Source organism: Mannheimia cairinae (assembly GCF_028649535.1).
Taxonomy (GTDB): domain Bacteria; phylum Pseudomonadota; class Gammaproteobacteria; order Enterobacterales; family Pasteurellaceae; genus Mannheimia; species Mannheimia cairinae.
This window is the reverse complement of record NZ_JAQSJE010000008.1, coordinates 57672-173014: the sequence shown is the minus strand read 5'-3', so window position 1 is coordinate 173014 and position 115343 is coordinate 57672. Positions and strand designations below refer to the sequence as shown.

At 37.7% G+C, this 115343-nt stretch carries 103 protein-coding genes, 4 tRNA genes and 2 pseudogenes (2 of these 109 cut by a window edge); 51 read left to right on the top strand and 58 right to left on the bottom strand.

Annotated elements, in window-relative coordinates; genetic code table 11:
* The 4 genes from PTQ27_RS08715 to PTQ27_RS08700 form a co-directional block, all read right to left on the bottom strand.
* A protein-coding gene (locus PTQ27_RS08715; RefSeq protein ID WP_273748189.1) for a LutB/LldF family L-lactate oxidation iron-sulfur protein crosses the window boundary here: on the bottom strand, positions 1-940 show its 5' portion. It extends 467 nt beyond the left edge of the window; only the first 940 of its 1407 coding nucleotides appear in the window; the start codon lies at positions 938-940; the stop codon falls past the left edge of the window.
* 1 nt (position 941) lies between these two features.
* Entirely contained in the window at positions 942-1673 is a 732-nt protein-coding gene (locus tag PTQ27_RS08710) for a (Fe-S)-binding protein (RefSeq protein ID WP_273748188.1), read from the bottom strand.
* Between the two features lie 108 nt (positions 1674-1781).
* Positions 1782-3386 (bottom strand): L-lactate permease, encoded by a 1605-nt coding sequence (locus tag PTQ27_RS08705; RefSeq protein ID WP_273748187.1) that lies wholly within the window; start codon positions 3384-3386, stop codon positions 1782-1784.
* A 309-nt stretch (positions 3387-3695) separates the two neighbouring features.
* Entirely contained in the window at positions 3696-4787 is a 1092-nt protein-coding gene (locus PTQ27_RS08700) for a porin (RefSeq protein WP_273748186.1), read from the bottom strand.
* A 137-nt stretch (positions 4788-4924) separates the two neighbouring features.
* Here PTQ27_RS08700 and lpxB point away from each other — a divergent pair, with 137 nt between their 5' ends.
* Together lpxB and sohB are read left to right on the top strand one after the other, a co-directional pair.
* Complete coding sequence (gene lpxB / locus PTQ27_RS08695) at positions 4925-6088, top strand: lipid-A-disaccharide synthase (RefSeq protein WP_273748185.1); 1164 nt, start codon at positions 4925-4927, stop codon at positions 6086-6088.
* Between the two features lie 43 nt (positions 6089-6131).
* On the top strand, positions 6132-7184 hold the full coding sequence (sohB, locus tag PTQ27_RS08690; RefSeq protein WP_273748184.1) for a protease SohB: 1053 nt from the start codon (positions 6132-6134) through the stop codon (positions 7182-7184).
* A gap of 56 nt (positions 7185-7240) precedes the next feature.
* On the opposite strand, the gene PTQ27_RS08685 is transcribed toward sohB, so the two are convergent.
* The 5 genes from PTQ27_RS08685 to PTQ27_RS08665 all read right to left on the bottom strand — a co-directional run bounded on the left by PTQ27_RS08685 (position 7241) and on the right by PTQ27_RS08665 (position 12983).
* The gene (locus tag PTQ27_RS08685) at positions 7241-8254 is read right to left on the bottom strand and encodes a peptide ABC transporter ATP-binding protein (protein WP_273748183.1); all 1014 of its coding nucleotides are present in this window, start codon (positions 8252-8254) and stop codon (positions 7241-7243) included.
* Between the two features lies 1 nt (position 8255).
* On the bottom strand, positions 8256-9257 hold the full coding sequence (gene dppD / locus PTQ27_RS08680; protein WP_273748182.1) for a dipeptide ABC transporter ATP-binding protein: 1002 nt from the start codon (positions 9255-9257) through the stop codon (positions 8256-8258).
* Between the two features lie 12 nt (positions 9258-9269).
* Positions 9270-10172 carry an ABC transporter permease subunit gene (locus PTQ27_RS08675; RefSeq protein ID WP_273748181.1) on the bottom strand — a complete coding sequence of 301 codons (903 nt, stop codon included), beginning with the start codon at positions 10170-10172 and terminating at the stop codon, positions 9270-9272.
* A gap of 91 nt (positions 10173-10263) precedes the next feature.
* A complete protein-coding gene (locus PTQ27_RS08670) occupies positions 10264-11268 on the bottom strand; it encodes an ABC transporter permease subunit (protein WP_273748180.1) in 1005 nt (334 codons plus the stop codon).
* Positions 11269-11384: 116 nt separating this feature from the next.
* Positions 11385-12983, bottom strand: coding sequence for an ABC transporter substrate-binding protein (locus tag PTQ27_RS08665; RefSeq protein ID WP_273748179.1), 1599 nt, complete (start codon positions 12981-12983; stop codon positions 11385-11387).
* A 263-nt stretch (positions 12984-13246) separates the two neighbouring features.
* Here PTQ27_RS08665 and hda point away from each other — a divergent pair, with 263 nt between their 5' ends.
* The 7 genes from hda to PTQ27_RS08630 all read left to right on the top strand — a co-directional run bounded on the left by hda (position 13247) and on the right by PTQ27_RS08630 (position 19078).
* The gene (hda, locus tag PTQ27_RS08660) at positions 13247-13969 is read left to right on the top strand and encodes a DnaA regulatory inactivator Hda (protein WP_273748178.1); all 723 of its coding nucleotides are present in this window, start codon (positions 13247-13249) and stop codon (positions 13967-13969) included.
* A 130-nt stretch (positions 13970-14099) separates the two neighbouring features.
* On the top strand, positions 14100-14741 hold the full coding sequence (ccmA, locus tag PTQ27_RS08655; protein WP_273748177.1) for a cytochrome c biogenesis heme-transporting ATPase CcmA: 642 nt from the start codon (positions 14100-14102) through the stop codon (positions 14739-14741).
* Positions 14738-15400 carry a heme exporter protein CcmB gene (gene ccmB / locus PTQ27_RS08650; protein ID WP_273748176.1) on the top strand — a complete coding sequence of 221 codons (663 nt, stop codon included), beginning with the start codon at positions 14738-14740 and terminating at the stop codon, positions 15398-15400. The genes ccmA and ccmB overlap by 4 nt, the downstream gene beginning before the upstream one ends.
* A gap of 41 nt (positions 15401-15441) precedes the next feature.
* A complete protein-coding gene (locus tag PTQ27_RS08645; RefSeq protein ID WP_273748175.1) occupies positions 15442-16179 on the top strand; it encodes a heme ABC transporter permease in 738 nt (245 codons plus the stop codon).
* 15 nt (positions 16180-16194) lie between these two features.
* Positions 16195-16401, top strand: coding sequence for a heme exporter protein CcmD (gene ccmD / locus PTQ27_RS08640; RefSeq protein WP_273748174.1), 207 nt, complete (start codon positions 16195-16197; stop codon positions 16399-16401).
* 170 nt (positions 16402-16571) lie between these two features.
* Complete coding sequence (ccmE, locus tag PTQ27_RS08635; RefSeq protein ID WP_273748173.1) at positions 16572-17120, top strand: cytochrome c maturation protein CcmE; 549 nt, start codon at positions 16572-16574, stop codon at positions 17118-17120.
* Entirely contained in the window at positions 17117-19078 is a 1962-nt protein-coding gene (locus PTQ27_RS08630) for a heme lyase CcmF/NrfE family subunit (protein ID WP_273748171.1), read from the top strand. Before ccmE ends, PTQ27_RS08630 begins: the two co-directional genes overlap by 4 nt.
* 190 nt (positions 19079-19268) lie before the next feature.
* Here the strand turns inward: PTQ27_RS08630 and PTQ27_RS08625 are convergent.
* The 12 genes and pseudogenes from PTQ27_RS08625 to PTQ27_RS08570 all read right to left on the bottom strand — a co-directional run bounded on the left by PTQ27_RS08625 (position 19269) and on the right by PTQ27_RS08570 (position 25392).
* Positions 19269-19343 (bottom strand) — tRNA-Gln (locus PTQ27_RS08625).
* A 56-nt stretch (positions 19344-19399) separates the two neighbouring features.
* Positions 19400-19474 (bottom strand) — tRNA-Gln (locus tag PTQ27_RS08620).
* Positions 19475-19499: 25 nt separating this feature from the next.
* A tRNA-Leu gene (locus tag PTQ27_RS08615) sits at positions 19500-19584 on the bottom strand.
* A 2-nt stretch (positions 19585-19586) separates the two neighbouring features.
* Positions 19587-19663, bottom strand: a tRNA-Met gene (locus tag PTQ27_RS08610).
* Positions 19664-19829: 166 nt separating this feature from the next.
* Entirely contained in the window at positions 19830-20657 is an 828-nt protein-coding gene (aroE, locus tag PTQ27_RS08605) for a shikimate dehydrogenase (protein WP_273748170.1), read from the bottom strand.
* A 2-nt stretch (positions 20658-20659) separates the two neighbouring features.
* Positions 20660-21214, bottom strand: coding sequence for an L-threonylcarbamoyladenylate synthase type 1 TsaC (gene tsaC, locus PTQ27_RS08600; protein WP_273748168.1), 555 nt, complete (start codon positions 21212-21214; stop codon positions 20660-20662).
* Between the two features lie 2 nt (positions 21215-21216).
* A complete protein-coding gene (locus PTQ27_RS08595) occupies positions 21217-21750 on the bottom strand; it encodes a DNA topoisomerase family protein (protein WP_273748167.1) in 534 nt (177 codons plus the stop codon).
* Positions 21751-21768: 18 nt separating this feature from the next.
* Positions 21769-22080, bottom strand: a complete 312-nt coding sequence (gene yqfB / locus PTQ27_RS08590) for a N(4)-acetylcytidine aminohydrolase (RefSeq protein ID WP_273748166.1) — start codon at positions 22078-22080, stop codon at positions 21769-21771.
* Positions 22067-22534, bottom strand: coding sequence for a recombination regulator RecX (gene recX / locus PTQ27_RS08585; protein ID WP_273748165.1), 468 nt, complete (start codon positions 22532-22534; stop codon positions 22067-22069). Before recX ends, yqfB begins: the two co-directional genes overlap by 14 nt.
* A 67-nt stretch (positions 22535-22601) precedes the next feature.
* Entirely contained in the window at positions 22602-23720 is a 1119-nt protein-coding gene (gene recA / locus PTQ27_RS08580; protein ID WP_273748164.1) for a recombinase RecA, read from the bottom strand.
* A 100-nt stretch (positions 23721-23820) separates the two neighbouring features.
* Entirely contained in the window at positions 23821-24441 is a 621-nt protein-coding gene (locus PTQ27_RS08575) for an aminotransferase class IV family protein (protein ID WP_273748163.1), read from the bottom strand.
* Positions 24419-25392: pseudogene (locus PTQ27_RS08570) on the bottom strand (aminodeoxychorismate synthase component I). Before PTQ27_RS08570 ends, PTQ27_RS08575 begins: the two are co-directional and overlap by 23 nt.
* A 154-nt stretch (positions 25393-25546) precedes the next feature.
* Between PTQ27_RS08570 and PTQ27_RS08565 the strand changes: the two are divergent.
* From PTQ27_RS08565 to lolE, 13 genes are all read left to right on the top strand, one after another.
* Positions 25547-27154: a DNA recombination protein RmuC gene (locus tag PTQ27_RS08565; protein WP_273748162.1), complete on the top strand. Its 1608-nt coding sequence runs from the start codon at positions 25547-25549 to the stop codon at positions 27152-27154.
* 175 nt (positions 27155-27329) lie between these two features.
* On the top strand, positions 27330-27911 hold the full coding sequence (locus PTQ27_RS08560) for an anthranilate synthase component II (RefSeq protein WP_273748161.1): 582 nt from the start codon (positions 27330-27332) through the stop codon (positions 27909-27911).
* A gap of 79 nt (positions 27912-27990) precedes the next feature.
* Positions 27991-29073 carry a peptide chain release factor 1 gene (gene prfA / locus PTQ27_RS08555; RefSeq protein WP_273748160.1) on the top strand — a complete coding sequence of 361 codons (1083 nt, stop codon included), beginning with the start codon at positions 27991-27993 and terminating at the stop codon, positions 29071-29073.
* Positions 29074-29082: 9 nt separating this feature from the next.
* Entirely contained in the window at positions 29083-29937 is an 855-nt protein-coding gene (locus PTQ27_RS08550; protein WP_273748159.1) for a hypothetical protein, read from the top strand.
* Entirely contained in the window at positions 29937-30932 is a 996-nt protein-coding gene (locus PTQ27_RS08545) for a DNA adenine methylase (RefSeq protein ID WP_273748158.1), read from the top strand. The genes PTQ27_RS08550 and PTQ27_RS08545 overlap by 1 nt, the downstream gene beginning before the upstream one ends.
* A gap of 87 nt (positions 30933-31019) precedes the next feature.
* Positions 31020-31544 carry a hypothetical protein gene (locus tag PTQ27_RS08540; protein WP_273748157.1) on the top strand — a complete coding sequence of 175 codons (525 nt, stop codon included), beginning with the start codon at positions 31020-31022 and terminating at the stop codon, positions 31542-31544.
* A gap of 19 nt (positions 31545-31563) precedes the next feature.
* Positions 31564-32430, top strand: a complete 867-nt coding sequence (gene prmC / locus PTQ27_RS08535) for a peptide chain release factor N(5)-glutamine methyltransferase (protein ID WP_273748156.1) — start codon at positions 31564-31566, stop codon at positions 32428-32430.
* 9 nt (positions 32431-32439) lie between these two features.
* Positions 32440-33306, top strand: a complete 867-nt coding sequence (locus tag PTQ27_RS08530) for a SirB1 family protein (RefSeq protein ID WP_273748155.1) — start codon at positions 32440-32442, stop codon at positions 33304-33306.
* Between the two features lie 165 nt (positions 33307-33471).
* Positions 33472-34326, top strand: a complete 855-nt coding sequence (kdsA, locus tag PTQ27_RS08525) for a 3-deoxy-8-phosphooctulonate synthase (RefSeq protein ID WP_273748154.1) — start codon at positions 33472-33474, stop codon at positions 34324-34326.
* 44 nt (positions 34327-34370) lie between these two features.
* Positions 34371-35327, top strand: coding sequence for a 2-hydroxyacid dehydrogenase (locus PTQ27_RS08520; protein WP_273748153.1), 957 nt, complete (start codon positions 34371-34373; stop codon positions 35325-35327).
* A gap of 96 nt (positions 35328-35423) precedes the next feature.
* Complete coding sequence (locus tag PTQ27_RS08515; protein WP_273748152.1) at positions 35424-36596, top strand: lipoprotein-releasing ABC transporter permease subunit; 1173 nt, start codon at positions 35424-35426, stop codon at positions 36594-36596.
* A gap of 8 nt (positions 36597-36604) precedes the next feature.
* Positions 36605-37285: a lipoprotein-releasing ABC transporter ATP-binding protein LolD gene (gene lolD, locus PTQ27_RS08510; protein ID WP_273748151.1), complete on the top strand. Its 681-nt coding sequence runs from the start codon at positions 36605-36607 to the stop codon at positions 37283-37285.
* Complete coding sequence (gene lolE, locus PTQ27_RS08505; RefSeq protein WP_273748150.1) at positions 37285-38550, top strand: lipoprotein-releasing ABC transporter permease subunit LolE; 1266 nt, start codon at positions 37285-37287, stop codon at positions 38548-38550. Before lolD ends, lolE begins: the two co-directional genes overlap by 1 nt.
* A 56-nt stretch (positions 38551-38606) precedes the next feature.
* Here lolE and PTQ27_RS08500 read toward each other — a convergent pair whose 3' ends face one another.
* The 8 genes and pseudogenes from PTQ27_RS08500 to potA form a co-directional block, all read right to left on the bottom strand.
* Entirely contained in the window at positions 38607-41132 is a 2526-nt protein-coding gene (locus PTQ27_RS08500; protein WP_273748149.1) for a TonB-dependent receptor domain-containing protein, read from the bottom strand.
* Positions 41133-41445: 313 nt separating this feature from the next.
* A pseudogene (locus PTQ27_RS11570) lies at positions 41446-41718 on the bottom strand (ACP-like domain-containing protein); the annotation flags it as partial.
* Positions 41719-42025: 307 nt separating this feature from the next.
* Positions 42026-43621: an ABC transporter ATP-binding protein gene (locus PTQ27_RS08490; RefSeq protein WP_273748147.1), complete on the bottom strand. Its 1596-nt coding sequence runs from the start codon at positions 43619-43621 to the stop codon at positions 42026-42028.
* A 9-nt stretch (positions 43622-43630) separates the two neighbouring features.
* A complete protein-coding gene (oppC, locus tag PTQ27_RS08485; RefSeq protein ID WP_273748146.1) occupies positions 43631-44530 on the bottom strand; it encodes an oligopeptide ABC transporter permease OppC in 900 nt (299 codons plus the stop codon).
* A 10-nt stretch (positions 44531-44540) separates the two neighbouring features.
* The gene (gene oppB, locus PTQ27_RS08480; protein ID WP_273748145.1) at positions 44541-45464 is read right to left on the bottom strand and encodes an oligopeptide ABC transporter permease OppB; all 924 of its coding nucleotides are present in this window, start codon (positions 45462-45464) and stop codon (positions 44541-44543) included.
* Between the two features lie 242 nt (positions 45465-45706).
* On the bottom strand, positions 45707-46474 hold the full coding sequence (gene potC, locus PTQ27_RS08475) for a spermidine/putrescine ABC transporter permease PotC (protein ID WP_273748144.1): 768 nt from the start codon (positions 46472-46474) through the stop codon (positions 45707-45709).
* Positions 46474-47337 (bottom strand): spermidine/putrescine ABC transporter permease PotB, encoded by an 864-nt coding sequence (gene potB / locus PTQ27_RS08470; RefSeq protein ID WP_273748143.1) that lies wholly within the window; start codon positions 47335-47337, stop codon positions 46474-46476. The genes potC and potB overlap by 1 nt, the downstream gene beginning before the upstream one ends.
* On the bottom strand, positions 47321-48439 hold the full coding sequence (potA, locus tag PTQ27_RS08465) for a spermidine/putrescine ABC transporter ATP-binding protein PotA (protein ID WP_273748142.1): 1119 nt from the start codon (positions 48437-48439) through the stop codon (positions 47321-47323). The genes potB and potA overlap by 17 nt, the downstream gene beginning before the upstream one ends.
* A 258-nt stretch (positions 48440-48697) precedes the next feature.
* Between potA and rep the strand changes: the two genes are divergently transcribed.
* Positions 48698-50716: a DNA helicase Rep gene (rep, locus tag PTQ27_RS08460; protein WP_273748141.1), complete on the top strand. Its 2019-nt coding sequence runs from the start codon at positions 48698-48700 to the stop codon at positions 50714-50716.
* An 81-nt stretch (positions 50717-50797) separates the two neighbouring features.
* Here rep and PTQ27_RS08455 read toward each other — a convergent pair whose 3' ends face one another.
* The 8 genes from PTQ27_RS08455 to rsmD form a co-directional block, all read right to left on the bottom strand.
* Positions 50798-52813, bottom strand: a complete 2016-nt coding sequence (locus PTQ27_RS08455) for a BCCT family transporter (RefSeq protein WP_273748140.1) — start codon at positions 52811-52813, stop codon at positions 50798-50800.
* A gap of 148 nt (positions 52814-52961) precedes the next feature.
* Positions 52962-54389, bottom strand: coding sequence for an aspartate ammonia-lyase (gene aspA, locus PTQ27_RS08450; protein ID WP_273748139.1), 1428 nt, complete (start codon positions 54387-54389; stop codon positions 52962-52964).
* A 150-nt stretch (positions 54390-54539) separates the two neighbouring features.
* Positions 54540-54809 (bottom strand): DUF1294 domain-containing protein, encoded by a 270-nt coding sequence (locus tag PTQ27_RS08445; RefSeq protein ID WP_273748138.1) that lies wholly within the window; start codon positions 54807-54809, stop codon positions 54540-54542.
* A 119-nt stretch (positions 54810-54928) separates the two neighbouring features.
* The gene (gene purM, locus PTQ27_RS08440) at positions 54929-55966 is read right to left on the bottom strand and encodes a phosphoribosylformylglycinamidine cyclo-ligase (protein ID WP_273748135.1); all 1038 of its coding nucleotides are present in this window, start codon (positions 55964-55966) and stop codon (positions 54929-54931) included.
* 155 nt (positions 55967-56121) lie between these two features.
* On the bottom strand, positions 56122-56994 hold the full coding sequence (gene tehB, locus PTQ27_RS08435) for an SAM-dependent methyltransferase TehB (protein WP_273748133.1): 873 nt from the start codon (positions 56992-56994) through the stop codon (positions 56122-56124).
* A 124-nt stretch (positions 56995-57118) separates the two neighbouring features.
* Positions 57119-57631, bottom strand: a complete 513-nt coding sequence (gene hpaC / locus PTQ27_RS08430; RefSeq protein WP_273748131.1) for a 4-hydroxyphenylacetate 3-monooxygenase, reductase component — start codon at positions 57629-57631, stop codon at positions 57119-57121.
* Positions 57632-57640: 9 nt separating this feature from the next.
* Positions 57641-57952, bottom strand: coding sequence for an HI1450 family dsDNA-mimic protein (locus tag PTQ27_RS08425; RefSeq protein WP_006252147.1), 312 nt, complete (start codon positions 57950-57952; stop codon positions 57641-57643).
* A 94-nt stretch (positions 57953-58046) separates the two neighbouring features.
* Positions 58047-58637, bottom strand: coding sequence for a 16S rRNA (guanine(966)-N(2))-methyltransferase RsmD (gene rsmD, locus PTQ27_RS08420; RefSeq protein ID WP_273748129.1), 591 nt, complete (start codon positions 58635-58637; stop codon positions 58047-58049).
* 78 nt (positions 58638-58715) lie between these two features.
* Between rsmD and ftsY the strand changes: the two genes are divergently transcribed.
* The 3 genes from ftsY to ftsX are packed head-to-tail and all read left to right on the top strand — an operon-like array spanning position 58716 to position 61890.
* Positions 58716-60299 carry a signal recognition particle-docking protein FtsY gene (ftsY, locus tag PTQ27_RS08415; RefSeq protein WP_273748128.1) on the top strand — a complete coding sequence of 528 codons (1584 nt, stop codon included), beginning with the start codon at positions 58716-58718 and terminating at the stop codon, positions 60297-60299.
* Positions 60292-60945, top strand: a complete 654-nt coding sequence (gene ftsE, locus PTQ27_RS08410; protein WP_273748127.1) for a cell division ATP-binding protein FtsE — start codon at positions 60292-60294, stop codon at positions 60943-60945. Before ftsY ends, ftsE begins: the two co-directional genes overlap by 8 nt.
* 9 nt (positions 60946-60954) lie before the next feature.
* Complete coding sequence (ftsX, locus tag PTQ27_RS08405; protein ID WP_273748126.1) at positions 60955-61890, top strand: permease-like cell division protein FtsX; 936 nt, start codon at positions 60955-60957, stop codon at positions 61888-61890.
* A gap of 84 nt (positions 61891-61974) precedes the next feature.
* Here the strand turns inward: ftsX and PTQ27_RS08400 are convergent, their stop codons facing one another.
* From PTQ27_RS08400 to PTQ27_RS08355, 10 genes are all read right to left on the bottom strand, one after another.
* Entirely contained in the window at positions 61975-62655 is a 681-nt protein-coding gene (locus tag PTQ27_RS08400) for a PM1805 family lipoprotein (RefSeq protein ID WP_273771127.1), read from the bottom strand.
* A 62-nt stretch (positions 62656-62717) separates the two neighbouring features.
* Positions 62718-63326, bottom strand: coding sequence for a PM1805 family lipoprotein (locus PTQ27_RS08395; protein WP_273748124.1), 609 nt, complete (start codon positions 63324-63326; stop codon positions 62718-62720).
* 135 nt (positions 63327-63461) lie between these two features.
* Positions 63462-64646: an FAD-dependent monooxygenase gene (locus PTQ27_RS08390; RefSeq protein WP_273748123.1), complete on the bottom strand. Its 1185-nt coding sequence runs from the start codon at positions 64644-64646 to the stop codon at positions 63462-63464.
* 87 nt (positions 64647-64733) lie between these two features.
* Positions 64734-65600, bottom strand: coding sequence for an RNase adapter RapZ (gene rapZ, locus PTQ27_RS08385; protein ID WP_273748122.1), 867 nt, complete (start codon positions 65598-65600; stop codon positions 64734-64736).
* A 12-nt stretch (positions 65601-65612) separates the two neighbouring features.
* The gene (locus PTQ27_RS08380) at positions 65613-66173 is read right to left on the bottom strand and encodes a PTS sugar transporter subunit IIA (RefSeq protein WP_273748121.1); all 561 of its coding nucleotides are present in this window, start codon (positions 66171-66173) and stop codon (positions 65613-65615) included.
* Positions 66174-66216: 43 nt separating this feature from the next.
* Complete coding sequence (gene lptB, locus PTQ27_RS08375) at positions 66217-66942, bottom strand: LPS export ABC transporter ATP-binding protein (protein WP_273748120.1); 726 nt, start codon at positions 66940-66942, stop codon at positions 66217-66219.
* 11 nt (positions 66943-66953) lie between these two features.
* Positions 66954-67460, bottom strand: a complete 507-nt coding sequence (gene lptA / locus PTQ27_RS08370; RefSeq protein WP_273748119.1) for a lipopolysaccharide transport periplasmic protein LptA — start codon at positions 67458-67460, stop codon at positions 66954-66956.
* A 29-nt stretch (positions 67461-67489) separates the two neighbouring features.
* A complete protein-coding gene (lptC, locus tag PTQ27_RS08365; protein WP_273748118.1) occupies positions 67490-68074 on the bottom strand; it encodes an LPS export ABC transporter periplasmic protein LptC in 585 nt (194 codons plus the stop codon).
* A 166-nt stretch (positions 68075-68240) separates the two neighbouring features.
* Positions 68241-69044, bottom strand: coding sequence for an exodeoxyribonuclease III (gene xthA / locus PTQ27_RS08360; RefSeq protein WP_273748117.1), 804 nt, complete (start codon positions 69042-69044; stop codon positions 68241-68243).
* A 95-nt stretch (positions 69045-69139) separates the two neighbouring features.
* The gene (locus PTQ27_RS08355; protein WP_273748116.1) at positions 69140-70516 is read right to left on the bottom strand and encodes a Na+/H+ antiporter family protein; all 1377 of its coding nucleotides are present in this window, start codon (positions 70514-70516) and stop codon (positions 69140-69142) included.
* Between the two features lie 230 nt (positions 70517-70746).
* Here PTQ27_RS08355 and PTQ27_RS08350 point away from each other — a divergent pair, with 230 nt between their 5' ends.
* On the top strand, positions 70747-72405 hold the full coding sequence (locus PTQ27_RS08350) for a putative transporter (RefSeq protein ID WP_273748115.1): 1659 nt from the start codon (positions 70747-70749) through the stop codon (positions 72403-72405).
* A 125-nt stretch (positions 72406-72530) separates the two neighbouring features.
* Here PTQ27_RS08350 and PTQ27_RS08345 read toward each other — a convergent pair whose 3' ends face one another.
* The 3 genes from PTQ27_RS08345 to ttrB are packed head-to-tail and all read right to left on the bottom strand — an operon-like array spanning position 72531 to position 77379.
* Entirely contained in the window at positions 72531-75620 is a 3090-nt protein-coding gene (locus PTQ27_RS08345; protein WP_273748114.1) for a tetrathionate reductase subunit A, read from the bottom strand.
* Positions 75610-76653 carry an NrfD/PsrC family molybdoenzyme membrane anchor subunit gene (gene nrfD / locus PTQ27_RS08340; protein WP_273748113.1) on the bottom strand — a complete coding sequence of 348 codons (1044 nt, stop codon included), beginning with the start codon at positions 76651-76653 and terminating at the stop codon, positions 75610-75612. Before nrfD ends, PTQ27_RS08345 begins: the two co-directional genes overlap by 11 nt.
* Positions 76654-77379 carry a tetrathionate reductase subunit TtrB gene (gene ttrB, locus PTQ27_RS08335; protein ID WP_273748112.1) on the bottom strand — a complete coding sequence of 242 codons (726 nt, stop codon included), beginning with the start codon at positions 77377-77379 and terminating at the stop codon, positions 76654-76656.
* 200 nt (positions 77380-77579) lie between these two features.
* Between ttrB and PTQ27_RS08330 the strand changes: the two genes are divergently transcribed.
* Positions 77580-79241 carry a sensor histidine kinase gene (locus PTQ27_RS08330; RefSeq protein ID WP_273748111.1) on the top strand — a complete coding sequence of 554 codons (1662 nt, stop codon included), beginning with the start codon at positions 77580-77582 and terminating at the stop codon, positions 79239-79241.
* On the top strand, positions 79238-79828 hold the full coding sequence (locus PTQ27_RS08325) for a response regulator (RefSeq protein ID WP_273748110.1): 591 nt from the start codon (positions 79238-79240) through the stop codon (positions 79826-79828). The genes PTQ27_RS08330 and PTQ27_RS08325 overlap by 4 nt, the downstream gene beginning before the upstream one ends.
* 41 nt (positions 79829-79869) lie before the next feature.
* On the opposite strand, the gene ttcA is transcribed toward PTQ27_RS08325, so the two are convergent.
* Together ttcA and ubiG are read right to left on the bottom strand one after the other, a co-directional pair.
* The gene (gene ttcA, locus PTQ27_RS08320; RefSeq protein ID WP_273748109.1) at positions 79870-80808 is read right to left on the bottom strand and encodes a tRNA 2-thiocytidine(32) synthetase TtcA; all 939 of its coding nucleotides are present in this window, start codon (positions 80806-80808) and stop codon (positions 79870-79872) included.
* A gap of 64 nt (positions 80809-80872) precedes the next feature.
* A complete protein-coding gene (ubiG, locus tag PTQ27_RS08315; RefSeq protein ID WP_273748108.1) occupies positions 80873-81586 on the bottom strand; it encodes a bifunctional 2-polyprenyl-6-hydroxyphenol methylase/3-demethylubiquinol 3-O-methyltransferase UbiG in 714 nt (237 codons plus the stop codon).
* A 63-nt stretch (positions 81587-81649) separates the two neighbouring features.
* Between ubiG and PTQ27_RS08310 the strand changes: the two genes are divergently transcribed.
* The 8 genes from PTQ27_RS08310 to PTQ27_RS08275 all read left to right on the top strand — a co-directional run bounded on the left by PTQ27_RS08310 (position 81650) and on the right by PTQ27_RS08275 (position 91441).
* Positions 81650-82030 (top strand): pyrimidine dimer DNA glycosylase/endonuclease V, encoded by a 381-nt coding sequence (locus PTQ27_RS08310; RefSeq protein WP_273748107.1) that lies wholly within the window; start codon positions 81650-81652, stop codon positions 82028-82030.
* 110 nt (positions 82031-82140) lie between these two features.
* Positions 82141-84828: a DNA topoisomerase (ATP-hydrolyzing) subunit A gene (gyrA, locus tag PTQ27_RS08305; protein ID WP_273748106.1), complete on the top strand. Its 2688-nt coding sequence runs from the start codon at positions 82141-82143 to the stop codon at positions 84826-84828.
* A gap of 246 nt (positions 84829-85074) precedes the next feature.
* Positions 85075-85356, top strand: coding sequence for a BrnT family toxin (locus tag PTQ27_RS08300; protein WP_273748105.1), 282 nt, complete (start codon positions 85075-85077; stop codon positions 85354-85356).
* On the top strand, positions 85328-85606 hold the full coding sequence (locus PTQ27_RS08295; protein WP_273748104.1) for a BrnA antitoxin family protein: 279 nt from the start codon (positions 85328-85330) through the stop codon (positions 85604-85606). The genes PTQ27_RS08300 and PTQ27_RS08295 overlap by 29 nt, the downstream gene beginning before the upstream one ends.
* Before the next feature lie 75 nt (positions 85607-85681).
* Positions 85682-87613, top strand: coding sequence for an ABC transporter ATP-binding protein (locus PTQ27_RS08290; RefSeq protein ID WP_273748103.1), 1932 nt, complete (start codon positions 85682-85684; stop codon positions 87611-87613).
* Positions 87614-87658: 45 nt separating this feature from the next.
* Complete coding sequence (gene tcdA, locus PTQ27_RS08285) at positions 87659-88423, top strand: tRNA cyclic N6-threonylcarbamoyladenosine(37) synthase TcdA (RefSeq protein WP_273748102.1); 765 nt, start codon at positions 87659-87661, stop codon at positions 88421-88423.
* Between the two features lie 71 nt (positions 88424-88494).
* Positions 88495-89862, top strand: a complete 1368-nt coding sequence (ppnN, locus tag PTQ27_RS08280; protein WP_273748101.1) for a nucleotide 5'-monophosphate nucleosidase PpnN — start codon at positions 88495-88497, stop codon at positions 89860-89862.
* A 22-nt stretch (positions 89863-89884) separates the two neighbouring features.
* Positions 89885-91441, top strand: a complete 1557-nt coding sequence (locus PTQ27_RS08275) for a DUF2813 domain-containing protein (RefSeq protein WP_273748100.1) — start codon at positions 89885-89887, stop codon at positions 91439-91441.
* A 71-nt stretch (positions 91442-91512) separates the two neighbouring features.
* Here PTQ27_RS08275 and pepA read toward each other — a convergent pair whose 3' ends face one another.
* Positions 91513-93006 carry a leucyl aminopeptidase gene (gene pepA, locus PTQ27_RS08270; RefSeq protein WP_273748099.1) on the bottom strand — a complete coding sequence of 498 codons (1494 nt, stop codon included), beginning with the start codon at positions 93004-93006 and terminating at the stop codon, positions 91513-91515.
* Between the two features lie 234 nt (positions 93007-93240).
* Between pepA and PTQ27_RS08265 the strand changes: the two genes are divergently transcribed.
* The 4 genes from PTQ27_RS08265 (at position 93241) to dnaE (ending at position 100041) form a co-directional block, all read left to right on the top strand.
* Positions 93241-94026 carry a hypothetical protein gene (locus PTQ27_RS08265; RefSeq protein ID WP_273748098.1) on the top strand — a complete coding sequence of 262 codons (786 nt, stop codon included), beginning with the start codon at positions 93241-93243 and terminating at the stop codon, positions 94024-94026.
* A 189-nt stretch (positions 94027-94215) separates the two neighbouring features.
* Positions 94216-95325, top strand: a complete 1110-nt coding sequence (gene lptF, locus PTQ27_RS08260) for an LPS export ABC transporter permease LptF (protein WP_273748097.1) — start codon at positions 94216-94218, stop codon at positions 95323-95325.
* On the top strand, positions 95325-96422 hold the full coding sequence (lptG, locus tag PTQ27_RS08255) for an LPS export ABC transporter permease LptG (protein ID WP_273748096.1): 1098 nt from the start codon (positions 95325-95327) through the stop codon (positions 96420-96422). Before lptF ends, lptG begins: the two co-directional genes overlap by 1 nt.
* Before the next feature lie 142 nt (positions 96423-96564).
* The gene (dnaE, locus tag PTQ27_RS08250; protein WP_273748095.1) at positions 96565-100041 is read left to right on the top strand and encodes a DNA polymerase III subunit alpha; all 3477 of its coding nucleotides are present in this window, start codon (positions 96565-96567) and stop codon (positions 100039-100041) included.
* 70 nt (positions 100042-100111) lie between these two features.
* Here dnaE and ndk read toward each other — a convergent pair whose 3' ends face one another.
* Together ndk and metG are read right to left on the bottom strand one after the other, a co-directional pair.
* On the bottom strand, positions 100112-100528 hold the full coding sequence (gene ndk, locus PTQ27_RS08245) for a nucleoside-diphosphate kinase (RefSeq protein ID WP_273748094.1): 417 nt from the start codon (positions 100526-100528) through the stop codon (positions 100112-100114).
* A 10-nt stretch (positions 100529-100538) separates the two neighbouring features.
* Positions 100539-102596 (bottom strand): methionine--tRNA ligase, encoded by a 2058-nt coding sequence (gene metG / locus PTQ27_RS08240; RefSeq protein WP_273748093.1) that lies wholly within the window; start codon positions 102594-102596, stop codon positions 100539-100541.
* 142 nt (positions 102597-102738) lie between these two features.
* Here metG and menC point away from each other — a divergent pair, with 142 nt between their 5' ends.
* The 3 genes from menC to PTQ27_RS08225 are packed head-to-tail and all read left to right on the top strand — an operon-like array spanning position 102739 to position 105641.
* Complete coding sequence (gene menC, locus PTQ27_RS08235; protein WP_273748092.1) at positions 102739-103710, top strand: o-succinylbenzoate synthase; 972 nt, start codon at positions 102739-102741, stop codon at positions 103708-103710.
* Between the two features lie 54 nt (positions 103711-103764).
* Positions 103765-104457 carry a 16S rRNA pseudouridine(516) synthase RsuA gene (gene rsuA, locus PTQ27_RS08230; protein ID WP_273748091.1) on the top strand — a complete coding sequence of 231 codons (693 nt, stop codon included), beginning with the start codon at positions 103765-103767 and terminating at the stop codon, positions 104455-104457.
* Complete coding sequence (locus PTQ27_RS08225; protein ID WP_273748090.1) at positions 104457-105641, top strand: Bcr/CflA family multidrug efflux MFS transporter; 1185 nt, start codon at positions 104457-104459, stop codon at positions 105639-105641. Before rsuA ends, PTQ27_RS08225 begins: the two co-directional genes overlap by 1 nt.
* 38 nt (positions 105642-105679) lie before the next feature.
* On the opposite strand, the gene rlmD is transcribed toward PTQ27_RS08225, so the two are convergent.
* Positions 105680-106996, bottom strand: a complete 1317-nt coding sequence (gene rlmD / locus PTQ27_RS08220) for a 23S rRNA (uracil(1939)-C(5))-methyltransferase RlmD (RefSeq protein WP_273748089.1) — start codon at positions 106994-106996, stop codon at positions 105680-105682.
* Positions 106997-107066: 70 nt separating this feature from the next.
* Between rlmD and PTQ27_RS08215 the strand changes: the two genes are divergently transcribed.
* From PTQ27_RS08215 to rluA, 6 genes are all read left to right on the top strand, one after another.
* Positions 107067-108392: an anti-phage deoxyguanosine triphosphatase gene (locus PTQ27_RS08215; RefSeq protein WP_273748088.1), complete on the top strand. Its 1326-nt coding sequence runs from the start codon at positions 107067-107069 to the stop codon at positions 108390-108392.
* A 64-nt stretch (positions 108393-108456) separates the two neighbouring features.
* Positions 108457-108813, top strand: coding sequence for a hypothetical protein (locus PTQ27_RS08210; RefSeq protein ID WP_273748087.1), 357 nt, complete (start codon positions 108457-108459; stop codon positions 108811-108813).
* 160 nt (positions 108814-108973) lie between these two features.
* Positions 108974-111886 carry an RNA polymerase-associated protein RapA gene (gene rapA / locus PTQ27_RS08205; protein WP_273748086.1) on the top strand — a complete coding sequence of 971 codons (2913 nt, stop codon included), beginning with the start codon at positions 108974-108976 and terminating at the stop codon, positions 111884-111886.
* Positions 111887-112053: 167 nt separating this feature from the next.
* Entirely contained in the window at positions 112054-112350 is a 297-nt protein-coding gene (locus PTQ27_RS08200; protein ID WP_273748085.1) for a BrnT family toxin, read from the top strand.
* Positions 112334-112579, top strand: a complete 246-nt coding sequence (gene brnA, locus PTQ27_RS08195; RefSeq protein WP_273748084.1) for a type II toxin-antitoxin system BrnA family antitoxin — start codon at positions 112334-112336, stop codon at positions 112577-112579. Before PTQ27_RS08200 ends, brnA begins: the two co-directional genes overlap by 17 nt.
* A 10-nt stretch (positions 112580-112589) precedes the next feature.
* The gene (rluA, locus tag PTQ27_RS08190) at positions 112590-113258 is read left to right on the top strand and encodes a bifunctional tRNA pseudouridine(32) synthase/23S rRNA pseudouridine(746) synthase RluA (protein WP_273748083.1); all 669 of its coding nucleotides are present in this window, start codon (positions 112590-112592) and stop codon (positions 113256-113258) included.
* Between the two features lie 44 nt (positions 113259-113302).
* On the opposite strand, the gene PTQ27_RS08185 is transcribed toward rluA, so the two are convergent.
* Both PTQ27_RS08185 and rpsO read right to left on the bottom strand, forming a co-directional pair.
* Positions 113303-114163: a DUF808 domain-containing protein gene (locus PTQ27_RS08185; protein WP_273748082.1), complete on the bottom strand. Its 861-nt coding sequence runs from the start codon at positions 114161-114163 to the stop codon at positions 113303-113305.
* 70 nt (positions 114164-114233) lie between these two features.
* Positions 114234-114503 carry a 30S ribosomal protein S15 gene (gene rpsO, locus PTQ27_RS08180; protein WP_273748081.1) on the bottom strand — a complete coding sequence of 90 codons (270 nt, stop codon included), beginning with the start codon at positions 114501-114503 and terminating at the stop codon, positions 114234-114236.
* Positions 114504-114686: 183 nt separating this feature from the next.
* Here rpsO and PTQ27_RS08175 point away from each other — a divergent pair, with 183 nt between their 5' ends.
* A protein-coding gene (locus PTQ27_RS08175) for a SurA N-terminal domain-containing protein (RefSeq protein ID WP_273748080.1) crosses the window boundary here: on the top strand, positions 114687-115343 show its 5' portion. 1206 nt of this gene lie beyond the right edge of the window; 657 of the gene's 1863 nt are visible here — the first part of the coding sequence; it begins with the start codon at positions 114687-114689; its stop codon lies beyond the right edge, outside the window.

Sequence of the window (115343 nt, the reverse complement as noted above, 5' to 3'; positions counted from 1 at the left end):
GAATACAACGTAATACTTCTTTGAACTCACTTTCTAAAATTTTAGAACGGCCGTTATCAACAATAACAAGGTGGAAATCTTCAGGGCCGTCGGTTTCACCTTCCAGTCTTGGGCCGGTTAGCCAAGTATTATAAGCGGTAAGTTTTGCACCTACTGCACTACGGGCAAGCATCGTGATGAGTACATCAACTTCTTGGAAGGTTGGGGCAATACGCTCCATTCCCATTACCGCAATATGTGTTTTAGGTAGTGTTGTTGCTAATCGTAAATTACCTTCATTAGTCACTAAACAAACAGATCCAGTTTCTGCAACCGCAAAATTACAACCTGAAATACCAATATCAGCTTCTAGGAAGTCTTGGCGAATTTTCTCTCTTATAAATAAGGTCATTGCCTCAGGTGTTTCAGGGCCTTGGTAGCCAAGGGTATCGTGTAATTCTTGTCTAATTTTATGACGATCTTTATGGATTGCTGGTACAACAATGTGAGATGGTTTATCGCCAACGATTTGTAACAAATATTCACCTAAATCCGTTTCAACAACGGTTATTCCATCTTTTTCAAGAACATCATTTAAGCCGATTTCTTCCGTTACCATTGATTTAGATTTTACAATCTTCTTCGCATTTTTCTGTTTTGCAACTTGTTGAATGTAAGCGGTGGCTTCTTCTGCCGTTTCTGCAAAATAAACGTGCCCGCCATTTTTAGCTACATTTTCACTTAATTGATATAAATAGGCATCAAGATTTGCTAAGACGTGATTACGGATCTGTTTAGATAAATCACGCCATTCTTCCCAGTTTCCGAGTTCATCAACCATTTTTTGGCGGTTTGCACCAATAGTTTCTTGAGCTTTGATAATAGCTTTACGCATCATCTCATTCTCAATTTGTGTTTCTACTCGTTTTTTAAATGCAAGGTTGCTGGTTTTTAGTGACATATTATTTCCCCTCCTGCATTAATACTTCTGCAATATGCATTACCTTAACAGGATGCCCCTCACGGCTTAAACGGCCACCAATATTCATTAAGCAACTTACATCTGCACCAATTAAGTATTCTGGCTCAGCTTCCATCACATTAACTACTTTTTCTGTTACCATTTCACCTGAAATTTCAGCCATTTTTACAGAGAATGTACCGCCAAAACCACAACAAGTTTGTTGATTGTGTATTGGCATCAGTTGGAGGCCTTTTACATTTTTTAATAAAGTTAAAGGCTCATCAACAATACCTAATTTACGAAAGAGGCTACAAGAAGGATGATATACAGCTTTACCAGGAAGTGTTGCCCCGACATCAGTTACTCCAAGTTTGTTTACAATGAAGTCTGTTAAATCATAGAATCGATCTGCAACTTTTTTTGCTCTTTCAGCCCATTTGGTTTCACCAAATCTTTCAAAATGTTCAGGGTAGGTTTTAATGGCATAAACACAAGAGCCAGCAGGTGCAACAATAGGGTAATCATTAACTTCGAATGTTTCTACTAAACTTTTCATTCCAGGAAGAGCTTGTTTGGTATAGCCACTATTGATTGCCGGTTGTCCACAACAGCCTTGTTTTTCTAAAAAGGTAATATTACAGCCTAGTTTTTCTAGTAAAAGTACGCTGTTTTTAGCGACACCTGCTTTTACAATATCTGCAATGCAGGTAACATAAAAATTAACGTTCATAAGAACTCCCACAATAAATAAAAATAAGAATTAAACTCAAAAATATACTCTAAAATAGCGAAAGGAAGTAGATAAGAGCTACTTCCTTTCTTTTTACTTATTTAGATATTAAAGAGTATAGAATAAAGGAACAATAAAGAGTGCGGCTATTGCGGCAATCGCACCGTAAACAAACATAGGTACAGCAGTTTTCTTAATAATGTTACCTTCTTGTTTCTCAATACCTAATACAGAACATACTGCAACGATGTTATTAATACATACCATATTACCCATTGCACCACCAACAGATTGTAATGCTAAGATTAAGGTAGCAGATAAACCTGTTGCTTGTGCAGTAGCAAATTGCACAGTACCAAAAGTTAAGTTAGATACAGTATTTGAACCAGAGAAGAATGAACCTATTGCACCTAAGAAAGAAGCAAATAATGTCCAGTATTCACCTGTTGCAACGGCAAAACTTTGACCAATAATTTGTACCATTGATTCTTGTCCACCAATTAGCATTAATTTTACCATAATCAATGCACCTAATAAGGCTAGGAATGGCTTTTTAATTTGAGCAAAGCTGGTTGAGAAGATATTTGCTGTATTTTTACCTGAGACTGCAAAAATAGGGATACAAATTAATACCGTTACAACAAATGGAATTAATGCTGGCACATAGAGTAATTTGTAGCTTGTTGCCACATTAGTACCTAAAATATTTTTTAAGGCAAAAATAAGACCTTGGCTAATTTCAAAGTTCGCAAAACCAACGGAGCTTGCAATCCAAGTTGTCGCATCATTCATCAACGCTTTAAATGGTAATTGTTGAACACGTGTAACAATTAAAATGGCAATTAACAAACCTGTTGGTAATAACGCTTTTGCAACTTCTCCAAAAGAGGCTTTATCATCACCTAAATTGTTTTCTGATTTTGCTAAGCCAATACCTAAATTAGCAACAAATACAGAGACCAATAAGCCGATTGCACCAGCAACAAGTGATGGGAACTCGTAGTTAAATTGAGCAATAATGATGTATGGTACAACACAAGCAAGTATGCTAATGTAGATAAATACGAGGTTTTGACGAATTTCTTTCCAAGATACAACTAAACGCAGAGCCATTAATGGAATAATTAATGCAGTGATTGCGTGAATAAGAGCAGTCATTGAACCAATTTCAAGCACTTGTGCTTCAGTCAATAAATTATCTTTTAATAAAGGCCCCATTCCGAACCAGGTTGGTGTACCAACGGCTCCAAAAGAAACAGGAACAGAGTTCATTACAAGTGCTAACATTGCTACTTTTAATGGCGGAAAACCTAAGCCTACAAGAATAGGGGCTGCAATGGCAGCTGGTGTACCGAAGCCAGAAGCTCCTTCAATCATAAAGGCGAATGCCCAACCGATGATCATTAACTGTGCAATAGGGTTTGGGTTAATTGCCCCTAGCCATTTACGCATTGTATTTGTTGCACCAGATACCTCTGAGAAGCGGTTAAATAAAATAGCACCAAAAACAACAGTAATTGGAGTGAGTACATCACCAAGTCCGGCGATCATATTAGCCATAACAAGAGTGAAGTCGTTACCAAAATAAGTTAATTGCAAGATAAAGATTAACGCTGCAGTGAGTGGTAATGCCACATAAGATGGCAGAGCATTACGTTTTACCATTAAATAAATAAGTAAAACAATCGGGAAAACGCTTAGAAATAGCGCCATAGAACACCTCTTTTTTGATGAAAAAAATAATCTTATTAGTAGAGTGAGAGGCATTTTACTCCGAAAATAGAAGTGTGTAATTCGTTTGTTGTTGTTTTGTGATCTCCTTCAAACTTTTTTTAACCAAGAGAAGAAAAAAACATCACTTTTAGTTACTTTTTACTAACATTTTGTGCGTTATACGTAAAAAAGCTGATTCTAATTAAATAAGAATCAGCTTTATATGTTAATGATTGAAATAAATATGTAACACTATTTACCTATTTAATATTAGCCAGATAAATAGGATAGTCACATATTATATGGTTATTACCAATAAGCTCTTAAGCCTACAACAGTTGTGTAATTACGAGATTTTTTGGTTTGAGCATTATTTTCATAGTGTTTAGCACGTGTTGCTTGCCATTCAACAAAACCTTTTAAGTGTTTAGGCACAATATAGTACTCTGTACCTAACATAAATTGGTTTCTTTTCACTTTAGTATCTAGGTTGTTAGCTGAATTTAATTTATTTTCTTTGTACGCATACATTGTATAAGCATTCCACTGATCAGTTAAACGGTGGAATAATACAGTACGAACTTCTTTTTCAACACGTTTGTTACCAATAGTTACTTGGTCTTCTGTTTCACGACGCTCTAAATCTAAACCGATAGTTGTTTTACCATAGGTATAGGCTGTACCGAATGCAAATGCGTTACGCTCATAATCTCCAGAACCTTGTTTAAAACGTTCACGTGTTCCGCCAGTTGCTAATTTTAAGTTTTGGTTATCAGCGATTTTGTAATTATAGATTGCTGCCGCACCCCAAATATCTTTACGCTCGTTAGCTAAATCTAAATTATCGTTTCCACGTTGGCTGTTGCCACCATAGAATGCACCAAGTTTTAAGCCTTCAATACCTCTGTAAGTATATTGTACTGTACGACGAGAAACACCTGTTAATAAACCATCACTTAAACTTAATGTATTTGGTAAATCGGTTTGTTTAACTTCATCAGCAATATTTGTCATATTACCGTAAGTTAATTCACCATATTGTGCGTGACCGATACCTGCATAAAGTTGGCGAGTATAAAGGTGGTCAAAATTATGTTGTGAGCTTGAATCACCACGCATACGCCATTCAACACGGCCTAAAACATAAAAGCTGTGACCAACTTGTTGAGTTAAGCGAAAACCAAAACGTGAACCGTTATTATCTACTGTGTGATTAACGTGGTTACGAGTTGTTTGACCATTTGTTGGAGATACTTTATCTGAAGTACTTTCCCATTTAATACGAGCAGAACCGATAAAATCAATTTTTGTGCCAGTGTCTTGATGGTCATAAATCGTAATTGCTGATGCTGATGTTGCAACAACGCTAGAAGCTAAAATAGCTAATGCTGTTTTTTTCATAAAATCACTCCATATGAATAAGAAAAGAAGTCGCTAGTCTATGTGAATATACATATTAAAACAATATTTTTTTGTTAGTTTATATTATGATTCGTTATAATAAGGTTATTGAATAATTGATTTTTACAGAGTGAGATATGGCAGAAAAATCCCCTCTTATTGGGTTAGTTGCAGGTGAAATTTCGGGAGATATTCTGGGGGCAGGTTTAATTAAAGCCCTCAAAGTACATTACCCTAATGCTCGATTTATCGGTGTTGCAGGTCCTCAAATGTTGGCAGAAGGGTGTGAAACGCTTTTTGATATGGAAGAACTTTCCGTAATGGGGCTTGCTGAGGTCGTGAAGCATCTCCCTCGCTTATTAAAACGTCGTAAACAAGTGATTGATGAAATGATTCGGTTAAAACCTGATATTTTCATTGGTATTGATGCCCCAGATTTTAATTTAACGGTTGAAGAAAAATTAAAATCAAATGGCATTAAAACGGTGCATTATGTTAGCCCTTCGGTATGGGCTTGGCGACAAAAACGTGTATTTAAAATTGCCAGAGCGACCAATTTAGTTTTAGCATTTTTACCCTTTGAAAAAGCGTTTTATGACAGATTTAATGTACCTTGCCGTTTTATCGGGCATACAATGGCGGATGCAATCCCTTTAAAACCGAATAGAATGGAAGCGTGCCAAAGCTTAAATATTGATGAATCTCAGCGTTATATGGCAATTCTGGTTGGGAGCCGAGGTAGTGAAATCCAGTTTCTTGCCGAGCCATTTTTAAGAACCGCTCAAATCTTAAAACAGCGTTTTCCTGATTTACAGTTTTTAGTACCAATGGTTAATCAAAAACGTATCGCACAATTTGAAGCAATTAAGGCTCAAATTGCCCCAGAATTAGAATTACGCATTGTGCAAGGTAAGGCTCGCCAAGTAATGATAGCCGCAGAATGTACGCTATTGGCATCGGGTACGGCTGCTCTTGAAGCAATGTTGTGTAAATCCCCAATGGTGGTGGGGTATAAAATGAAACCACTGACTTATTGGTTGGCTAAAAAATTAGTGAAGACCGATTACATCTCTTTGCCAAATTTATTGGCAAAACAACCGCTTGTGCCAGAGCTTATTCAAGAAGAGTGTAATCCGGAAAACTTAGCTAATCATTTAGCCGAGTTTTTATCAGATGATGAAGCAAGCCAACAAAAGAAAGCAGCACTGCAACAACAATTTACGGCTTTACACCAAGAAATTCAATGCAATGCAGATGAACAAGCGGCACAAGCCGTTGTCAATTTATTAAATACGCCTTAAACAAGCGGTCATATTTTATTATTTTTTTGCAAAAGGACGTTATATGTGGAAAGAAGTTCTACTTAATTATGGTATTTTCTTATTAGAGTTATTGACGGTATTTGGCATTATTGCGGTTGTGGTAATGTTGATTTTAGAATCGAAAAAACAGGCGGAAGAAGGTTCTGTTTCAATTAAAAATCTAACGGAAAAATATAAAGAACAGCAAAAATCATTATCAAGCTTTTTCTTAACCGAAGCGGAATTAAAACATAAAGAAAAAGCCGAGAAAAAAGCTGAAAAAGAAAAATTAAAGGCGGAGAAAAAACGCTTAAAAGAAGGGGAAGCCGAGCAAGAAGCCAAAGCTCGCTTATTTGTGCTAGATTTTAACGGCGATATGATGGCTCATAGCGTAAGCGGTTTACGCAAAGAGATTGATGCGGTATTAAGTTTGGCGAACCCAGAAAAAGATGAGGTTTTATTAAAGCTGGAAAGCCCAGGCGGCGTTGTTCACGGCTATGGTTTGGCCGCTTCTCAACTTCAGCGTTTACGTGATCGCAATATTCCCTTAACGGCGGCGGTTGATAAAGTTGCGGCAAGTGGTGGCTATATGATGGCTTGTGTGGCAAATAAAATTGTCTCCGCTCCTTTTGCGGTAATCGGCTCAGTTGGGGTAGTGGCTCAGGTGCCGAATATCCACCGTTTACTGAAAAAACACGATATTGATGTTGATGTAATGACAGCAGGCGAATATAAACGAACTGTAACTCTAGTGGGCGAAAATACCGAAAAAGGCAAACAAAAATTCCAACAGGAATTAGAAGAAACTCACTCTTTATTTAAGCAATTTGTTGCAAAACACCGCCCACAATTAGATATTGAAAAAGTAGCGACAGGTGAGCATTGGTTTGGTCAGCAGGCAATTCAGTTAAATTTGGTCGATGAAATTTCAACTAGTGACGATCTAATCTTAAAAGCAATTGAGGAAAAAGAGGTCATAGAATTGAAGTATAAAGAGAAGAAAAAACTCACTCAACGTTTGGGATCACAATTAGAACAATCGGCAGAAAATTTACTGACAAAAATTTTAAATAAAAGTCGTTCGACAATGATGTAATTGCAAGCTATTAAAAAGGCTAAACCAAAATTTATTAGGTTTAGCCTTTTTATCAATTATGTTGTTTCCGCTTGAGTATTTTCTTCTACCACAAAACACGCTATACGAGCACCATCAGCATACGTTTTAAGTTCTGGCTGGCTCACTCGGCATAAATCGGTAGCAAAACGACAACGTGCGTTGAATGCACAACCTTTCGGCGGATTCAATGGGCTTGGTAGTTCGCCTTTTAGCTTGATTCGCTCACGACGTTGCTCTGGATTTAAGCGTGGTGTTGCGGAAAGCAATGCTTGAGTGTAAGGGTGGCGAGGATTATTAAAAATCGTCTTCGTATCCCCTTGTTCCACACAGCGACCTAAATACATAACCATTACTTCATCGGCAATGTGCTCAACAACAGATAAATCGTGCGAAATGAAAACATAAGAAAGCCCCATTTCTTCTTGTAAATCCATCATTAAGTTTAGCACTTGAGCTCGTACCGAAACGTCTAAAGCCGAAACAGGTTCATCGGCAACCACTATATCAGGTTGCAACATTAAACCACGAGCAATCGCAATACGCTGACGTTGTCCGCCTGAGAACATATGTGGATAGCGGTCATAAAATTCAGGTTTTAAACCGACTTTCGCCATCATTTCTAATACACGGGCTTTACGTTCTTTTGCCGATAAATCAGTGTTGATCAGCAAAGGCTCTTCCAAAATAGTGCCCACCTTTTTACGAGGGTTAAGTGAACTGTAAGGATTTTGGAAAACAATTTGAATTTTCTTACGACGTAATTGGGTGGTTTCTTTATCATCAACTAAGAAATTCTGCCCGTTGTAGAATAATTCCCCTTCTGTTGGGCTTTCAATCATTGTGAGCATTCGCCCTAACGTTGATTTACCACAACCGGATTCGCCTACAATGGCTAAGGTTTTGCCACGTTCGAGCTTGAATGATACACCATCAACCGCTTTTACTGTTTTCGGTTTGGCAAACATTCCCTTTTTAACAGGGTAGTATTTTTTTAAGTTAATCGCATCGAGAAGCGGTACGTTTCCACTGTTTTTTTGCAAATCGCTCATTTTAACCTCTCAGATGTTGTTCAAAAGGGATAGGTTCGCCAGTTAAATTTAATGGTGAGTGACACTTCACTTGGCGACCATTTAATTGACGTAATTCTGGCTCAACTTCACGACATTTGTCGGTTGCATACGGACAACGTGGGTTAAGCAAGCAACCTTGCGGGCGGTCATATTTACCCGGCACCACACCCGGTAGCGATTGTAAGCGGGATTTCCCTTCGGCAAATTCCGGTAACGCTTTCAGTAAAGCTTGAGTATAAGGGTGTAATGGCGAACTGAAAATATCTCCTGCTTTACCTTCTTCAACAACTTGCCCTGCATACATTACGATAATGCGATGAGCTGATTCTGCTACTAATGCTAAATCGTGAGTGATCAGAATCAACGCCATATTTTCTTTGCGTTGCAATTCAAGCAATAAGTCGATAATTTGGGCTTGAATAGTTACATCTAATGCCGTGGTTGGTTCGTCGGCAATCAATAATTTCGGGTTGCAGGCAATCGCCATTGCGATCATTACACGCTGGCTCATTCCACCAGAAAGCTGATGCGGATAAACCTCTAAACGAGACTCCGGATCAGGAATCCCCACCATTGTTAATAGCTCAATTGCTCTGGCTTTGCGGCTGGCACGTGAACCGCCTTGATGCACCTTTAAGGCTTCCATAATTTGGAAACCGACGGTATAGCTCGGGTTAAGGCTGGTCATTGCATCTTGGAAAATCATTGAAACGTCCGCCCCAACAATTTTCTGTTTTTCTTTCGGTTTTAATGCCAATAAATCATTGCCGTTAAATTGCAGATTTTCTGCCATTACTCGACCGGGGAAGTCAATTAAGCCCATAATTGCCAACGAGCTGACCGATTTACCTGAGCCGGATTCTCCCACAATACCTAACACTTCGCCTTCGTTGATTTCATAGCTGACTCGATCAACCGCTTTAAATGGCGTTTTTTCATCACCAAAATGCACGGAAAGTTGATCAACAGTTAATAATGCCATTGTTTACTCTCCTTATTGTTTTAGTTTTGGATCGAGGGCATCACGTAAGCCATCACCCATTAAGTTAAAGGCTAATACTAACGATAAAATCGCAAGCCCCGGAATGGTTACAAGCCAGTTTGCCGATTGCATAAAGCCACGAGATTCGGCAAGCATTGTGCCAAGCTCCGGTGTTGGTGGTTGAGCACCAATGCCTAAGAAGCCTAGGGCGGCAAGTTCAAGAATTGCATTTGAGATTCCCATTGTCATTTGTACGATAAGCGGAGCCAAGCAGTTAGGCAAAATTACCACAAACATTAAACGGAATACACCAGCACCTGCAACACGAGAAGCGGTTACATAATCACGGTTTTTTTCACTTAAGACTGAGGCACGAGTTAAACGTACATAGCTTGGAATCGAAACCGCAGCAATTGCAATGGCTGCATTCATTAGCGATGGACCAAGAATAGTTACAACACCAATGGTTAAAAGTAGGCTTGGGATAGCTAGCATAATATCGACAAATCGCATAATTACGATATCGACCAGACCACCATAGTAACCGGCAATTAAGCCAAGAATAACGCCGAACACGCACGAAAGTAACACGATAATCAAACCGATAAAGACCGATAATCTTGCCCCGTAAATAATACGAGAAAGAATATCTCGCCCGATATCATCTGTACCTAATAGATGAGTAGAATTGCCACCTTCAGCCCATACTGGTGGAAGTAATAAGGCATTACGATTCTGTTCAATAGGATCAAACGGGGCAACCCATTGTGCAAAGACGCACGCAAAAAAGACGACCGCAATAAATGCTAAGCCGATTAATGCACCTCTGTTTTGACAGAAATAATACCAAAACTCCTGTAGCGGTGTTTTAGGCTTAGGTGCAGATAATGTTGTTGAAGACGTTGTTAAAGACACTAGGCACTCCAAATAAAAATAGCCCAAAAGCCATCTTAAACAAGCGGTCATATTTTTGTAAAATTTTTCTAAAATCTGACCGCTTGTTATGTTAAGAATGACGAATTCTTGGGTTTACTATGCCGTAGATTAAATCTACTGCTAAATTAACTAAAATAATGATGGTAGCAATAATAAGCACTGAACCTTGTAGCACAGGGTAGTCACGAGCATTAATCGCATCGATAATCCACTTACCAATTCCCGGCCAAGAGAAGATGTTCTCAGTTAATACCGCACCAGAAAGTAGTTGCCCCACAATTAAACCAACAACTGTTACCACTGGAATTAATGCATTACGCAGAGCGTGTACAATCACGATACGGTTAGTGTTTAGTCCTTTTGCTTTGGCGGTGCGGATATAATCTTCGCCTAATACTTCTAACATCGAAGAACGGGTCATACGAGTAATGACCGCAAGCGGAATAGTCCCTAATACAATAGAAGGTAAGATTAAGGATTTAATAGCAGCTAAAAATGCACCTGGCTCATCAGAGTTCCAAGTATCAATGAGCATAAAGCCGGTTTCTGCCTCAATCCAATATTCAGACGGTAAACGTCCTGAAGCAGGTAATCCTAGTGGAGTGGAGGCATAAATAATTAAGATTAAGCCCCACCAGAAAATTGGCATTGAGTAGCCTGTTAAAGAAAGCGTGGTTACAGTATGTGAAATCCAAGACTCTTTTTTAACGGCAGCCACCACACCTAAGAAGATCCCGAAAATTAAAGACCATAATAATGCGAAGAAAGCCAATTCAACCGTTGCAGGGAATAGCGTAAAAAACTCTTTTAAAACAGGCTCATTATTACGGAATGAGTTTCCTAAATCACCTTGTAATACACCTTTAATATAATTGAAATATTGTTCAGGTAAGGGGAGATCTAACCCAAGTTGTGCCATCATTTGTGCGTGAACGGCAGGATCGACCCCACGTTCTCCCATACGGATCTCAATCGGGTCTCCGGGGATTAAATGCACAAGGGCAAAAGTAATTAAGGTTATCGCAATAAAAGTTGGGATAACCATTAATAAACGTTTAAGAATAAATTGAAACATAGGTAATCTTTAATTTGCAAACATTAGCGGTAAATTGCAAAATTTTTCACAAAAATAACCGCTTGTAAAGAGGTAGAAAAATAAATGTCGGGCAAAGCTGCCCGACCTACCTAAAATTATTTAGTGGTAAGATCTACACCGTAGAAATTGTGTAAACCAAACGGACTTACGTTATAACCTGTTACTTCTTTTCTAACAGGGAAATAGGTTGTTGAGTGAGCAATAGTTACCCAAGGAGCTTGCTCTTTAAATACCACTTGTGCTTTTTTATAAAGCTCAGTACGTTTTTCGTGATCGATTTCACGAGAAGCTTCAACAACTAATTGATCAAACTCTTTATGACAGAATTTTGCATAGTTAGAACCTTGCTCAACAGAAGAACAGCTTAATAAGGTATTTAAGAAGTTATCTGGGTCACCATTATCGCCAGTCCAACCCATCATACCGGTTTGGTGATCACCATTACGCATACGTTTTAAGTATTCACCCCACTCGTAACTTACGATTTTGGCATTAACACCCACTTTTTTCCAATCTTCTTGGATAAGTTCTGCCATACGGCGAGCATTTGGGTTGTATGGACGAGAAACCGGCATTGCCCATAAATCTGTTTCAAAACCGTTTGCAAAACCAGCTTCCGCTAATAATGCTTTTGCTTTTTCTGGATTATAGTCATAGTCTTGAATATCATCGTTATAGCTCCACATTGTTGGTGGAATTGGGTTTTTCGCTTTTTCGCCAGAACCTTGATATACCGATTCAACAATCGCATCTTTATTAATTGCATAGCTTAATGCTTGGCGAACTTTAACATTATCAAAAGGTGCTTTTTGTACGTTGAAGTTTAGGTAGCCCACATTTAAACCTGGCTTAGTCATTAAGGTAATGTTGCTATCTTTTTTCAATGCTTCTAAATCAGCTGGGTTTGGATAAGGTGCTGCTTGGCACTCATTTTTCTGTAATTTTGCGATACGCACTGAAGCATCTGGAGTGATCGCAAATACTAAGCGATCGATAGCTGCTTTACCTTGCCAGTATTGTTCAAATGCTTTGTAACGAATTGCAGAATCTTTTTGGTAGCTTACAAATTCAAATGGGCCAGTACCAACAGGGGCACTATCTAATTTCTCAGGTGTTTTAGCGGCTAACATTTTGTCTGCATATTCTGCAGATAAAATAGAGGCAAAGTCCATCGCAAGGTTTGCTAAAAACGGTGCGTTAGGAACTTTTAAGCTAATTTTAACAGTGTAATCATCTACTTTTTCAACTTTATCGATGATATTTTGCATATCCATACCGATAAAGTATTCATAGTTTCCGCCTGAAACTTTGTGATACGGGTGGTTTGCATCTAATTGGCGGTTAAAAGAGAATAAAACGTCATCTGCATTAAAATCACGTGTTGGTTTAAACTCTTTATTTGAGTGGAATTTAACACCTTTACGTAGATGGAATACATAAGTTTTACCATCTTCAGAAACTTCCCATTTTTCAGCAAGGCTTGGGATAACATCGGTTGTGCCTGGTTTGAAATCGGTTAAACGATTAAAAATTGCTTGCCCTGATGCATCTAAGGTTGCACCGTCTGTCCCTAATTGTGGATTAAAGAAAGAAGGCGAGGCTTCCATACAATAAACAAATGTTTTTGGTGCTGCTAATGCAGTTGTTGACGCTAAAGCTAAAGTAATTAGCGATAGTTTGGTGAGGTGTTTCATATTCACTCCTTTAGGTTTGTATTTACAGTTTTTATTTATAGTTTATGACTATTTTTTAGTATGAAGTTTTGAATATACAATTTTTTGAGCGAACTGCAATCTTTTTTTAACAAAAGAGGTTAGACTTCATTCAATTTTACAAAAATAGTTAAAATTTAATCGTCTGCGATTAGATAATAATTCATCTCTTATTTTCTACTTCTCAAAACAATGCTTTTCCGTTATCCTTGAAATGTTTCTAGTTGCTTATTTAAGGAATGTTTTTGCAATTACCTCTACCCATTCATCAAATTGATGAAGAGACGTTTGATAACTTTTATGCAGAAAATAGTGAAGTGCTACTTGAGTCTCTCAAGCGGAATTTTACGGATGTCCAACAGCCGTTTTTCTATATTTGGGGGGGGAAAAGTAGTGGCAAAAGCCATTTATTAAAAGCAGTAAGTAATTACTTTCTACTAAATCAACTGACTTCAAGTTATATTCCACTAACAAAAGCCAATTATTTTTCGCCTCTAGTATTGGATAATGCAGAGCTACTAAATGTCATTTGTTTAGATGATATTCAAGCCATTGCTGGAAACGATGAATGGGAATTAGCGATTTTTAACTTGTTTAATCAGATTCGTGAACAGCAAAGTTTGTTTAATGAACAGCGTAAAACCTTACTTTTAATCAGTGCAGATTGTCCACCTCACCAACTAAAAATTAATTTACCCGATTTACGTTCTCGCTTAACCTGGGGCGAAGTCTATCAGCTTTCAGATTTAACCGATGAACAAAAATGCTATATCTTGCAACAAAATGCTCACCAAAAAGGAATTGAGTTGCCCGATGAAGTTGCACAATTTTTACTTAAAAAATTAGGTACAGACTTGCAAGATCTCTCTTATTTTTTAGATAAATTAGATCATGCATCGCTTCAGGCTCAGCGTAAACTAACTATTCCTTTCGTTAAAGAAACGCTTTTTTGTAAACAAGGGGTTTGATTCTTATCAAAATTTGCAAAACTTTTTAGAAATCTAACCGCTTGTTACCTCTAAAGGAGTAATTTATTTACTACGTGAATAGAGTCTCTTATGTTACACTTCAGTTAAAATTCTTTACCTATTTTTTATAATGAACCAAATAAATCAATATCAACTTAAATTAAATAATATTGCCTGTGAACGGGGCGAAACTCGTTTATTTGAAGGGTGCAATTTAACAGTTGAAAGTGGCGATTGGGTACAGATTGAAGGGCATAACGGTATTGGGAAAACAAGCCTGTTACGTATTTTAGCCGGGCTTTCATTGGCGGCTGAAGGCGAAGTGCTATGGAATGCTATTCCTATTCAAAAGCAACGGGAACAATACTATGCTGAGCTATTTTATTTAGGACATCATTCAGGTGTAAAACCCGAATTGACGCCTTGGGAAAATTTACGTTTTTTCCAAAAAATTCAGCAACTTCCGCAAGATGATGAAGCACTTTGGGCAGCGTTAGAAAAAGTCTCGCTGATAGGGCGAGAAGATTTGCCCTGCTCGCACTTATCTGCAGGGCAACAACGTCGTGTAGCATTGGCTAAATTGTGGCTTACCCAAGCGAAACTTTGGATCTTAGATGAGCCTTTTACTGCCATTGATAAAAAAGGGGTGGCAGATCTTATTGCTCATATTGAACAACATTGTGAAAAAGGTGGCTTAGTTATTTTTACCAGCCACCAAACCGCAGAAAGTGATAAAGTGCGTATTATTTCGTTAGATCAGTTTAAAGTATGATTTTATTGACTATTATTCAGCGTGAATTAACCATCGCCTTTCGTAAGCCGTCGGAAATTTTAAATCCGTTATGGTTTTTTTTGATGGTTATTACCATATTCCCGATCTTAATGGGGCCAAATCCGGAACTATTAGGCAAAATCGCAGGCGGTGTTGCCTGGGTGGCGGCATTACTTTCCGCTTTACTTTCATTCGAACGTCTGTTTAGAGATGATTACTTAGATGGTTCGCTTGAACAGTTAATGCTATTACCGCTTGGTTTACCACAGGTGGCATTAGCGAAAGTAATTGCTCACTGGTTGCTAACGGGCTTACCACTGATTTTACTTTCTCCGATTGCCGCAATTTTATTATCGTTAGAAACTCACGTTTGGTGGGCATTAGTGCTGACCTTATTGCTTGGCACACCAATTTTAAGCTGCTTAGGGGCGATAGGTGTTGCTTTAACCGTAGGGTTACGTAAAGGTGGTACACTGTTAAGTTTATTGATTTTACCGCTCTTTTTACCGGTTTTAATTTTTGCAGCAGCGGTGCTTGAAGCGGCGGTGTTAAATATTGGCTATTCGGGGCAGCTTGCGATTATCGGGGCGATTTTAGCGATTACCCTAACATTTTCGCCTTTTGCGATTGCAGGTGCGTTAAGAATTAGTTTGAACTAGATTTTTTATAATAACATTTCAATTTATGATGGAGTTTTTCTATGTGGAAATGGTTACATCCCTATGCAAAATCTGAAACGCAGTATCATTTGCTAGGGAAAGCCCAACCGTTTTTAGGTTGGTTAAGTTTGATTATGCTTGCAACCGCATTTGTTTGGGGGCTTGCATTTGCACCTAAAGATTACCAACAAGGCGATAGCTACCGTATTATCTTTATTCACGTACCAGCGGCGATTTGGTCTATGGGTGTTTATGGCTCAATGGCGGTTGCTGGATTAGTCGCATTAGTTTGGCAAATTCGCCAAGCCAATTTAGCGATGATTTCAATGGCACCAATCGGGTTGGTTTTCGCTTTTATTTCTTTGGCGACAGGGGCTATTTGGGGCAAACCAATGTGGGGAACTTGGTGGGTGTGGGACGCACGTCTTACTTCTGCCCTTGTGCTTTTCTTCCTTTATATCGGGGTAATGGCTCTTTATTCCGCTTTCCAAGATAGGCAAACAGGGGCGAAAGCTGCTGGTGTATTGGCAGTGGTTGGGGTAATTAATCTTCCGATTATTCACTTCTCGGTTGAATGGTGGAATACCTTACACCAAGGGGCAACTATTACTAAATTTGACAAACCTTCGATGGCGGTTGAAATGTTAATCCCGCTATTACTAGCGATTTTCGGTAGCCTAATTTTTACTGCTTGGTTTAGTATTTGGCGTTATCGTATAGCATTATTAAAAGATGAACGTAATCGCCCGTGGGTAAAACAGCTAGCGAAAGCAGCTTAAGCGTAGGAGCAGAATATGACATTTCAATTTGAATCAATCAGTGCATTTTTTGATATGGGGGGCTATGGCTTTTATGTATGGCTTTCATATGGTGTAACCTTTCTTGCAATGGGCATACTTATTTGGCTAAGCCGTCGTGAGCAAAAAGCAATTTTGAGCCAAGCGAAAAAAGATGCAGTAAGAGAAGAAAGGTTAAAGAAGCAAGCATCAACAAGCGGTTAAAATGAGCTTTATTTTTACATATTATTTTGATTACCTAATTTTAGGTATTTGATTTGAGCAATCGCAAAACTTTCTTGGAATATGAGGAATGTTTTGCGGTTTTTTGCTATTCTTAAGCATTACTACTTTATTTTTATGCGATTAGCATTTTCTTTTTGAGGGTGATTACGATGAATCCAAGACGAAAATCAAGGCTGAAAGTGGTACTTTCGGTATTGTTTGGTCTCTCTGTAGCAGCAGGTTTAACGCTTTATGCGTTAAGCCAAAATATCGACCTTTTCTATACACCATCAGAAATTGTGAATGGAAAAAATGATGATCCAACCAAAAAACCTGAAGTAGGGCAGAGGATCCGAGTAGGTGGAATGGTTGTAGAAGACACAGTTAAACGTGATGATAAAACCTTAAAAGTCGTATTTGATTTAAACGATGTTGGTCCTTCAATTACCGTAGAGTATGAAGGTATTTTGCCCGACCTATTCCGTGAAGGGCAAGGTATTGTGGCACAAGGAATCTTGATTGAGCCAACTCGTTTACAAGCAACAGAAGTATTAGCAAAACACGATGAAAACTATATGCCACCTGAGTTAGGTGAAAAATTAAAAGAGCAGCATAGTAAATCAGGTGTATCAGAACAAGATTTAAAAGGCGAATCTGAAACTGATCGTAAAATGAGAGAAGAAGCTCGACAATTAAATATGCAAGGGGAAGCTAAATGATTGCAGAATTAGGCAATTATGCATTGGCGTTATCGCTTGCTATCTCAATCTTATTGGCGATTTTACCAATTTGGGGAGCAGAGAAACAAAACCATACCTTAATGGCATTAGCTCGTCCAATGACTTGGGCGATGTTTTTGTCTTTAACGGTTTCTTTCGGAACGCTTTTTTATTTATTTGCTGTTAATGATTTCACGGTTCAGTATGTGGTAAATAATTCCAATACCAAATTACCGATACATTATCGTTTATCGGCAGTTTGGGGGGCTCACGAAGGCTCGTTACTATTATGGGTTTGGTTATTATCACTTTGGTCTGTTGGCGTGGCGGCATTTACACGTAAAATGCCAGAAGATGCGGTTGCCCGTGTACTTGGACTAATGGGATTAATCAGTATTGGCTTTTTGGTGTTTGTAATATTTACCTCAAACCCATTTGACCGAACTTTCCCTAATTTCCCTGTTGATGGTAGAGAATTAAACCCAATGTTGCAAGATATCGGTTTGATTTTCCACCCTCCATTGCTTTATATGGGCTATGTTGGCTTTTCTGTCGCCTTTGCCTTTGCGATTGCTTCGTTAATGACTGGACGATTAGATACCGCTTGGGCAAGATGGTCTCGCCCTTGGACAATGGCGGCTTGGGTATTTTTAACCTTAGGTATCGTACTTGGTTCTTGGTGGGCATATTATGAATTAGGCTGGGGAGGCTGGTGGTTCTGGGACCCAGTTGAAAATGCCTCGCTAATGCCTTGGATAGCCGGAACAGCACTTATTCACTCTTTAGCCGTAACTGAAAAAAGAGGTACTTTTAAAGCGTGGACGGTATTATTAGCTATTTTGGCCTTCTCACTCTGTTTAGTGGGAACCTTCTTAGTACGTTCAGGTATTTTAGTCTCGGTACATGCTTTTGCCTCTGACCCAACTCGAGGTTTATATATCTTAGCCTATTTAGTGATTGTAGTCGGTGGTTCTTTACTGCTTTATGCATTTAAAGGCTCCGAAATTAAAAGCTTAGATAATTACGAGCGTTACTCAAGAGAATCGATGTTACTGATTAACAATATTTTGTTAATGGCATTTTTATCGGTGGTCTTTTTAGGCACATTATTACCACTTGTGCATAAACAGATTGGCTTAGGTACTATTTCTATCGGTGCACCATTCTTTGACCAGATGTTCTTAATTTTAATGGTACCGTTTTCATTTGTTCTAGGAATTGGGCCTTTAGTAAAATGGCGTCGTGACCAAGTATCTGCCATCCGTAAGCCTGTTATAATAGCAAGTATTTTAATGGCTATATTAGGCTTTGGCTTGCCTTACTTATTCCGTAATACGATTACCGTAAGTGTTGTGCTTGGTACAATGATGGCTGTTTTTATTGTGCTACTGAGTTTATATGAGTTACATCAACGTGCTACACATCGCCATTCATTCTTTACAGGAATTTTCAAACTTTCTCGTTCGCATTGGGGAATGGTACTAGCTCATTTAGGTGTAGCGATGACAGTGTTTGGTATTGCATTTAGCCAAAACTTCAGCATTGAGCGTGATGTACGTATGAATGTTGGTGATAAAGCACAAATTCTAGATTATGAATTTGAATTCAAGGGAATTCGAATTAGTGATGGTGCAAATTATCAAGGTGGCACAGCAGAACTTGAAATTACCCGCAATGGTAAATATGAAGCTACCCTTAATGCAGAAAAACGTTTTTATACGGTAAGTAAAATGGGTATGACTGAAGCGGCGATTGATTGGGGATTCACGAGAGATCTGTATGCTGCATTAGGTGAAAAGTTAGAAGATAACTCTTGGGCAGTTCGCTTATATTACAAACCATTTATTCGCTGGATTTGGATTGGTGGTGTATTTATGGCTCTTGGCGGTTTACTCTGTATGATGGATAAACGCTATCGCTTACGTATTGAAAAGAAACAGCTTGCTACCTCAGCATAGTAAGCTAATATACTTTATAAAGGGTTAAGTTAAAAACTTAGCCCTTTTATTTTGCCCTATATGCCTATCTTTCATCATTATTTTTATGCCGAAAAAGCAAAATATAAATAGTAGAGATTAGATTAATAACAATGAAGAGCTAATATTTATTTATAGTAATTTAAAGTAATTCTAAATAATGATAGAGAAATGGCTGGGGTACTAGGATTCGAACCTAGGGATGCCGAGATCAAAACCCGGTGCCTTACCGCTTGGCGATACCCCAAAAGAAAAAAACTAACTTACGTTAGCTTAATTAAGATTTGATTATTTGAAATTAAGTGGCTGGGGTACTAGGATTCGAACCTAGGAATGCCGAGATCAAAACCCGGTGCCTTACCGCTTGGCGATACCCCAACACTAATTTTTAGTTAATCGATAATGGTGCGGGACGAGGGACTTGAACCCACACACCTCGCGGCGCCAGAACCTAAATCTGGTGCGTCTACCAATTTCGCCAGTCCCGCAATGGTGGCTACAGCGAGATTCGAACTTGCGACCCCAACATTATGAGTGTTGTGCTCTAACCAGCTGAGCTATGTAGCCATTTGCGTTCACCATATCGGCCAACGGTGTGCATTATGCTGATTTTAAGGCTTTTCGTCAAATACTTTTTTAAAAAAATCGACTTTTTTAGTTTGCTTGTATAGATATTCGACATTTTGCTAAAAAATTAGCATTTTTTGTTTATAAAATAATAAGTTACCATCGCTTATTTTGGGGGCTGCATTTCTGTTTGTAATTGAATTAATACTTTTTCAATATCTGGAAATTTTTCTTCCCATAAATTAAAAGCAAAAGCCGCTTGTCCTACTAGCATTCCTAAGCCATCTTGGCATTTCATCGCACCGCATTCCTTTGCATAATTAAGGAAAGGTGTTTTCATACTCACAGCATATTGCATATCATAAACTTTGGCAGAAGCTAATAAATTAGCTGGAAGTGCAACATAGTGTCCTTGTAACCCCAATGATGTAGCATTAATAATTAAATCAAATTTTTGATTTTCTAGTTCTTCAACACAAGCAGTCTGAATTTTGCCATAATTTGCAAATTTTTCGGCTAAAACGACCGCTTTCTCAACAGTTCGATTATACAGTGTAATATCCAACCCAGCTTTAAGAAGCGGTAATAAAACACCTTTAGTTGCACCACCAGCACCTAGAATTAAGGTTTTCTGCCCACTATTAAGCCATCCTAAACGCTCTAGATCGGCTGCAAGCCCTACACCATCAGTATTATCTGCATATAAACGCCCATCTTCTAAGCGTTTTAAGGTATTACACGCTTTGGCTAATAGACAAGCTTCGCTATATTCATCTGCTAATTGAAACGCTCTCTCTTTAAAAGGTGCTGTAATATTGCAACCTTTTGCCCCTTTAGCAAAAAAATCTTTTAATTGCTGTTCAAATTCAGTTTCATCACCTAATTTTGCAACATATTCAATCTCTTTTTTTGTTTGTTGAGCAAATAGTTGATGAATTCGAGGAGATTTACTTTGAGCAATCGGATTGCCCCAAACTGCGTATTTATTCTTCATTATTATCCTTGTCTAAAAATTTGTTGTGTGAAAATATCTCGAATTTCAGAAGGGTTTTGTCTGCCAAAGGTTTCTGCATTTAGCACAGGAAAATTCTTCCCAAATTGGGTTTTAACTTCTTTTGCAGTTCGGCACGGAGGAAAACCACTTAAATTTGCACTTGTTGAGGTTAATGCAAAGCCCGTTGCTTCACATAGTTGAGTGATAGCAGATAAATGGCATAAGCGTACTGCGATGGTATTGAATGTGCCAGTTAGATAAGAGGGAACCTCTTTTTTTACAGGTACAATCCAAGTTATTGCTTGTTCGCCAACGAAAGCTAATTTTTGCCAGGCCTGTTCATTCATTTGGCTTTCATCAATGTAAGGTAATAAATATTTTAAATCTGAGGCAATCAGAATGAGTCCTTTCTCTTCTGGGCGTTGTTTTAATGCTAAGAGTTTTTTTACTGCTTTTTCACTTTGTGGATTACACCCCAATCCAAAAACAGCTTCAGTTGGGTAAGCAATAACTTCTTCTTGTTTTAACTTCTCAACAATTTCTAATAAATTATTCATATTTAATTTTCTTGTATTTCAGTTTGATGCTGGCAATGTTTATTGGCACAAATATACACTTTCTTACCACGAAGTTTTTTTATTGTGGCAAGTTCACAATCACATTCACTACATTTAAATTTTATTGGTTTTGTTGCTAGAGTAAATTTACACTCAGGAAAGCCAGAGCAGCCATAGAATGTTTTTCCCGAACGTCCTTTTCTTGCAACTAATTTATGCGTTTTGCACTCAGGACAATCGAATTCTTCTTCAACAACACCTTCTTCATTCACAATGAAATGGCATTTAGGGTAGTTACTGCAACCAATAAAAATACCGTAATGCCCTTGTTTTAATTGTAGCTTATGGCCACATTCGGAGCAAAGCTCATCTAGTTCTTTAATAATATGGCTGGTTTGGTGCAGAGGCTTAATATAATTGCAATCAGGGTATGAGGAACAACCTAAAAACAGCCCGTTTTTTCCTTGTTTTAATTGCAAAACAGAGCCACATTCTGGGCAAATTTCAGATTGTTTAGTTGATTTGAAAAGAGACATATTTTCTGCATTTAAAACTTAGATTAACTGAAACTGAATAACAAAAAATGAATCATCATTTGGGTAGATTTCTCGAATAACATTTTTTAATTCGGTTAAGGTCATATTTTCTTGCATAGCGTGTTGCTCATTTAATCCATTATATTGAATAGGTGTAACCGAGATCACTTTAATGCGAGCAAAAAATCTCCCCGTTTCATTAGTAAATACATCTAGCTCTTGATTTGGTTGGAAATAGGATTCCGATTTATCTCTAATTGTAATTGTTTTTTTACCGCTTAAAATATCTGCTTCAAAGCGGCTGAAAAAAGTAATTTTATTCGTAGTCATTGTAATCAATATCCATTAAGTGGCTAAAATGATCATTGCTAAACCCACGACTAAGCATAAAACGCCACATTTTTTGCTTAGCTTTAATATCCCATTGCATAGGTCGCTTTTTTTCAAACACTTGTTCGGCTAATTCAAACCAATCAACTTCTGCATTTTCTAGTTCTTGCGAGATAAGCCAATCTTTAATGCCTTTAAGTTTTAATTCTTGTTTTAAGCGTTTTGGCCCGATCCCTTGTAATGATCGGTAGCGAATAAAAGCGGTACAAAATCGTTCATCGCTTTGCCAATTATTTGCCTGGGCTTTTTCTATTGCTTGTTCAATTTCCTCATCGGTGTATTCTTTTTGGTTGAGTTTACGTCGCAACTCTTGCTCACTATAATCTCTTTTGGAAAGTAAATATAGTAGATAATTGACCGCAGTATATTTATTTGTTTTTTTATATTCACTCATTTTATTTTCATTAAGTCTAATAAAAATGCGATTTCTACTTTTGCAGAAATCGCATTTACTTCATTTATTATAATTCTTCGTTATCAGTATCTTCTGTAGCCTCTTTGCTATCTTTTGCTTTAGAATTTGCATTAGCTAGAGTTGTATCTGGAGCTTTGATTAATAGCTCTCGAATATCTTGCTCAATTTTATCTGCGACTTCAGGATGTTCTTTTAACCACTTAATCGCATTGTTTTTACCTTGTCCGATTTTATCGCCGTTATATGAGAACCAAGCTCCTGCTTTACTAATAAAACCATTCGATTCTGCAAGAATTAATAGTTCATTCATACGAGCTATGCCTTCACCGTACATAATATCAAATTGTACTTCACGGAATGGCGGAGCAACTTTGTTTTTAACAATTTTAACTTTAGTTTCACTGCCAATAACTTCATCGCCATCTTTTACGACACCACTACGACGAATATCTAAACGTACAGAAGCATAGAATTTAAGTGCATTACCGCCTGTAGTCGTTTCTGGATTACCAAACATTACGCCGATTTTCATACGGATTTGGTTGATAAATACGACCAAACAGTTTGTTGTTTTGATGTTTGCTGTTAATTTACGTAGAGCTTGTGACATTAAACGTGCTTGTAAACCCATATGAGAATCACCCATATCGCCTTCAATTTCTGCTTTTGGTGTTAATGCCGCAACCGAGTCCACAATAATGACATCTACCGCACCAGAACGCACTAAAGCATCACAAATTTCTAATGCTTGTTCGCCATTATCGGGCTGTGAAATTAATAAAGCATCAGTATCTACACCTAATTTACGGGCATATACAGGATCTAATGCGTGTTCTGCATCAATAAAAGCACAGGTTTTTCCAGTTTTCTGTGCTTCAGCAATGACAGATAGTGTTAAAGTTGTTTTACCAGAAGATTCAGGCCCATAAATTTCAACAATACGGCCCATTGGTAAGCCACCAATACCTAATGCGGCATCTAAACCTAAAGAACCTGTTGAAACAGCTTCAATATCTAGCGTTTGAGTATCGCCTAAACGCATAATTGAGCCTTTGCCAAATTGCTTTTCAATTTGAGCTAATGCTGCTGCGAGAGCTTTCTCTTTTTGTTCAGGATCAGTTTGCTTTATTGCTGAGTTCTTCTGATTTTTTTTGTCCGCTGCCATAGGATATCCTTTGTAAAATTTTATGAAAAAGCAACCGCTTGTTGCTTCAAAATAACTGTGTATTATTATAGTGTTTACTTATACAGTTGCAAGTACTTTTTTAGTATTTTCGATAAGCATCGAAAAAATCAATATTTGATGTGGACACAACTCGTTTTTCATCAAAGGGATTTAACGCATTAATCATCATTATGCTTTCATACTGCTTTAAATCTTCTTTTCTGATTTTGGTTAGCATAACTTTGTTTTGATCAATTAAAGCAGTGAGTTGAGTGCCTTTAAGCAAATAATCCTGTGGGCTATACCAAACGCCCTGTTTTAAAAAGAGCAAATTGCCGATTGAGCAATCGCTCACGTTTCCATTATTGATAATAATCACTTCTTCATTTTGCAAAATATTGAACAAATCGAACCGCTTGCGATCGCTAAATTTTAAGTGATAATCCCAATTTTTTACTTCAACACATCGAAATTGAGTAATTTGCTTGGGCTGATAAGGATAAAATTTAACCTCAAACTGTGTGGCATTATAATCAATTCGGCAACGTACTTTTCCGGTTTGAAATTCTGCTGGGATAATCAAAATTTCAGCTAAGCAAAAAGCGGGGTTACAACCAAAAAATTCCTTTACCGCTTGCTCAAAACGTTGTTGATGATAGCTTAAATTTTGCACCTGTCCATCAAGCACGGAAATAGTTTCAAAGAGGGGAAATCGGCACATATACTTTCTCTAAAATTTCGTTATATTCTTCTTCTAATACGCTTTGTGAGGTAATACCGCCACCGCTACGAAAACGCAAGCCATTCTCGGTTTGTTCAATATAGCGAATGGCAACGGCACTGTCTAAACTTTCGCCGTCAAAATAGCCGAAAATCCCCGTATAATAGCCTCGTTTGTCAATTTCCGCTTGCTGAATGATTTCAACGGTTTTTACTTTGGGAGCCCCACTAATTGAACCTGCCGGCAAAAGTTTTGCTAATAATGATCCTACATTTTCTTGCCAATTTTCGTTTAATTCGCCACAAATCTCGGAACTTGTCTGCAAAATCGCCCCTCTGTGAGTTTCCACTTTTTCCAAATAGCGATATTTTGTTACCTGAATATTTTGTGCAACCAAAGCAAGATCGTTGCGAATTAAATCTACAATCGTATTATGCTCAGCAAACTCTTTTTCAGACTCCATTAGCTTTTGTTGAGCATTTTCAATATCGGCATTGATTGTGCCTTTCATCGGGTAAGAGTAAATTTTATTCTGCTCAATTTTGATAAAACACTCTGGCGAAAAGCAGACAAACTGATCTTTCAAATAGCATTTATATTTTGCTTGGCTACTCGCAAAAATTTCCGCTAAGGAATAATTGGTTTCAATTTGTGTTGGATAAGTTAAATTTAATAAATAACTATTCCCTGCTTGAATGGCTTGTTTAACCAATTCAAACCCTTGTTGATATTGAGCAAAATCAATCGCTTTTGCTTTAAATTCAAAACGTTTTGAGGCTTTTTCTTGATGCTTTATCACATTATTTTTGCAAAAAATCTCTAAAAAAGACCGCTTGCAGCCGCTTTTTCCGCAGGGAAAATCAATGGTTTTTGTTGCTCAAAATCGATTAAAAAGAAAAATGGGCGTTTTTGCTTGCCGTAATTATTCGCTATTTGAATAAAATTCTGCATGATTTCTATTAAAACTAACTATAAAAGAGATGCTAGTGTAGTCGGTTTTTCGTGATTCTTCATCACATTTTCGAGTGAGTATTTAAAAATTCCTCATCAAATTTTTGAATTTATGCTATTGTATAAATACTCAGTATTTAATTTGTAGAACATTATGATTATTGAAGAAATTTGGCTTTATATTGCCCTTGCCGTTTGTGTGTTAATCGGCATATATCTATTTTTTTTAAAATCTCGTTATCAGCGAGATGCCTTTGAATTACAGCAAGATCTCAACAAAATCACTGCAGATTTTGCCCAAACTCAACAAAAATATGACAGTTTAGCTCAAGAAAAAAATCAGCTTGAACAATGGGCGATTCAGCAACAAACTCGATATGAATCTACCGCCGAGCGTTTGAGTGAGCGAGATAGTCAACTACAACGTTTTCAGCAGAAAATTGAACTTGCCGAACAGCAAGAAAACGAATTAGAACGTTATATCAATGAGCTAAAAGAACGAGTCGGCTCTTCACAGGCTAAAGCGGAGAGTTTGGAAGAGCAACTGCAATTTAGCCAGAGTTCACTTTCCCATAAAGAGCGTGAAAATCAAACCTTGTTTGCTCGTTTAAATGAAGTGCAAAATGAGCTAACCGAACTTCGCACTACACTTTCCGAAAAACAGGCAAATTTTGAAGCTCAACAACGTAATTTTATTGAAGTAAAACAACAGCTTAATGTAGAGTTTCAGCATTTGGCTCAACAAATTTTAGATGAAAAAAGCAAACGCTTTGCCGAAACCAATCAATCTTCGCTAGATGCGTTACTCAAGCCTTTTAAAGAGCAAATTGAAGGATTCCAAAAACGAGTGAATGAGGTGCATAGCGAATCCTTAAAAGGCACGGCAAATTTAGAGGCAGAAATTAAACGTGTGTTGCAAATTGGTGTTTCAATGTCGGAAGAGGCACAAAACCTCACTTCTGCTTTAAAGGGCAACAATAAAGTTGCAGGTAACTGGGGCGAGGTTCAACTGGAAAGTGCCTTACAATCGGCAGGGCTTTTAGCCGGGGAGCATTATGTGGCTCAAGAAAGTTTCCGTGATGAGGACGGGAAACGTTTCGCCCCCGATTTTGTAGTGCATTTGCCTGATCAAAAACATTTGATTATTGATAGCAAAGTCTCTTTAGTTGCTTACGATCAAGCGGTCAGATCTGAAGATAATTTTGCAATTTCTCAAGCCTTAGATGAGCATTGTAAATCGCTACGCACTCATATTGAGGGGCTTTCGAAGAAAAATTACAGTGCCCTACTTGGCATAAAAAGCCCTGATTTTGTGCTGATGTTTGTACCGATTGAGCCGGCTTATATTGAGGCGATGAAACACGACCCTCAACTGTTTAATTTTGGTTATGAACGTAATGTAATTTTAGTTTCTCACACCACGTTAATGCCGATTTTACGTACGGTGGCGAATTTATGGCGAATTGAACGAGGTAATACAGAAGCTCGTGAAATCAGCGAAAAAGCGGGCGAAATTTATAACCAAGTGTGTATGGTTGCAGACCGTTTAGCCAAATTAGGAAATACTTTAAATACGGTAAATAATCAATATAATCAAACAGTTACCTCACTTGTTGGTCGCCAAGGTTTACTTGGTAAAGTGGAGCGTTTCCAACATCTTTCCAGCAAAGCAAGCCAAATTGTGCCAGAGGTGGAAATGATAGAAAATGAAGTGGATACATTAAAGCTAGAAATGGTATCTAGAGAATTATTGGAAGAGTAAGGGCAAATCTCCTCTTACCCCTCTTTGCTAAAGAGGGGAGATCTTAATTGGGATAAATTTAAGTGTCTCTGGCTATTCATTTTTTAATGAAGAAAGATGAATTGACTAATCTTTTGAGATCAAAGCCCCTCTTTAGCAAAGAGGGGTTGGGGAGATTTAACAAAAAATAAAGCAAATGAACAAAAAACTATTAATTATCGACAACCACGACTCTTTCACATTCAATCTTGTGGATTTACTCCGCAAAATTAATGTGTCGGCTAAAGTGGTATTAGTGGAAGAACTTAACCTAGACGAAGTTGAAGAATTTAGCCATATCTTAATTTCCCCTGGGCCTGATGTACCTAAAGCTTACCCGCAAACCTTTGCAATGTTAGAGCGTTACTATCAGCACAAATCAATTCTGGGTGTGTGTTTGGGGCACCAAACTTTATGCGAATTTTTTGGTGGCACACTCTACAATTTAGAGAATGTGAGGCACGGGCAACAACGCACTTTAACCCAAATTGCCCAAAACTCAATGTTTGAAGGCTTGCCAGAGCAATTTCAGGTTGGGCTTTATCACTCTTGGGGAATCTTGCAAAATTCCCTTGAAAATACACCGCTTGTTGCAACAGCAGTATGTGAACAAAATGTGTTAATGGCATTTAAACACAAGAGTTTGCCGATTTTTGGGGTGCAGTTTCACCCAGAATCCTTTATTACCGAATACGGTGAAAAAATGTTGCAAAATTGGCTTGATAACCAAGCAATTTAGAACAAGATTTTTAGCTTAAAATCCGCTATAATCTACCGTTATTTGAATGATTAAAATGAACAAGAGAACGCTTTAAAAAATGAAAGATTCTATTATCAATAAATTAGAAAGTTTAAGTGAACGCCACGAAGAGTTACAGGCATTATTAGGCGATGCGTCGGTAATTTCCGATCAAGAAAAATTCCGTGCTTATTCCAAAGAATATTCCCAATTAGAAGAAGTGGTCGGCACATTTAACCGCTGGAAAAAGTTAAATAACGATATTGAAGAAGCTCAATTACTGCTTGATGATCCGGATATGAAAGATATGGCAGCGGAAGAAATTGCAGAAAACAAAGCAGAAATTGAAAACCTCGAGCAACATTTGCAAATTCTATTACTGCCGAAAGATCCGAACGATGAATACAACGCATTCTTAGAAATTCGTGCAGGAACAGGCGGTGATGAAGCAGGTATCTTTGCCGGCGATTTATACCGTATGTATAGTCGTTATTGTGAAGGCAAACGCTGGAGAATTGAAGAAATGTCTGCAAGCGAAAGTGAGCAAGGCGGATATAAAGAAATTATCGTTAAAATCAGTGGCGAAGGTGTTTACGGACAACTTAAGTTCGAGTCAGGCGGACACCGTGTGCAACGAGTGCCAAAGACCGAATCTCAAGGTCGTATTCACACCTCTGCTTGTACCGTTGCGGTAATGCCGGAATTACCTGAAAGTGAAATGCCGGAAATCAACCCGTCTGATTTACGTATTGATACTTATCGTTCATCAGGGGCGGGCGGTCAGCACGTTAATACCACCGATTCTGCGGTACGTATCACCCATATTCCGACAGGGATTGTGGTGGAGTGCCAAGATGAGCGTTCTCAACACAAAAATAAAGCAAAAGCGATGGCAGTGCTTGCTTCTCGTATCGTGCAAGTGGAACAAGAACGCCAAGCGGCAGAGCAGGCAGATACCCGCCGTAACCTATTAGGTTCGGGCGACCGTTCAGATAAGATCCGTACTTACAACTACCCGCAAGGACGTGTAACCGACCACCGCATCAATTTAACGGTTTACCGTTTAGATGAAGTGATGAATGGTAAAATTGATGAATTAATTCAGCCGATTATTACTGAATATCAGGCAGATCAATTAGCTGCATTATCTGAAAATAATTAAGGATAAATGATGAATAATGTTGATATAAAGCGAATGATTAGCCAAGAGTTAGTTAAAAAAATTTTTGGTAATCAAAAAAATGCAATGGATTTTTTGGCTTTACTAGGGGTTCAAACAAAAGTAAAAAATGCTAAAGAAGCTTATAATCTTATTGTTGAACATTGGGATTATCAACAAGCGTATCAAATTATTCGTCAATTATTTAAGCAAACAGATAAATATAAAAAAGGATTATCTGGCGAAAATAATATCGCAGTTTTATTACAAGAATGGAATCAGCTTGGCTTGGGTAACATTGAATGGCCTTTTTCTCAAGGCCAGTTTGATAGCTTTGTACAAAAAATAAATTCATCTTCTGAAGCTCGAACAAATAAAGATCAAAAAGTTAAAGACGCAGCAATTCGTTATAGAAGAATTAAAGAAATTAATACTGAAAGAAATGATTATCTGGAGACATTAATTTTTTTAAATAATGAAAATGTTATTCCTACTCTTTACCATTCAAGAGGATTAGATTTCTTTATTAATGGTGTAAGTTTTGACCAAAAAGTTGCTCGTAGTCCAACTAATGAATTTAAAAAAGAATTTGGTGAGAAATGGAAAGATATTGCCATTCAATATCCTGAAAAAGTAGCAGAATATCTCTATACTTATCAAGATGAAGGTAGATTTGGTGCTGAGCCTCGTTTGTTTATTGTTTATTTAGATGAAAATATCGAACCTATAAAAATAAGACAAGCGATTGAAGAAAATAAGTTAGAGAATCCTTATAAAATAAAATTTAAATATAAACATAAATCAACAGGCGAAAAGGCTTATCAAACTGAGGCATTTGTTATTTTATTAACAAATGATTATGCTTAGTGAATTATATAGGCTCAAAGAATAAATTATCTAGTTTTGTTATTTCAACCATCAAAGAGACAGTAGGAAGATTAGATGATAAAGTATTTGCTGAAATATTCTCAGGAACTAGTATTATTTCTCACTCATTAAAGAATCAAGTAAAGAAAATAATTACTAATGATTTAGAATACTATAGCTATGTCTTAGCTAAAAATTATATTGGTAATAATCAACAATTTGATTATTTTTCATTATTTGATTTCTTAGAAAACAATATCCTTCAAGAAGATAGAAGGTTTATTTTTAATGAGTATAGTGAAAACGGTTCTTCAAATAGGCTTTATTTTTCTGAATATAATGGAAAGCTAATTGATCGCATAAGACAAAATATTCAATTTCTTTATGAAAAGAGGGAAATTTCAGAAGCGTTATTTTTCTTTTGCCTTGCTTCTTTACTAGAAAGTGCAGATAAACATGCTAATACGGCTTCGGTTTATGGTGCTTATCTAAAAAAACTAAAGAGAACAGCCTTAAAAGAAATGCGTTTAGAGCCAGCTTTATTTAATATTGGTACGGCTGAAACTGAGATTTATAATCAAGATAGCAATGACTTAATTACCCAAATTTCTGGAGATATTCTTTATTTAGATCCACCATATAATGCAAGGCAATATGGAGCAAATTATCATTTATTAAATACTATAGCTCTTTATGATGATTTTATTCCAAAAGGTAAAACAGGATTAAGAGAATACACTAAATCAAATTATTGTCAGAAGGGTGTAGTTAAAAAAGTATTTGAACATTTAATTGAAAATGCAGAGTTTAAATATATTTTTATTAGTTATAATAATGAAGGGTTGATGACTTTTTCTGATATTAAAGAAATCTGTTCGAGATATGGTCATTATGATTTTGTTGGTCAAGAATATCAACGTTTTAAAGCAGATAGCAATCGACAATATAGTGATGATAAAACATTAGAATATTTGCATATTTTGGAAAAGAATTAGATTGCTAAATTAAGCTGGTTAGATACTTATTTATAAATGGATTGATTTTATTTTTTAATTTTAGTTAGATTATTCGAGGAATATAAAATGAAAAAAATTTTAGTTGTTTCAACAGTTGCTTTATTGTCTGCTTGTAATAGTTTTATTGATTCAAATGATAATGAAATTATTACACCAACTTCTCAGCATTTTGTAGGAGAGTGGGCGTGTACAATGAATGGTGTGGCAGGTACATCAAATAAAGTAAAATTAACGGAGAAGGGCGGGGTGACTTATCTTGGTAATATGATTCTTCCTGCTGAAAATCCTCTATTTAACTATACCTTAGAGCGTTCTGGTAGTTGGGCATTTGCAGATAATACTCTGACTTATACTTTCACAAAAGGTAAGGTATCTCGCTCACATTCTGAAGAGGTTCTAGAGAACCTTAAAACCGATAAAGAGAAAAATAGCTTAGAGAAACAATATTTTGATGCTTTAAGACAGCAAGTTAATCAATCAAGCACAACTAACATTAACTTAGCTGTTAGCAATTTCACAAAAAAAGCCTTTAATATTGAGCAGAAAGTATCTGGTAATGTTCGTACAGGTAGTTGTGTAAATACTTTATAGTTAGCGTTTGAACGTAAAAATGAATTACCAACAATGGCTCTCTTTTGCTGAGCAGAAATTACTAGAAAATGTAGAAAAAGATCCTTATCTAAACGCAAAATTAGATGCGAATTTATTACTACAAGCGGTAACAAAACGCTCAAAATCTGCAATTTTTGCTTTTTCGGAAACCGAGTTATCTGAAACAGAATTAGCTGAATTATCAGAAAAATTGGCTCGCCGAACAAAAGGCGAGCCAATGGCGTATATTTTAGGTGAAAGAGAATTTTGGTCATTGCCATTAAAAGTTTCAACCGCAACCCTTATTCCTCGACCAGATACAGAACGATTAGTCGAACTAGCTTTAGAAGAGGCTGACAAGCGGTTAAATTCAACGGAAATTTTGCAAATTCTGGATTTAGGCACAGGCACTGGGGCGATTGCCTTGGCAATGGCAAGTGAACTCGGTAATAAAGCCCAGATTGTAGGGGTAGATTACCAACAAGCGGCAGTTGAGCTTGCACAAGAAAATCGACAGAATTTAGGCTTTAGTAATGTAGCATTTTTGCAAAGCGATTGGTTTTCGGCTCTTGAAAATCAGCAGTTTGACTTGATTTTATCTAATCCGCCCTATATTGATAGTGATGATGAAAATCTCCGCCAAGGCGATGTGCGATTTGAACCTTTAACTGCTTTAGTTGCCGATAATAACGGTTTAAGTGATTTGCAAAAAATCATTGAAAAAGCACCGCTTTATTTAAAGCCAAATGGGGCTTTACTACTTGAACACGGCTGGCAGCAAGGTGAAAAAGTGCGTGAATTGTTTGATGTGAATTTATGGCAACATATTGAAACGGTTCAAGATTATGGTGGAAATGATCGTGTAACGAAAGCAGTTTTAAAATAAAGGCAGAAAATGGACGATATTATTGAAGAATTATTAAAAGAGTTGGAAGAGCCAAAAATTACGATTAGCGATGTGGAATTAAAAAAATATCTCTATCGTGAAATTTTACGCTTAACCACTTTAATTGACAGCGACGTAAGTGAGCCTCAAGTGTTTGGGCAGATGTCCGCATTAGTGAAAAAAGCTCGATATAACGTGAATGCTGAAAGCGATGAAGAACGTATTAACCAGCTACTTCGCCTTGTGTATCAAGAGTGGGGCTTTCATTGCTATTATGAAGACTATTTCCATACCGAAAATTTACTTCTAAACCAAGTTATTCGTAAAAAACGAGGAATGCCGGTTTCGCTTGGGGCGATTGTGCTTTATTTGGCGGCAGTGTTGGACATTCCGCTTTACCCTGTAAATTTTCCTACGCAGTTAATTTTACGGGCAGAAATCCGCCAGCCAAACGGGGCAATAAAAGTGCGTTTTATCAACCCTTGGAATGGAGAATTTTTAACGATTGAAATGCTAAATAAATGGCTTGAAGGCGAAATGGGATTTGGTGTGGAAGTAACCCCAGCCCTATTAAAACGAGCAGAGGTGGGCGAATTATTGGAACGTATCGAAACCGTATTTAAAATGGCATTAACCCGTGAAGGCAAATACGAAGAAACGTTACGCTTAATTGAATACCGCTTGGCATTAAGCCCTGAAGATCCATACGAAATTCGTGATCGTGGAATGGTATTGGCAAGTATGGACTGTTACCAAGCCGCCCTTGAAGATATTAACTACTTTATCGACCAATGTCCTGAAGACCCTTCCGCTGAAATTTTAAAAATGGAAGTACAAGGTTTGGTACGAAAAAGCCAAGAAAGTTTAGTGCATTGATATGAAAGAAAGATTAACAGAGAAAACTGCCTAGCACGCAAATACGTACTAGGTTACATATAAGTGGACTGCTTTGCAGCCCGTTGCTTTACAGCTCCAAAGGAGCTGAATCATACTTAACCTAGTACGGCTATGCCGTGCTAGGAAATTAAACAAGGACCCCCTATGACAGATAAAATTGTAAAAGTTGGCAATATTGAAGTGGCGAATAATAAGCCATTTACTCTATTTGGCGGTATGAACGTGCTTGAAAGCCGTGATATGGCACTTCGTGTGTGCGAACAATATGTTGAAGTAACCCAAAAACTGAATGTGCCTTATGTATTTAAGGCATCTTTTGATAAAGCAAACCGCTCATCAATCCATTCATATCGTGGACCGGGAATGGAAGAAGGGTTAAAAATTTTCCAAGAATTAAAAGAAACCTTTGGTGTGAACATCATCACTGATGTACACGAAATTTACCAATGTAAACCTGTTGCCGAAGTGGTTGATGTGATTCAGCTGCCTGCATTTTTAGCACGCCAAACAGATTTAGTGGAAGCAATGGCTCGCACTGGTGCGGTTATCAATGTGAAAAAACCACAATTTTTAAGCCCAGGGCAAATGGGCAATATCGTGGAAAAAATTGCAGAATGTGGCAATGAAAATGTAATTCTGTGCGACCGTGGAACCAACTTCGGCTACGATAATTTAGTGGTGGATATGTTAGGTTTCGGCATTATGAAAAAAGTGTCAAAAGGTTGTCCAGTAATTTTTGACGTAACTCATTCACTACAATGCCGTGATCCTTTTGGCGCTGCATCGGGCGGTCGCCGTGATCAAGTTACCGAGCTTGCCCGTTCTGGTATGGCGGTAGGTTTGGCAGGGCTTTTCTTAGAAGCTCACCCAGATCCAAATTCAGCAAAATGTGACGGCCCGTCAGCTCTTCCGCTTTCAAAATTAGAAGCTTTTGTTTCTCAAATGAAAGCGGTTGATGATTTAGTAAAATCATTTGCTGAAATTGACACATCTAACTAAATTTCTTTATTGGGGCAAAACAGTTTTGCCCCTTTGGAGCCTTTATGACTAAGCCACTTAATATTGTTTTCCTTGACCGTACCGGCATTCCTGCTACCCACAATATCCCTCGCCCAAGTTTTCCGCATAGTTGGACAGAATTTGATTCGACAACCGCTGAGCAAACTTTTGAACGGGTAAAAGATGCGGATATTATCGTCACCAGTAAAGTATTATTACAACGAGAATTACTCTCTCAACTGCCGAAATTAAAGCTGATTGCCATTACCGCAACAGGGACGAACAATGTCGATTTAGTGGCAGCAAAAGAGTTAGGCATTGCAGTTAAAAACGTAACGGGCTATTCCTCAGTAACGGTGCCTGAACACGTGATCGGTATGATTTACTCACTCAAACATCGTTTAACCGATTATTACCGTGATTTAATTACCTCAGACCGTTGGGCGACTTGTGGACAGTTTTGCTATGTCGATTACCCGATTCAAGATATTCAGGGTTCTACGTTAGGGATTTTTGGTAAAGGAAATATCGGTTCTGAAGTTGCTCGCCTTGCACAAGCGGTCGGAATGAAGGTAATTTTTGCAGAACACCAAGGGGCAACTGAAATTCGTGAAGGTTATACCGCTTTTGAAGAGGTGTTTAAACAGGCGGATATTATCTCGCTACATTGCCCTTTAACGGAAAAAACGCAAAATTTAATCAATGCGGAAACCTTAGCCTTAATGAAACCAACGGCTTATATTATCAACACAGGGCGAGGTCCTTTAATTGATGAGCAAGCCTTACTTGAAGCATTAGAGCAACGGAAAATTGCCGGTGCGGCTTTAGACGTTTTAGTAAAAGAACCGCCGGAAAAAGATAATCCATTGATTTTGGCTGCAAAATGCTTACCAAATTTATTGATTACCCCACACGTTGCTTGGGCAAGTGATTCGGCGGTAACAACATTGGTAAATAAAGTTACTCAAAATATGGAAGAGTTTGTGGCAACAGGTAAATAGCCTAAAAATTAAGCAAGCGGTTGTTTTTTAGCGAAAATTTGCAAATTTTCAGCAAAAAATGACCGCTTGTATTATTCATAATTTTAGAAGATAGAGATGAATTTAACCCCTTTTTTTATTGCGTTTCGTTATTTTAGATCGAAAAGTGCCGACCGTTTCGGGCGACTTGTTACCAATCTCGCAAGCCTTGGTATTGTGCTAGGTGTTATGGCATTGGTAATAGTGTTGTCTGTGATGAATGGTTTGGAAAATATGCAGAAAACCAATCTGCTTTCCACTTTACCACACGCTATAGTTTCGCCCCTTGAAGGCAATTTTGATAAAAACGAAAAATTAAGCTTGCCGGAATTTGCCAAACAAAGTGTCGCCATTAACCGAGCGAATGTGATTATTCAAAGTGCCGACGGCATTAATGCTGGGCAACTTATCGGTGTTGAAAATGCGACAGATGATCCGCTATTAACAGCTGAAAATATTCCGCAATTATTACCCGCAGGCGAATTTAAAGTATTAGTAGGCTCTCGTTTGGCAAATAAACTAAATTTAGCCGTTGGTGAGACACTTCGTTTAATGATTACCGAAAATAGCCAATATACGCCAATGGGGCGTGTGCCTGTACAACGTTTGTTTGAGATTTCAGGTATTTATCACTCTAACCGTGAGGCAAGTGAATTTACTTTATTTGCTCATTTAGTTGATGTCGGGCGTTTATTGAGAATTCCGGAAGATCAAGTCCAGGGGGTAAGACTTTACCTGCAAGATCCATTTCAAGTTACGGAACTTCCCCAATATTTCAGCGAAGATAGCTACCAAATCAGTGACTGGCGAGAACAAAAAGGCGAATTTTTCCAAGCGGTTAAAATGGAAAAAAATATGATGGGCTTGCTAATTAGTTTAATTATTGTGGTGGCGATCTCAAATATTGTTACCTCGCTAAGCCTTATGGTAGTGGATAAACAGGGCGAAATTGCTATTTTGCAAACCCAAGGCTTAACCAAAAAACAAGTAATGCAGATTTTTGTGTTCCAAGGGGGGATTGTTGGTGTAATTGGTTCGATTATTGGTGGATTGCTTGGGGTGCTTATAGCCAATCATTTAGACCAAATAGTAGCACTGGTTAATCCATTTATTCAGCTACCGACTTTAATTTCCGGCTCACAAGTGGCAATTATTATTGCATTATCGATTTTGCTTTCGCTACTTTGCACGATTTACCCTGCATATAGAGCTTCAAAAATTGAGCCGGCACAGGCATTGAGATACGAATAGGATAAAAAATGACAGAATTACTTCGCTGTGAAAATATCAGCAAATTTTATGATGAAGGTGAGCAGAAAGTTCAGGTATTGAAAGAGGTTTCTTTTTCAATGAATGCCGGCGAATTGGTGGCGATTGTCGGTAGTTCCGGTTCGGGCAAAAGCACTTTATTGCATACCCTTGGCGGATTAGATCAGCCAAGCTCGGGGGAAGTCTGGATTCGTGGGCAGTCGTTGCAAAAACTAAGTTCAGATAAGTTGGCTCTACTGCGTAACCAAAATTTAGGCTTTGTTTACCAATTCCACCACTTAATGGCAGATTTTTCTGCTCTTGAAAATGTAATGATGCCAATGTTAATCGGCAAACAAAATAAAACCGAGGCGGCAAATCGGGCTGAAAAAATGTTACAAGCGGTCGGATTATCACACCGAATTACACATCGCCCGTCAGCGTTATCAGGTGGCGAACGGCAACGGGTGGCGATTGCCCGTGCGTTAGTCAATAACCCTGCATTAGTGCTGGCAGATGAACCGACAGGGAATTTGGATCAAAAAACCACGGAAAGCATTTTTGACTTAATTCAACAATTAAACCAAGAGCAAAATATTGCCTTCTTATTGGTAACCCACGATTTAAACTTAGCCAATAAACTTTCTCGTCGCTTAGTGATGCGAGACGGTGTATTAAGCGAGGAGAACTAATGAATACTCCGTTTTTTATTAGTTGGCGTTACCAACGAGGCAAGCAGAAAAATCGACTCGTTTCTCTAATTTCACTATTTTCAAGTATTGGGATTGCCCTTGGAGTGGCAGTGCTGATTATTGGATTAAGTGCAATGAATGGCTTTGAACGAGAGCTTAACAGCCGTGTGCTTTCGGTGGTACCGCACGCTGAACTGGTTTCTTATCAAGGTAATCAAAGCGTTGCGATTCAAGATAGTGCAAGGCTAGAAGATTTAGTAAAACAGAGCAAAAATATTACCGCTAGTTCGCCTTTTGTGAGTTTTACCGCCTTAATTGAAAATGGCTCACAACTTAAAATTGCACAGGTGAGAGGTGTTGATCCGCAAAAGCAAGATCAAGTTAGTCGTCTTAGCCAGTTTATTCCACAATCACAATGGCAAGCCTTTTCCGAACAATTTAAAGCGGATGAAGACGGCTTAATTTTAGGAGCAGGGATTGCCAGAGCCTTAGAAGTTGAAGCTGGAGATGATGTTACCTTGCTCATTCCCCAGCCGACAGAAAATGGCAAACTTGCTCAACCGCTACGTTTTAATATGCCGGTTACAGGCATTTTGCGTTTAGACGGACAGCTTGATCACAGTTATGCTTTGATTCCACTTAATAAAGCCCAAGAATTAATGGAGTACCAACCAAATGAAATTAGCGGGCTTGAAATCAGTCTTACCAATCCTTTTGAGGTTCAGAATTTAGCAATGCCTCAACTTAACGGTTATTCACAACCGCTTTATTTGAATACTTGGATTGAAAAATTCGGCTATATGTATAACGATATTCAGCTAATTCGCACCGTGATGTATATTGCAATGGTACTGGTTATCGGTGTGGCTTGTTTTAATATCATTTCAACCTTAATTATGGCGGTTAAAGATAAACAAGGCGATATAGCGATTCAGCGAACCCTTGGGGCAAATAATAGTTTTATCCGTCGAATTTTCTTATGGTATGGCTTACTTTCCGGAATGAAGGGGGCATTATTTGGCATCCTTTTAGGCGTAATTTTATCGCTAAATTTAACCGCTATCATTAAAGCGGTTGAGGGCTTTATCGGAGTAAAATTACTTTCTGACGGAGTCTATTTTGTTGATTTCTTACCAAGTGAATTACATTGGCAAGATGTCGCTTATGTTTTAACAGCGACCATTATATTAAGTTTGGCGGCAAGCCTTTACCCCGCAAACCGTGCGGCGAAGTTAGAGCCTGCAAAAGTATTAAGTGGGCATTAATAAAATAAAAGCGAGTTCAGTAGAATTTTGAACTCGCTTTTATTTATTCGTATGGATTAAAACTTGTAGTTTAAACTCATTACATACGTTCGACCACGTGCAAAATTATTTAGCACAGTAATATCTTTGTCACTTAAATCTAAGTTAAAAATAGTTTGGTTCGCTGAGTCATTATTTGCATCAAGCGGGTCAATATATTTTTTATCAAAAATATTTTGAATTTCTCCTTTAATTACTAAATTTTTAATTGGCTCATAGCTTACATAGAAATCAAAAATGATAGGCTGTTTTGGAATATCTTCTATCTCTCTTTGATTTTCTATTAATCTTGTATCTTCACCAACAATTGGTTTTTCATTAATAGAAGCACGTTTACTCTTACCAAAGTATTTTCCAATACCACCAATAATCAATTTTTCATCAAACCAACGTGTACCAATATCAAGTGAGGCATAGCTATTAGGTAAAATTGAAATCTTACTTAACCCAAAACCTTGTCTTGTACGTGCATAATCTGAGCCTGTATCTACTCTTGAGCTTGCATCAGTATAAGATGCTGGCTGGTTCGTCAATTGGCGGGCATAAGCTAAATTAGCGTAAAATCGCCCCATATCATAACTAAGTTCTAGCTCAAAACCTTTCATTTTCACTTTTTCTTCAGCTCTATTGCGATGATAAATATAAGGCCCATTTCCATCATAAGAGAAACGCTGTACATTGAATATATAATCTTGGATATTGGTTTTATATGCTAAAGCTTTAAAGCCCAATTTGTCATTACTACTAAATAGGTTTTCTTTAAAGCCATTGAAACCTATTTGTAATGTACGTGCTTGTTCTGAATTAAGGTTAGTATTTACACCATAATGCCCAAGACTTGAGAAAAACATCTCATTAATATTAGGCAAACGGTGTGTTTTAGAATAACTTACAAAAGGCGTAAATAAATCATTCATATTTGCTGAAAGTGTAACAGAATAATTTACTTTTTTCTTTTTACCATGATGATCAAACGGAATATTAATATCAGGACATTCATATTCATCATATTCTGCATCATAATCACAATTATGCTGTTTTCCTAATGCGGTTAATTTACTATCTAACTCAGCAAGTGCAATTTGATCATTATTTTTTCTTAAGCGATATTTTCCATTTTCTATTTCCTGAATATAGTGTGGTAGATAGCGAAAACTCTTACCTTGGTGCTTACTTTTCACCAAATTGACACTAGCATCAAGTGCAAAAATATTATAGGTCAAGGCACTATCTAGATAAAAAGTATCAAATTTTTGTTTACCATCTGCCTGAAAAGTAGAAGTATAAAGAGACTTACGTACACAATTTAAGCCATAGCAATTATTATCCTCATTGGTTTCATCTTCTTCTAAATTAATATTGATTTCTGCAGGATGGCGATTTTTATCAAATTTAGTCGATAAACGGTTATAACCAAAAGTTAAATCAAGATCACTATTAAATAAAAATGGTAGATGGAAAGTATTATGAATATCAAAAACAGACGTATTATTACGTGTTTCTAAATCCTCCTTTAAACTTTTACCAAAAATCTTAACTCCTTTATCATATTGTTGTATACCTTGTGTTCTTGCATATAAAACACCTAAATCTAACCAATTTGTATCTGGCAGCTTAAAGTTATAATTTACTTGATAAGTATCATTTTTTAATTTTCGCTGAGCAACTTCAGAAGCATATTTACGGTAACCTAAAGTCAAGTTTTGGTATTGATCATTATATTCAATTTTCCCCAAATGACTTTGTGGCTTTTGTTTCAGGTTTTCCGCATTAAAAGGGGAGGTTGTTGTATTAGCAATATCATACTCATCTTCTATATAATCTGGATTGTTTAGATCAATAGAGCTTTCTGTTACTCGTCTACCACCACCAATTTTGTAATCTTGTGAAATTTTTCGCCAGCTATACCCATATAAAAAGCCTAAAGATCGCTCATTTTCAAAAGAAGCTTTTCCTGCAACTGCCCCCATATAATTCGGACCAATCGCATTTGTGCCAAACTGTATTTTTGTCATAGCACCGACATTTTTTCCTTTCTCAAGCACATCATCAACACCAATAGTTTTGAAGTTTGCAGATCCCATTAAAGTGTTTGCACCACTACCACCACTAAATGTTCCTCGTTCAACATCAAGACTAGAAACAAAGCTAGGATCGATCATTGTACCAAATTGTGAGGTTCCTCCAGCTCTACCACCTCCATCAGCTGAACTTGCATAGAAAGTTTGCGGGACACCATCAATCATCGTATTAGCACGTCCAAATCCAGAGCCACCACGAATATTAATTGAGACTGTGCCTTGAGATTTATCCATTTGGGTAAAAGCACCTGGTACAGAGCGAACGATATTATCTAATTGTTGATTTGATAGTGCGATATTTTCTCGGGTACTATTTGCATTGGTTTTTACAAAAACTTTATCTTTCTCAGCAAATTTACTTGCAACAACATCAATTGTATCTAGATTGAGCTGTTCATCTGCATAGCCATAGACAGAAATTAAAGACACCGCCAATAAACTAAGTTTAAAGGGATATTGCATATATTCTCCTTTTATTATGTTATTAAAATAAATTGAAATTAAAAAAATAATGCCTTATTTCCATAATGGAAAAAGGCCTTATTTTTTGTAAGTTTATTTTAACTTTTATATTTTTGCAAGTGATAATGATTTTTATTTAATCAAAAGAAGTATAAATAAAAAGGGAGAAATTAGAAACGATGGATAGAACTTTGACGAAAATAAGACCTCACTTGTAAAAGTAAGGCTTTATGTAGAAATTTATTGATTTAGTCTATTTCTTCGTCTCATCATATAAGATGATTTTTAAAGATAAGTGAGGTTGCTATCCTAATTATTTTTTCACTGGTTCGCAAGCTTTATATAAGATTTCACTTGCAGGGTTTAGGATATTAATGCTTGCTTGGCGATAGTTGTCTAATTCCATCTGAGCAGCGGATAGACTAAAGTTATTTTCATCACCAAAATTTGTGCCCGCAATATCTGTGGTATTTAAATTAATTGGCATAAAACGAGTTTTACCCTCTAATTCCGCCTCAGCATAAGTAGGAATTCCTTGCTTATTAAAACCGTAGTTTACAGTTACTTTTTTGCCACTTTGACAGCTATATTTAGCACTCTCTGTTTTAACTGTACTTTTGTGAGTTTCGTGTGCATCACTTTATTCGCCTGCTGCGTGTGCTAGACTGCTAGCCATTATAATAGTTGTTGCTAATGTGATTATTTTGTTCATATATACCACTAGATTATATTAATAATTCATTACCTGATTTAAATTGATAATGTAGGGGATTAGAGGGAGAAAAACGAATAAAGTTTCTATAATATTTTTGTGGGAACTTAACAGAAGTGAAAACAATCGGGAATGGTATAAAAAATAAAGCCTTGCTATTTTAATCACAAGGCTTTGTTTTTTACAAATTAGAAGCCAAAATTAACCGCTTGGTGTAATCTTGTCGTGGGTTTTCAAAGATCTGTTTAACGCTACCACTTTCAACAATATCACCTTGGCTCATTACAATTACACGGTCGCTTAATGCTCGGATAACAGAAAGGTCGTGGCTGATAAAAATATAACTTAAACCATATTTTTTCTGTAAGCGATTAAGTAGCTCAATTACTGTGATCTGAGTGGAACGATCCAGTGCTGAAGTCGGTTCATCTAATAGCACAAATTTAGGTTCTAAGATAATCGCTCTTGCAATGGCAATACGTTGTCTTTGCCCGCCAGAAAATTCGTGAGGATAGCGATTGATCATCGATGGGTTAAGATTAACCTCTTCTAGAATTTTCATTGCTTTTTCACGACGTTCCGCTTTGCTCATTTGTGGGTAGTGTACCGTTAAGCCTTCGGCAATAATTTCGCCAACAGTTAAACGTGGAGAAAGCGAATTAAAAGGATCTTGGAACACCATTTGCATATCTTTTTTCAATGCTTGATGTTCTGCTTTGCCTAGTTTAGCTACAGTTTTACCATCAAAGGTAATATTGCCACGATAATCTAAGATCTGCATAATTGCACGACCTAGAGTTGATTTACCAGAGCCTGACTCACCAACAATTCCTAAGGTTTCGCCTGTTTTTAGCTCAAGTGAAATATCTTTTAACGCATTAAAGGCTTTTTGGGGTTTACCAAAAAGAGAACGTTTTAAAATATAATCCACCTCAATATTATCTGCTTGAATTAAGGTTGGAGCATTAGGGGCTAAATCACTTTTTAAGTTATCTGGAATTGGGGTAAGTAATTCAACCGTATAAGGATGCTGAGGGTTTGTAAATACTTGCTCAGTTTCGCCTCTTTCAATAATCTCCCCATTTTGCATTACACAAACAAAATCACTGTATTTATGCACTAAACGTAAATCGTGAGAAATTAGGATAATCGCCATTCCCATTTCACTTTGCAGATCGTGCATTAAATCTAAAATTTCTGCTTGGGTGGTAACATCTAATGCAGTAGTTGGTTCATCAGCAATTAAGAGATCGGGCTTATTGATAATTGCCATCGCAATCATAATACGTTGTAATTGCCCACCCGAAAACTCGTGCGGATAACAAACCATTTTTTTCTCAGCATCTGGAATTTTTACTTTTTGCAAGGTTTCCAGCACCATTTTCTCAGCATCTTTATTGCTAAGTTGCGGGTTATGGGTTTGAATTGCCTCAGCAACTTGTTTACCTATTGGCATATAAGGGTTTAGCGAGGTCATTGGCTCTTGGAAAATCATACCAATACGATCGCCTCGAATCGCTTGCATTGATTTTTCAGAAAGGGCTAATAAATCCTGTTCTTCAAAAATAATGCTTGAGTTTTGTCCAAATTTTACAATATTTTTTGGCAACAGCTGCATTATGGCCATTGATGTTACTGATTTACCCGAGCCAGATTCGCCAACAATAGCTAAGGTTTGCCCTTTTTCAATAGAGAAAGAGACATTACGTACTGCGTGAACTAACTCTTCGTCCGTTTTTAAATAAACATCGAGATTATTTACTTCTAATAATTTCATTTTAAACCTCTATTTATCTTTTGGATCGAGTGCATCACGCAAACCATCGCCAATAAAATTAAAACAAAACAGCGTTAAACATAAGAAAAAGGCTGGAAATGCGAGCAACCAAGGTGAAGTTTCCATTTGTGCGGCTCCATCGCTTAATAAGGCTCCCCAACTACTCATTGGTTCTTGCGTACCTAAGCCTAAGAAACTTAAGAAAGATTCAAATAAAATCAGTGCAGGCACTTCAAGAGAAGCGTACACAACCACTAAACCTAGTACATTTGGCACAATATGTCGCCAGATAATTTGGCGGCGAGAAACACCACATACAATAGCAGCCTCAACAAACTCTTTATTTTTAAGTGAAAGAGTTTGACCACGTACAATTCGAGCAAGGTTGAGCCAAGCGACCATACCAATGGCAATAAAAATTAAGAAAATATTTTGCCCAAAGAAGGTAACGAGTAAGATAACAAAGAACATAAATGGGAATGAGCTTAAAATTTCGAGAAAACGCATCATTACCATATCTACTTTACCACCAAAATAACCTGAGATTGCACCATAAATGGTACCAATGATTACGGCAATAAATGCACCGGCAATCCCGACCATTAATGAAATACGTCCACCTATTGCTACACGTACTAATAGATCTCGTCCAGAAGAATCAGTACCAAAATAGTGCTGTGAGGCAAAGTCAGGAGCTATACCCATCATATCCCAGTCGGTATCTTCATAACTAAATGGCATTAGCATTGGGGCAAATGTAATAAATAGTAGGATACAACATAAAATTACAAGGCTAGCAACCGCGGCTTTATTGCGGAAAAAACGACGGCGAGCATCTTGCCATAGGCTTCTTCCTTGAACAGTAGCTGTAATATCAACAAGCGGTTGGTTTTTATTAGAATTTTGCATTTTCCGCTCCTTATGCATAACGAATTTTAGGGTCGATTACCGCATATAAAATATCGACAATCGCATTAAATAAAATAGTGAGGGTTCCCACTAAAATGGTAAGACTAAGTACTAATGAATAATCACGGTTTAATGCACCGTTTACAAATAATTGACCAATGCCAGGTAAACCAAACACACTTTCAATTACCATCGAGCCTGTAATAATGCCAACAAAAGCAGGGCCTAAGTAAGTAATTACAGGCAACAGAGCAGGGCGTAGAGCGTGTTTAAAAATAATTTTACTCATTGGTAAACCTTTGGCTTTGGCTGTGCGAATAAAATTAGAATGTAACACTTCAATCATTGAGCCACGAGTAATACGGGCAATACCTGCAACATAGCTGATAGTTAAAGAAAGAACTGGCAGTACCATATAGTAGATTTGCCCGCCATTCCAACCACCTGCCGGTAGCCATTTTAGGTAAATAGCAAAAAAGAGAACTAGCAGCGGAGCAAATACAAAGCTTGGCATAATAATGCCTGTCATTGAAAAGCCCATTATCAAATAATCCCACCGACTATTTTGTTTGAGAGCGGCCACAGTACCAGCGGTTAAACCAATAATGACTGCAAAAATAAAAGAGATAATACCTAGTTTTAATGAAACAGGGAAAGCAGAGGCTATTAAATTATTAACGGATTGATCTTTATATTTGAAGGAAGGACCAAAGTCGCCTTTAGACAGATTTTCCATATAAATAAAATATTGCTTATAAAGCGGTTCATTTAAATGGTATTTAGCTTCGATATTAGCCATTACTTCAGGTGGATAAGCTTTTTCTGTGGTAAATGGGCTGCCTGGGGCTAATCGCATTAGAAAGAATGAAAATGTAATGAGAATAAATAGGGTCGGGACTGCCTCTAGAAGGCGTTTAAATATAAACTTCAGCATAAGACTTATTCTTATTAGGTTATCAATACCTTATTAATAACGTAAATTAAAAGTTTTGTAAATATGCTAAAGATACTGTATTACTACTAAAAAAGGATTTTAATTTAAATGCTTTTTCGTTTGGTTAAAATTTGAAAATTTTAGCGAAAATTTGACCGCTTGCTTGATATAAAAAACTGCATCTTAATTTATCAGCAAAGTGCTAATTTTAAGATGCAGTTTATTTTTTGCTATTTAAGTAATTATACTTTCTTTCTTACAACTAACTGGCTTAATACCACTAATGTAACAGAGAAGATAATCATAATAGTTGCTAACGCATTTACCTCAGGAGTTACACCCGTTTTAACCAATGAGAAGATTTTCAGTGGTAATACTTCGTAACTTGGGCTTGTTACAAAAGAGGACACGATAACATCGTCTAACGAAATCGTAAAACTTAATAACCAACCAGAAATAATTGAAGGTAATGCTAATGGTAAAATAATTTTACGTAAAATCGTTACCTCACTTGCCCCTAAATCTTTTGCTGCTTCTAGCATTTTGCCATCAAAGTCGCTTAAGCGTGATGAAATAGCAATCACTACATAAGGCAAACAGAAGGTAATGTGGGCAATTAAAAGAGAAATAAAGCCAAGCTTAATCCCTAAAATCATAAATAGCACAAGCATTGATACTGCCATTACGATATCAGGCGACATCATTACCACAAACAGCATTCCACCCACTAATTTTTTACCACGGAAACGGTAGCGATAAAGAGCAATCGAGGTTAATGCACCTAAAATTGTTGAGAAGGTTGCAGCAAAAAAGGCAACGGTTAATGAGTTTACTGTTGCTTGCACTAATGTATCATTATTAAATAAACGCTCGTACCAATTCCACGTAAAACCTTTCCAATTTAAGCCGAAACGATCTTCATTGAAAGAGTTAATTACTAAAATGATGATTGGAATATATAAATAAGCAAACACCACAAGCATAAAAAGGTTTCTAAATACTTTTTTCATTATTCAAGCTCCACCTTTTTATTTAATAATTTATTTGCACGATAGTAAACATAAAGCATTAATGCCATTAAAATTGTTAATGCAATACTCACCGCAGAGCCTAAAGCAAATTGGTTAGTATTTAAGAATAAGCTCTTAATAATATTACCGACTAATGGTGTTTTACCGCCGCCTAATAAGTCTGCAACATAGAACATTCCCATTGCTGGAAGTAATACTAATAAACAACCTGCAACAATGCCTGGCATTGTAAGAGGAATGGTTACTCTTATAAAACGTTGGAATGCGTTTGCACCTAAATCTTTAGCCGCTTCTAATAATCTGTTGTCAATTTTTTCAATAGATGAATAAAGTGGCAAAATCATAAAAGGTAATAGGATGTAAACTAAACCAATAATAATCGCAATTTCTGAGTTTAATAAACGCATAGGCTCATTAATGATACCTAAAGCTAATAAACTTTCATTTAAAAAGCCTTTCACACCTAAGAAAATTTTAATCCCATAAATACGAATAAGTGAGTTAGTCCAAAATGGCAACACTACTAAAAAGAGTAAAAACGGGCGAATTTTCGCTGGCATTTTTGCAATAATAAATGCAAAAGGATAACCAATAATTAAACAGAAAAATGTTGCAATACCCGCCATATAAAGCGAGTTCCATAATACTGTTGCATAAGTATCATTAAATAATGATTTATACGCATCTAAGCTAAATGCAAAATCAACAAAGTATTGGCTTTGGCGGTTTTCTGTTAAAAAGCTAATAATTAAAACGAGTACGTTCGGCACTAATACGAAAAGTAATAACCAACCGAAAATAGTTGCGACCGCACCATTTTGGAATCTACTGTTCGCCTTCATCGTTTAACACAACCTCCCAGCCTTCATACCACGTTAATGCCACTTTCTGACCGACTTCGTGGTCAATATTAGGATCATCTTCGTTGAAGAATTCGCTTACTAATACATTTAAGCCATTATGATCGAGTTTCACGCTAGATTCTAAGGTCATCCCTTTATAGTTACGATCGATAATGTGACCAATAATTGCTTTAGAGCTTTCATTTTCATCTAATTCTTCAATTATAATATCTTCAGGACGTAACAATACTTTAAGTTTTTGATTTGGCTGAACTTCCATATCTTCTACTTTGATATTACAGATACGCCCCTCAACATTTGCTTTTACATTTTTCGCATCAATACGCTCAATAACGGTTGCATCAAACACGTTGATTTCGCCGATGAAACGGGCTACGAATAAATTGCTCGGTTCTTCGTAAATTTCACGCGGGGAGCCATCTTGTGCAATCTTACCACCATTCATTACGATGATACGATCAGACATTGTTAAGGCTTCTTCCTGATCGTGAGTAACGAAAATAAAGGTAATGCCTAATTGGCGTTGTAATGCTTTTAATTCATTTTGCATCTCTTTACGCAATTTATAATCTAACGCAGAAAGAGATTCATCTAATAATAATACTTTTGGTTTGTTAACCACTGCACGAGCAATCGCAATACGTTGTTGCTGGCCACCAGAAAGCTGAGCTGGTTTTTGCTGAGCTCTATCTTCTAAGCGAACCATACGTAATGCTTCCATTACACGAGGCTCAATTTCAGCACTTGGCACTTTTTGCATACGTAAACCAAAGGCCACGTTTTCAAAAATCGTCATATGAGGGAATAACGCGTAGCTTTGGAACACAGTATTAACCGGACGTTGTTCAGCAGGAACATTAGAAACATCTTGACCATCAAGAATAATCGAACCTTCCGTTAATTCTTCAAAACCTGCAATTAAACGTAAAGCAGTTGTTTTACCACAACCTGAAGGGCCTAAAATTGTTAAAAACTCACCATCATTAATGGTTAAATTTAAATTTTTAAGAATCGTTTTACTACCGTAGCTTTTGGTTACATTCTTAAGCTCAATGATAGCTTTCTGTTCTAATTTTTCCATCTACTGTTGTTTTCCCTTATAAAAAAGTTGAGAAAAGAAAAGGACTAATAAAATCAGGTAATTTATCTAAAAAACCAACTAATAATGATATAGGTAAAGCGAGAAGATTGAAAGGAAAAATTTACATTTTCAGGGATTTTCTATCAATTTTTACAAGCGGTTTAATTCTTAAAATTTTTTGCAATTTTTAAGGAAAATTAGACCGCTTGTTGCATTTTCGCTAAAATAGCTCGTCAAAAATAGTAATCTATCCATAAAATGAAACTAAATTCTCAACAACAACAAGCGGTGGAATATACCAAAGGGGCTTGCCTTGTGCTGGCAGGGGCCGGTTCGGGCAAAACTCGGGTCATTATCAATAAAATTGCCTATTTGATTGCTCATTGCGGTTATTCGCCGAAACAGATTGCTGCCGTTACTTTTACCAATAAAGCTGCTCGTGAAATGCGTGAGCGGGTGGCTCATTCTATCGGCAAAGAAAGCAGTAAAGGGCTAACCATTTCAACCTTTCATACCCTTGGTTTTGAAATTTTAAAACGTGAATATAAGCTATTGGGTTTTAAATCAGGTATGACGTTGTTTGACGAGCACGATCAAATCGCTTTGCTTAAACATTTATTGCCTGAAAATGTGACGGAAGATAAAGAGCTTCTGAAAGCGTTAATTTCAACTATTTCAAATTGGAAAAACGATCTGCTTTCGCCTGAAATGGTTTTAACTCGTGTGCGTGATGAGCGTGAACGAGTCTTTTCGCATTTTTATCAACTTTATCAAAATCAGCTTAAAGCCTATAACGCTTTAGATTTTGACGATTTGATTATGTTGCCGGTATTGCTGTTTCGCCAGTTCCCGGAGGCAAAAGCACGTTGGCAGCAGAAAATCCGTTATTTATTGGTCGATGAATATCAGGATACCAATACCAGCCAATATGAATTGATTAAATTGATTGTCGGCAACGAGCCTAACTTTACTGTGGTGGGCGATGATGACCAATCAATCTACTCTTGGCGGGGGGCAAAGCCTGAAAATATGCAACGTCTGCGGGAAGATTTTGATTTAAAGGTGATTAAGTTGGAACAAAATTACCGTTCCAGCCAGCGGATTTTGCATTGTGCCAATATTTTGATTGATAACAACGATCACTTATTTAGCAAACGGCTGTTTTCAGAGTTAGGCGAGGGCGAAAAGCTGAATGTGATTGAGGCGAAGAATGAAGAACACGAAGCGGAGCGAATTGTCGGCGAGCTAATCGCCCACCGTTTTTCTAGAAAAACAAAATATAAAGATTATGCGATTTTGTATCGTGGCAATCATCAGTCTCGATTGCTAGAAAAATTGCTAATGCAAAACCGTATTCCGTATAAAATCTCAGGTGGTACTTCGTTTTTTGCCCGTGCGGAAATTAAAGATATGATGGCCTATTTGCGTTTGGTGGTAAATCAAGATGATGATGCTGCATTTTTGCGTATTGTGAATACCCCTAAGCGTGAAATCGGGGTGGCAACACTAGAAAAATTAGGCTTGTTGGCAAATGAAAAACAGGTCAGTTTATTTGAAGCGATTTTCGATTTTGAGTTGATTCAACGTCTTACGCCAAAGCCTTATCAAGCATTGCAAGATTTTGCCCGTTGGATTGTTGAAATTTCTGACCAAGCTGTACGTTCCGACCCGATTGAAGCGGTTAAAGATCTGTTAGCCAAAATTCAATATGAAGCCTATTTATATGAAATGGCGGTAAATCCGAAAGTCGCAGAAATGCAAAGCCGTAATGTGCAGACACTATTTGAGTGGGTGCAAGGTATGTTGGAAGGCGATGAAATTGAAGAGCCAATGAATTTGGTGCAAGTTGTGAATCGCCTTACCTTACGGGATATGCTAGAACGTGGCGAAGATGACGATGAAGCCGACCAAGTGCAGTTAATGACCTTACACGCTTCTAAAGGATTGGAATTTCCGCACGTGTTTTTAATCGGAATGGAAGAGGGGATTTTACCGCACCAAACCAGCCTGGATGAAGAAAATGTGGACGAAGAACGGCGATTAGCCTATGTTGGCATTACCCGAGCCCAGCAAACACTCACTTTTTCACTGTGTAAAGAACGTCGTCAATATGGTGAAATCATTAAGCCCGAGCCAAGTCGTTTCTTGCTAGAACTCCCACAAGATGATTTAGTGTGGGAAAATGAAAAGCCCCGAATGACCGAAGCTCAAAAAGTGGAAAAAACTTCTGCCAATATTGCTAACTTAATGGCAATGTTACAACAGAAGAAAAAATAAAAAACAAGCGGTTGATTTTTTATTTAAAATTGCAAAATTCTAAAGAAAATCAACCGCTTGTTTTAGTATAGTTGAATTGTATTATTCAAGATTATTAACATCAGCAGTCATTAGACTGTGGTTATTATCCATTGCTAAGTTAATAAAGCGTTCGTATTGTTTTAATACGTCGGCAATTAGCTCTTCTTTTGTCATATATTGTACGTCGTAACCTTCACGTCCATCTAAGAAGTAGGTAATTGGCTCGTAAATTGTATTTGCTTCAAGATTTGGCAAATTATCATCGCCGATTACTAAATCAGAGAGTTCACGAGGTGTACTTTCAATACCATAAATAAAATTACGCAGGTTTTCTTTAATGACTTCAAATTCCAATTTTGGATTTTGTTCATTGGTAAAATTAATTTTAGCGGTTAATCCATAGCTTTCAAATTCATCAACTAATTCAAGGAATGCTGGTCTTGCAACTTGGATAAAGAAGCGACGAACATCTTGTTTATTAGTTGGATTAACAATTTTTTCTAAGCGTTCTTTCCAATCTTTACCGCCCCAATATTGGCTACCTTCATTGAATTTTTTATTGAAGTATTGGCTGTCGATCATTAATCCCTTCCATAAGCCAAAACATAAAATAAGCATAATGAAAGTAAATGGTAATGCAATAATCAATGTCATTGTCTGTAATGAAGACAAGCCACCAGAATAAAGTAAAGATAGTGCTAATGCAGTAAGCAATAAGCCCCAGAATATACTTTGCCATTTTGGTGCATTTGCTTCGCCTTGTGAGGCAATGCTATTGAGTACAAAAATACCCGAGTCTGCAGAGGTAATAAAGAAAATTGAAATGACTAATACTGCAACTGCAGAGGCTATTGTGCCAAATGGTAATTGCTCAAAGAAAGTGAATAATAACTGTTCTGTATTGCCACTGACTTCTGCTAAAGTACCAGCAGTTTGTTGATCTAACCAAATTGCCGAGCCACCAAAACTGGTCATCCATAAGATATTAAAGAGTGTAGGAACGAATAATACCCCTAAAATAAACTCACGAATGGTTCTGCCTTTTGAGATTTTGGCAATAAATAAGCCAACAAAAGGAGCCCAAGATGCCCACCAAGCCCAATAGAGAACCGTCCAGCCACTTAACCAGCCCTGATTTTCAGGCTCGTATGCGAAGGTACGGAAACTAATTTCAAGTAGTGAGCTAAAGTAATAACCTATATTTTCAGTTAAGCTTGAGAATAAGAGTAGCGTTGGGCCAGAAATAATCACGAAAACAAGCAATAAACCCGCTAATGTAAGGTTTATTTCGCTAAGGATTTTTACCCCTTTTCCAACACCAGAAATTGCTGATAACACGGCGAGAGTCATTGCACTAACAACAATGATTGCAAGTACAGAAAATTCACTGCTATCAATTAAACCAAGGCTATTAAAGCCGGCATTAACCTGCATTACCCCGAAACCTAATGTGGTAGATAAACCGAAAATAGTACTACAAAGTGCAATAACATCAATTAAATTGCCCCAGAAGCCAGAAATACGGTTTTTGAGTAGTGGGTAGAAGCCTGAGCGGACGGTAAGTGGTAATTTATATCTAAAACCAAAATAGGCTAGAGCAAGAGCAATTACTGCATAAATAGCCCAAGCGTGAATACCCCAGTGGTAAAATGTGGTTACCATAGCCTCTTTCATTCGCTCTGATTCCGACAGATTTTCGTGAAGAGGTTTAAGATAGTGCAAAATAGGCTCTGCAACACCGAAGTACATTAAACCGATACCCATACCGGCAGCAAATAGCATTGCAATCCAAGAAGCAAAAGAAAATTCAGGTTCATCTGTATCGGAACCCAATCTTATATCACCTAAACGGCTGACAGAGAGGAAGAAAAGAAATAAGAAGAAGATTGAACCTGCAAAAATATAAAACCAACTAAAGTTATTAAAAAGGATATTTTTTACAAAATTAAGCTGTGTTTGTGCTTGTTGTGGAAAGACTGCACAGTAGATAGTAACAAATGAAACAAAAAATACACTAGGAAGAAAGATAGCACTTTTTAGTGTACTTGATGCTTGTAGTCGTCTTAGTAAACTCAATATGTTTCCCTCTTTTTTATATTCAAGGTTTTATTATATCAAAATATTATAAATATTTCAATTTTAAGGTTTTTAGGAATAAAAAAGCCTGTTTTAACTCAAAGTATAACATTGATTAAAACAGGCTAGACATTTTATTTAATGAATATTATTCATCTTCAGTAAAGCGTTTAGCTTTATAAGTAGGATTCATTAAATTCTCTACAGAAAGAATATCATCAAGCTCTGCTCTAGTGAGTAATCCTTTTTCAAGTACAACATCACGCACACTTCTACCTGTTGTTGCACAGATTTTGCCGACAATATCTCCATTGTGATGCCCAATAAATGGATTTAAGTAAGTAACAATACCAATAGAGTTAAATACATAATCTTGGCAGACCTCACGATTAGCGGTAATGCCATCAATACATTTATCACGTAAGTTCACACAAGCATTTGCGAGTAAATCAATAGATTCAAACATTGCTTGCCCAATAACAGGTTCCATTACATTTAATTGTAATTGCCCTGCCTCTGCCGCAAAGGTAACAGTGGTATCGTTACCAATTACTTTAAAACAAACTTGGTTTACAACTTCAGGCACAACAGGATTTACTTTAGCCGGCATAATAGAAGAACCTGCTTGTAGCTCTGGTAAGTTAATTTCATTTAAACCAGCGCGAGGACCAGATGAAAGTAAACGTAGGTCATTACACACTTTAGATAATTTCACTGCAGTGCGTTTTAAAGCACCGTGCACCATAACATAAGCACCACAGTCAGAAGTAGCTTCAATTAAATTCTCAGATAGGGTGCAAGGAAGTTGGGTGACTTCTGATAAATATTTTACAGCAAGCTCAGAATAACCTTCAGGTGTATTTAAACCAGTACCGATTGCTGTAGCACCTAAATTGACTTCAAGGAGTATTTGCGAGATATATTTAAGGCTACGAACCTCTTCTTCTAATAGTACAGAAAATGCTTTAAATTCTTGTCCAACTGTCATTGGCACAGCATCTTGTAATTGCGTGCGTCCCATTTTTAATATATCAGCAAATTCTGTTGCTTTATTTTCAAAAGCGGTTTGTAAATACGCTATTTTTTCAATAAGTTTGGCAATGCTATTATAAACAGCAATGCGAAATCCTGTTGGGTAGGCATCATTGGTTGATTGACTAGCATTTACGTGATCCATTGGATTGACTATATCGTATTTACCTTTTTCTTCGCCTAAGATCTCTAATGCTAGGTTTGCAATGACTTCATTGGTATTCATATTAACGGAAGTGCCTGCACCGCCTTGATAAACATCAGAAGGGAATTGATCTAAACATCTGCCTTTAACAAGTACCTCATCACAAGCTTGTACAATTGCTTTAGCAATTTTTTTAGGAATTGCACCGAGTTCACCATTTGCTAAGGCGGTTGCTTTTTTAACCATTACCATACCACGTACAAATTCAGGTACGTCAGAAATAGTCACATTTGAAATATTGAAATTTTCAATAGCTCTTAATGTATGAATGCCCCAATAAGCATCGTTAGGAACTTCTCTTTCGCCTAATAAATCGTGTTCAATACGCACATTTGTCATTTTTGTCTCCTTAAACTAAATGAGGTTTATTTTCTAAGATGATAACTATTTTAAGGGATGAATAATGCGATCTAGATCAAATTTCTAAACAGAGAACTAGGATATAAATTGTACGTTCGGATAAAAAAAATTTATGATGAATTTATATGATTATAAGTACAAATAAAAGTAAGGCAAACCAATGAGCCAAGCAAAAGTAGAAAAAATCACAGCAACGTGAAAATACCAATGCTGTGTTTTATGGCGACAATATTTCATTGCTAAATAAGTACCTATAGCTCCACCTAATAAGCAAAAAGAGAGTAGTGAGACTTCAGGAATTCGCCACTCTTTTTTAATGGCTTTTTGTTTATCGCTATACATTACATAAAAAGCAATAAGGTTCATTGATACAAAATAGATAAGCCAAAATAGTTGCATTTGCATTCCTTATAAAAAATTTAACCGCTTGCAGTTATCTACAAGCGGTTGGTTAAAATATTGCTTTAGCGTAAGCAACCCGCTTTATAAATGGCGGATTTTAACATTTATTTTATAAATTAGTTAATTTCAACTTGCTCCGTGCCGTTACCGAGTTCTTCAATCTTACCGATTACCCAAGCGGTTTCGCCAGCTTCTTTTAGTATGTCTAATGCTTTTGCAACTTGCTCTACGGGAAGAGCAATTACCATACCAACACCACAGTTAAAGGTGCGGTACATTTCATAACGGCTAATGTTACCTTTTTCTTGTAGCCATTCAAATATAGCAGGCCACTGCCAGCTTGATTCACTAATGACTGCTTTTGCTGAGGCTGGTAATACTCGAGGGATATTTTCCCAGAAACCACCACCTGTTAAATGTGCAATCGCGTGAACCTCTGCTTCTTCAATTAATTTTAAAATTGATTTTACATAGATTTTTGTTGGAGCAAGTAGGTGTTCACTTAATGGTTTTTCTTCTAATAAATCTTGAGCAGGGTTTGCTCCGCTCACTTCTAACACTTTACGGATGAGTGAATAACCGTTTGAGTGTGGACCGCTTGAAGCAAGAGCGATTAAGGTATCGCCAGCTTTGACTTCTGAGCCATCAATAATTTTAGATTTCTCGACTACACCAACACAAAAACCGGCTAAGTCATAGTCGCCTGTGTGATACATTCCTGGCATTTCAGCTGTTTCACCACCAACTAATGCACAACCTGAAATTGAGCAACCATCGGCAATTCCTCTAATGACATCTTCAGCAACATCAACATCTAATTTACCTGTTGCATAGTAGTCTAAGAAGAAGAGTGGTTCCGCACCTTGTACAACTAAGTCATTTACACACATTGCAACTAGATCTTGACCGATAGTATCGTGTTTATTGAGATCAATCGCCAAACGGAGTTTTGTGCCAACGCCATCTGTGCCAGAAACTAAAATAGGCTCTTTATATTTAGTAGGCAGTGCACATAAAGCACCAAATCCTCCTAAACCACCCATTACTTCAGGGCGACGAGTCCGCTTTACATCGTTTTTGATTCGTTCGACTAATTCATTACCAGCGTGAATATCAACGCCTGCATCTTTGTAACTAAGTTGTGTGTTGCTCACTTTAACCTCAACAGTAAATTAATAAAAGGCGGTGGCATTATAACAAATAAGCAAACGTTTGCGTAGTCTCTTTTAGAGAAAAAAAGAGCAAACCCAAATGTTGAAGTTTTAGGATTTGCTACTTATTTGTAAAAAATAATTGTTTTACGACCGCTTTAAGCAATTTTTTTAGCAAGCATTGTAGCAAAACGTAATTGGATACGGTTGCCGTTTTCATCTGTTTTATGCAGATGACCTAGATCTTCATTATATTTTACTAATTCCCAATCTTTGTAGTAATTAGCAAGTTCGCCTTCAGCAAAGGTAAAAGAAAACGGCATTGGGCAAGGGTAATCATCAGTACTCATTGCACACACAATTAAGTTATATCCGCCTACTTTAGTATTTTTCTGCATATTTTCAATAATAGCCGGAATACGTTCACGATTTAAGAACATCATCACAACGGTGGAAATAATCAGATCGTATTCACTATTTTCATTGCCGATATTGGCATTGTTAATATCATAAACACCTGCAGTGATATTTTGAGCTTGTTCTTTTTCGATCATATAGTTTAAGAAATCAATGCTTTCTACATTATGATCAACTGCCGTTACATCAAAACCTAATAAATTTAAATAAAGTGAATTACGCCCACGTCCACACCCCAAATCTAAGGCTTTTCCACCTTTAATATAATTCACTGCATTCAGTACTTCGGAATGGGTGGCAGTTAGGTTATATTTTTTCGCAAAGTAATCTTCAGGTTTGCAATAAAAAGCGAGTTGGCATTCTAAATCATCAGAGAGAGCTTCAACTTTGTGCCATAATTGCGGTTCTACCATTGGGCGTTGATTGTTAGCATCAAAAATATCCGCTTTGATAACTTCGCCATCTTCAGTTAATTCATAATATTTGAGAGATCCTTTTAAAATAGTCAGTTTTGCCCAGGTGCCAACTTTGGTATTGTGTTTTTCTTGGAACATTTGTGGCAAAGTGTCTTTTGTCCACACCGGCATTTGTTTATAGCAAATTAAGTTTTCCATTTTAGTTTCCCTTTTGTGATGAAGTATAAAACAGTAAAATTTTACCACTCTTTAAATTGCAGGCAATAAAAATCCGACTAAAAAAGTCGGATTTAATCAAATTTACCTCAAATTTATTAGGTGTTTAGGCAATCGTTACTTGTTTAAACTGACGGCCAAAATAAACTAAGCTATGATTTGGTGCTACATCAATATGACTTAATTGCACGATAAAAATGGTATGAGTGCCAACAGAATGCATATCTACAATATTGCCTTGTAATGCAGAAATAGCACCTTGTAAAACAGGCTGTTTATCAAAGCCATTATTCCAAATATTCCATTCAAAGCGTTCTTCCATTGTGCTATTTAGCATAGCCGCAAAATGTTTTGCTAGTTCTTCTTGTTCGTGGCTTAGTACATTAATACAGACTTTACCATTTTGTTTGATAATATCGTGTACGTGGCTATTTTTGTTAATACAAAATAAAAGGGTTGCAGGGGTATCTGTTACAGAGGTTACAGAAGAAACGGTTAATCCCGCTTTTCCTGCTAGACCATTGGTGGTAACAATACTGACAGCCGAAGATAAGTGTGCCATTGCTTCACGAAATTGTGCTGCAAATTCCGTTATTTTTGTAGTGTCGAGATGAGACATATTTTCCTTTTATTCTTTCCAAACCACGTGATATTCACGATTTTCTTCATCGTGTGAGATTAAAAAGCGAGCGAACACATCGTCCATTTCATCTTGTTCATTGACTAAACCAACCCAAACCTCCGCAAAAGCGTCTGGATCGATTAATGTACCGATTTCCTGATCCCAATCTTCAGAGGTTTCCACCATTTCAACGGCTCCACGCTCTTCAAATTGAAGATTGAACAGTAAAATATCAGCAGGATCTAAGTTTTCGCCAGCCATTTCTAAGAAAATATCGTAAGCAATATCAATAGCTTCATCTGGGGTTAGTTTTTTCATCGTTTTATTCTAATTAAATTGTTATAAAAATGTTAGATTGATAAGGTTTATTGTATGCTTTTTAGTTATAAAAAACAAAAGTATTATCACTTAATTAGCACTGTATTAATCGGCTGGTCACCATTCCTGCATTTTTCTCTTTTAAAATTTGCCATCCTTCAGGTAGTTGCAATGGCGGATGATTTTTCTCTGTTTCCACATAGAGAATGGCATTTTCTGCTAGCCAATTATTTTCGGCTAATAGCTTTAAAACCTGAGGAATAAAGCCCAGATTAAACGGCGGATCGATAAACACAATATCAAATGGCTCACCGCTATTTTTTTGTGCAAGATAATTAAGTGTGTCGGTATGGATAACAGAGCCATTGTCTGATTTTAAGCTTTGTAAGTTTTGCTTTAACTGCTTAGCCGCATTTGCAAACTTTTCTAAAAAAACAACCGCTTGTGCTTGGCGAGAGAGTGCCTCAATCCCTAATGAACCGCTGCCAGCAAAACAGTCTAGGCAACGTGAATGAGCAATATCATTCATCAACCAGTTAAACAGGGTTTCTTTTACTCTATCGGTCGTTGGTCTTAAACCTTCGGCATTAAGCACCGGGAGCTTTCTTCCTCGCCAAAGCCCCGCAATAATTCGTACTTCGCCCATTTGATGAGCGGATTGTGTAGAATTTCGATTTTTTTTCATACTAACTAAAGGAAAATAAAGGATTATTTGATAAACTATATCAGTTTAGTCTATTTTCACGATAAATGAGAGAAAAATATGTCAGAAAAGAAAAAAGGTTTTTGGTCTTGGTTAGGCTTTGGTAAGAAAGAAGAATCGCAACCAGAGTCGGTTGTTCAAGAAGAAAAGCAGATTCCATCGCAAGAGCTTGAACCATCATTAACGGAAAAATTTGAAGATAAAGTAGAGCAGTTAGACGAGCAGGCTGAGCAAAAATCGGAACAATTTGAAGAATATTTGGAAGATAAATCAGAACAACTTGAAGAGTATTTAGAAAATAAAGAAGATGAAATAGAGCAGTTTGCAGAACAAGCTGAAGATAAATTCGAGCAAGCAATAGAAGATGCTAAAGAGTTTATTGAAGAGAAAGTTGAGAATGTAAAAGAGTTTTTTGATGATATAGAAGAAAAAATAGAGCAGGCTTTTGAAGAAGAAAAGCAAGAGAGTGTCTCTATTACTAATCTTGCTGAAAATTTAGAAGAGAATGCTGAGCAAGCGGTTGAAAATTTACAAAATTTTGCAAATGAACAATTAGATCTTAATGAGCAAGAAAAAATTGCAAATCAAATTGAAGAAGCAATCGAAGCCGAGCCAGTTGAAGAACTATATTCTGAGGCAGTAGATGATTCATCTCAATCTCAAACAGATGAACAAGAGACTATTGAAGATGAATATCAAGAAAAACCAAGCCAAGGTGGATTTTTCAGTCGTTTAATTCAAGGGTTAATTAAGACTAAACAAAATATAGGCTCAGGCTTTCGCAATTTCTTTAGCGGCAAAAAAATTGATGATGAATTATTTGAGGAGTTAGAAGAGCAACTTTTAGTAGCTGACTTAGGTATGCCAACCACTCAAAAAATCATTAATAATTTAACACAGCACGCAACCAAACAGCAGCTAAAAGATGCTGATTTACTCTATCAACAATTAAAAATTGAGTTAGGCGAAGTATTAAAACCAATTGCTCAACCGCTTGTGCTTGAGCAGAAAGTGCCTTATGTGATTTTAATGGTTGGGGTAAACGGTGTTGGAAAAACCACCACTATTGGTAAGTTAGCACGTAAATTCCAAAATGAAGGTAAATCTGTAATGTTAGCCGCTGGCGATACCTTCCGTGCAGCAGCAGTAGAGCAGTTGCAGGTTTGGGGTGAACGTAATAATATCCCGGTAGTTGCTCAATCGACGGGGTCAGATTCTGCTTCTGTTATTTTTGATGCAATGCAATCGGCTGCAGCGAAAGGAATTGATGTTTTAATTGCCGATACCGCAGGGCGTTTGCAAAATAAAAATAACTTAATGGATGAGCTGAAAAAAATTGTGCGTGTAATGAAAAAATATGATGAAACTGCACCGCACGAAATTATGCTAACCCTTGATGCAGGCACAGGACAAAACGCAATTAGCCAAGCTAAATTATTTAATGAAGCCGTTGGTTTAACAGGTATTACTTTAACCAAGTTAGATGGTACTGCAAAAGGTGGTGTGATCTTTGCTATTGCTGATCAATTTAATATTCCAATCCGTTTTATCGGGGTGGGAGAAAAAATAGAAGATTTACGTCCGTTTAATGCGGAAGAGTTTATTGAGGCCTTATTTAGCCACGAGGATGAAAATAATGATTAAATTCACCAATGTGAACAAGGTTTATAAAGGTGGAAAGCCAGCTTTACAAGGGATTGACTTTCACTTGCCCGTTGGCGGAATGGCATATATTACGGGCCACTCAGGAGCTGGGAAAAGTACATTATTAAAGTTGATAATGGGAATAGAGCGAGCTAACGGCGGGCAAATTTTATTTAATGGGCACGATATTACTCGTCTTGCACCACACGAATTACCTTTTTTACGCCGACAAATCGGTATGGTGCATCAAAATTACCGATTATTAACCGATAGAACGATTTTAGATAATGTGGCATTACCACTTATTATTTTAGGAATGAATCAGTCGATTGTAGAGCGTGAAGCTCGTATCGCCCTAGAACGTGTTGGGTTAGCTGATAAAGCAAATTACCTTCCATTACACCTTTCTGGTGGCGAACAACAACGTGTTGATATTGCTCGAGCGATTATTCATCGCCCTATTTTATTATTGGCTGATGAGCCTACGGGTAACTTAGATGAAAAATTATCTTTTGAAATTTTCCGTTTATTTGAAGAGTTCAATAATGCCGGTACAACGGTGTTAATTGCGACCCACGACACCAATATTATTTCAAAACGTCCAAAGCCGTGTTTAGTATTAGAACAAGGGCATCTGAAATTTTAAGGAAAAATTATGATTCGTTCATTTGCAAAATTGGGTGCTCAAACTAGTTATTCATTACGGGCTGTTTGGCAAGACTTAATGCAACGTAAATTAGGAACTTTTTTTACTGTATTAGTGATAGCAGTCTCTTTAACGATTCCCGCTATAAGTTATTTACTTTGGAAAAATACTCGTGAGGCGGCGACACAATTTTACCCTGAGCCACAACTTACTGTTTATTTGCATAAAAATTTAGCCGAACACGATGTCAATACAGTCGTTGATCGTATTCGTGCTTATGAGGCAGATAAAATGGAATCTTTCAATTATATTTCTCGCCAACAAAGTTTAGAAGAGTTTCGTTCTTGGACAGGTTTTGCGGAAGCTTTAGATATTTTAGATGATAATCCATTGCCAGCGGTAGTCACACTGAAACCAAAAGCAAATTTTAATAATACTGAAGCGATGATAACATTTCGTAATGGCTTGCAACAAATTAAAGGAGTACAGGAAGTTCGCCTAGATAATGGTTGGTTAGAGAAATTGACCGCACTAACTTGGTTAATCGGACGTGTTGCGATTGTATGTACAATATTAATGTTGTTGGCTGTATTTTTAGTGATTGGTAATAGTGTACGCACAGACGTAGCAAATAGTAAGGCTGCGATTGAAGTCCAACAAATTTTAGGGGCAACTGATCACTTTATTGCTAGACCGTTTCTTTATACCGGTATGATTTATGGCTTCTTTGGGGGCTTATTAGCCGTCCTTTTTAGTGCAGTAACAATTAGCTATTTTACAGGTATTGTGAAATATGTAACGGATCTCTTTACTGTTAAGTTTGAGCTACATAGCTTAGATTTTAGCGAGGCTCTTTTCTTGGTGGTAATGTGCGTATTTATTGGTTGGTTATCTGCAAAACTAGCGACAATGCGTAATATTTTTAGTATCGGAAGCCGATATTAATTATTGAGCAAGCGGTTGTTTTTTCAAAATTTATTGTAATAAACCCAGCTAAAATCAGCTGGGTTTTCTTTTTATTTTATATCATTATTGCTGAGCTGGAGCTGGAGCTGGAGCTGGAGCTGGAGCTGGAGCTGGAGCTGGAGCTGGAGCTGGAGCTGGAGCTGGAGCTGGAGCTGGAGCTGGAGCTGGAGCTGGAGCTGGAGCTGGAGCTGGAGCATATTTTGCTCTTAATTTATTTTCTAACTGCTGCCCTTCTTCTGCTAATTGATTTAGTTTAGTTTGTAATTCACCAAATGCTTTATGAGCTTCAGGAGTAGGATTTTTTTCCATATTTGCTCCCTCAACAATCATTTGAGCCCCTAAAGTAAGCACTTCAAGAGTTTTGTCTTTTAATGCTTTAACTTCTGCGTGTTCAATATTTAATGATTCAGCACTATTTTTAATAGCTTCAATTTGATCTAATAAGGCTTTATTGACAGTTTCTTGCATTAATGAGGCATCGGTTCTCTGTTTTTCCGTCAAGTTATCTGTTGCATTTTTTATTGCATCGTTTAATGCTTTTTCTTGAGTGTCTTGCCATTTAGCGAGTGTTTTGTAATCTTGTTCGCCAGTATCAGCAGGTTTGGTTTCTTCTCTAGATACAGAGGCACTTGTTTGAGTTGAGGCAGTATTCGATTCTGTTGATGATTGTGATGAGGCTTTATCACAAGCTGTTAAAGAGAGTGCTAATAATGCTGATAAGCTAATTTTTGTAAGAGTATTCATATTAATCCTTAGTGTTAAAAAAAGCTAGAGCGAGGGCTCTAGCTTTTAAACTTAATGCTAAATTAGTTAGCCATAAATCTTTGTTGTAAATCGGCTTGAAGTTTTTGTAACTCTGTACCTGATTCAATTAACTCTTGTGTTTTTTGTTGTAATGATTGCTTAATAGCTTCATCATCTGGAGATGAAATTGCTTTAACTTGATCTGCAATTAATGAACCAGATAAAGCAAGAACATCTTTGGTTTTTTCTTTAAATGTTTTTACTTGTTCGTCAGAAACATTGATTGTTTCTAAACTTTTTATCACTTCATCTACTTTTTTCGTAAATTGGCTTAATCCTTCTTGCATTTGTTTAGGATCTTGGCTTGCTAATTTTTGTTGTAATTCAGCTTGAGAAGAGGCTAATGCTTGCTCTTGTTCTGCATTCCAAGCAACAATTTTTTGGAAATCTGCCATTGCTTCAGCACTAGGTACTTCTACTGCTGGCTTCGCTTCTGTTGTAGCTGGTGCTTGTGCTTCAGCGGGTTTAGTTTCTGTTGCAGCAGGAGCTTGAGTTTGCGTTTCTGCAGCTTTAGTTTCTGTTGCTGAAGGTGCTTTTTCTGCCGGTTTATCACAAGCTGCTAAGAATAAAGCAACTAATGCTGTTGCACTGATTTTAGTTAATTTGTTCATTAAAAAATCCTTAAAAGAAATAAAATAAAAACCCATATTGGGATTAGGAACATTGTACCAAGAAATAGACCAAGAGTGTTGGTATTAGTTCCTAAAGTCGGGAATCTTTACGTTACTTCAGGGTAATTTACATAACTATACATTAACTGCTTGTTTAATGAGCAATTTTTTTACAAAAGGTAGTTGATTCGTTAGTGTTAATCCTACACCTCTAAAGAGTTTTTTTATCGGATTATTCCCATCAAAAAGTTGTTTTAATCCTTCCATAGCAGCTAATAATTTTACGGCTTCGGCTTTACGTTCTCGTTCAAATTGACGTAAATGGCGGTATTCTCCAATATCATTACCATTTTTTATATGCTGTTGAATTTCTGAGGCTAATGTAATGGCATCGGCAAAACCTAAATTTACCCCGAGTCCAGCAAGAGGGTGAATAGTGTGAGCTGCATCGCCAATTAAGGCAATTCTAGGCTGTGCAAAATTACGGGCATAGCGTGCAGTAAGCGGGTAAATTTCTCTAAAACTTTGCAATTCACATATGCCTAGTCTGTTATCAAATGCGATAGTTAGGGCTTTGTTAAACTCTTGTTCACTACAGTTTTTCAATCTATTTGCTTTAGCTGGGGGGAGCGACCATACAATAGAACAAAGGTGTTCATCTTTTAATGGTAAGAAGGCTAAAATACTATCTTCTGAAAAAATTTGGCGAGCTGTTTGGTTATGCTTTTCAGTCGTTTTTACATTGCAAACTAATGCCGTGTGTTGATAATCTCGGCTTGTAAGAGGGATTTGGCTTTGACTACGAACCCAAGAGTTGGCACCATCTGCCCCGACTACTAATTTGGTGGAAATCATTTCACCATTATCGAGTGTTAGAAATGCACCATTTTCACTCACACCCAAATTTTGTGGTGTTGCCACAATATATTCTACGTTTGATTGGCTGGCGACCTGTTGCCAAAGAGAGTGTTGAATAACGGCATTTTCTAAAATAAACCCAAGTTGAGAAAGCCCTAACTGTTTAATTTCAGCATCATTATTATTGAAATGAATATTAGCAAAACTGTCTTTTTCCCATACAAACATCTCAGAATACGGGGCAAGGCGATCTGCAGGAATAAGTTGAAATGCTCCGATCTTCTCTAACATTTTCTGGCTAGTCGCATTAATTGCACTAACTCGGTGAAAAATCGTATTTTGATCAAATGAAGGCGGATGTTTTTCAATAATTTTAATTTTGCACGGTGTATCTTTTAGTAGCCCTGCAAGAGCAAGCCCTACCATACCACCACCAACAACAACAATGTCTGCAGATTTCATAAGCGTTATTTCAATAATTGATATAAGCGGTTATTTTTGAGCCATAATTTACAAACTTTTAACTAAATTTCACCGCTTGTAGAATAATTAATCCGTTGATTTTTTATGATGTCTTTCTAAACTTTTATGACGAATTTGTACATTTTTTCCTTTATCTTGGAAATATTTCGCCAGCTGTTCTGCTACAAAGACTGAACGATGTTTCCCACCGGTACAACCTATGGCGATAGTTAAATAACTGCGGTTATTCTGTTCTAGCATTGGTAACCACATTTCTAAATAATTACGAGTTTGATAGACAAAATTATGTACTTCAGTTTGACGTTCTAAGAAATCTATTACTGGTTGTTCAAGCCCGGTCATCGGACGTAATTCTGGGTTCCAGTGCGGATTAGGTAAGAAACGAACATCAAAAACGTAATCTGCATCAGCAGGTAAGCCATATTTAAAGCCGAATGATTCAAAAATAATTTTGAGATCTTTATCACTCGAACCTTGAAGTAAATGACGTAATTTTTCTGCTAACTCGTGCGATGAAATATTACTGGTATCAATAATATAATCTGCATTTTGTAGCAAAGGTTCTAATAGGTGTTGTTCCAGATCGATAGCACTTTCTAGTGAGAGATCATCTTGGGTTGAAAGAGGATGAAGACGACGAGAATCGCTATAACGACGGATAAGTGTGTTTCGCTCACAATCTAAAAAGATTAATTTAGTATTTAAAGGCATTAGCTGAGCAAGCAATTCATCCATCGCATTTGGTGTATTGGGTAAATTACGGATATCTAAGCTAATTACCGCAGAGCGATTCTCTTTTGTTAAGTATTCAGTTAATGTAGGAATTAAAGGAAGAGGTATATTATCAACACAATAATAACCGGCATCCTCTAATGCTCTTAATGCGACAGATTTTCCTGAACCGGAACGTCCGCTTATAATAATCAGTTCCATAACGCTTTAACCTTAATCTTCATTTTCATTTGGGGTTACTCGATGATTATCAGCATACAGTAAAATTTGCCAAATATCTTCAGCAGATTCTGCTGCTCGGAGCTGTTTTAATAATACTTTATCTGCTAAGTGTTGAGCAATTTGTGGCAGGCTATTTTTATATTGCTCGCAACAGTTTTCTGGAAACATAATTGCGTAGATTAAATCTACATCTTTGTTGTCTTGAGAATCGTAATCTATAGCTTCTTCAAGTTGTAAGAATACAGCAACAGGCTTATCTAATACAAAATTTTCATTTGTAGGCAACTTAGCGTGAGGAAGAGCAATGCCTTGATTTAGTCCTGTAGAACCAAGCTTTTCACGTTTAAATAAATTAGTAAAACACTCAATAGGGCAGAGAGGTTCATCAGCTTCATTCTGGGGGCTTTGCTCATCATTAAGGACATTAACTACTTTGCTGTTGATATATTGTGCAATAATTTTGCCAACAGATTCTAATGCTCTTTTCTTACTTGAAACAACAACCCCTTGACGAATATTTTCAGGGCTTAAAAATTCAGTTAATTTTGTCATAATATGTCATCTAAAGATGAAATCCCCTAAGAAGGGGATTAGTTTATAGTTTAAATTGATCACCAAGGTAAACACGTTTTACATCAGGATTATCAAGCACTTGCTGTGGTGTACCGCTTGCTATCATTTCGCCACTACCAACAATGTAAGCTCGCTCACATACATCAAGCGTTTCTCTTACGTTATGATCGGTAATTAATACACCTAAGCCTCGTTCTTTTAAGTTTACGATGATTTTTTTAATATCAATAACTGAAATAGGATCAACACCGGCAAAAGGTTCATCTAATAAGATGAATTTAGGATTTGCAGCAAGTGCACGAGCAATTTCAACACGGCGACGTTCACCACCTGAAAGCGATTGCCCTAAGCTATTTCGAATATGCTCAATATGAAATTCTGAAATTAATTCTTCAGCACGAGCCTTGCGTTGCTGGTTATTTATATCTTTACGTACTTGCAATACAGACATTAAATTATCATATACGCTTAGACGGCGGAAAATAGACGCTTCTTGTGGCAGATAACCAATACCTTGTTTTGCTCTATCGTGCATAGGCAAGGTACTAATATCTTCATCATCAATACGAATTTTACCTTGATCGTGGCGAACTAACCCTACAACCATATAGAACGTAGTCGTTTTACCTGCACCGTTAGGGCCTAGTAAGCCAACAATCTCTCCAGAGCTAACATTTAAACTCACATCTTTTACAACTTTGCGTTGTTTATAACTTTTTGCTAAATGTTCTGCATAAAGCACGGACATATTATTTAACCTTATTTTTTCTTATTATCTTGAAGCTCATTAGGAATTAGCACGGTTCTTACTCGTGATTTCCCACCGCTTGTAGCTCTAAGTTGCTGTTTTTTTACATCATAGGTAATTTTATTGGCTTTAATAAAGCTACCTTGTTGTTTTAATTCAGCATTGCCGGTTAGGATAAGGAATTCAGTGTTTAAATCATAATGCACATTACTGCCTTTACCATTTACGGGCTTACCATTATCTAATGTTTGCTGGAATGTAACAGGAGAACCAGTTGCTTCAATCGTTTCCTTTTTTCCCTCTTGACGAGTAATTTTTACATTAGCCGCTGTTACTTTTATTGAACCTTGTGTGATAACAACATTATCACTAAAAGTGACTACATTGCTTGTCATATCAAGGGATTGGCTACCGGAATCAATATTAATTGGCTGATCTGTATCGCCTTTTAGTGCATAAGCAGAAAAGCTACTACCTAATAAAATTGTTACTAAGATAGGTTTGAATAGTAATTTCATTATCTTTCCTTATTGAAAAATCGAATAAGTTATTCTTGAGTTTGTCTAATAATCGTAGGTTCAATATACGATTTCACATCTTTTTGTAAAGTTGCAACCTGTTGTTTTAGATTGCCTTTTAACCCTACCCCTGTTGTAGTAAAGCCAGAACCTACAGATTTGACCACACTTTCAGTAAAAATATCTTGCGTATTTAAATCAACAGTTAATTTATCTGTTGTAATTTGCTGTAAACGAGAAGTTGGATCTAATGCTTCTAACTTAACATTTCCATCTAAATTTAAAATTTTATCTTTGGTAATTTCAGCGTAATCGGCACTGACTTTCCATTGTTTTAATGTGGAATCCTTGGCAAAAAGCTCAATAAACGGCTTTAAAAACTCTGTTCGCTCAGTCGATTCAAAGCGTTTAATTTCATCAGCTTGTGCAAAATATTGTGGTTTTCCTTGTAAATCATATACAGATGTGGACATTTTATTACCCACATATTCAGGCTCGCCTTCTTTTTTTATCAGTTGATCAAGCCCATTATTGTCTTTTTCCTGCAAGCTGTAATACCAGCCACCTAGGATAGCAACAATCAGTAATAAAACTAAAGTTAAACGTGTATTCATAATATAAATATAACCTAAAAACAGTAAGCGATTGTAGCACAAATTTAGAGATGGATATAGTTAGAGAGCAGATGAGGCAAGAAAGTGCAAAATTTTTATAAAAAATAACCGCTTGTAATTGCCATAAGCTTTGCAAGCGGTTGAAAAAGAATGTTTTTTTGCAATTTTATTTAAATGTTGCCCAAACAGGAGAGTGGTCGGATGGTTTTTCCATTGCTCGAATTTCTAAGTCAATGCCAGTTTCTACACAACGATCTGCAAGCATTTGAGATGCCAAAATCAAATCAATACGTAAGCCACGGTTATCATCAAAACCTTTTGAGCGGTAATCAAACCACGAAAATTTATCACTTACTTCTGGGTTTGCTGCACGGAAGGTATCAACTAAACCATAGCCGTGTAAACGTTCTAGCCATTCACGTTCTTCTGGCAAGAATGAGCATTTGCCATCACGCAACCAGCGTTTGCGGTTTGGCTCGCCAATACCAATGTCTAAATCTGTTGGGCTAATGTTCATATCGCCCATAATCACTATCGGATTTTCAGGTTTTAATTCCGTTTCTAAATAATGTTGTAAATCAGCATAAAACTTCTGTTTGGCTGGGAATTTTGTTTCGTGGCTACGGTTTTCACCTTGAGGAAAATAACCATTTAACACCGTTAAAACACCAAATTCCGTTTCAATATCTGCCATAATCATACGTTTTTGAGCATCAATATCATCAGTTGGGAACCCTTTACGTACCGCTAAAGGTTGTTTTTTAGTAAGTAAGGCAACACCGTAGTGTCCTTTTTGACCGTGATGAAAAACGTGGTAGCCTAAATGATTTACTAGATTATGTGGAAAATCTTCATCTGCAACTTTGATTTCTTGCAAGCCAATAACATCTGGTTGATGTTTTTCAATAATAGCTTCAAGCTGATGTGGGCGAGCTCGTAGTCCATTAATATTAAAAGAGATAAATTTCATTTTTGATCCTATCAATTAAAATTTGCAAAAGATAAATGAAAATAGACCGCTTATTACAAGCGGCCTGTTTTTCATAAAATTTTACTTATTATAACTTAAAGTGTCATTGCTGCAATCCACCCAAATACAAGAAGTGGAATATTAAAGTGAAGGAATGTTGGTACAACGGAATCCCAAATATGGTCGTGTTTGCCATCAGCATTTAAACCCGATGTTGGGCCCAGTGTTGAGTCTGAGGCTGGAGAGCCTGCATCACCAAGTGCTGCAGCAACACCTACAATCGCCATTGTGGCAAGCGGAGAGAAGCCAAAAGCCATACAAAGAGGTACATAAATTGAAGTAATAATTGGCACGGTTGAGAATGATGAACCGATCCCCATTGTAATAAATAACCCCACGACTAACATTAATAGAGCAGCCATTTCTTTTGAGTCAATAATATCACGCAAGCTTTCAACTAAGGCTGGTACACCGCCGGTTGAATTTACCACACCAGCAAACCCTGAGGCCGCAATCATTACGAAACCGATCATTGCCATTAAGCGTAAACCTGCAGAGAACACATCGTTGCTTTCTTTTAGTTTAAATACACCACCTAAAGCAAAAATAATTAAACCCACTAGGCCACCAATAATGGTTGAATTAGTCGCTAATTGAACTGAGCAAGTTGCCAGAATAGCAATAATACTAATGCCAATATGAAACGGTTTAACTTTAGTCACACGGGCTTCTACATCATCAGCAGTCGGTTCAGGTTTGTCTTCTATATAAACACGAGGTTTACGGTATGAAACAAAGAAAGCAAATAATAGGCCGATAATCATACCTGAAACAGGAATTAACATTGCTTTTGTCATTTCTGCTGTTGTGGTCACTAATTGGAACGGTTCGCCAGCCTGATTAATATTTTTGACCAAAATACTTTCAATGAAGATTTGACCGAAACCAGCCGGAATTAACATATAAGTTGCGGTTAAACCAAAAGTTAAAGCACAAGCCACTGCACGACGGTCAATTTGTAGCTTATTCATCACACTTAATAGTGGTGGAATTAAGATCGGAATAAATGCAATATGAATTGGGATTAAGTTTTGTGATGACATAGCAAAGGCAACCAACACAAATAAAACAATATATTTAAACCAAAGTACAGAACGACCTGAAGGGCTATGACCAAAAGATTTAATCACTTTATAAGCTAATAAATCAGTAACACCTGATTTTGAAAGAGCAACGGCAAAAGCACCAAGAACGGCATAGTTCATCGCAGTTTCAGCACCACCGCCTAACCCACCGGTAAAACTTTTAATTGTTTTGCTTAGGGCATCGGCAAAAGTAACCCCCTCAACCCCTAAATTGCCGATAATACCGCAAGTTAATGCAGAAATAATAAGTGCGATTACCACGTTAATTCTGAGTAAACTCAAAACCAACAAGACGATAATCGAAATAACGACTTCATTTGATAACATTGTGTTTGCTTCCTTAAGTAATATAAAACATCATTTAATTTACTAAAAAAAAAATAGTTGTCGAGAATTATTTTTGAAATTCGGGAACTTTTTTAAATATTTGCTTTGGAGTAATAAATGGAGCATTACTATCAATATTTTATTTTTTTGATATAGATCGCATTTTTAATTTTTAGGATTTGCTAAAATTAGCTACCGTTTTTGAGGTATTTTATAAAAGAGAGGCTGTAATGAGCGAAATTGCACTTACTGTCAGTTTATTATCTTTAGTGGCAGTGTTAGGTCTTTGGATAGGTCATATCAAAATAAGGGGGGTTGGCCTAGGTATTGGTGGGGTATTATTTGGGGGCTTGTTTGTTTCCCATTTTATGGGGCAATTTGATGTTAAACTTGATGCCCACACCCTTCATTTTATTCAAGAGTTTGGTTTAATTCTTTTTGTATATTCCATTGGTATTCAAGTAGGGCCAGGCTTTTTTTCCTCTCTTAAACACTCAGGGCTAAAACTTAATGGCTTTGCAGTCTTAATTGTCTTATTAAGTGGTTTGCTGGTTGTTGTTATCCATAAAGTTTTTGATGTGCCTTTACCCGTTATTTTAGGGATTTTCTCTGGAGCCGTGACCAATACCCCTTCTTTAGGGGCAGGGCAACAGGTATTATCTGAACTAGGTAGTGCCAACGCAACAGAAATAATGGGGATGAGTTATGCGATTGCTTATCCGTTCGGTATTATTGGCATTTTACTTGCAATGTGGCTTATTCGTATTCTGTTAAAAATTAATATAGATAAAGAAGCAAAGGTGTTTAACCAAGAACAAAAACAAGGAAAAGATCAACTAAATACCTTAAATGTACGAATTACCAATCCGAATATTAATGGTTTAACATTAAATAAACTTCCTGATTTTGATTTGCACGAGGTCTCTTATTCTCGATTAAAACGGGGGGAAGAACTTTCTATTCCAAGAGTTGAAACAGTATTGCAAACAGGAGATATTCTGCATTTAGTGGGAGAAGAAACCGCATTACGTAAAATGCAGATTATTTTAGGTGAAGTTGCAGATGTCTCCGTTTCCACCAAAGGCACTATTTACCGTTCGGAACGGGCTGTGGTAACGAATGAAAAGGTATTTGGCAAACAAATTCGCCAACTTATGCTAAAAGGTAAATATGATGTCGTGATTTCTCGCCTAAACCGTGCCGGGGTAGAGCTAGTACCAACAGGCGATATGACCTTACAATTTGGGGACGTTCTCAACTTAGTTGGACGCCAAGCCGATATTGAAATGGTGATGAGCATCATCGGTAATGCACAATCTAAATTACAACAAGTTCAAATGTTGCCTATCTTTATTGGTATTGGATTAGGTGTATTGCTAGGTTCTATACCGATTTACTTACCAGGTTTCCCAGTTGCCCTAAAATTAGGGTTAGCCGGAGGGCCATTAGTTGTTGCTTTAATTCTTGCCAGAATTGGTAGTATTCGTAAACTCTACTGGTTTATGCCACCTAGTGCAAACCTGGCTTTACGTGAAATTGGTATTGTTCTGTTCTTAGCGGTTGTCGGTTTAAAATCGGGCGGACATTTCCTTGAAACCTTGCTCAGTAGTGAGGGAATGGAATGGATACTTTTTGGTGCCATAATTACCTTCGTTCCATTGATTATTACAGGGCTAATTGCCAGACTTTATGGCAATATGAATTATTTAAGCCTCTGCGGATTGCTTGCCGGCTCAATGACGGATCCCCCAGCACTAGCCTTTGCCAATGAGATCAAAGAAGGAAATGGTGCAGCCGCACTCTCTTACGCCACCGTTTACCCACTTGTAATGTTCTTAAGGATTATGCTACCGCAGATACTAGCAATAATGCTTTGGGTTGCTGGGTAAATAACCAGATAAACTACGTTGAGAAAAAGATAATTATAAAAGTGGCGGATATCTCAATCCGCCATTTTTATGTTTACAGGATTATTCACAGTGAATAAGCAATAAATGTTATTCCTAGCTTAGAATCATATCTTTTCCACCTTTGCAGGAATTCCTTGACGCACAGATGAACCGCATACCCAATCAAACCAAGGTGTTTTAATTTGTTTTGTTGGGTCGAGGATACCTAAGTCATTAATGTTAATCCCTTTTGTAATCATTGGGTTATTAGCGATTTCTATATCATCAATAGTATAAGCCGTTGCTCCAAGTTGTTTATGGCCATAACCATGCTCAATAGCAATAGTGCCACGAGAAAGCCCATCGATTACCATTATTTGTACAGTAATACTATTAGATGGGGTACTAAGTTTCACTATATCACCATGTGTAATGCCTAGTTCTATAGCATCTTGTCGATGCATTGCAACTATTCCTTCTGGTTTAATTGTAAGTAAACGCAAAGATGCATGAACACTACTGATAAGATTAGATTTAAAAGAAATTAGTTTAAATCTCCATTCGGAATTAGGATAGTGTTGTTCCAAAGTGGAGCCATCAGCAAATCTTGGCTCCATATAAATTGGGCAACCCCAATATTTTTTACCATTACTATGATGACGAGCTTTAGCAACAGTTTCATTCCAAACTTGTAGGCAGTTTTTCCACTGAAATGCCAGGTTATCTTCTTTCCACGCACTTTCATAAGGTGAAAAACGACCACCTTTACAGTAGATATTGGCAGCTTTTAAAACTTCTTCTGCTTTTAAGGTCTGTTCTAATTGTGGCATTATTCGTTGCACTCCTGTTAATAATAAATCCTGTGAGCTTGCATCAGCCACAGCTTTTTTACCAACAAACGCAATATTTGCCGCAGCCCGTAAGAAGTAGTCTTCACTACGATTTAACGGATAACTATTTCCTTCTAAATCGCTAATAGCCTTATCACCAAAGCCGGGCAATTCCATTTTTTTGGCTACAGCGATGATAAAACTTTCCATACAGATTGTATCACCTTCATTTGTTTTAGCATTTTTAGATGGAATAATTGGATGGCGAGCGGTACTAGCTTTGGTTGGTACGCCTCCCCAAGGTGTTGAGAACCCCCAACTTTCAAAATTATGCGTGTCTGGCACAATATAATCAGCCAATGCGGTTGTTTCATTCATAAATGCATCAACAGCAATAAATAGGGGGAGGATTTTAGGGTCTTTAAGCTTTTCCAATGCAATGAGGTTCATTGCTGTTAAACCATATACAGGGTTAGTCATATGGCTAATCCAAGCCTTAGTGAAATATGGATAACCTTGCACCATAGACGTTATCATTTCTGTTGTTTGCCCACCACTAAAAGGATACCAAGCTCCTTTAGCCGGATATGGATTTTCACCTTTTGCTACTTTTTGTTTATATTCGCTAGAATTCTCATAGGCTTTTTTGCTTCGTGCTAAATTTGTGCCTTTAGGTTTTACTTGGTTAGGGAAATTAGCTAGATCGTAGCGTGGGCCATCGCCAAAATCTTTAAATTTACCGGCATTTACTGACATTCCTCCTTTTTTATTCATATTGCCTATCAAGACATTTAGCATAAAAATAGCCCAACTGGTATAAAAGCCGGTACTGTGCATTGTGCCACCGTGAGTCGTCGCGTTTGCCTTATGCCCATGAGAAGTAAATTCTTTTGCTAAATTTTCTATAATTTGCACAGGTACGCCACAAATTTTGCTGTATTCAGCAAGGTTTTTTTGTTGGGCTGATTCTTTTAATAGAGATAATGAGGATTTTACTTTTACTGCTGAACCATCTAATAGTGTTGCAATTTCATCAACAAAAATGACCGCTTGTTCGCAATCTTTTGCAGCAATTAATTGGCCTGTTTTAGCATCTTTTACCACAATAATATTTTCTTCTACTTTATTCTCAGGATCGATATCTATATTTTGGATATCGTTAATACGTAGGGCTTGGCCAAACATTGGATGGTTTGGCTCACTAATTATTAAATGAGATGCATTGCAATAACTAACTCCTCCTGCTTTTAGCATAGCTGCAGGGCTAGGGCGAGAAAGATAATTCTGATTAAATCGATCATTTTCTATAATCCAGCGTATCATTCCCATAACCAAGGCAAGATCGCCCTCAGGTTTAATCGGCACCCAATGATTGTTCTTTGTTGCAAGTGTAGAAGTCATTTCTAACCGAGGAGCAATAACGACATAACTGAAATTATCATCAACTCGGCGTTTAGCTAGTTGACGTGCCATACGTTTAAATGGATTACCTGCTTGAGCTGATGAAGTACCTATAAATAAAATAAATTCCGCATTGTCCCAGTCTGGTTTGGCATGAGTATTGCCGTTAAAGTCTTTCATGATTGCTCCAGATCCGTTACGGAAGGAGGCTCCACAATAAGCACCATGATTAGAAAAATTAATAGAGCCGAAGCTTTTTTGAGTAAAACGTTGTAATAAAGGCTGACGGCCTTCAGGGCCAGCAAAGGTAACCAATAATTGGTTTGATTTTGGCCCTAGGTCAGGTTGTTGCGGATCAATTGGGTCTTTCAGATTTCGGATTGCTTTTAATCCTTCTACTTCACCTTCACCAAACAGATTACCGCCATTAACTACCTCATCAACTAATTGCTCAAAACTAATGGTTTTCCATTTGCCTTCCCCTCGTTTTCCTATCCGTTTTAATGGCTGAGTAATACGATAAGGGCTATTTATGCCATCTAAAAATGCAGCACCTCTAGCGCAGGCAGTCGAGCGATTTTCTAATCCGTTTTCACCACCAAGTAATACTTCCGCTTTCGAAATAGGGGTATTAAATGATAAGGTTTTATCGCTAGATAATGGGTGGTATGGATTACCTGAAATACGAATTACTTGATTTGTTTTTAAATCAACCCTTGCACGAATACCACATTGTGTCCAACAGCCCATACATTGGGTATGGCAAACAACTTGGTCCGGATTACTAATAAGCTGACCATCTTTTATTTGATATTCTGGGGTTAAAGAATTACCGTGAATTGGGTCAGCTGTTTTTTCTCCTGAAGTTCCATATATTGCACCTTGAGTTATTTTATTTATTTTAGGAGAATAGCCCGTAACGAAAGCAGCGGCACCACCAATAGCTAATCCACCTTTTAATAGATTTCGTCTTTTATTGTCCATTTTTATTCCCTCCTAAAATCATTAACACCCCTTGCCATACGATAATACTCACAAAAATAGCTAATCCAAATATGGCAATGCTGCCTAATCCCCCATCGGTATCAAACCAGTCAAAATGATAAGGATTTTGCATTACATTGGTTTTATCTATAGTTTGTGCTTGTATGATAAGCACCCATCGCACTAACCAGCTAAAACTAAGTATTGCGATAAGTTGTAAATAGTTAAATTTTGTTAAAAAACTGAAAATCAATGCTACTAACCAGAATCCAATCATTAAATATGCAGTAATACTGCCATTAAATAGTTGAGCAAAATCTATCTGAGTTTGTTCATTACTGAAATTGAGAGCAAGAAGCGAAATTGCACTAAAAATAAGGGCAGCTTTTATTGCTATATTTAGCCAATTTTCTGTACTGGATACCTCAGATTGGTATTGATAAAGAATATGCTTCAACCATTTTGTTAGCCCTAATGCGGCAACCCAAGCAGAAAATAACATAACGGGAAGTAACCAAGCATTATGCCACAATGCTCTTGTACCAGTTTGGTAGGTTTCAAGCACAGTATAGATGATAATACCTACTGCAGTGATTGCAGAAAATAACCGGAAAAACCAAAGCAAAGTGTTTTTTTGAAATAAAGGATAATGAAGCCAAGTTAACCATTTTGCTTGGTTAGGTTTTGCATTTCGAGCCAACAGCAAAATAAAGTGACCAGCTATGGCAATGCTAAATAATGGTAGGATAATTGCTCCCCAAGCCATAGGTGACCACCAAGCAAAGTCGGTATAAAAATGTAAAATTCGGCTTGGTTGATGTAAATCGGCAGTTAATGCCACAGGTGCGACAATTGAGCAAATAAAAGCAATAGTCATTGCCGATAATTCACCTATTGAAGGTTGTTTCGATTTTGTGGCAAAAAATATGGCAGTAAAAACAGCTGTTGCCGCTATTCCGACAAAGAAGAAATAATTTACTATCCATGGTAACCATACGATATGTTGTGGCTCAACTAAAATTTCGTTTATCATTTACGCCTCCCCACTCCAAAGCATTGCTTGACCATCAATTTTGCTAACAAATGCATCATCTAAGCCCAGATAAAAAACATATGGCACAGTTCCTGCTTCTGGTTTTAACACTTTTAAGTCTGCCTGATGTTGTTTATATAATTGGGATATTTGGCTTTGTGGATCATTTAAATCACCAATTATTCTGGCACCTCCGACACAACTTTCCACACAAGCTGGTAATAACCCAACTTCTAATCTATGAGCGCAGAATGTACACTTATCGGCAGTTTGTGTTTCTGAATTAATAAACCGAGCATCGTACGGGCAGGCTTGTACACAATAACCACAGCCGATACATTGTTCATTATTGATCACGACCACACCATCTTTTCGCTGGAATGTCGCTTGTACTGGGCAAACAGGTACACAAGGTGGTTGGTCGCAATGGTTGCATAAACGTGGCAATACAACATTATTTGCTACTTGTGAACCATTAGTAATTTCATATTGACGCACAGTAGTGCGAAAACTATGCAATGGTGTTGCATTTTCCACTGAACAACTAACCGTACAAGCTTGGCAACCAATGCAACGACGTAAATCAATCAACATTGCATAGCGTTTGTTTTCATCTCCTTCACGGCGAGCAGGCATAAAAGCTTGTGCTGATTGCAAAGGCACAAAACTTGCTCCTACAGTGAGGGCCGATATTTCTTTTAAAAATAAGCGTTTGCCAATATCCATTTTTCCCCCATAATGATTTAACTAGCAGTCAATTAATTTTAATTACCTAAAAAGGATTAGTGATATTGTGGTTTTCCACATATTGAGAATAAATTTGATTAAAATCAAAGAAAGAAAACAACAAGCGGTCAAATTAGGATAAAACTTTTCCAAATCTAACTTCTAATTTGCATATAATCGAGTTTATTAAGGAATTTATAATGAAAAGACTCGTTTTTTTATTACTACTATATAGCTCTTCTATATCTGCAGAAATTTGGCAAATTGGCATTCTCTCACAGCGAGGAGATAGCTACACTCGTACGTACTGGCAGCCTTGGGTAGATTGGTTAAATGAGCAGTTTGTTGATGAGCGTTTTGAACTTGTTCCATTACCTTTAGGTGAGGCAAGTCGGCATTCAGATCTTGATTTTCTACTTACTAACCAATCTCAATTTTTTTATTTGAATAATCAAGATGTTCGTTGGCTTGCAACGCTGACAAGTCCCTATGCAACCAATAGTGAGTATGGTTCGGTAGGAAGTGCAATTTGGGTAAATGCGAATAGCCCTTATCAAAAATTAACGGATCTGAGAAAAAAGAGATTAAGCGCAGTAGAAAATGATGCTTTTGGTGGTTTTTTAATTGGTCTTTATCAACTCCATCAAGCAGGAATGAGGCAGAATCGTGATTTTAGTGTCCATTTTACAGGCTTTCCAGTAGATAATACGCTTCATCTATTAGCACAAAGAGAAGTTGATGCGGCAATAGCGCCTGTCTGCTTGCTAGAAGAACTGGTAAAGGAAGGCAAATTAGTACGTTCAGATTTCCGTTTGCTTTCGCCTAAAAATAGTCATTTACCGTGTGGTAGCAGTAGTGAACTTTTACCGAACTGGACACTGGCAGCAATGGAAAATGTGCCTAATACGCTAGCTGTACAACTGACTAACCATTTATTAAATTCACAGACTGAGCATTTACCTCGTTGGACACCTCCATTTTCTTCTTTTAAAGCTGATCTTATCTTAAGAGAGCTTTATCGCCATCCACAGCAAAAAAGTTTATGGAGAACGGTGCAGGATTGGATTTTATTGAACAAATTTGGAATTCTAGCGGTGGTTGCATTTATTTTGCTTAATCTAGCTGTACTACGTTATCAAATTTACCGCAAAAGTAAGGCCTTAAACCTTGCTCATCGAGAAATGCAGCAATATCAACAGGAATTAGTTCAAGCCGATCGTTTGGCATTATTAGGGGAAATGAGTACTGGCTTTGCTCATGAACTGAAGCAACCTCTTTCAGCTATTCGGATGTATGCTGAAGGCCTAAAATCACAGAGCCAAGATACGTATCAACGATTGATTTTAGATAAGCTGATTATGCAAGTCGACCGTAGTACAAAAACAATGCAAACTATTCGTGATTGGGTAAAGAATCGGCCAAGTAGTGAGCCTCAATTAGTTGTTTTAAATGAATTAATTGTAAAAGTCATTGAGTTTGTAACGGTAGAAAATCGGAAAAATGCACAAATCCAGCTTTTATCTGAACAACGCTATACGCTTAAATTAAATACAACAGTATTGGAACAGGTGCTAACAAATTGCTTGCTTAATGCTTTACAAGCGGGTTCAAGTAGAATTAAGGTTCGCCTACAAGCGGTCGGAAATGAGCTAAAAATTACTATTGAAGACAATGGTGGCGGTTTTTCTCAAACTCAGTTAGATTTCCCATTTATGCCATTTCGAACAGATAAGCCTCAAGGTTTAGGGCTGGGATTAGTATTGTGTCAGCGCTTAATGCAATCCTTAAACGGGCGTATTGAGCTAGCGAATGGGGAATTTGGGGCAAAGATTACATTAACATTACCAATGGAAACATTATGATTATTCATATTCTTGATGATGAAGAAACTATTTTAGATGCAATGTCTTTTCTGCTTGCTCCACTCGAACTGAAAATCCACACTTGGGAAAATAGTGTAGTATTTCTAGAAGAGGCTGATTTATATCAGCATGGTATGGTGCTATTAGATATGAGAATGCCATATTTAGATGGCAGTCAAGTGCATCAAAAATTACGAGAGCTACAATCTACCCTATCGGTAGTTATTATGACAGCTCATGGTGATGTGCCGATGGCAGTGGCAGAATTAAAAAATGGTGCAATTGATTTTCTAGAAAAACCAGTCACTTTTGATAAACTCAAACAGGTAATTAAGCAAGCCGATTTAGCCAGCCAACAAGCGGTTAGAATTCACCAGATTTTGCAAAATTACAAATGTTTAACTGAAAAAGAAAAAGCGGTTGTTCCGCATATTATGCAAGGACTTACGAATAAACAAATTGCAGATAAATTAGCTGTTTCTATTCGTACAGTGGAAGTACACCGTGCGGCAGTAATGGGAAAGATGCAAGCAGAAAGTTTAGCTGGGTTAGTGCAAAAGATTAGTGAATTACAAAATAGGGTATAGCTACTTATCCTGTAGCTATACCTTTTATTTTTCATTTTTAGTTAACTTACTGCCTTAAACTGAATGACTCCAGCTTCAGTAAAGTTATTGTCGTCTTCTTCATCTAAGAAAGTTTTAGCTTCAATTTTAACATCGTCAAATGCGGTGTCGCCTTCAATGCCGTCCAGTTTTTGTCCGTGTTTAATGCCTTTAAAATCAAATAGATTTGGGTCGCATAAATGAGATGGCACAATATCTTGTAAGGCACTAAACATTGTTTCTAAACGGCCAGGGTATTGGCGATCCCAAGTGTTTAGCATCTCTTTAACCACTTGGCGTTGTAGGTTAGGTTGCGAGCCACACAAGTTGCACGGAATAATAGGGAACTGTTTTGCCTCGGCATATTTGATAATGTCTTTTTCTTTGCAATAAGCCAGAGGGCGAATAACAATTTGCTTGCCATCGTCAGAAATCAGTTTTGGTGGCATACTTTTCATTTTACCGCCGTAGAACATATTTAAGAATAAGGTGGCTAACATATCATCACGGTGGTGCCCGAGAGCTATTTTGGTCGCACCAAGCTCTGTTGCAGTGCGATATAAAATACCACGACGCAAACGAGAGCAGAGCGAGCAAGTGGTTTTACCTTCCGGAATTTTCTCTTTTACGATGCCGTAAGTATTTTCTTCCACAATTTTATATTCCACCCCGATGCTGTCTAAATAGCGAGGCAACACATCTTCAGGAAAGCCCGGTTGTTTTTGGTCTAAATTTACTGCTACCACGCTGAAATTAACCGGAGCACTTTGTTGTAAATTGAGAAGAATATCTAATAAGGTGTAGCTATCTTTACCGCCAGAAAGGCAAACCATTACTCGGTCGCCTTCTTCAATCATTCCAAAATCAGCAATCGCATTACCGACATTACGGCGTAAACGTTTTTGTAACTTATTGAAATTGTAAGTGATTTTTTTATCTTGTTGTTGGATATCGTCAGTCATAAATATTATCAAAAGCCTTAATAATTAAGCGGTGTATAGTAAAGATTTCATCGCTTTTTGCAAGTTAATTATTGATGTTAAGAGTGGCTATATAGTTGCAACTTACATCATTATTCAGCCAGAATTTTTCCGTTAATGGATTGAAATGATAGCCTTTCATTTCTTGGCAACGTAAATCGGCTTGGTCGCACCAGGCTAATAGCTCAGCAGGTTTAATAAATTTTTCAAACTCGTGTGTGCCTTTTGGTAACATTTTTAGCACATATTCTGCTCCGATAATCACTAGCATATAGGCTTTAAAGGTGCGGTTAATGGTCGAGAAAAATAACACACCGTCAGGTTTTAGTAAGGCTTTGCAACTTTGAATAATGGAAAGTGGATCGGGCACGTGTTCCAGCATTTCCATACAGGTAATAACGTCGAATTTTTCGCCATTGCAAGCGGTCGTTTTTTCTAAAAAGTTTTCAATGGTTGTTTGTTGATAATCAATTTCCAACCCACTTTCTTTGGCGTGTTGTTTGGCAATTTCAAGTGGTTGAGAAGTCATATCAATGCCGGTAACAATCGCCCCTTGTTTTGCCATAGCTTCACTTAAAATACCGCCGCCACAGCCGACATCTAATACTTTTTTGCCGAATAAACCGTTCGATTTTTCTAAAATATAGGCTAAACGTAATGGATTTAGCAGATGAATTGGCTTAAAACTACCGTTTGGATCCCACCACGTTTGTGCCATTTTTTCAAATTTTGTGATTTCTTGTTGATCAACGTTTTGCATAAGTTATTCCTATGATAAATTTAGTTGCTACTATAACGCATTTAGCCTAAAAGGAAAAATAGAATGACTCGAATTAACCTTGTCCCGCCTGCTGAATTATGTGATCAACATTTGCTGGCAGAACATCGAGAATTGACTCGTATTCCCAATGCGGTTGCTAAGGGGAAATTTAGCTTAAAAGGGCAACCTGAGGATTATAAATTAGGGGAAGGGCACGTCCGTTTTTTCTTTAATAAACTCACTTTTTTGAAAAAACGTTATGATTTATTACACGAAGAGTGCTTGGCTCGAGGTTTTAATGTGCAATATTTTTGGACAGAGAGTTTACCAACCGAACCTTTACTTTGGCTGGATTATGAACCAACTGAAACCGCATTGAAAGCAAACCGAGAGAGAATTGCAATAAGAATGCCAGCAAAACCGCGTTTTACAGAAAGAAAATAACCGCTTGTTCGCCCTTTTTATTACTTTTTATGCTATACTTTCGAAGATTTTTCGCCTTATTTTGCCATAATGGTTTAAGGCACTTTTACCAATAAAATTAGGAAATTTCAATGAGCGAATTAGCCAAAGATATTATTCCCGTAAGTATTGAGGACGAATTAAAAACCTCTTACCTTGATTATGCGATGTCGGTTATTGTTGGGCGTGCGTTGCCTGATGTTCGAGACGGTTTAAAACCCGTTCACCGCCGTGTGCTTTTCTCAATGGATCAAAACAGCAATACCTATAACAAACCGCACGTAAAATCAGCTCGTGTGGTGGGTGATGTAATCGGTAAATACCACCCGCACGGAGACTCAGCCGTTTACGACACTATTGTGCGTATGGCTCAGCCATTCTCGCTACGTTATATGCTGGTTGATGGTCAAGGTAACTTTGGTTCTATCGATGGCGATGCACCTGCGGCAATGCGTTATACCGAAGTGCGTATGCAAAAAATTACTCAGGAATTATTAACCGATCTTGATAAAGAAACGGTGGATTTCTCGCCAAACTATGACGGCAAAGAGATGATTCCTGATGTGTTACCAACAAAAATCCCCGCGTTATTAGTAAACGGTTCATCGGGTATTGCGGTTGGTATGGCAACTAATATTCCACCACATAACTTAGGTGAAGTATTAGACGGCTGTTTAGCTTATATTGAAAATGAAAATATTAGCGTTGAAGAGTTAATGCAATATATCCCAGGCCCAGACTTCCCAACAGGGGCGATTATTAATGGTCGTAAAGGGATTGAAGATGCTTACCGTTCTGGCCGTGGTAAAGTCTATGTGCGTGCTAAAGCGAGCGTTGAAACCACAGACAAAGGACGTGAGCAAATTGTAGTTACGGAATTACCTTACCAAGTTAATAAAGCAAAACTTATCGAAAAAATTGCCGAATTAGTTAAAGACAAAAAAATCGAGGGTATTAGCAAAATTGACGATTATTCCGATAAAAAAGGGATTTCGATTGTTATTGAGGTCAAACGTGATGCCGTAGGCGAAGTGGTATTAAATCACTTATATTCACTTACTCAAATGCAGGTAACTTTTGGTATCAATATGGTGGCATTAGATAACGGTCAGCCAAAAGTTTTAAATTTACGCCAAATTATTGAAGCATTCGTTAAACACCGCCGTGAAGTGGTGACTCGCCGTACTATTTTTGAATTACGCAAAGCTCGTGAACGTGCTCATATTTTAGAAGGTTTGGCGATTGCATTAGCTAATATCGACCCAGTTATCGAACTTATTCGTGCCTCAAAAACCGCAGAAGAGGCTCGTGAAGGTTTATTGGCTCGCCCTTGGTCATTAGGCAATGTTGCCCCAATGCTTGAGGCAGCTGGTGTAGATGCTTCTCGCCCTGAAGATTTACCGGCAAATTTAGGCGTGCGTGATGGCGAATATTACTTATCTGAAGCTCAAGCTCGTGCAATTTTAGAATTACGCTTACACCGCTTAACAGGCTTAGAGCACGAAAAAATTGTTGATGAATACAAAGAATTATTAACAGAAATCGCCGCATTATTACATATCTTAAATAGTGCAGATCGCTTAATGGAAGTGATTCGTGAAGAGTTAGAGTTAGTGAAAACAAACTTTAACGATGAACGTCGCACTGAAATTACCGCCGCTTCTAGCGACATTAATCTTGAAGATTTAATTGCTCAAGAAGATGTTGTGGTTACTCTTTCTCACGCAGGTTATGTGAAATATCAACCATTATCTGACTACGAAGCACAACGTCGTGGCGGTAAAGGTAAGTCGGCAACTAAGATGAAAGAAGATGATTTCATCGAAAAACTCTTAGTGGCAAATACACACGATACGATTCTTTGCTTCTCTAGCCGTGGCCGTTTATATCAATTAAAAGTATATCAATTACCACAAGCCAGCCGTGGAGCAAGAGGCACACCGATTGTGAACATCTTGCCATTAGTGAAAGAAGAAAACGAACGCATTACTGCAATTCTTCCAATTCCAAATGGCGAATTTAGTGCAGATAAATTTATCTTTATGGCAACCGCAAGCGGTGTGGTGAAAAAAGTGGCTTTAGATGCCTTTAGTAACGTGCGTTCAAGCGGTCTAATTGCATTAAAACTTCGCGAAGGCGACGAGCTAATTGGGGTAGATATTACCAATGGCGAAAGCGAGATTATGCTATTCTCGGCACAAGGTCGAGTAGTTCGCTTTGCAGAAAAAGCGGTTCGTGCAATGGGTAGAACCGCAACAGGTGTACGAGGTATTAAACTTTCTACTACAGAAATTTCAAGCGAGGAAATTGAAGAGGCAGAAATCATTGAGATTGAAAATGAGGAAGCGGAAGATACTTCAAGCATCAGCCTAGAGACCGACCGTGTAGTTTCACTTGTGATTCCGCATACTGAAGGCGATATTTTAACCGTTACCCAAAACGGTTACGGTAAACGGACTGTAATTGGCGAATACCCAGTGAAATCTCGTGCAACCAAAGGTGTGGTTTCTATTAAAGTGAACGAACGAAACGGCAAAGTGGTTGCTGCAGTTCAAGTGGAAGAAGCAGACCAAATTATGTTGATTACCGATGCCGGAACTCTCGTTCGCACACGTGTGGCGGAAGTTAGCCTAGTCGGTCGAAACACCCAAGGCGTTCGCATTATCCGCACCGCAGAAGATGAACACGTAGTAAGTTTAGAACGTGTCTGCGAACCGGAAGAAGATGAAAACGAAACTGGCGAAACGCTAGAAACCGTAGAAACTTCAACTGAAGAATAATCTTAACGAAACAAGCGGTCGTTTTTTCATAAAGTTTTGCAATGTGCAAAAAAATAAAGAAAAAACGGCCGCTTGCTATTTTTCTAAATCCAACCTATTTTTGCGAACTACCTCGAAAATCCTTATGTTAATTAATGCTGAATATCTGAATTTGTAATAGGCTAATATCTTGAAGTTTATTTTTGTAACAACAAAAAATATTGATTTCAGAAAACCAGGGTGTTATAAATTTAGAGACTCAGCTTTATGGAACTAGAATATGATGAGCAAAAAAGTGAGAAAAATCGAATAGAACGAGGGTTACCTTTTTCTATGGTAAAAGATTTTGAGTTCGATACTGCTTTTATTCAACAAGATTTACGGTATGAATATAATGAAATAAGGTATCGGGCATTAGGTTTCATCGGTATGCGGCTATATGCTGTCGTCTTTTGTTTTAGAGATAAAGCCGTGAGAGTTATAAGCTTTAGAAAAGCCAATACAAGAGAGGTTACACTCTATGAGCAAAACAAAACATTCATTAGTTGAGAATGAAAATCCAGAATGGACACAAAAAGATATAGATAATGCACTGCGTTTAGAAGAAATGCCTTCTCAATTACAATCATTAGTTTTGGAGTCAAAGGCAAAAAAGCGGGGCAGACCCATAAGCAATGATAAAAAAGTGAGTGTTACAATTCGTTATTCAGCATCAGTGATTGAGGCATTTAAAGCGACAGGTAAAGGCTGGCAGACAAGAATGAACCAAGTTTTGGAAGATTATATTTCTCAGCATTAATCATCGTTATTAGCAATAATTTCTGCCCGAAATCTGCTAAAATCTCCTTAAATTTCTATTTTATCAGAGAACACTATGGCATTACTCAATTTATCCAACGCCTATTTGGGCTTTGGCGATCATCCTTTATTAGATCATACAGAATTACATATCGAACCAAACGAGCGAGTGTGCTTGGTAGGCCGTAATGGGGCGGGGAAATCGACCTTGATGAAAGTGTTAGCGGGCGAAATCCAGTTAGACGATGGTAAGCTGATTTTTGAAAAAGATATTGTGGTTACTCGTCTTGAACAAGACCCTCCACGTCATATTCAAGATACGGTTTTTGATTATGTGGCGGAAGGCATTGCTCATTTAAGTGATTTATTGAAACAGTATCATCATATTTCGCAACAAATGCTGACCGATTATAGCGATGAATTATTGGCGAAATTATCCAGCGTGCAAGCACAGCTTGAGCATAATAACGGCTGGCAGTTTGAAAACCGTATTCAAGACACCTTGAAATTACTTGAGCTTGACCCTGAAAAACGCTTATGCGAATTATCGGGCGGTTGGGTTCGCCGTGCAGCCCTTGCTCGTGCATTGGTGGCAGATCCTGATATTCTATTATTAGATGAGCCGACCAACCATTTAGATGTGGAGGCGATTACTTGGTTGGAAGATTTGCTGATGAACTTTAAAGGTTCGATAATCTTTATTTCGCACGACCGTTCTTTTATCCGCAAAATGGCGACTCGCATTGTCGATCTTGATCGTGGAAAATTGGTTTCTTACCCGAGCAATTACGATAAATATTTAGAAGAAAAAGCGGAAGATTTGCGTGTAGAAGCCCTACAAAATGAGCTATTTGATAAAAAACTGGCGCAAGAAGAAGTGTGGATTCGTCAAGGAATTAAAGCTCGACGTACTCGTAATGAAGGGCGTGTGCGTGCATTGAAAAAATTGCGTGAAGAACGTCGTAATCGCCGAGAAGTGCAAGGTACAGCGAAAATTCAGCTCGACCAAACCGCAAGAAGTGGCAAAATCGTGTTTGATATTGAAAATGCAAGCTATGAAGTAGCTGGTAAAGTCTTGCTTAAAAACTTTACCGCAACGATTCAGCGTGGCGATAAAATTGCTTTGGTTGGCCCGAATGGTTGCGGAAAAACCACCTTTATCAAATTATTGTTAGGCGAATTGCAACCAACTTCAGGCAAAATCCATTGTGGTACGAAATTAGAAGTGGCTTATTTTGACCAATATCGTGCCGAATTAGATTTGGAAAAAACAGTAATGGATAACGTGGCTGATGGCAAACAAGATGTGGAAATCAACGGCGTAAAACGCCACGTGCTTGGTTATTTGCAAGATTTCCTATTCCCACCAAAACGGGCCATGACTCCAGTTAAAGCTTTATCAGGTGGGGAACGTAACCGCTTGTTATTGGCAAAATTATTGCTTAAACCGAATAATTTATTGATTCTGGACGAACCGACCAATGATTTAGATGTAGAAACCTTAGAATTATTGGAAGAGATGTTGGCGGATTATCAAGGCACCTTACTGATCGTGAGCCACGACCGTCAATTTATCGACAACACCGTGGAAGAGTGCTATTTCTTTGAAGGCGACGGTGTGCTGAATAAATATATTGGTGGCTATTTTGATGCGAAACAGCAACAAGAAAATTATCACACCACACTTTCGGCAAATATGCAAAATGTTAGCCAAAAACAACCGCTTGTAGAGGAAAAACCAAAGCAAGACAAGCCAAAAACTGAGGCGAAAAAGGTCAAGCTATCTTACAAAGATCAACGTGAACTTGAAGAACTTCCAGCCAAAATGGAAGCCTTAGAAGCGGAAATTGAAGCTTTGCAAGCCGAGGTTAATAGTGCCGATTTCTTTGCCAAAGATCAGAGCTATACTCAAGCAAAACTGCAACAATTAGCAGATGCCGAACTTGCATTAGAACAGGCATTTGAACGTTGGGAAGAATTGGAAAATATAAAAAACGGGAAGAGTTAACTGTAGGGGCGAATTATATTCGCCCTAAATAAATACGAAAAAGATATGACAGAAAGATTAGATAACTACGAACAACGTTTTGGCGGCATTGGCCGCCTTTATACACCTGAAGGGTTAGAAAAACTTCGCCGTTCACATATTTGTGTGATTGGTATTGGTGGTGTGGGTTCTTGGGCGGTTGAAGCACTTGCCCGTTCGGGCATTGGCAAAATTACGATGATTGATATGGATGATATTTGTGTAACGAATATTAACCGTCAGATTCACGCAATGTCTGGGCAAATTGGTAAATTAAAAACCGAGGCAATGCAAGAACGTATCGCATTGATTAATCCTGAATGTAAGGTGGAAATTATTGATGATTTTATTACGGCCGAGAACATTCCTGATTATTTGAACCGTGGTTATGATTATGTGATTGATGCGATTGATTCGGTCAAAACCAAAGCCGCCCTTATTGCTTATTGCAAGCGAAATAAAATCAAATTGATTACCACGGGTGGAGCAGGTGGGCAGACCGATCCAACTCAAATTCAAATTGCTGATTTAAGTAAAACAATTCAAGACCCACTGGCATCAAAAGTGCGTTCATTGTTACGTAAAGAGTATAACTTTAGCCAAAATCCAAAACGCAAATTTGGTATTGATTGTGTGTTTTCCACTCAGCCACTGATTTTTCCAAAAATGAGCGATGGTTGCGAGGTTTCTGCAACAATGAACTGTGCCAATGGTTTTGGGGCAGTAACAATGGTAACCGCCACTTTTGGTTTTTTTACGGTCAGTCGTGTAATAGATAAATTGCTAAAATAGGCCACAAATGATAATTTAAGATGCAAGCGGGTATTTTTTATTAACTTTTTGCAAGAAACGAGGGGATAGATATGGCAATACAAAGAATTAATCCGAAAGGTAGTATGGAACAGCTTTCTCATTTAGAAATGCAGTTATTAGCTAAAAATACGCAAGGAAATTTATATCAGCTTTATCGAAATTGCTCGTTAGCAGTATTAAATTCGGGTGTGCATACCGATGATAGCCGAGCGTTGTTAAATCAATATCCTGACTTTGAAATTAAGTTATTAACCCGAGAAAAAGGGGTATCGCTTGAACTGCATAATCCGCCAGCAAGTGCTTTTGTTGATGGTAAAATGATCTTGAATATTCAATATCATATGTTTGCAGTGTTGAGAGATATTATCTTTGTGAATGCTTTAAAAAATGCGATTCAGCCAATCGAACAATCTTCTTTTACTGCACTAACTACCCATACGGTATTTTCGATTTTACGTAATGCTGATGCTGTTGAGATGAATACAGATCCAAATTTAGTGGTATGTTGGGGTGGGCATTCAATTAATGAAGTTGAATACCAATATTGCCGTTCAGTTGGTCAAGAATTTGGGCTGCGAGAGCTAAATATTGTAACTGGCTGTGGAGCCGGTGTAATGGAAGCACCAATGAAGGGGGCTGCCATTGGGCACGCTAATCAACGTTATAAGAACGGACGTTTTATCGGTATTACAGAGCCTTCCATTATTGCTTCTGAACCACCGAATCCTATTGTAAATGAGCTGGTGATTATGCCAGATATTGAAAAACGATTAGAGGCTTTTGTGCGTTTAGGGCACGCAATAGTTGTCTTCCCAGGTGGGCCAGGTACATTAGAGGAATTGCTTTATATTATTGGTATTAAGTTAAATCCAGCCAATAATGTTCAGAAAGTACCGCTTATTTTAACTGCACCAAAAGAGTCTGCCGAGTATTTTTATGCGATTGATAAATTTATTGGCGAAACACTAGGTGAAGAAGCTCGTAACTTATATGAAATAGTGATTGATGATCCTGTATTAGTTGCTCGTAAGGTTAAGCAGGCGATGGTTGAAGTTAAAAATAATCGTTATCATAATAGTGATGCTTATAATTTTAACTGGTCGTTAAAAATTGAAGAAGATTTTATTAAACCTTTTATTCCAACGCACGAAAGTATGGCGAATTTAGATTTAAGTTTATCTCAGCCAAAAGAGCAGTTGGCCGCTAATTTACGTCGGGTTTTCTCAGGCATTGTTGCAGGTAATATTAAACCGGAAACCGCAGATTTAATTGATAAATTGGGCGTGTTTAAATTACAAGGCGACCCTGCATTAATGGAAAATATTGATAAATTATTAGAGAGCTTTATTGTTCAGCATCGAATGAAATTACCAACAGGAGAAGCGTATCAACCTTGCTATGAGATTGTAAAAAATTAACATAGTTACAATGTGAGGGATTATGTATCTAAAGCAGATTGAGATTTCAGGTTTTCGAGGGATTAATCATCTATTGTTTCCATTAAGACCAAATATGGTGTTAATTGGGGAAAATGCTTGGGGGAAATCAAGTTTAATTGATGCACTAAGTGTGATTTTTAATCTGGAAAATGAACTGTATCAATTTAGTTTAAAAGACTTTCATATCCAATATGCCCACACACCTAAGCAGGTGCAAGATATTAATTTAGTATTTACTTTTTCTGAAGAGTGTACGAATGAACATTTAGCAGAAAAATTCTCTCCTTATCTTGCACTGCTTTCGCCTTGTGAAAATAAATTCCACCAATTATCGTTAAAAGTAAGTGGAAAATTGGCACAAGATAAAGTCATCACAGAATATCATTTTGTAGATCAATTTCTTAAACCTATTGAAATAGCTGATGCTGATCAACTTATTAAGCAATTTATTCGCCATCATTCAGTGTATCGTCTGCGAGATGCACGTTTAAATAAACGTGTACATAATGAATTGCTGTTAAATAACGTTCATTTAGCTCATCAGGGTGAATTTCAAAGTGAATTAAACGCTCTTTCTTCGCTTCTAAAATATTACTTTTTGACTGCACAAAGCCGTACCTTAATGAAAACCAGTATGCAAGATACGAGTTTATGGTGGGAAAAAGTAAAATCATTATGCCTACGCTTAAGACAAAATGATGAATTAGCTCTTATTGTTCAGCAGCATATTTCAGATCTTTTTATTTTTAATCAAGATGGAAAAGAAATAGAAAAACCGATTATCTTATTTGAAGATCTGAATGCCCAATTACACCCTAGAATGGTAGCGATTTTTTGGGAGTTATTGAGCTTATTACCAAGTCAGCGGATTACAACTACAAATTCCATAGAGCTAGTTTCACAAGTGCCATTAACCGAAATTTGTAAGTTAGTGCGTTATGAAGATCGCACTGAGGCTTATTTATTAGAGAGAAACACTTTAGGTAAGGAAGATTTAAGAAAGCTAACATTCCATATTCATCATAACCGAGGGTTGGCACTGTTTGCTCGAGCGTGGATTTTAGTTGAAGGCGAAACAGAGGTTTGGATTTTAAGTGAGCTGGCAAAGTTACTTGATATTAATCTTGAAATGGAAGGCATAAAAATTGTAGGGTTTGCCCAATGTGGGTTACGTCCATTAATTAAATATGCCAGAGCAATGGGGATTGAGTGGTATGTGCTAACTGATGGCGATGAAGCCGGGCAACGCTATTCACAAACAGTTAAAAGTATGGAAGATAATTTTGAAGCACATTTAACAGCTTTACCACAGAAAGATATAGAACATTTCTTTTATAAAGCAGGGTTACGGAATGTATTTGTGCGTTTAGCAAATTGGCGTTCGCAAGAAAAATTCCCAGTTTCTTATATTATTAAGCGAGCAATACAAAAAACATCAAAGCCAGATCTTGCGATTGCATTATCTAATGAAATGCGTAATAGAGGTGAGAATTCAGTCCCTAAGTTATTTAAAAAGTTATTTGCTGATGTATTAGCATTAGTGAATAGAGAGCGATGAATAAAAGCACAAGCGGTTAAATTTATCGAATATTTTGCAAATATTTAGTGAAATTTAACCGCTTGTTATTGCTAGTTTTGGGCTTTATTAATCAAGAACTGGCTGAGCAATGAAACAGGGCGGCCTGTTGCACCTTTTGCCGCTCCAGATTTCCAAGCTGTTCCAGCAATATCTAAATGTGCCCAAGTATATTTCTTAGTAAAATTCGATAAGAATTGCCCTGCAGTAATTGCCCCACCTAAACGTCCGCCAATGTTGGCTAAATCTGCAAAGTTTGACTTAAGCTGTTCTTGGTATTCTTCGCCTAGTGGTAAACGCCACGCTTTATCATTGGCTTGTTGTGCAGCATTTAATAACTCTTGAGCTAGCTCATTATTAGGCGACATCAAACCGCTATTATGGTTGCCCAATGCGATCATACAAGCTCCAGTAAGAGTGGCAATATCAATCACTAATTCAGGCTCGAAGCGTTCTACATAAGTGAGGGTATCACACAATACTAAACGACCTTCAGCATCGGTATTTAGCACTTCGACGGTTAAGCCGTTCATTGTGGTCAAAATATCACCCGGGCGGTAGGCCTTGCCATCTACAGCATTTTCACAACCGGCTAAAACACCGATAACATTAAGCGGTAATTGCATTTCTGCAATCGCTTTCATTGTGCCGTAAACACTTGCCGCACCACACATATCATATTTCATTTCATCCATTGCTTCTGAAGGCTTGATAGATAAACCACCAGAGTCAAAAGTCAGCCCTTTTCCGACTAATACGATAGGTTTTGCATTTGTATTTGGGCTACCTTTATACTCAATCACAGAAAGAAAAGCTTCATTTTCAGAGGCACGAGAAACGGCTAAATAGGCATTCATTCCTAATTCTGCCATTTGAGCTTCATTAATTACCCTTGTTGTTACATTTTCATATTCCGTATCTAAACCTTTTGCTAATTCAGATAAATATTTAGGGGTACATACGTTTGGCGGGCAATTTGCAACATCTTTAGCATAAGATATGCCTAATGAAATTGCTTTTCCGTGTTCTAAAGCTTGAGTTACTTCCTCAATCTGATTAGTAGCATTAAAAGTTATTTGACGTAATACTTGGTGATTTTCAGGTTTGATGCTTTTAAATTCATCATAGTTGTATTGGTTTTCATAGATTGCTTCTATAGCAAAGCGAATATTCCAGTAAGTAGAACGATTTTTAAGTGCTAATTCTGTTAGAAAATAAACAGCGTTAGTCGAGCCAGTTTCATTAATCACTTGAATTGTTTTTTGGATAATCTGTTTGTATTGGCGTTCAGTTAGTTGCTCTTCTTGTTTACCACAACCTACTAATAACACTCTTTTAGCTGAGATATTTGCTACATTATGCAGTAATAATGTTTGACCGATTTTTCCATTTAAATCACCCTGTGCAAATAAATGGCTAATATAGCCATCACTTAATTTATCAAGTTGTTCTGCACTGGCGGAAAGTTGGTTAGATTCATAAATGCCTACAACCACACAGTCTGTTTGTTGTTTTTCGATATTGCTATTTTCGACACAAAATTCCATTGTTTATCCTTTTATTTGTAAGCGTTAGAGGGCATTAAATTAACAGATTTTTAAACTTAAAAACAAGTAAAAAGGCGGGTAATATTCAGCATTAAGATAAATTTTAAGCATATAATGAGAGTATTTGAAATATTTTAGATTTTTATTGTCTAATGAATCATTCATATTTGTCTTTTAAGAGGCTTACTTTATACTAATGCGTACTTAATAGATGGAAAAACGGAGAAGCAAACGATGCAGTTTTTAAGAAAAGCGTTTATAGCCGCTATAGTTGGATTATTTATACAAGGCTTAGCCTTGGCTAATAGTGATACTCAGATTAGCCGTTATGAACAAGCTAAATTGCGTTTATCTTATGAAGGCGATGTTGGTAATCTTTTACAGCAATTATCACAACGTTTAAAAGTGGGCTTTATTGCTTATGATGTTGATATTTCACGTAAAGTTTCTATTCAAAATAAAGCCGAGACCACGATTAAAGCTATTAATGAACAAATAACATCACAGTTAGCTGATGCAGATGTACGTTTTGAAAATATTGGTAATCGCTTATTTATTATTATCTCAGCAAAAGATGGTGAGCCCTTACTTCAGAATGTGTCAGAAACTCAATTTGTCGGAGATATTGTATTTGAAGGAGAAGAGGCTGCGACGACAACACCTCCTCAGCTACAAAATATTTTTGATATAGCAACAGACGAAGCGTTATTAGCAAAGGCAAAAGATAAAAAAGCACCTCAATATAAAATCACCACGAAAGAGCGTTTGGCTTTAAAAAATATTCGAGTTACTGCATTAGGTACTTTTTTAATTTTTGAGAGCGATGTAGATGCAACAAAATTTACAGTAAAAGGCAAGTTTGAAGATATGGCTCAAGGCGAGAATATTGTTGCAATTCTTCATCAACAAGGTGATGCACCAAGTAAGATTGAAATTGAAAATGCGGAAGGTAAGAAGTTAGTACTAGAGGCACAAAAGGCAGCATCATCTAAAACAGAAAAGAAAAAAGGGAAGAAATAGGCTCTTTTACGCACGGTTTAACCGTGCGTAATCATTTTATCAGCGTGATTTTTTGCCTTAAAAAAGGTATTATTAGCAACCTATAAATCTAAGAATAGATAATATTTGTAAATAAAAGTTAAAAAATAACCGCTTGTATTAGGGCTAAAGCCTTATTCATCATTTAAAACATAATTAGAGAAATAAACTGTGATTTTAAGCCGATATTTAACAAAAGAGATATTTAAAAGCCAAGTAGCGATTTTATTCATCTTGCTACTAATTTTCTTCTGCCAGCAATTAGTACGAGTATTGAGTTCGGCGGTAAGCGGGAAAGTGCCAACAGATTTAGTGGTAAGTTTATTAGGATTAGGTATGCCGACAATGGCACAGCTAATGTTGCCTTTATCGCTTTTTATTGCCTTACTACTAACTCTTGGTCGTTTTTATGCAGAAAGTGAAATCACGGTAATGCGAGCTTGTGGGGTTGGGCAAGGTTTATTGGTTAAAGTCGCAATGTTTTTATCGGTTTTCACAACGGCACTGGCGGTATATAACGTTTTCTGGCTAACACCTTGGGCAATTAATAAACAAAGTGAAATGTTGGCAGAAGCAAAAGCTAACCCACGTTTTGCCGCACTTTCAGCAGGGCAGTTTATGTCAGCAGGTGGCTATGTTTTATTCATTGATAATATTGAAAATAATAGTCTAAATAATATTTATGTATTCCAACCTGAGCAACAAAAGAAGAATAAACCTTCTGTTGTGGTAGCAGAAACAGGCACATTACAGGGCCTCCCAAATGGTGACCAAATTTTAACACTTGCAGAAAGTAAACGCTTTGAAGGCACACCGCAAAGCCCTGATTTTCGTATTTCACATTTTGAAAGTTACTCAGCTTATTTAGGGCATCAAGATGTGGATTCTGATGAAAAATTAGTGCAACGAGCCAATTTTTCGCAATTAATAGCAACCAATACACCAGAGGCGAGAGCTGAACTACATTGGCGTATTGCCCTTATTTTAGCCGTACCATTAATGGCATTATTAGCGGTACCAATGAGTAGTGTAAACCCACGTCAGGGCCGTTTTGCTAAATTATTGCCTGCATTATTACTCTATTTAATCTACTTCTTATTGCAAAGTTCGCTTAAATCTTCGGGGGCTTCTGGCAAATTAAATGCAGAAATTTTAATGCCGGCCGTTTCTATTTTATTCTTATTAATAGGCATTCTCTTAAATATATGGGATGGTAAATTTATGTCTAAATTACGCTATGGTTTAAGTGCTAAAAAATTAGCAAATAAGGCGGTGGCATAATGAATGTTTTCTCAATGAATATTTTAGAGCGTTATATCGGTAAAACCATTTTATCGGCAATTTTCCTTACGCTTTTTATGCTGGTGGGGTTAGGTGCCATTATTAAATTTGTGGAAGAGTTCCGTGATGTCGGACGAGGTTCTTATGATGGCTTAAAAGCCGCTTATTATACCTTTTTAACGATTCCAAGAGATGTAGAAACCTTCTTTCCAATCGCTGCATTATTAGGCTCATTATTAGGCTTAGGGAATCTTGCTAGCCGCAGTGAATTGGTGGTGATGCAAGCCTCTGGTTTTTCTCGTTTTCGCATCGGTTTAGCGGTAATGAAAACGGCATTGCCATTAGTGATTTTTACGATGGTAATTGGCGAATGGGGAGTTCCACAAACAGAACAGTTTGCCCGAAATATGCGTTCGATAGCCCAAAGTGGTGGTTCAATGCTTGCGACTAAAGATGGCTTCTGGGCAAAAGATGGTAATGCCTTTATTTATATCAATCGTATTAATAATGAAAAAAGCTTAAGCAATGTGTTAATTTATGAATTTGGCGAAGGCGAAGATAATCGTGAGCTAAAATCAATATTAAAAGCAGGGGCGGCTAAATATACAGATGAAAAAGGCTGGACGCTCTCAAAAGTAGAAAAATCTCAAGTTGGCGATAACCAAATTCAACAAGCCAAACAACCAGATCAAGCTTGGCAAACTAGTATTACTCCAAGTAAATTAGGTATTGTTTCACTTAAACCTGAGTCGCTTTCTATTTCTGGTTTAACAGATTATGTTGGCTTTTTAAAAGATACAGGGCAGGATCCAAAACGTTTTGAGATTACCTTATGGCGTAAGATTTTCCAACCGATCTCAATGGCAGTTATGATGTTGCTTGCGATCTCCTTTATTTTCGGACCATTACGTAGTAGCACAATGGGAGCGAAGATCGTAATAGGTATTGTTGCAGGCTTTATGTTCTATGTTGCCAATATCGTATTTGGTAATTTAAGCCTGATTGCAACTTGGTTGCCGGTGCCAATCGGAGCGTTAATCCCAAGCTTGCTCTGCTTAGCTATTGTTTGGTGGCTTTTAAATAAAAAGCGTGATTGATTTATGCTCCCCTCTTTAGAAAAGAGGGGCTGGGGGAGATTTGATGCGATATCATTTTTACATTAGCAGTTATCTTCCCCACAATCTTTCTTTATAAAGAAAGATGACTGACTTCACTTAACTAATTCTACTTATATTCATTATGTCTGATTGCCGTTTCGTTCATCTCAAAGTACACAGTGATTTCTCAATGATTAATGGTTTAGCCAAAGTTAAATCGCTAGTCAAAGCAGCGGCTGCCAATAATATGGTGGCTCTTGGCTTAACTGATTTCACTAACTTTTGTGGCTTAGTAAAATTTTATGGCGAAACATTAGGTTCCGGCATTAAGCCGATTATCGGGGCAGATGTTTATGTTCGAACGGAATCTGGCAGTGATGATTATTTTGAACTTACGTTATTAGCTAAAAATAACACTGGATACCACAATATTACCTTAATTCTTTCCCGAGCTTATCAGCAAGGCTATGTTGAATTTCCGTTGGTGGAACAAGAATGGCTAGCTGAATTAAACGAAGGCATTATTATTTTGTCCGGTGGCAGAATGGGCGATGTCGGCAAGGCATTATTGAAAGAAAATCTGCAAGAAGCAGAAGAAAAACTCGCTTTTTATCAGCAATATTATCCAAATCATTTTTACCTTTCGCTATGCCGTACTGGCAGACCTGATGAAGAGCGTTATATCCAACAAGCGGTCGAATTTTCACAAAAAAATGCAATTCCGCTGGTGGCGGTCAATGATGTGCTTTTCTTAAAAGAAGACGATTTCGATGCTCACGAGATTCGTGTGGCAATTCACGACAGCTTTACCTTAGATGACCCCAAACGTCCGAAAAAATACTCGCCAAAGCAATATTTCCGTAGCGAAGAAGAAATGTGCCAGCTATTTGCGGATTTACCGAGTGCATTGCAAAATACGGTAGAAATTGCCAAGCGTTGTTCAGTAACGGTGCGTTTGGGTGAATATTTCTTACCTAATTTCCCAACGGGCGATCTCTCCACCGAAGATTTTTTAGTGAAAAAATCGAAAGAAGGTTTGGAAGAACGTTTGGAATTTTTATTTCCAGATCCTGAAATCCGCAAAGAAAAACGACCAGCCTATGATGAGCGTTTGCAGATTGAGCTTGATGTAATTAACCAAATGGGTTTCCCGGGCTACTTCTTAATCGTGATGGAATTTATCCAATGGTCGAAGGATAACGATATTCCTGTTGGACCGGGTCGTGGTTCAGGGGCGGGTTCATTAGTGGCCTATGCGTTAAAAATTACCGATTTGGATCCGTTAGAATTCGATCTGCTTTTTGAACGTTTTTTAAACCCTGAACGTGTGTCAATGCCCGATTTTGACGTCGATTTCTGTATGGACGGGCGAGATCGTGTTATTGATCACGTGGCGGAAACTTATGGCCGCCAAGCGGTATCGCAAATTATTACCTTCGGCACAATGGCGGCAAAAGCGGTAATTAGAGATGTAGGACGTGTGCTTGGGCACCCCTATAGCTTTGTGGATAGAATTTCAAAACTCATTCCGCCAGACCCAGGAATGACCTTAGAAAAAGCCTTTGCCGCCGAGCCGAAACTACCTGAGTTATATGAAGCTGATGAAGAAGTAAAAGACTTAATCGATATGGCTCGTAAGCTCGAAGGTGTAACCCGTAATGCAGGTAAACACGCAGGGGGGGTGGTAATTGCCCCAACGGCGATTACCGATTTCTCTCCGCTTTATTGTGATAGCGAAGGCTTACACCCTGTTACCCATTTTGATAAAAACGATGTGGAATATGCCGGCTTAGTTAAGTTTGACTTCTTAGGACTACGCACGCTAACTATTATTAAATGGGCGTTAGAAATGATCAACGCTCGCTTAGCTCGAGAAGGCAAAGAACCGGTACGCATTGAAAGTATTCCGTTAGATGATAAAAAATCTTTCGATTTATTATTAGCCGCCAAAACCACAGCGGTATTCCAGCTGGAATCACGTGGAATGAAAGATCTGATTTCACGTTTAAAACCTGACTGCTTTGAAGATATTATCGCTTTGGTAGCCCTGTTTCGACCGGGTCCGTTAGAATCGGGAATGGTACAAAACTTTATTGACCGTAAACACGGTAAGGAAGAAGTTTCTTATCCTGATCCGCAATATCAACACGAATGTTTACAGCCGATTTTAGAGCCAACTTACGGCGTTATTGTTTACCAAGAGCAAGTAATGCAAATTGCTCAAGAACTTGCTGGCTATACGCTTGGTGGGGCGGACTTATTACGTCGTGCAATGGGTAAGAAAAAACCTGAAGAAATGGCGGCACAACGTGAAGTATTTGAAAAAGGGGCAGAAGCAAAAGGTATTGACGGTAAACTTGCTGGTCAAATTTTCGACCTTGTAGAAAAATTTGCTGGTTATGGTTTTAATAAATCTCACTCCGCTGCTTATGCTTTGGTTTCTTATCAAACATTATGGTTAAAAGCCCATTACCCTGCGGAATTTATGGCAGCGGTAATGACCTCTGAAATGGATAATACGGACAAGATCGTCGGTTTCTACGATGAATGTATCAATATGGGTTTAACCGTGGTTCCACCCGATGTTAATAGTGGTAAGCACCGCTTTAGCGTAAATGAGAAGGGTGAAATTGTTTACGGTTTAGGGGCAATTAAAGGGGTTGGAGAAGGCCCAGTCGAAGCAATTTTAGAAGCTCGAGATCAAGGCGGACGTTTTAAAGATCTATTCGATTTAACCGCCCGAGTGGATCTAAAAAAAATCAATCGCCGTACTTTTGAAAGCCTGATTATGTCTGGTGCATTTGATAAATTAGGCCCTCATCGTGCAGCATTGATGAAGAATTTAGAAGACGCTCTTAAAGCCTCCGATCAACATAGCAAAATGGAGCAGTTAGGGCAGAGTGATATGTTCGGCGTACTAACCGAAACCCCTGAAGAAGTACAAAATGCCTATGCCAATACGCCAAAATGGTCGGAGCAAACTATTTTAGATGGGGAACGAACCACGCTCGGTTTATATTTAAGTGGGCACCCTATTAGCCGATTCCTAAAAGAATTGGCCCACTATGCCCCAAATCGGCTTAATGAATTACAACCGACTTTCCGTGGGCAAATGACCACGGTTTCGGGCATTGTAATGGCATCTCGTGTAGCTGTAACCAAACGTGGAAGCCGAATTGGCATTACGACTATTGAAGATCGCTCCGGCAAGTTGGATATTACCTTATTCTCAGAAGCTCTGGATAATTTCGGGCATTTAATGCAGCAAGAACAAATTATTGTTGTCACCGGTTCTGTACAATTTGATGATTTCAGCGGCGGATTAAAAATGTCGGCAAGGGAGGTTTTATCCCTTGATGAAGCAAGAAGCCGTTATGCAAAAAGTTTGGCACTTGCGATTAAACAGGAACAACTTTCTGCAGATTTTATCAAAAAAATGACCGCTATCATTACTCCACATAAAGAAGGCACAATGCCACTGCATTTTTACTACCAAAGCCCGGAAGGGCGAGTGTTGCTAAAAGGTGGAGTCGAATGGCGAATTAGCCCAAATGAGACAATGTTTACTCAATTAAAGGAATTACTAGGCGAGAACTCGGTTGAGTTAGAGTTTGAGTAATTATAAAAAATGCTGCTAAAACAGGAGAATTTAGCAGCATTTTTATTACATATAACTTATTAATAATTCTTTAAACAATCTCACTTGGCACAAAGAAATAGGCAATTTCACGTTTTGCCGATTCTTTGGAATCTGAACCGTGTACAGAGTTTTCTCGCATACTAAGTGCGTAAAGATCACGAATCGTACCTTTTTCTCGGGTATCCGGATTTGTTGCACCCATTAGATTGCGGTAGTGCTGAATGGCATTTTCGCCTTCTAATACAGCAACGACAATAGGAGCAGAAATCATAAATTCAACCAACGGTTCAAAAAAATCACGGCCTTTATGTTCAGCATAAAAACCTTCGGCTTGCTCACGGGTTAAGTGAACACGCTTTAATGCTTTAATGGTTAGCCCTGCCGTTTCTAAATGTGCAAGAATTTTGCCGATTAAGTTACGACGAGTCGCATCAGGCTTAATAATCGAAAGCGTTTGTTGAATCATAGAATATCTCCTATTTTACTTGCATTCCTGGGCGAATTCCCTCATCGCCAGATAATAAGAATAAATCTGCACCGCCTGTACCTGCTGATAAAATCATACCCTCAGACACACCAAATTTCATTTTGCGTGGTGCAAGGTTTGCCACCATAATCACAAAGCGTCCGTTTAGTTCTTCAGGATTATTGTAGGCTTCTTTAATGCCTGATAATACTTGGCGTTGGTGATCGCCTAAATCTAATTGGAATTTCAGTAATTTTTTCGACTCCGGCACAGCCTCGCAACTAATCACTTTGGCAACACGTAAATCTAATTTTGCAAAATCATCAATAGTGATTTCATCGGCGATTGGTTCGATATTATTATCAGACACTTTATTATCCTTTGTTTTTACTGTTTTGGTTTCTGTTTTATTTGCTTCGGCAAATAGTGCTTTAGTTTCTTCAATAACCGCATCGATTTGTTTTTTCTCTAGGCGAGAGAAGAGTGATTTAAAGGGTGCAACAGTATGCCCGAATAAAGGTGTAGCAATGTTATCCCAACGTAATTCTGCTTGTAAGAAGGCTTCTGCACGTTCAGCTAGTTTTGGTAAAACCGGCTTTAAGTAGCTCATCAACACTCGGAATAACTCTATTCCCATTGAACAAACCGCTTGTAATTCTGCCTCACGGCCTTCTTCTTTGGCAATGACCCAAGGGGCTTTATCGTCAATATATTTATTTGCCTTGTCGGTTAATTCCATAATCGCACGAATCGCTTTGTTGAATTCACGGCTTTCATAGAAGTTTGCAATAGTGCCTGCTTGGGCAACAAATTCATTAAATAAAGCTTCATCGTCTAATTTAGTCGCTAATTTGCCTTCAAAACGTTTTGCGATAAAACCGGCATTACGAGAGGCAAGATTCACTAATTTATTCACGATGTCGCTGTTTACACGTTGTATGAAATCTTCAAGGCTGAAATCCAGATCTTCAATACGATCGTTTAATTTCGCTGCATAGTAATAGCGTAAACATTCAGGATCGATGTGTTTTAAATAGGTGCTGGCTTGAATAAAGGTGCCACGTGATTTCGACATCTTTGCTCCATCAACTGTAACATAACCGTGGGCAAATACGTTGGTCGGTTTACGATAGCCACTGCCTTCCAGCATTGCAGGCCAGAATAGACTATGGAAGTAAACAATATCTTTGCCGATGAAATGATAAAGCTCTGTAGTCGAATCTTTTTTCCAGAATTCATCAAAGCTGATACCTTTGCGATCGCATAAGTTTTTGAATGATGCCATATAGCCGATAGGGGCATCTAACCAAACGTAGAAGAATTTATTATCGGCATCCGGAATTTCAAAGCCAAAGTAAGGGGCATCACGGCTAATATCCCATTGTTGCAAACCACTTTCAAACCACTCTTGCATTTTGTTGGCAATTTCAGGTTGAAGTGAGCCCGAGTGAGTCCACTCTTTTAACATTCCTTCAAAACTTGGTAAATCAAAGAAGAAGTGTTCGGACTCTTTTACCACAGGTGTTGCCCCCGATACGGCAGAACGTGGGTTAATTAAATCCATTGGGCTGTAAGTTGAGGCACAAACTTCACAGTTGTCGCCATATTGATCTTCCGCTTTACATTTCGGGCAAGTGCCTTTGACGAAACGGTCTGGCAAGAACATATTTTTTTCAGGGTCGAAGAGCTGAGAAATCACTTTGCTTTTAATGTAACCATTAGCACGCAAGGTTTTATAAATTTCAGTGGTGATTTGGCGGTTTTCTTCACTGTGGGTAGAGTGATAGTTATCAAAGCTAATGTTAAAGCCAGCAAAATCGGCAACGTGATCAGCTTTTGCTTTTTCAATTAACTGCTCCGGCGTAATACCTAATTTATCGGCATTAAGCATAATCGGCGTGCCGTGGGCATCATCGGCACAAACAAAGTGGACTTCATTGCCACGCATACGTTGGAAACGCACCCAAATATCCGCTTGAATATGTTCAAGCATATGACCTAAATGAATTGCACCATTCGCATAAGGCAAGGCACAAGTAACAAGCATTTTTCGTTTTTGGTTAGACATTCTTTTTCTCATTAAATCGCTATAAAAAATTATCCAATATTCTAGCGGAAAATAGCACTATTTTCCAGCAAGTGAAATTTATTAGAGCTTTGTGTTTACAAGCGGTAGAATAAGCTAAAAATTTTGCAAATTGAGATAAAAAATGCGAACAGTAAAGTTATATCGCTACCAATTACCCATTCAGACAAAAATTGTATTACGTAAGCAATCGCTTACCGAGCGTGTTGGGCTAATTGTATGCTTGCAAGAGAATGATAAAATCGGCTACGGCGAAATTTCTCCTCTGCCAACCTTTAGCCAAGAAACCGTGGAACAAGCTGGAAAACAAGCCAAAATATGGCTAAACGAATGGAAAAATGGACAAAATTCAAGCCTTGAAACACTTTTCCCTTCGGTCGCTTTTGGAATAAGTTGTGCCTTAGCTGAATTACATAATGAATTAAATGAGCAAGCCAATTATCAATCGGCAATACTGTGTTATGGCGAGCTGGAAAAAATGACTCAAGCCTTTAATCAAACCTCACAGCAATTAGGAAAATTAAAAATTGGGTTTGATGCTGAGAGAGAGGGCGAACAGGCCAATTTATTATTGAGCAACTTCCCTCATTTACAGTTACGTTTAGATGCAAACCGTGCGTGGAGCTTTGCACAAGCGGTTAAATTTGCCGAAAAGATTGCAAATGAAAATAAAGCTCGCATTCAATTTATTGAAGAGCCTTGCCAAACACCGAGCCTGTCTCGCCAATTTGCACAACAAACAGGCATTGCGATTGCTTGGGACGAAACGGGGCGAGAGCCTGATTTTTCCGTGCAAAAAGAACTAAATCTTGTAGCGATTGTGATTAAGCCGACATTAGTCGGTTCAATCTCAAAATGTGTGAACTTGATTCAACAAGCTCATTCGCTTGGCATAATGGTGGTCATTAGCTCGAGTTTAGAGAGCAGTTTAGGGCTAACGCAACTTGCTCGCATTGCACAGCAATATACGCCAAACAGCGTACCGGGGTTAGATACCTTAAATTTGATGCAGCATCAATTATTGCGAAAATGGGATAACTCGACTCTGCCTTTGGTTGGGTTAGAAAGCGAATTTGTTAGTGAGATTGTGCTATAATTTCTGCCAACAAGCGGTTAAAAAAATCAAAAATTTTACAAATAAAGAGAGATTATGCGTTTAGATAAATTTATTGCCGAAAACACAGGCTTAACCCGTTCACAAGCTGCGAAAGCGTTAAAAAGCGGGGCGGTTACGGTAAACGGCAATATTGAAAAAAGTGGTGCTGCCAAAATTAGCTCAGAAGATGAAATTTACTATGAGGGCGAACGCTTACATTGGTTGGAAGATGGGCAATATTTTATGCTCTATAAGCCACAAGGCTATATTTGTTCGCACGATGATGGTGAATACCCAACAGTATTTCAGTTTTTCGATTATCCGTTAATGACCAAATTGCATACTGCAGGGCGGTTAGATGTGGATACTACAGGGCTAGTACTATTAACCGATGACGGCAAATGGTCGCACCGTATTACTTCCCCAAAATATCATTGCGAAAAAACGTATTTAGTGACCCTTGCCGACCCCGTTGAAGATTTTTATGCGGAAAAATTGGCGGAAGGCATTTTGTTACGGGGTGAAAAAGATCCGACTTTACCCGCTCAGCTTGAAATTTTAGATGATTACAATGTTAATTTAGCTATTAGTGAAGGGCGTTATCATCAAGTTAAACGAATGTTTGCTGCACTTGGCAATAAAGTGGTTGCATTGCACCGTTGGCGAATTGGTGATGTTATCTTAGATGAAGATTTAGCCGAAGGCGAATTCCGCCCACTTACACAAGAAGAAATTGAGAATTTTTAATGGAAACGAAAAGACCTCCCATTAGCTTTTTTATTATTTTAGGAATGATGGCAATGCTTCCGCCGTTGGCGATTGATATGTATTTGCCCTCATTTTTAGATATTGCGAAAGATTTAGCGGTTTCACAAGAAAAAGTGCAAACCACTCTTGCTGTTTTTACCCTTGGTTTTGCAGGAGGGCAACTTATTTGGGGGCCGATGGCAGATAGCTTTGGGCGTAAAAGCATTATTTTACTTGGATTACTTGGCTCTGCGATAGCAGCTTATTTTCTGACGCAAGTTGAAAATATTGAAACCTTCTACTTATTACGCTTGATTCAAGGCTTATGTGCAGCCGCTCCAGCAGTGGTGTTAGGAGCATTGGTGCGAGATCTCTTTGATCGTAATCTATTTGCTCGACTGATGTCTGTGATTATGATTATCTCAATGCTTGCCCCATTACTCGCTCCGATTATTGGGGGCTATATTGCGAAATATTTCCACTGGCATTCTATTTTTTATGTCTTGGTTTTTATGGGAGTAATGAGTATTGCTTTGGTCAGTTGGAAAATCCCCGAAACTTTAACGGCTGAAAAACGCTTGCCTTTAAGCTTTGGTAAAACCTTAAAAAATTTCGGCGAACTTATTTCGCACAAAGCCACCTTAGGCTATGTTTTAATTGGCGGATTAACCTTTGCCGGTTTATTTTGTTTTTTAACCTCTGGTTCTATTGTTTACATCGGGCTTTATGGAATATCGCAAGAATATTTTGGTTATTTCTTCGCTTTAAATATGGTTGTGATGGTTGCAATGACTGCGCTTAATGGCAAGATTGTTGTAAAAGTAGGTTCTGAAAAAATGCTTAGAATTGCACTTGGTGTACAAATCTTGGCGGGTATTTGGTTAGCGATAGTGGCGATTTTTGATTTAGGTTTTTGGGCGATGGCTCTTGCTATTCCTTGTTTTATTGGAATGAATGCAACTATTGGCAGTAATGCTACCGCCGCTATTTTAGATCGTTATCCTCAAATGGCAGGTACAGCGAATGGTGTGGCTGGCACTGCTCGTTTTGGTATTGCCTCGCTTGTAGGTGCTGGGCTTTCTCATATTGCAATTACCAGTGCTGCCCCAATGCTTTATGCAATGGCGATGTGTACGATTTCTGCAGGTTTGATTTATTATTTCTTATGTTATAAAAGCGAATAATGCATACAAAAATAGCTACTCAATCGGTAGCTATTTTTTTATTTAGTGAACAGAGAAATTGATTCCAAATGTCCTGTGTGTGGGAACATATCAATCATTGCCACTTTTTCTAATCGGTAGCCAAATTGCAGAAGTTTTTCGGCATCTCGAACAAGAGTTGCAGGGTTGCAAGAGACATAAACAATACGCTCTGGTTTGAGTTCGGCAAGGTGATCTAAACAAAATAATGCCCCATTACGAGCAGGGTCGAGTAGCACTTTATCAAAAGGCTCTTTTGCCCACGCTTTATCAGTAAAAGGCTCATCTAGGTTTGTTTGGTAAAATTCCACGTTTTTTAGACCGCTTGTAGCCGCATTTTCTCGAGCCTGTTGTACCATTGGTTCAACCCCTTCCACGCCAACAACAGATTTTGCTGTTTTTGCAATTGGTAAGGTAAAATTCCCCATTCCGCAGAAAAGGTCAAGCACACGATCTTGGCTAGATAAGGCTAACCATTCAAGAGCCTTTTCCACCATTTTTTCATTTAACGCTTTATTTACCTGAATAAAATCCCGAATAGAAAAATGCAGTTTTAAGCCTTGAATTTTATAATAGGGCAACTCGCCTGCAAGATGCTCAATTTTATTTTCTTCACACATAACAAAAAGGGAGAGATTTTCTGCTTGAGTAAATTGATGTAAATTTTCACTATCTTGAGCCGATAATGCCCCTAAATGTCGTAAAAATAGCGCAATGGTGTTGTCTGCATTAACTAATTCGATATGACCTAATTTTTTCTGATGTTGCCAATTTTGAATCAGAAGTTGTAATTTAGGTAAGAGTTGAGAAAGTGGCTCCACCAACACTTCGCACTGCTCAAGCGGTATAATTTGATTAGAATTTTGCAAACGAAAGCCCATTACCGCTTTGCCGGCTTGCATAGCGATACTTAATTTCGCTCGGCGGCGGTAGCCTTTATCACTGCCAATAATCATCGGATCAAATTGAATCGGATTGCTTTGCAATTTTTGTAAGCGTTGAAACAGGGCATTTTGCTTGGCTTGACGCTGTAATTCAAGGGAAATATGTTGCATTTGGCAGCCGCCACATTTTCCGTAAATTTCGCAACTTGGTATTCGTCGTTCTGCAGATTTTTTCAAAATTTTAACCGCTTGCCCACGCCCATATTGACGTTTTTCTTCTAAGGTTTTAAATTCTACCTCTTCAGAAGGCAACGCATTTTCAATAAACCAAGTTTTGCCGTTAATTTTAGCAATGCCTAAACCTTGATAATCGAGAGATTGAATCTGTACTTTTTGGTAAGCGGTCGGTTTTTTCGCTTTTTTTGCAGATTTTTCAGAATAAAAAATAGCCATTAAAATAATTTAAAGAGTCAAAAATGGGTGTATTATATAAGAAAAGCATTTTGTGGAAAACGGAGGTTATATGATTTCATCGGTTTGGACAGAGCGTTATTTAAGTGATAAAAAACGCGAGCAAGATCATCGTTCGCCTTTTCAGCGTGATAGGGCAAGGCTTTTGCACTCGGAGGCTTTCCGCTGCTTGCAAGCCAAAACGCAAATTCACGCAGTCGGCGAAGATGATTTCTATCGCACCCGTTTAACCCACTCTCTTGAAGTCGCACAAATCGGTACTAGCTTGCGAGAAAAATTACTAGAAGATAAACAAGGTTTTCAAGCGGTCTGTTCTGAGCCAAAATTTGCAAAAAATTCGCAAATTTTAACCGCTTTACTCCCTTCTCGTAGTTTGATTGAATCCCTCTGTTTTGCTCACGATCTTGGGCATCCGCCTTTTGGGCACGGGGGAGAAATGGCACTCAATTACAAAATGGCTGAATTTGGCGGTTTTGAAGGCAATGCTCAATCACTACGAATTATGACGCAACTTGAGCCTTATACAGAGAAAGCTGGAATGAACCTAACTCGCCGCACCTTGCTTGGGGTGATGAAATATCCTGCATTATTATCTGCAACTTTGCCAAAAGAGTTTTCTCCTGCTTTTGCTACTTCACATATTAACTTGCACCACTATCCGCAAAGTAAAGGCATTTATGATGATGACAAACATTTCTTCGATTGGATCTTGCAACCGCTAAGCGAGCAAGACAAAAAACAATTTTGTTCGGTTGAACAAAATAAAGATCCGAAGAAGCCCAACAAAACTCGCTACAAATCTTTAGATTGTAGCATTATGGAATTGGCAGATGATATCGCCTATGGCGTGCACGATTTGGAAGATGCGATTGTCGGCGGAATGGTTACACCGCAATCTTGGCAAAATGCAGAAATCTTATTGGCGGAATGTCATTCGGATTGGGTCAAACAGCGATTGTTTGAAATTAGAGAGAAACTCTTTTCCCAACATCGCTATGAGCGAAAAGATGTAATTGGTGCATTAGTGAATCATTTTATTACCAATGTTCGTTGGAAAGAGTTACCGGAATTTGAAGAACCTCTTTTGCGGTATAACGCTTACTTGCCAGAGAATGTAGCTTGTGTGCTAAAAATTCTAAAAGATTTTGTCTATCAATACGTTATTTGTGATGCCAAAACACAACGTGTAGAACGTAAAGGACAGCGGATTTTAATGGAGCTTTTTGATATTTTAAGCAGTGACCCAATGAGATTATTACCGAATAATATTCGCGAACGTTGGAAAAATGCCGAAGATGTTCACAAAGCAAGAGTTATCAGCGATTACTTAGCGAGTATGTCTGATGGACAAGCCTTTAAACTTTATGCTGGTTTATAATGAACTAAATGAATTTATCAAAGTCTGATGAAAAGCTTTACATAGCATTTTATAGGAGAGCAATATGAAAAGTTTAACAAAAGCGCTATTTATTTTAGCACCATTTATCTCTGGCACGGCATTTGCAAATTCAATTCCAGACGATATTTATCAACCAAAGGGTGAGTTAATTAAAGCTCAAAAACAAGGTAATGAATTTGAAGTTGAATATAAATTACAAGGCGATGATGTTCGTGATATAGCGAAAAAAGCGACTGAGCACGCTAAGCGTAAAGGTTTTCGCATTGTTGAATCAGAAATTAAGAAAGATGATGCAGATTTAAAATTCAAACGTGGTAATCAAGAGTTAGATGTTGAAATCGAAGCCAAAGGTAAAAATCGTATTGAATATAAAGCCGAGTTAGATTTAGATAAAAACTAATTCGTAAATTTGAAGTAAAAATTGACCGCTTGCAAGAATTAATCGTGCAAGCGGTTTTTTTATTGCCGTTTTTTGCAAAAATAATAAAGCAGCCCATAGGGAGAATTTGCTAAAATAAGTATTCACCAATAAAAATAACAAAGTAGTAATTAGAGGCATTATGTTTTTAGTAGGTCAGCGTTGGCTGAGTGAATCCGAAAATAATTTAGGTTTAGGTATTGTAACGGCGGTTAATAACCGTACGGTAACTATCAATTTCCCTGCGGCAGAAGAAGAGCGAGTGTATGCGATTTCAGCCGCTCCCTTAGCCCGTGTGCAATTTCAGGCAGGCGATCTTATAAATAGTATTGAAGGCTGGCAGTTAGCAATTACCGACGTGGTTGAAAACCAAGGGGTGATGATTTATTTAGGCAAAAGAGCGGATAATAATGAAGAAGCCGTATTACCTGAAATGCAGCTTGATGCCAAAATCAGTTTCAGTAAGCCACAAGATAGGCTTTTTTCCGCCCAAATAGACAGAAGTGATCGCTTTGCATTGCGTTTTAAGGCATTAGAACATCAACAAGCACAGTTTCAATCGCCACTACGAGGTTTGCGTGGTATTCGAGCAAGCCTGATTCCGCATCAATTACATATTGCTAAAGAAGTGGGGCAACGTCTTTCTCCTCGTGTGTTATTAGCCGATGAAGTGGGATTAGGTAAAACCATTGAGGCGGGAATGATTTTACAGCAGCAACTATTTTCAGGCAGAGCGGAAAGAGTGTTGGTGCTTGTGCCAGAAAGCTTGCAACATCAATGGTTGGTGGAAATGCTTCGCCGCTTTAACCTAAAATTCTCACTATTTGATGAAGAGCGTTGTGCCGATTTTGATAAACAAGATGAAGACGGCGAAGATATTAGTGAAAACCCGTTTGAAAGTGAATCGTTAGTGATTACGTCACTCAACTGGCTAGAAACCACACCGGCTCGAGCCCAACAAGTACTAGATGCCGAATGGGATTTATTGATTGTCGATGAAGCTCATCACTTAGAATGGTCGGAATCTGCCCCTTCTATTGGTTATCAACTGGTGGAGCGTTTAGCAAAACAGATTGCCTCCGTTCTCCTTTTAACGGCAACCCCGGAGCAATTAGGGCAAGAGAGCCATTTTGCTCGCCTTGCGTTATTGGATTCAGATCGTTTCTACGATTACCAACAATTCGTGGCAGAACAAACACAATATCAGCCCGTTGCCGATGCAGTGAATACTTTACTAAGTGATAAACCGTTGAGTGATGATGAACAAAACACGATCTCGGAATTATTAAGCGAGCAAGATACCGAGCCGATGTTCCGTGCGATCAATAGCGAAAAATCAGACGAAAATGACCGCTTGCAAGCTCGCCAAGAGCTAATTAGCGAGCTTATTGACCGCCACGGCACCAGCCGAGTGCTATTTAGAAACACTCGCCAAGGTGTGAAAGGGTTCCCTCATCGGGAATATCATCAAATCAGCCTTGAAATGCCGAAACAGTACCAAAACGCGTTAAAAGTAATGGCAATGATGGGTGGTATTAACCAAAATGATTTACTTTACCCCGAACGCCTATTCCAGCGGATGAATCCTAATGCGAAATGGGCGGATTTCGATCCTCGTATTGAGTGGTTGATTACTTTCCTAAAAAATCATCGGGAAGAAAAAGTCTTGGTCATTTGTAAACAAGCCGATACTGCTATCGCTTTAGAGCATATTTTACGTGAGCGTGATGCAATTCGTGCTGCCGTTTTCCACGAGAAAATGTCGATTGTCGAACGAGATAAAGCTGCTGCCTATTTTGCTCAACAAGAGCAAGGAGCACAGGTGCTGATTAGTTCAAGCATTGGTTCAGAAGGGCGAAACTTCCAATTTGCGAAAGATTTAGTTTTATTTAATTTGCCGGATAATCCTGACTTATTAGAGCAAAGTATCGGACGTTTAGACCGTATCGGGCAGAAAAATAATATCCAAATTTATGTGCCTTGCTTTAACCATTCAGCTCAGCAAGTTTTGGCACAATGGTATCATCAAGGGCTAAATGCCTTTGAAGAAACTTGTCCGATGGGAGCAGTGTTATTCCGTGAGTTTGGCGAAACATTACAACAATTTGTGAATAATCCAACTGAAATAGAGGGTTTTGAGGAGTTTATTGCGAAAACCGCTAAACGTCAGCAACAGCTTAAAATTGAGTTAGAAAAAGGGCGAGATCGCCTATTGGAATTAAACTCTAACGGTGGCGAAACGGCTCAACAAATGGCGAATGACATAGCCAAAGAGGATAACAACCCTCATTTAGTAAATTTTGCCCTAAATCTGTTTGATGTTATTGGACTAGAGCAAGAAGATTTGGGCGAGCAAAGCATCGTAATTAGTCCGACTGGGCATATGCTAGTGCCTGATTTTCCGGGCTTAGCGGAAGATGGCACAACCATTACTTTCGACCGTCAATTAGCCTTAATGCGAGAAGAAGTGGAATTTTTGACTTGGGATCACCCGATGATCCGCAACGGTATTGATTTAATTACCAGTGGCGATATTGGAAAATCGGCGGTTTCACTGCTTATTAACAATAAACTCCCTGCAGGAACACTGTTTTTAGAGGCAATTTATATTGTTGAAGCTCAAGCACCGAAAGGGCTAAATTTAACTCGTTTCTTACCACCAACACCAGTGCGTGTGTTGCTGGATAACAAGGGCAATAATTTAGCAAGCCAAGTCTCATTCGATGGGCTTGAACGCCAGCTTAAACCTGTAAATAAACAGATGGCAAATAAGATTGCTAAAATGGCACGTGTTGAAATTGAAAAGCTGATTAAAGCGAGCGAAAAAGCGGTTATTACGCAGGCTCAGCAAATTATTGAAACGGCGAAATTTGAGGCGAATAGTAAATTAAAAGCAGAATTACACCGCTTGGAATCGCTTAAAATGGTGAATAAAAATATTCGAGCAGATGAGGTTGAGACATTAGAGCAGCAGCTTAATGAAACCCTAACACAGCTGGAGTCGGCAAATTATCGTTTAGATAGTTTGCGAGTGATTGTGAGTAATAAGGGGTAAATGTTTATCCCCCTCCCCCTTGCGATGCAAGGTACTTCCCCCAAAAGGGGAAGAAAATAAGTGATTTTTTCGATCTACCTCGAAAAAATCACTTTTCTATTTTGTGTAAATATTGCGGATTCTTTATGCTATTGCTTATCTTGTAAAAGGTATAAAAAAGGAATACTATGTATATAGATTTGCAATATGCAGTCCCGCTATTATTTGAATATGATCCAAATAAAAGTGCCATTAACCTTGCTAAGCACGGTATTGATTTTGAACAGGCGAAGTTGTTGTGGGAAGATGAAAAACGAGTAACCTTAGTTTCTCGTTCGGATATTGAACCTCGTTATTTAACCGTAGCAAAGTTAGGGGGTAAGCATTGGAGTGCATTTTTTACAATGCGAAATGATATTATTCGTTTGATTTCTGTCAGACGTTCAAGAAAAAAGGAAATCTCTTGCTATGAAAAATACCATTAGTGCTGAAGAATTAGAACGTATCTTCGATGAAGGCAAAGAAGATGTTATTCAATATTTTGACCTTTCAACCGCCCATCGCCCTGGGCAGATGAAGCGAGTAAATGTGGATTTTCCAACTTGGATGGTTGAGGCATTAGACAAACAGGCTCGACATTTAGGTGTGCCTCGCCAAGCTTTAATTAAGATGTGGATTGCAGAAAAATTGCCAACCCAATCAGGTAGTAAGTGAGTATAAATCAATGGCATTGATTGAATATAATCCTCCTCTAGAACCGTTTTTAGATGAAGTTTATCGAGATAATCATATTGTGGTTATCAATAAACCGAGCGGGTTGCTTTCTGTTCCGGGTAATCGTCCTGAATATTATGATAGTGCGATGACCCGTATCCAGCAAAAATATGGCTTTACTGAACCAGCTCATCGTTTAGATATGGCAACAAGCGGTATTATTTTGTTTGCACTTAGCAAAGCGGCAGAAAAAGAGCTAAAACGTCAATTTCGTGAACGTGAGCCGAAAAAGCATTATATCGCTCTTCTTTGGGGAAAATTAGGCGAGAAAGTGGGCGAAACGGGCGAAATGAATTTTCCGCTAATTTGCGATTGGGAAAATCGCCCTCGTCAGAAAATTTGTTATGAACGGGGCAAAAAAGCAATTACTCACTATGAGATATTGGCACATAATTCAAACAATACCACAAGAGTAAAATTAACGCCGATAACAGGTCGCTCACATCAATTAAGAGTGCATAGTCTTGCATTAGGGCACCCGATTATTGGCGATAAATTTTATGCAAACCCCTTGGCAAAAAGTTTGTCCCCCCGTTTATGCTTGCACGCAGAATCGCTGACCATAACCCACCCGATTACAGGGGAGCGAATGACCTTTAGTTCAAAAGCTGAGTTTTAAATGAAAATAGGGAATAAAATACTTATTCCCTATTTCTTGCTTGGTTAAGCAGTTTTCTTTGAAAACATTTTCATTATTGGGAGAATCACAAGGCAGGCAATAATACCAACAGCTATACCAATAACAAAATCCACTAGGCTTGAAAATGCAGGGTTGATTTGAAGTTTTTCAACAAAATGCTGGATAGCAGGTAAGTTATGAGAAAAAATCCCGCCACCAACTAAAAACATTGCAATAGTGCCTATTACTGATAGCCCTTTCATAAACCAAGGCATTGTAAATATTAGGCCTTTTCCAATAAGTTGTGAAATAGCATTTCTTTTTTGCATTAGCCATAGCCCAATGTCGTCTAATTTTACAATTAAGCCCACTAATCCATATACAAAAATGGTGATTCCAATACCAATGACAGAAAGTGATAAAATTTTGGTTAAGGTAGAAGAGTCTTGCAGTACGCCTAGAGCAATAATAATGATTTCAGCCGATAAAATAAAATCTGTTCTAATTGCACCTTTAATTTTATCTTGTTCTGAAACTTCTTTTTCTTCATTATGTGCATTTTTATGTAAGAAGTTATGCAATAACTTTTCGACACCTTCAAAACATAAATAAGCACCACCTATCATTAGAAGAGGAATAATAACTTGTGGAAGAAAAATAGATAACAAAAGTGCTAAGGGAATTAAGATAATTTTGTTGATAAATGAGCCTTTTGCCACAGCCCAAACAATAGGAAGTTCACGTTCGGGTAAGATATTTTTTCCGCTAACTTGGTTTGCATTTAAGGCTAAATCATCACCAATAACACCAGCAGTTTTTTTAGCGGCCATTCTAGTCATTATTGAGACATCATCTAAAACCGCGGCAATATCATCTAATAATGTAAATAATGAAGCAAATGCCATATATTTTCCTTATTTTAATGCCTAAAAAAGCCGAACTTTTCAGTTCGGCTCTCAAATTTAATATCTGAAATTAGCGACGTAAACCTAAACGTGCGATAGTTTCTGAATATTTAGCAAGATCTGTACGTTTTAAGTAGTCTAATAATTTACGACGGCGTGAAACCATACGTAATAAACCACGACGACCGTGGTGATCTTTTTTGTGTGCAGCAAAGTGTGCTTGTAAGTGGTTAATTTGTGCAGTTAATAATGCAACTTGAACTTCTGATGAACCAGTGTCTTTTGCATCACGACCAAATTCAGCAACGATTTTTGCTTTTGCTTCTACGCTTAGAGACATTTTAATTTCCTTTTTGTTAAGGGTTGATAATACATCAATAGCCGATCTCTAACTCAGCTACGACAAGAAGTGTGAATTCTAAAGAGAAAGCGGTTAAATTTCAATAAAAATTTGCAAGTTTATTTCTAATTTGAGAAATAGTATAATCAGCGACAATTTTGATAATTAATTGGGAATTTCTAAATGATTGAAAAAATGCACGAATGGACGGGAAGTCTAGCGTTTAAAATTATTTTTGCATTAATCTCTATTTCATTTGTAATAGGTGGAATTGGAAGCGGATTAATTTCTTCGAATAATTCAGTTGCAAAGGTAAATGGCGAAGAGATTAGCCAACAGCTTTTTAATAATGCTCTAAATCGCCAACAAAATATGTTGAATGCTGAAATGGGGAGTCGTTTTTGGGACTTAATGGATAATCCAGAATATGCCGCACAGCTTCATCGTTCAGTATTAAATGGACTTATTGATGAAGAGCTATTACGTCAATATGCAAAAGATTTAAAATTAGGGATTAGTGCTGACCAAATTAAATCTGAAATTGTAAATAGCGAAATGTTCCAACAAGATGGTAAATTTAGCAATGAATTATACCAACAAACATTACGTAATAATAATTTAAGTGCAGATAACTATGCAGCGATTGTGCAAGAGGGAATGTTACAATCTCAACTGCAAGAAGGGATCATTAATAGCGACTTTAGCGTACCGGCTCAGCAAGAGTTCTTAGCTAAGTTATTATTACAACAACGTGAAGTGCGTTTAGCGGAGTTTTCTGTTGCAAAAGAAATGCAAAACCAGACCGCTTCTGCAGAAGAATTACAAGCTTACTATGATGCA

Bases quoted from the DNA above. Each gene is read 5' to 3' on its own strand.
- ftsX (WP_273748126.1), top strand. From the start codon at position 60,955: ATGATTCGTTCATTTGCAAAATTGGGTGCTCAAACTAGTTATTCATTA.
- xthA (WP_273748117.1), bottom strand. From the start codon at position 69,044: ATGAAATTTATCTCTTTTAATATTAATGGACTACGAGCTCGCCCACAT.
- ttcA (WP_273748109.1), bottom strand. From the start codon at position 80,808: ATGACTGACGATATCCAACAACAAGATAAAAAAATCACTTACAATTTC.
- menC (WP_273748092.1), top strand. From the start codon at position 102,739: ATGCGAACAGTAAAGTTATATCGCTACCAATTACCCATTCAGACAAAA.
- potB (WP_273748143.1), bottom strand. From the start codon at position 47,337: ATGAAGGCGAACAGTAGATTCCAAAATGGTGCGGTCGCAACTATTTTC.
- recA (WP_273748164.1), bottom strand. From the start codon at position 23,720: ATGGCAGCGGACAAAAAAAATCAGAAGAACTCAGCAATAAAGCAAACT.
- PTQ27_RS08300 (WP_273748105.1), top strand. From the start codon at position 85,075: ATGGAACTAGAATATGATGAGCAAAAAAGTGAGAAAAATCGAATAGAA.
- rapA (WP_273748086.1), top strand. From the start codon at position 108,974: ATGTTTTTAGTAGGTCAGCGTTGGCTGAGTGAATCCGAAAATAATTTA.
- sohB (WP_273748184.1), top strand. From the start codon at position 6,132: ATGTGGAAAGAAGTTCTACTTAATTATGGTATTTTCTTATTAGAGTTA.
- PTQ27_RS08565 (WP_273748162.1), top strand. From the start codon at position 25,547: ATGATTATTGAAGAAATTTGGCTTTATATTGCCCTTGCCGTTTGTGTG.
- PTQ27_RS08350 (WP_273748115.1), top strand. From the start codon at position 70,747: ATGAGCGAAATTGCACTTACTGTCAGTTTATTATCTTTAGTGGCAGTG.
- PTQ27_RS08520 (WP_273748153.1), top strand. From the start codon at position 34,371: ATGACTAAGCCACTTAATATTGTTTTCCTTGACCGTACCGGCATTCCT.
- PTQ27_RS08705 (WP_273748187.1), bottom strand. From the start codon at position 3,386: ATGGCGCTATTTCTAAGCGTTTTCCCGATTGTTTTACTTATTTATTTA.
- aroE (WP_273748170.1), bottom strand. From the start codon at position 20,657: ATGAAGAATAAATACGCAGTTTGGGGCAATCCGATTGCTCAAAGTAAA.
- PTQ27_RS08645 (WP_273748175.1), top strand. From the start codon at position 15,442: ATGTGGAAATGGTTACATCCCTATGCAAAATCTGAAACGCAGTATCAT.
- PTQ27_RS08595 (WP_273748167.1), bottom strand. From the start codon at position 21,750: ATGTCTCTTTTCAAATCAACTAAACAATCTGAAATTTGCCCAGAATGT.
- PTQ27_RS08295 (WP_273748104.1), top strand. From the start codon at position 85,328: ATGAGCAAAACAAAACATTCATTAGTTGAGAATGAAAATCCAGAATGG.
- rluA (WP_273748083.1), top strand. From the start codon at position 112,590: ATGGCATTGATTGAATATAATCCTCCTCTAGAACCGTTTTTAGATGAA.
- PTQ27_RS08515 (WP_273748152.1), top strand. From the start codon at position 35,424: ATGAATTTAACCCCTTTTTTTATTGCGTTTCGTTATTTTAGATCGAAA.
- recX (WP_273748165.1), bottom strand. From the start codon at position 22,534: ATGAGTGAATATAAAAAAACAAATAAATATACTGCGGTCAATTATCTA.
- kdsA (WP_273748154.1), top strand. From the start codon at position 33,472: ATGACAGATAAAATTGTAAAAGTTGGCAATATTGAAGTGGCGAATAAT.
- lptA (WP_273748119.1), bottom strand. From the start codon at position 67,460: ATGAAATTACTATTCAAACCTATCTTAGTAACAATTTTATTAGGTAGT.
- lolD (WP_273748151.1), top strand. From the start codon at position 36,605: ATGACAGAATTACTTCGCTGTGAAAATATCAGCAAATTTTATGATGAA.
- ttrB (WP_273748112.1), bottom strand. From the start codon at position 77,379: ATGGATATTGGCAAACGCTTATTTTTAAAAGAAATATCGGCCCTCACT.
- ftsE (WP_273748127.1), top strand. From the start codon at position 60,292: ATGATTAAATTCACCAATGTGAACAAGGTTTATAAAGGTGGAAAGCCA.
- PTQ27_RS08395 (WP_273748124.1), bottom strand. From the start codon at position 63,326: ATGAACAAATTAACTAAAATCAGTGCAACAGCATTAGTTGCTTTATTC.
- PTQ27_RS08700 (WP_273748186.1), bottom strand. From the start codon at position 4,787: ATGAAAAAAACAGCATTAGCTATTTTAGCTTCTAGCGTTGTTGCAACA.
- lolE (WP_273748150.1), top strand. From the start codon at position 37,285: ATGAATACTCCGTTTTTTATTAGTTGGCGTTACCAACGAGGCAAGCAG.
- nrfD (WP_273748113.1), bottom strand. From the start codon at position 76,653: ATGATAAACGAAATTTTAGTTGAGCCACAACATATCGTATGGTTACCA.
- PTQ27_RS08560 (WP_273748161.1), top strand. From the start codon at position 27,330: ATGAACAAAAAACTATTAATTATCGACAACCACGACTCTTTCACATTC.
- rapZ (WP_273748122.1), bottom strand. From the start codon at position 65,600: ATGGAACTGATTATTATAAGCGGACGTTCCGGTTCAGGAAAATCTGTC.
- PTQ27_RS08500 (WP_273748149.1), bottom strand. From the start codon at position 41,132: ATGCAATATCCCTTTAAACTTAGTTTATTGGCGGTGTCTTTAATTTCT.
- potA (WP_273748142.1), bottom strand. From the start codon at position 48,439: ATGGAAAAATTAGAACAGAAAGCTATCATTGAGCTTAAGAATGTAACC.
- ccmD (WP_273748174.1), top strand. From the start codon at position 16,195: ATGACATTTCAATTTGAATCAATCAGTGCATTTTTTGATATGGGGGGC.
- PTQ27_RS08530 (WP_273748155.1), top strand. From the start codon at position 32,440: ATGGACGATATTATTGAAGAATTATTAAAAGAGTTGGAAGAGCCAAAA.
- yqfB (WP_273748166.1), bottom strand. From the start codon at position 22,080: ATGACTACGAATAAAATTACTTTTTTCAGCCGCTTTGAAGCAGATATT.
- potC (WP_273748144.1), bottom strand. From the start codon at position 46,474: ATGAAAAAAGTATTTAGAAACCTTTTTATGCTTGTGGTGTTTGCTTAT.
- oppB (WP_273748145.1), bottom strand. From the start codon at position 45,464: ATGCTGAAGTTTATATTTAAACGCCTTCTAGAGGCAGTCCCGACCCTA.
- PTQ27_RS08215 (WP_273748088.1), top strand. From the start codon at position 107,067: ATGATTTCATCGGTTTGGACAGAGCGTTATTTAAGTGATAAAAAACGC.
- ndk (WP_273748094.1), bottom strand. From the start codon at position 100,528: ATGATTCAACAAACGCTTTCGATTATTAAGCCTGATGCGACTCGTCGT.
- PTQ27_RS08425 (WP_006252147.1), bottom strand. From the start codon at position 57,952: ATGAAAAAACTAACCCCAGATGAAGCTATTGATATTGCTTACGATATT.
- PTQ27_RS08710 (WP_273748188.1), bottom strand. From the start codon at position 1,673: ATGAACGTTAATTTTTATGTTACCTGCATTGCAGATATTGTAAAAGCA.
- PTQ27_RS08400 (WP_273771127.1), bottom strand. From the start codon at position 62,655: ATGAATACTCTTACAAAAATTAGCTTATCAGCATTATTAGCACTCTCT.
- oppC (WP_273748146.1), bottom strand. From the start codon at position 44,530: ATGCAAAATTCTAATAAAAACCAACCGCTTGTTGATATTACAGCTACT.
- rlmD (WP_273748089.1), bottom strand. From the start codon at position 106,996: ATGGCTATTTTTTATTCTGAAAAATCTGCAAAAAAAGCGAAAAAACCG.
- prfA (WP_273748160.1), top strand. From the start codon at position 27,991: ATGAAAGATTCTATTATCAATAAATTAGAAAGTTTAAGTGAACGCCAC.
- ccmA (WP_273748177.1), top strand. From the start codon at position 14,100: ATGAACCAAATAAATCAATATCAACTTAAATTAAATAATATTGCCTGT.
- ccmB (WP_273748176.1), top strand. From the start codon at position 14,738: ATGATTTTATTGACTATTATTCAGCGTGAATTAACCATCGCCTTTCGT.
- PTQ27_RS08685 (WP_273748183.1), bottom strand. From the start codon at position 8,254: ATGAGCGATTTGCAAAAAAACAGTGGAAACGTACCGCTTCTCGATGCG.
- PTQ27_RS08665 (WP_273748179.1), bottom strand. From the start codon at position 12,983: ATGAAACACCTCACCAAACTATCGCTAATTACTTTAGCTTTAGCGTCA.
- PTQ27_RS08225 (WP_273748090.1), top strand. From the start codon at position 104,457: ATGGAAACGAAAAGACCTCCCATTAGCTTTTTTATTATTTTAGGAATG.
- ftsY (WP_273748128.1), top strand. From the start codon at position 58,716: ATGTCAGAAAAGAAAAAAGGTTTTTGGTCTTGGTTAGGCTTTGGTAAG.
- PTQ27_RS08540 (WP_273748157.1), top strand. From the start codon at position 31,020: ATGAAAAAAATTTTAGTTGTTTCAACAGTTGCTTTATTGTCTGCTTGT.
- PTQ27_RS08390 (WP_273748123.1), bottom strand. From the start codon at position 64,646: ATGAAATCTGCAGACATTGTTGTTGTTGGTGGTGGTATGGTAGGGCTT.
- PTQ27_RS08355 (WP_273748116.1), bottom strand. From the start codon at position 70,516: ATGTTATCAAATGAAGTCGTTATTTCGATTATCGTCTTGTTGGTTTTG.
- lptB (WP_273748120.1), bottom strand. From the start codon at position 66,942: ATGTCCGTGCTTTATGCAGAACATTTAGCAAAAAGTTATAAACAACGC.
- lptG (WP_273748096.1), top strand. From the start codon at position 95,325: ATGAATGTTTTCTCAATGAATATTTTAGAGCGTTATATCGGTAAAACC.
- PTQ27_RS08325 (WP_273748110.1), top strand. From the start codon at position 79,238: ATGATTATTCATATTCTTGATGATGAAGAAACTATTTTAGATGCAATG.
- metG (WP_273748093.1), bottom strand. From the start codon at position 102,596: ATGTCTAACCAAAAACGAAAAATGCTTGTTACTTGTGCCTTGCCTTAT.
- PTQ27_RS08185 (WP_273748082.1), bottom strand. From the start codon at position 114,163: ATGGCATTTGCTTCATTATTTACATTATTAGATGATATTGCCGCGGTT.
- tcdA (WP_273748102.1), top strand. From the start codon at position 87,659: ATGACAGAAAGATTAGATAACTACGAACAACGTTTTGGCGGCATTGGC.
- PTQ27_RS08210 (WP_273748087.1), top strand. From the start codon at position 108,457: ATGAAAAGTTTAACAAAAGCGCTATTTATTTTAGCACCATTTATCTCT.
- hpaC (WP_273748131.1), bottom strand. From the start codon at position 57,631: ATGTCTCATCTCGACACTACAAAAATAACGGAATTTGCAGCACAATTT.
- tehB (WP_273748133.1), bottom strand. From the start codon at position 56,994: ATGGAAAACTTAATTTGCTATAAACAAATGCCGGTGTGGACAAAAGAC.
- aspA (WP_273748139.1), bottom strand. From the start codon at position 54,389: ATGACAAATGTGCGTATTGAACACGATTTATTAGGCGAAAGAGAAGTT.
- ubiG (WP_273748108.1), bottom strand. From the start codon at position 81,586: ATGCAAAACGTTGATCAACAAGAAATCACAAAATTTGAAAAAATGGCA.
- PTQ27_RS08490 (WP_273748147.1), bottom strand. From the start codon at position 43,621: ATGAAATTATTAGAAGTAAATAATCTCGATGTTTATTTAAAAACGGAC.
- lptC (WP_273748118.1), bottom strand. From the start codon at position 68,074: ATGAATACACGTTTAACTTTAGTTTTATTACTGATTGTTGCTATCCTA.
- PTQ27_RS08275 (WP_273748100.1), top strand. From the start codon at position 89,885: ATGTATCTAAAGCAGATTGAGATTTCAGGTTTTCGAGGGATTAATCAT.
- brnA (WP_273748084.1), top strand. From the start codon at position 112,334: ATGAAAAATACCATTAGTGCTGAAGAATTAGAACGTATCTTCGATGAA.
- PTQ27_RS08310 (WP_273748107.1), top strand. From the start codon at position 81,650: ATGACTCGAATTAACCTTGTCCCGCCTGCTGAATTATGTGATCAACAT.
- rsmD (WP_273748129.1), bottom strand. From the start codon at position 58,637: ATGAAAAAAAATCGAAATTCTACACAATCCGCTCATCAAATGGGCGAA.
- dnaE (WP_273748095.1), top strand. From the start codon at position 96,565: ATGTCTGATTGCCGTTTCGTTCATCTCAAAGTACACAGTGATTTCTCA.
- pepA (WP_273748099.1), bottom strand. From the start codon at position 93,006: ATGGAATTTTGTGTCGAAAATAGCAATATCGAAAAACAACAAACAGAC.
- PTQ27_RS08380 (WP_273748121.1), bottom strand. From the start codon at position 66,173: ATGACAAAATTAACTGAATTTTTAAGCCCTGAAAATATTCGTCAAGGG.
- prmC (WP_273748156.1), top strand. From the start codon at position 31,564: ATGAATTACCAACAATGGCTCTCTTTTGCTGAGCAGAAATTACTAGAA.
- PTQ27_RS08345 (WP_273748114.1), bottom strand. From the start codon at position 75,620: ATGGACAATAAAAGACGAAATCTATTAAAAGGTGGATTAGCTATTGGT.
- ppnN (WP_273748101.1), top strand. From the start codon at position 88,495: ATGGCAATACAAAGAATTAATCCGAAAGGTAGTATGGAACAGCTTTCT.
- PTQ27_RS08330 (WP_273748111.1), top strand. From the start codon at position 77,580: ATGAAAAGACTCGTTTTTTTATTACTACTATATAGCTCTTCTATATCT.
- rpsO (WP_273748081.1), bottom strand. From the start codon at position 114,503: ATGTCTCTAAGCGTAGAAGCAAAAGCAAAAATCGTTGCTGAATTTGGT.
- rsuA (WP_273748091.1), top strand. From the start codon at position 103,765: ATGCGTTTAGATAAATTTATTGCCGAAAACACAGGCTTAACCCGTTCA.
- lpxB (WP_273748185.1), top strand. From the start codon at position 4,925: ATGGCAGAAAAATCCCCTCTTATTGGGTTAGTTGCAGGTGAAATTTCG.
- ccmE (WP_273748173.1), top strand. From the start codon at position 16,572: ATGAATCCAAGACGAAAATCAAGGCTGAAAGTGGTACTTTCGGTATTG.
- gyrA (WP_273748106.1), top strand. From the start codon at position 82,141: ATGAGCGAATTAGCCAAAGATATTATTCCCGTAAGTATTGAGGACGAA.
- PTQ27_RS08630 (WP_273748171.1), top strand. From the start codon at position 17,117: ATGATTGCAGAATTAGGCAATTATGCATTGGCGTTATCGCTTGCTATC.
- rep (WP_273748141.1), top strand. From the start codon at position 48,698: ATGAAACTAAATTCTCAACAACAACAAGCGGTGGAATATACCAAAGGG.
- dppD (WP_273748182.1), bottom strand. From the start codon at position 9,257: ATGGCATTATTAACTGTTGATCAACTTTCCGTGCATTTTGGTGATGAA.
- PTQ27_RS08265 (WP_273748098.1), top strand. From the start codon at position 93,241: ATGCAGTTTTTAAGAAAAGCGTTTATAGCCGCTATAGTTGGATTATTT.
- PTQ27_RS08200 (WP_273748085.1), top strand. From the start codon at position 112,054: ATGTATATAGATTTGCAATATGCAGTCCCGCTATTATTTGAATATGAT.
- PTQ27_RS08445 (WP_273748138.1), bottom strand. From the start codon at position 54,809: ATGCAACTATTTTGGCTTATCTATTTTGTATCAATGAACCTTATTGCT.
- PTQ27_RS08290 (WP_273748103.1), top strand. From the start codon at position 85,682: ATGGCATTACTCAATTTATCCAACGCCTATTTGGGCTTTGGCGATCAT.
- PTQ27_RS08575 (WP_273748163.1), bottom strand. From the start codon at position 24,441: ATGTGCCGATTTCCCCTCTTTGAAACTATTTCCGTGCTTGATGGACAG.
- tsaC (WP_273748168.1), bottom strand. From the start codon at position 21,214: ATGAATAATTTATTAGAAATTGTTGAGAAGTTAAAACAAGAAGAAGTT.
- PTQ27_RS08550 (WP_273748159.1), top strand. From the start codon at position 29,083: ATGAATAATGTTGATATAAAGCGAATGATTAGCCAAGAGTTAGTTAAA.
- PTQ27_RS08670 (WP_273748180.1), bottom strand. From the start codon at position 11,268: ATGTTTCAATTTATTCTTAAACGTTTATTAATGGTTATCCCAACTTTT.